Origin of the sequence: Parathalassolituus penaei (genome assembly GCF_026626885.1) — a bacterium.
Taxonomy (GTDB): Bacteria; Pseudomonadota; Gammaproteobacteria; order Pseudomonadales; family Oceanobacteraceae; genus Oceanobacter; species Oceanobacter penaei.
Genome location: NZ_JAPNOA010000029.1, coordinates 115,344 through 230,686 on the forward strand (window position 1 = coordinate 115,344; position 115,343 = coordinate 230,686).

Consider the following 115,343-nt stretch of genomic DNA (forward strand, 5'->3'; position numbering starts at 1 on the left):
TCGTTTTTTCACCGTGGGGGTTTTGGCGATAAGGACTACATTTGGGTTACAATGCGCCACCTTAACCCTCTGACTGTTTTCAGGTAGACGTATGACTGACCGCATTACCCTCACCCGCCCCGATGACTGGCACCTGCACGTGCGTGATGGCGCTGCGCTGCAGCACACTGTCCCGGCCACGGCACGGGTAATGAAACGGGCTATTATCATGCCGAACCTGCAGCCACCGGTGATGAATGCCGAACAGGCGCTGGCCTACCGTGACCGTATTCTGGCCGCCGCGCCGGAAGGCACCGGTTTTGATCCGCTGATGGTGCTGTACCTCACCGACAACACCACGCCGGACATGATTGCCGAAGCCGCCAAAACCGGTCTGGTAAAAGCCGTCAAACTGTACCCGGCTGGTGCCACCACCAACTCGGCTTCCGGCGTGACCGATCTCGGCAAGCTCGATGACATCAGCGCAGCACTGGCCGAAAACGGCATGCCTCTGCTGGTACACGGTGAAGTGACCCACTCCGATATCGATATTTTCGATCGCGAGAAAATGTTCCTGGATACCATTCTGGCGCCACTGGTCAGCCGTAATGCCGACCTGAAAGTGGTGGTTGAACACATCACCACCGCCGATGCCGCCCAGTTCGTGAACAGCCAGGGTCCAAACGTGGCAGCCACCCTGACCGTGCAACACCTGGCCTATAACCGTAACCACATGCTGGTTGGCGGTATTCGCCCGCACTTCTTCTGTCTGCCAATTCTGAAGCGCAACACCCACCAGCGCGCCCTGCAGGAAGCGGCTATCAGTGGCAGCCCGAAATTCTTCCTCGGTACCGACAGTGCTCCACACGCCAAAGGTGCCAAGGAAAGCGCATGTGGTTGCGCTGGCTGCTTCACCGCTTATGCTGCGATTGAGCTGTACGCCGAAATCTTCGAAGACCTCGGTGCACTCGACAAACTGGAAGGTTTTGCCAGCCACTTTGGCCCGGACTACTACGGTCTGCCACGCAACCAGGAAACCATTACCCTGGTGAAAGAAAGCTGGCAGGCTCCAACGGAAATGCCGTTTGGCACTGATGTGATTGTGCCGCTGCGCGCCGGTGAAACCCTGCGCTGGAAGCTGCAACCTCTGTCAACCACACGCTAAGGATCAGGATGAACTCAGACGCTACCGGAAACGGTGAAAAAACTGAAAAGACCCCGATGGCCCAACGCTTCCGTGGCTTTTTGCCCGTGGTTGTTGACGTCGAGACCGGTGGTTTTAACCCGGATACCGATGCCCTGCTGGAAATCGCCATGGTGACCCTGCGTATGGACGAGGATGGTTATCTGCATCCCGACCAGACCCTGGCTGCCAATATTCACCCATTTGATGGCGCCAACCTGCAGCAGGAAGCACTGGATTTCACCGGTATCGATCCGTACGACCCGGAACGCGATGCCGAGTTTGAAATCGATGTGCTCAGCAACATGTTTCAGGTGATCCGTCGCGAAATCAAAAACTACGGCTGCAACCGTGCGGTGCTGGTGGGTCATAACGCCCACTTCGACCACTCGTTCCTGCGTGCCGCCGTCGCGCGTAACGACATCAAACGTGACCCGTTCCACCCGTTTTCATCGTTTGATACCGCCTCCATTGCCGCTATTGCCCTCGGTCAGACCGTGCTGGCAAAGTCCTGCATCACCGCCGGTATCGACTTCGATAACAGTGCCGCCCACAGCGCTGCCTACGACACCTGGAAAACCGCCGAGCTGTTCTGCTTTATCGTGAACCGCTACAAGGATCTGGGTGGCTGGCCACTGGCCATTGAGCCGGGTATCGAAACCGGAGATGACGACTGATGGACCACGAGTTCTGGTTTGAAGGGCGCAAGCCCATCGCCAGCGTGGGTGATGATCTGGCGGCGTTTGGTATCTGGTTGACCGACGAAATCGGTGACGACCTCAAACACCTGCGCGCCCTGATCACCACCACCGAACTGTTGATGGAAGGTGGTCTGCGCGACTACCGCTGGCAGGGCAAAAGCATGCTGCTGCAACTGACCCGTCAGGAAGCCGACGTCAGTGCTCATACCCTGTATCAGGATGAAGACCTGCATCTGGAAGACGAAAGTCTGTCGATTCAGGATTTCGACCAGCAAGCCGCGTGTGGCATCGAGGATTTCCACGAGCTGCTGCTGGCCTGGAAAGACTTTATCGCCAGCTAGGGACACTCTGAATAACTCTGCACAGCTCTGCGCGAGTGCTGCAGCGCGTGTGAGCAAGGCGACGATCGCAGCGAAATGACGAACCAACCTGGCCGGGTCCTTTTCAAGATCGGCAACACCGCTCAAACGCGCTGCAGCCCGCGCCCTTCGGGGCTTTCGGGATGGTGATGACTCGGTGTCGCCGGTTTTTGACGTAGCCCGCTATGCCAGCAAACCGGCTTCGTGATTCATCACCATCCCGATAAGCCAGAGCGGGCACCGAGTTATTCAGAGGGTCCCTAGGAACACTCTGAATAACAACGGCTACCCCGTTACCGGTGGTAGCCGTTTCTCTCTCGCTCCGACGGGCATCCAACTCACGTCAGATACCCGCTCTCACCGTTATTCCCTCATCAGATATTCAGAATCGTCAGATATTCAGAATCGACTGAGTCACCTGATCCGATGTCTCGATGGTTTTGGCACTGGCCTGGAAGTTACGCTGCGCCACAATCAGACGCACCAGCTGCTCTGACAAATCCACGTTCGACTCTTCCAGAGCCGATGAACGAATCTGCCCCAACGACGCCGTACGAGGTGAACCAATGGTGGGCACACCGGAGTCATAGGATTCCGACCAGCCGGTAGACCCCACCGGGGTCAGACCTTCCGGGTTGGTGAAGTTGGCCAACGCCACCTGCCCCAGTGTCTGCGACTGACCGTTACTGAACTGGGCGAAAATAATACCGTCGGTATCAATCGCCAGACCGGTCAGACGGCCGGTGGTGTAACCATTCTGACTGACCTGATTCACCGAGAACGAAGCACCGTACTGGGTGGTGCCATCCAGATCAATCCTGAAGTTGGAACTGGTAGCCGGATCAGTTAACGGCAAACCACCTTCCAGCACGTTCACCGAACCCAGTGCGCCATTACGCTCACCGTCGGAATCCAGCGGGTCCCAGTTGGTGACGTACAGATCACCGGTAGCCGTGGTATCAATCGAACCATCCTGATTAAAGTACATGGTGTAACGGGCACGGGTTGGTTCGAGGTTTTGTGGGAAATCGAGGGTTGGATCAGGGTCGCCCACATCCTTGCCATCAATCATCACGTACATGGCCCACTCGGTATCACCGGAACTGCCACTGCCAATACCAGAGGTGGAAGGCTCCTTCACAAAATACTGGGTCATAACGTGCGCGTTACCCTGGCTGTCATAAACCGACAGCGAGGTCGCGTGGTTGTAAGTATCCGGGTCAGCCGGATCAAACACGTTCAGCACATAGGGTGAAAACTCACTGTCACTGAGGGTGCCGAAGATGCCAGACAGAGCCGGATTCGGGTCTTTCAGGCCATACCCTTCGTTCAGCACGATATCCACCGTACCACCCACGGAAGCCGCTTTTGGACCACTGGCGCTACCGCCAAGAACCGCCGGGCTGGAGAGGTTGCTGCCCAGTACAATCAGCGAGTCGGAATCAACGCCGCTATCCATCTCCAGGGTGATGTCACGACCAATAGCATTGTTGATGACCAGATCACCGGCATCGTTAATTTCGGCACTGAACCCAGGCAGAGTGGTTTCGGAATAACTGTTAATTTCATCGGCCAGCGCCGAAAGGCTGGTAGAGGTCAGCGTCTGACCATTCAGAGTCAGCTGCATATCGTTGCCAGGACTGTTATAACCGGCGACTGGCAGTGTCATCTGGGTAGACGCGGTGGCAGTAATACCTGGTTGCTGGTTCAGCAAGGCCACAATTTCGTTGGCTTCACTGTATTTCGGGAACAGCAATTCCGTTTCAGAACCGTCTGGAGCCACCAGGGTTGCAGTAGTTTCCGGATAACCGTTGTTCACCCCTTCAATACCCAGAGTCAGCAGATCAGAATCCGCCGGATTCACCTGCAAGGCCGCAAACAGCTCTTCATCACTGATGTCGGCACCGCTGGCGGTGATGTTGGTTACCGAAATAATCGACTCTTCACCAGCTTCGGTGGCGCGGAATTCCAGTTTGTATTGTGGTGGTGTGGTGTTTGGCACCACTTCAGCAGCAAAGGCCTGCACACCGATATAACTGTCAGCATCCTGACTGTTGAGCTGGGCGTTAATCGCCGATGCCATTTCCTGAACCGAACGGAATTCCTGATTCAGCGATACCACCACAGAACCACTACGGCCTTCGGTATCCGGTGCCGGAGCGGTGAGGTTGATACGGAAACTGTTGGAGCGATCAATCTCGTCAGTACCATTCACGGTAAACAGGCTGTCGAAGCCGAGAGCCGCCAGCGCCTGAGGTTCGGCGGCGGTGGAATACAGCTCAATGCCTTCGCCAGAACCGGTATTCAGGTTGGTGAACACCAGCTGGCCCCCCACTGCATCCACCGAGACCTTGTCGGCAATACCGGCAGCACCGATAAACACGTCAATCTGCTGCTGAATGGCGTTGGAGAGATCATCCAGGCTGGCATAGGTGCCGGTTGGAATGGTGATGGTGAATGGACCCGCTGCTTCACCGGTTGTACTGGTGACTTCCAGCTGAAATTCGTTATTGGCCAGTACCGGAGGAACGCCCGGATCAAAGCGGTTGCTGACGGCAAATCCGAGATCTGCCAGATCCAGATTCACCGACGTGGTGCTGTTATCGGCCAGCTGCACATAGTCACCACGTTCAGCTGGCGCCTGCACCTGGAATTCGATACGACCGGAGTTGTTCACAGCAACCACGTCAGGTGTGGCGGTATAGGACGCAATCTGGGCGTTGATTTCAGCAATCACCTCGTTGGTAGTGACGCTGTTAAAGCTGGATGGAGCGGAACCGGTCCAGGTATTTTCCGACAGCACAATCGGGTAGGTAGAACCACTTCCCACTGCCAGAGTAAAGGCCGCGACATTACCGCCAGAGGCACTGAAATCCTGGGTACCGTAAATGCTGTTGGCAGTCAGATTGGCAAATTCACCGGTGGTGCTTCCCACCATGGTCAGTGGTGGAGTAGCCGTAGTACGGGTGGTGGTTGATGTACCTGGGACACTGGTGAAATCAACGGTCAGCGGGTTGTTACCCACAAACAGCAACGAACCTGCGGTGCCGTTCACCACGCCGGTGTTGGCGCCAAATGCAGTGTCCCAGTCTGTAGTGTTGTTGACCACAAACGCTGTGCCGGTAGTCGCACCATAACCGGCACGGCTGATTACCAGCTCACCGTTTGAGCCTTCTGACGCCACAAATTGCTGGGAACCGAAGGTGTTGTTAAGAGCGCTTTGCACATCATCGATAATGTCGCTGGTAGTGCCACCGGCAGCGCCCCCGGTCAGGGTAACGGTCGAAGCACCAGAGCCATCACCGGGGTCAATGTCCAGGCTGATCGCGCCATACCCAGTTGCAGCGATCGTCGCCAGATCGCCTGAGAACGAGAGACTTGCTGGAGTACCCGCGGTGGTTGGTTGGCCTGCGGCCGCCAGAGTACTGGCGGTGGAGCTGATAATGCCGGAGTCCACCGAACCAATCGCAAGGCCGGTGGTAGAAACCGTGGTGCCCTGTTCCTGCAATACTTTCTGACCAGCATCGAGGTTGAGCTGAGTGTTTACCACACTGGTCAGTCGGGGGGCCTGATTGGCGACTTCAATTTGCAGATCCTTGATTACCCCACTCACCACGCCGTTAGAGTTAGCCATAAAGCCCTGCAAACGCGAGCCGTTGTTGGCAACCACATAACCTTCCTTGTCGAGCGAGAAGATACCGGACCGGGAATAGGTCTTGATGCCCTGGTTATCGAGTACAAAAAAACCGTTACCGTCGATAGCCAGATCGAGCACGTTATCGGTGGCGCTGATACTGCCCTGACTGAACTCTTGACGGATGTTCGATACCTGCACCCCACTCCCTACCGGCGCCTTGCCACTGCCCAGCAAGGAGGTGGTATACAGGTCACCGAATTCAGTACGGGATGATTTGAACCCCGTGGTACTGGCGTTGGCGATGTTGTTACCGGTAACCGAGAGGTCTGTGGACGCTGCGCGAATACCACTCAAACCAATATTAAAAGCCATGTTGTTTACCTCTTACTGAGCCTTTCATGTTGCCGGGCAACATCCAATTCGGAGCATTCAATTCGGAGCATTCAATTCGGAGCATTCAATTCGGAGCATTCAATTCGGAGCATCCTGTCTGAAACATCCGGTTCGATCGTTCTGTAAACGCCTGCAAAGCGCGTTACTCACGGCATAGCCGGGTTACTCATCGAGAATCTGCGATACCTGATCAAGGCTGGCGCGCTGGCCACCGGTCAGGTTAAGTGTGACCTGACCGGAGGAACTCAGGGTCACGCTGTCGACACGAGAACTCATCTGCATATCCAGCTGTTCGGTCTGGCCAGCCACCGTGCCCGTCACCACAAACTGGTATTCGCCGGGATCGTAGGGAATCGGCACCGGATCACCGTTGCTGTCGAGTACCTGATCACCGTTTTCATCGGTGTAGTATTCCTGGCGGTTCAGCGCCGACACGTCGATGTCCTGGATTTCACCGTCCACCATCAGGTTGATACCGTCCCAGCGGATCGACAAAGGCCCACTGGCGTGGTTACCCAGATCAAACTGCTCCAGCACCTGACCACTGGCATCGGTAATGCTGAGCTGCATATTGCTGGCGCTGGAAGGCACCTCGGAATAGCCGCTGACCACTCCGCCGTTTAGTAACAGCCCGGTGGTATTGCCTTCAACAATCACCGACTGCCCCACCAGACTGGAGGCCTGCAAGGCCGAATAGGAAGAAAACTCGGACGCCATGCTTTCCGATGTGGTGTTGAGCTTGTCGAGCCCCTCCACCTGGGAGAACTGCGCCAGCTGTGCCACAAACGCCTGGTTATCCTGCGGGTCCAGCGGGTTCTGGTTGTTCAGCTGAGCCACCATCAGCTCCAGAAAGGCATCACGACCCAGCGCGTTGTCGGCGGTCTGGGCCTGGACCGAGCTGCTGTTTTCACTGCGGTATTGGTCCAGCGCACTGCTGGACGTTACATCACCAATTGCCATACACGGTTCTCCCCTGGCCCTTATTCACCCAGCGCCAATGTGCGCTGCAGCATCTGTTTGGCGGTTTTCAGTACTTCCACGTTCATCTGGTAGCTGCGCGACGACGACATCATGTCGGTCATTTCTTCCACCACATTCACGTTGGGGTAATAGACATAACCGTCTTCGTTGGCCATTGGGTGGTCTGGCTGGAAACGTGCTTGCAGCGGTGCATCACTTTCCACAATGGCGGCCACTTTCACCCCGACACCGGTGTCACCTTCCAGCTTGCTGAACTGGTTCTGGTCGTTCACGCTCAGAAATTCCTGCTGCATCACTTCAAACCAGGGTTTGCGGGCGCGGTAGGTTTCATCCACCGAGCTGGACGCACTGTCGGCGTTGGCGATGTTACTGGCGGTGGTATTCATGCGGATCGACTGGGCATTCATGCCGGACCCGGCAATATCAAACACATTACTGAGTGACATGATTATTCTCCGCGGATGGCACCTTTAAGGCCCTTGAACTTGCTGCTCAGGAATTCAAAACTGGCGTTGTAATCGAGGCTGTTACGGGCATACAGCGCCTGTTCGATCTGGGAATCGACGGTGTTACCGTCAATGGAAGGCTGCGACGGGTTGCGATACAGCAGGCTTTCGTCAATGGTGCCAGTACCGGCAATATGGCCACTGTGAGTCTGTTCCAGCGGAAGACTGGTGGTAACAGCGCCAGCGTCCTGCTGGCGCTGTTCCACGGCCTCTTTCAGCGCTGCCTGAAAATTAAAGTCGCGAGCCTTGAATCCGGGGGTATCGGCATTGGCGAGGTTATTGGCCAGCACCTCGGCACGTTTGGCCCGTAATTGCAGAGCCTCGGAGTGATTGCCTAACGCATTATTGAAACTGATGGCGGTCATGATAAGCACCTGCTGCCGTTAACCTTTTATATGCAGGTTTTAGCAACGCCTATGCCAGATTTTTTTCCTTTTGTTTTTCAACAGGTTGAGATCAACTTACCAAAATCTGACATAAAAACCGGCAAACTTCGGTATAGCAGGAGGAAGCTTGCCGCCGCCAGTGCCGCTGTTTTCACTCCTGAAACGACAAAAATCTGACACCACTACACAACCACCAGCACGAGGGACCGTATGATTATTCTGATCGTTGCCGGAATTTTTATAACAGCCGTTGGTTTGACGTTCCTGATCCGGCCTTTTCGGCGTTACCAACAGCAAAAACGCCTCGACCGGATTGATGATTACCGTTTTCACCCGGCGATTTTGCGCAAGGTTCACAAACGTTATCCGCATCTGCTGGAGGAGCAGCTGGCCCTGGTGGAAATCGCACTACGAGACTATTTCAAGATGTGTCTGCTGGCCGGTCGCCGCGCCGTAGCCATGCCATCACAAGCGGTGGATGTTGCCTGGCACGAGTTCATTCTGTTCACACGCTCCTATGAAGAGTTCTGCCAGCAGAATTTCGGGCGTTTCCTGCATCACACCCCAACCGAAGCCATGACCAATGCGGCAGAAACCGTACCCGACAGCATTCGCCGTGCCTGGCGACTGGCCTGTGCACTGAATGAACAACACCCGGCCATCACCCACCCGACCCCACTGATTTTTGCGCTGGACCTGCAGCTCGCCATTCCGGACGGCTTCCGTTATCTGCCCAACTGCAAACAAAACCCGGATGCCCAGGGCCAATACAGCGGCAACAGTTATTGCACCAGCGACATTCATTGCAGCAGTGGTTGTTCTGGTGATTCGTGGGATAACAGCGAACGCAACAGCGGTTTTGGCGACTATGGGATCGGAAGCGACAACGGTGGCAGCGGTTGTTCAGGTGACAGTTCCGGCGGATGTTCAGGCGGTGGAGACTAGAGTGGAGACCAGAAAAGTAAAACGTCTATCGACGTAAAATCAGGAGGTTGGGGACGGTATTTTTCAACATAGTTGTCCGATAAACCATTAATCATGCCGCCATCGTCGCGGCCTGTATTTATTCCTTCCTCACCGGATTTAGCGTCACCGTTTCCTGCCAGCTCAGATTACGGATTCTCTTCCGGCTCCAACGTTCCGGGTGTTGTTTCATCGCCATTTCGCAGATCTGTTTTCTCCGCTCCAGGACGGCCTTGTCTTGTCCCTGATGACGCTGGTCAGGTGTCACGAAGCGGATACCGCTGTGGCAGTGTTCTTCGTTGTAATAGCGAGCAAACGTCACTACCTCACCCGCGGCCAATCACTCCACCGGGTCGTATAGGGCGGTGACAAGTTGTCTTGCTTCATGCCTCAGGATCTCTGGCTTGGGATACCCTGCCCTGCGAGAAACACTGCCCCTTTCTGCTTCTGATTCAATGAATCCAGTACTGACTTCAGCTTCTCACTTCGACCAGTATCGCCTTCGTCAAACATATCGAGCTGAGAGCGGCCTTCAGGATGGCAATGATCTGGCACGGGATTTACGCATGAGACGATCTCCTTGGTGCACTGATTATCCCGGAGAATCTCCAGTTATGAATGGCTCAGTTTTTTGGGAGGGTTGCACCACCACGTGATAACAAAATCACCAACTGTTCAGAGTTTCTAACACTCGCTTCGTCCATTCAAATGATTGAGAACGCTATCCAGACTCGGTGAAGTACTTCTGACAACTCTATTTTCCTTCCATAAGATCAGGTGTCCGGAGGCCCCGGAAGCATCTAACGATCAAGGCATGATCAAGAATGGTGCAAGAGGATTTCTGGGCAAAAGCCGTTCAAGTCTTTCGCCACAGTAGCAGTCTCTGTATCCACTATTTATCAACCCTTTTTGATGGTGTGCTCAACATTCATCAGCGATGTAAGCGAAACATGGATTTGAACCAGGATATTTAAATGATGTACGCAAAGGACTGGACGAAGGTCTCCCTCCCTGCAAGAAGAATAGAACGTATGGAGGCATTTTTTGCCAATCATGGTTTCACTCCGCACCGACACGACACATACGCCTTAGGCATTACACTCAACGGCGTTCACAGCTTCAGCTACAGGAAGTCAATGCGACACAGTATGCCGGGCAATGCAGTGATAATTCATCCGGATGAATTACATGATGGTGAAGCGGGTACAGAGATTGGTTTCCATTACAAAATTCTTTACCTCTCACCAGAGCACATCCAACAAGCACTCGGTGGGAAGCCCCTACCATTTGTTGCCGACGGTATTTCTTCTGATCCGCGAATAGTTTCAGCTATTTCCAATCTACTCACCGACTTGGAGAGTCCCTTGGATAGTTTGGAAGAGGATGACGGAATCTATGAAATTGCCCAGGCCCTTAACGACCTGACCAACTCAAGTGCTCGTCGCAAAAAAATCAACTACAGAGCTGCGGAGATGGTACGACAGTTCATTCTCGACGCATCCGAAGAGACTGTCACTATGGAGCGTTTGGAGCAGATATCAGGGGCTGATCGTTGGAGCCTATCGAGGGACTTTCGAGTTTTATTCGGAACCAGTCCATATCGTTATCTGACCCAGCGCCGTCTGGACAAGGCGAAGTTGAAGATTAGTGCAGGGATGGCTCTGGTCGATGTCGCCGCTGCCTGTGGTTTCACAGACCAAAGCCATATGACAAACCAATTCTCCAAGACATACGGATTACCTCCTGGCCGCTGGGCAAACCTTATGCAAAGCAGCTAACTGCCAACTTGCACGATCATACAAGACCCGTCATCGACTCGACTTTTAGACTCATTTCGGACTCTTGAACAGGCTCCAACGCTCCTTTGAGTGATTTGGCTGCATGTCTGGAGTTCGGGTGAAGTCAGACCTTCTTGATAGCAAGAGCCGGCTTCCAATCTAAAATTCTTAATAGGGACTTAGTTATGAAATTTGAAAGCAAAGTTAACCCAGTCGCAGGCACTGTTGGCGGAACCGTTGGTGGCACTGTTGGCGGAACCGTTGGTGGCACTGTTGGTGGCACCCTGGGTCTGGAAGGTGTACAGCTCGCAACCTCATTGACCAAGTAATAACCAGGCCACCCTATTGGGTGGCCGTTTATACACCTTAAAGATGGGGGCTGCTCTGTGGTTACTGCAGTAGAAACCAAAAAATTTAGCTTATCAAAAAATACGATCCAGCAACGAGTTGGTGGTAGAACTGCAACTTACCACCGTCTACTGGGAGGATTGTTTTTTTTGGACGATGCAGGCCAAGAGGTTCTGCAGTCCTTTAAAAAGAACAAAACAGTGCCGGAGCATGTGCTTCAGGGACAGGCAAATACTCGAGAAGAGGAGCTGATCCAGCAGCTGATTGCTCGACGTATCCTGGTAGAGAACTCATCGCCTCAGCCGAAGAAGGCTACTCCGCCAATCGATAAGAAAGTCAATATCATCCAGCTGATTCTGGCCAATGCCTGTAACTTCGGGTGCACCTATTGTTTCGAAGGTGTCCAGGGCAAAGAGATGTCTGTTGATGACGAAATTACCAAGGTCGAAGAATCCAGGATCATCGCGAAGGACAGCATTAAGGTAAACATTGAAGACTCCATGTATGCCTCCAAAGAGCGGTTTGAGCACCAATACAGCCCCAAAAATCGCTCCATGAAACCGGAAGATGGTGTTGCATATGTGGAGTCTGCATTAAAGGTCGCACGCTCCGAAGGCATCCGAGAGGTCATGGTTCAATTTTTTGGCGGTGAACCGATGTTGAACTGGCGCACCATCAAGGCTGTTTTGGAACGATTTGGTCGCGGAGAAAAGGATGACATGATCATTCACTATTCGACAGTGACCAATGGCTCCTTAATCACCGACGAAGTATCCAAAACGTTCAGTGAATACGAAGTGGCTGTCTGCGTAAGCGTGGACTCACCGAACAGCCCCAGCCGACCGCTGAAAAACGGGGACGATAGTATGCCCGTGGTCATGCAAGGCCTTCGAAAACTTCAGCAATACAACAATCGGGTAGCCCTAAACTCCGCCTTAACATCCGCCACGTGGGATGATTTCAACGAAGGTATCGTTGATTTAGCTGTCGACGTTGGCGCCAAGGAAATTGGCGTGGTTGTCGACTTCGCCCCCACTTTTTACTCTGAGTACGGTGCCGACAATATCGTTGATCGTCTTTGGAATGTTGTTCAGTACGGGCGAAAAAACGGTGTGGTTTTAACTGGCTACTGGCATCAGATATTTCAGGTAATGCTGGGATTCGACACGGTCAGTTACCGAGGATTCAAAAATTGCTCGGCGAAAGGGGCTCAGTTCAGCATCGAACCTAATGGCTCAGTATTCGCCTGTAAGGCTGGTTCAACATTACTGGGCGACATTCGGGATGAAACCAAGATTCTGAATGAACAGCCCTATTTGGATCACGCGATGCTACGCCAAGAAAACCCTGAATATTGCCGCGGCTGTGAGATCGAGGGTTTTTGCGGTGGACTCTGCCTGGGGCCGCTTGAAAAGAAATATGGCTCCATCAATACCGTAGATGAATCAGCTTGCGACTTCTATCGAGGTATTACCAGAAAGCACATTGAAGCAATTCAGCCCTACGAAATTGCCACCTTTGATCTTAAACCAGCCTAAGGAAGGACTACGACATGACAGCTACAGCTCTCGCGCCCAAAATCTCTTTTGAGAACAGTGCCAACAAAGACTATCTGGAAAATGGTTACTGTGTGATCGACATGCCCGAAGTATCCCAGGATCTGTTGGATTCTTTCGGTGAGATGCCTCGGGATATGCATAGCCTGGGCAGGCTCCGGAAGATTCGGTTGACCCAGTACTTTGCATATTGGGAAGAAGGGGAATGGTTTTTCGCCCCGCTCCCAAAACGCAAATACGTGCAATCAGCGGACTACATCAGGCTGGCGGAAGCAGGCGGAGTAGCTCGTCACCGAGAACAAATCATCGGTGATCCGACTGCTTTGGTTGCTGCGGTGCTAAATCAGCTGCCTGTTACTCTCGATGACATGTTTCAGATTAACGTCAATCAGATCCGGGTTATTGCAAACACCGAGTTTAAGGGTGTCACTGTGCCAGAAGGTCCTCACCGAGACGGCCACGAATTCAGCGTGATTGCCATTGCGAAGAGGCATAATGTAAAAGGTGGTGAAACTCAGGTGATAGATCCATTAACTGGTGATGTCTTGTATCAAACAACATTAGATGAAAACCAAGCCATTCTGATTGATGATGAGCGTTTCATCCATTATGCAACCAACATCGAACCTGAAGTTGGCACTGAAGGCCACCGGGACATCTGGGTCATTGAGATCAACCGTTGGCAATATCGGGCCTATGGGCCAGCTCACGAACGCGCCTCACTGGTTTGATTCATGAGCAACCTCCCCAGTCTTGAAATCGATAAAGACAGACCTAGCAGGAAGGTGCCGTCAACCCGACGGGCCTTCCTCAGGGTTCTCCCTTCTGCGATTGCTATTATCCCAGTAAGCATGCTTTTTGGCGTGCTAGCGTATCGTGCAAACTGGAGCCTGCTTGAAGTTCTGGCCGCTGGTTTTCTAGGGTTTACCGGAAGTGGCCAGTTCGCTTTGCTACCGCTAGCAGATACAGATGCCAGCTTTCTAACCATGCTCCTGATATGTGCATCGATTAACAGTCGTTACTTTCCGATCGCCTTCACAACGACCAAACGTTTACCTAGAACAGTACTACCCAGAATGTTTGTGTCACATATGCTTGGTGATGAAGCCTATGCTACCGAAAGAACCAGCGATACAGTCCTAGAAACACTGGTCATTAGGCTGACCATTTTTGTTTTCTGGGTAGTATCTGGTGTCATCGGCGCTCTGCTTGCACAAGCAATTCCTGGCGCGTGGTTAAGTAGTGATATCCACCTTGGGTTTCCTGCCAGTGTCGTGTTGGTCTACCTGTCTGTAACCCAAATAAAGATGCGGGTGTCTGGTGTCTATTTTCATAAATCGATGATGATTGCAGCCTGCTTGATATTGGCCACTGCGAGTTATGAGTGGTTAGGACCAACCTATTTCTGGATTCCGAGCGTACTCATTACAGCTATCATTTTGGACAAGTGGAAAAAATATGAATGATGGCTCAATAACTGCGATCGCGGCCTTATTTGCAACAAGCTTGCTAGTTAGAGTGATTCCAGTGCTATGTAATATCCAGTTCCCTACGAAGCTATCCAAGTGGATGGAGAATATTCTACCACTGGCTGTTTTCTTGAATTTTATTACGTATATATTTTTGCAAGAGATGCAGGTATCACCCGAGCCTGCTCTGGCGTCCTTGGCGATCACTGTTCTGCTGGCCTATTTAAATATTGGGGGACTATTTGCAGGCGTGTTTGGAGGCTGTTTTACGTACTACTTACTTTCGACTTGGTAGTCGAAAGTAAGTCCACCTTGTGTTCAAGGCACAGCAACGCCTCACACCTTCGAGAGGATGTATTGTTCCAGCTGGCCGGGTAACCTTGGTTTCCTCTGTCGCCTGCCATTAAACTCCCTCAAGGCATACATACAAGTAATAGATTTCGTATGCGAATTGCTGTTCGTGCTGATACGCAAGAATTGATCGACCTGGAAGACCCGAGCCAGTTTTGATATTGCCCCGCTGTTGCGGACACTTTCGTGCTATCCATTCTTCGTCTCGTACTCTAGCGGGCTGAGATAACCCAGACCAGAGTGCAGGCGTGATAGGTTGTAGAAGCCATCAACTTTCGTGTTTTAGCTTGTGGGTGTCGGAGATACGATCCAGCATCGTTTTGGTCGCCCGAACTTCAAGCGCAATAGTGCTCGGCGTAGCTTCAACATCGACGATGATGTTTTTGCTGACGTCAATCATATAGTTCGTGGAGTAAAAGAAGTTGGCGGGGCCTTTGGCACCTGACCACTGACACAACGGGGGGATAACAGAAAAAGCCGCAGGCTGGTAATAAACCGGCTACCAGCCAGACAGCTATCGGGCCCGATAAATAATACCGGGGAAACACTGCACCATATCAAAGTACTCACCGAGATTATTCAGACTCTCGGAGGCCCCCAACAGTAAGTACCCTTTGGGATTCAGACAGGCATGCATACGTTTGAGAATGTCGTATTTCAGATCTGCCGAAAAATAGATCAGCACGTTGCGACAGAAAATAATGTCGAACTTGCCGAGCCCGGAAAAATTCTGCTGCAAATTCTGCGAACGGAATTCCACCCGCGCCTTGATCTTCTGATCGATCTGCCAGCGATCGCTGTCGAGCTGGTGAAAATAGCTTTTCAGATGCTGGTCGCTCATACCGCGACGGATCGCCAGTTGCTGATACGTGCCTTCACGGGCAATCGCCAGCGAACTGGGCGAAATATCGGTAGCGAGAATCCGCTCACCCGACATCAGAGACCCCATATTACGCTTGCGGTATTCCTCGATTTCGATACTCAGGGAATAGGGTTCCTGCCCGGTTGAACAGGCCGCCGACCAGATACGCAGTGGACGCCGGGTTGCGGCCATTTCAGGCAACAGGCGTTCACGAAAAATCCGGTAAGGATGCTCATCCCGAAACCACAGGGTTTCGTTAGTGGTCATGGCATCGATGACTTCTTCCTGCAGCTTGCGGTTGGTTTCAACCGTACGCAGCAGGTCACTGATGGTTCGCAGAGCATTCTGATCCATCATCCGACGTAAACGGCTGCTGACCAGATACTCCTTACCTTCGCCCAACGTGATGCCACTGGAGCGTTCCAGCATGTCACGGAAGCGATTGTATTCCTCGGCCGTAATCTTGAGAGTCATTATGGATTCCGACTACTAATGCATACCACCTTGTTCAGGTAAACCAAGCAGTGACGATCACCTGGATGACCGTCACTACAAGGGCCTGCGTCCTAGAGCGATTCGATTTGTCGCGACACCTGACCCGCAAGAACATCCGGATCAAATTTGGCGATAAAATCATCAGCTCCCACCTTTTCCACCATGGCTTTGTTAAACACGCCACTTAGTGACGAGTGCAATACCACGTGAAAACCAGCCATACGGCTATCTGCCCGTATACGGGTAGTCAGCGTATAACCATCCATCTCCGGCATCTCAATATCCGATATCAGCATCATGTATTCGTCCTGAAGACGACGACCAGAATCTGCGATCGAATAAAGATGCTCCCAGGCCTGTCGGCCATCTTCCAGCGCCACTACCTCAACACCGATATTCTCCAGACAACGAATAATCTGTTTACGGGCAATCTTGGAATCGTCAACGATGAGCACCTTGTGAGACTGAGCTCGCTTATGAATTTCGGGCGAAATCAGGCCTGCAGAGATCTCTTCGTTTATTGGCGATACCTCGGCGAGGATTTTCTCCACGTCGATGATTTCCACCAGCTGTTTGTCTACCTGGGTTACTGCTGTGAGATAGTGCTCGCGACCAGTTCCCTTTGGTGGCGGATGAATATCTTCCCAATTCATATTAATGATGCGCTCAACCCCTGCCACAAGGAAACCCTGGGTTTTGAGGTTGTACTCGGTGATGATCACAAACGCATTCTTCAGGTCTTTAAGCCCGGTATTCCCCGTGGCCAGACTCATATCCATAATCGGGATTGTCCCCGAACGGATATGCGCCACCCCCCGAACAACCGGATTGCTGCCTGGCAAGATCGTCATCTTCGGGCACTGGAGAACCTCCTTCACCTTGAAGACGTTGATACCGTAGATCTGCTGCCCGTTCACACGGAACAGCAACAGCTCCAGACGGTTCTCGCCGACCAGCTGCGTTCGCTGATTTACCGCATCCAACACACCGGCCATAACAAACTCCTGCTGATTGACCCGGCACAACCTTTGCTCGATACCCTTATGAGACCTGCAAAAGCCAACTGATCGCCAGAATCATGACGTTCAACATCAGTCTGATAAGAGCATAGTAGAGAACCCGAACATGCACAGGACAAATGCACGGAAATTTTCAGTACTGCTGATTGGCCTGCCCGCCAGCCTGTTACTGGTGCTCGCCAACGCCCATGCCGACTGGCAGGAGGACATTCGTCAACAGTTACTGAGCGACTGGGCCAACATCACCGGACCCGACACAGATGCCAATATCAGCTTCCCCGGCGTCAGTAATCAGTTAAGCCTGCCCGACTGCCGTCAGCCAACCGCCATTAACCTGCTCAAACCGTTACAACCAGGACGCAATAGCATCGAAATTCGCTGCAGCGATCCCTGGTGGCAACAGAATATCGCTATTCAGTTACACAACTTTCGCAACGTCGCCGTTCTGACGCGCGCCCTGAATAACGGCGAACCCCTGACACCGGAAGCCGTTAACTGGATACGCCAGGATGTCGGCGAACTTAATCAGGGCTTCTTCACGACCCCGGAAGACATCATCGGACAAACGGCAAAACGCACGCTGCGCGCGGGAACCGTGCTCAGTCCCGACCAGATCCAACAACCAATGGCGGTGGCTCGTGGAGACAAGGTACGGATTGTGCTTCGAAAAGCTGTTATCCACCTCGAAACCGATGGCACCGCCCAGCAGGATGGCCGGATTGGTGAACGTATCCGGGTCAGGAACAGCCAGTCCGGCAAAACCGTTAATGCCATCGTGGTCGCTAGTGGTGAAGTTGAAATTCGCTAACCGCTACTAACTCTCAGCGCGCGCGGGTAGCACGAAAAACGATCATCGCAACATTCAGACATTTTCGCTAAAGGTCAGCAATAAATGGCCGATACCAACAAGGCAGGAGTGTAACCTATGCACTGGTTCGGAGATTTCACCATGAACATAAACAAACTGACCGGAGGCGTCGACAACAGCCGCCCCCGCAAGGAAACCGCAGCGGTCACTACCGACAGCCCGGACAACACCACAACCAGAAGTACAGAGTCTGCTGGCGGTGGTTATAGCGATCAGGTCAAACTGAGCGCCAGCAGCAAAAGTATCCAGCAAATTGAAGCCGAGATTGGACAGATGCCGGAAGTGAACGACGCCACCGTTGAACGCATACGTTCCGCCATCGCCAATGGCGAATACAAGATCGATTATGAAAAGCTGGCAGGAAAAATGCTGGATTTCGAGGGTCGCCTGAACTGATAACGGGGCCCTCATGATCACTATCGCCTTGTCTGACCTCAACCAGCTTGCCAACCTGCTGCTAAATGAACTGGCTCTGGGACGCCTGCTGCAACAGCAGCTTGATCAGGAACGTGAACACCTGCGCCAACAGGATCTGGTTGCCCTAGAACAGGATTGCCGCCGTAAATCGGCACTGCTCCAGAAAATGAATGGTCTGGCCAACGAACGCCTGACCTGGATGAGTGAACACCAGCTGCCGCTGGCCGAACACTTCCTGCAACATCCGTCTATTCGCGAAGCGGACAACATTTGCCAACTATGGCAACAACTGGCCACCCAATACCGCCACAACCGGGCCTGCTCGGAACAAATGAATGAACTGGTACTGACTGCACGCCGCCGCGTACAACAACGACTACGCCTGTTGCGAGGCACACCACAGTCAACGCTGATCTACAATTCAAAAGGATCAACCAATAGCCAATCATCATCGCGCGGTTATTTACAGGCCTGATACATGACAGACAACGAGACTGAACAGCCGGATTGCCTGCTGCAATCTCCGGAGGACATCTATGGTGCCCTGCGCAAACTGGTGCTGATGCAAGAGTCTGTGACGGTACAGATCGATGGCAGTGAACAGCAATACCATGCCGAACTGGTCAACACCGATTTCCGCAGTCGCAGCTTCTTTATGACCGAAGTGATCCCCGACGACGGCAACCAGCTGATCCGCCAGGGTCATCGTTTTCGTATCGATAGTGACCACCAGGGAATTTATATCGGCTTTCGAGCCGACGGCCGTTTGCGTTTCCAGCCGGGTGAACACCAGTATCGTGCCGAGTTTCCCAGCGAAGTCACCTACCGCCAGCGCCGCAGCTCCTATCGGGTTGAAGTACCCGCCGCGCACCGCCTGCAACTGAGCCTGCCACTGCCAGACCTCGACAAACGCCTGTTTGGTCAATTGCTCGATTTGTCTGAAAACGGCTTCAAGGCGCGATTCAGTGGTAATCTGCAATACCAGCTCCAGCCCGGCACGTGTTTTCCGGGAGCCAGTATCCACTTCAACGAAGATCATCATATGGATTGTGATCTGGAAGCCCGCCACCTGTTGCTGAATGAACATGGCGATACCATGGTGGGATTTGTGTTTACGCTGATTTCCAGTGACGCCCAACGCTACATTCGAAAACTGATTACCGACTTCCAGTGGGAAGAACGTGAACGCAAACGTTTGCGCGAAGAAAACCAGACCTGACCTGCTACCGGTCAATGCTATAGCGACAATCGGCAAAACGGGCTGACAGCAGCCTCAACAGGCATTACAATCCGCGCCCTGTCTCTCTATAGCTCAACAGGATAGAGCACCCGCCTCCTAAGCGGGCGATCTGGGTTCGAGTCCCGGTGGGGAGGCCATATCTTCTTTTTTCCCGTCTTTACTGACCACTAAAACCGCTACAAAGCCCATGAATACTGGATTCCATGTACTCCAGTGTTACACGCGGAATGTTTTCATGATCAGCCCATGATTGCACCATTGTCCGCTACGTCCTGTTATCGGCATGTTCCATTGGTGTGTCTTTTGCTCCGCCTCTAACCCCTGTATTGTGGCGGCACGCTTCTTATCTGATGCTGCATCAGGGATCGTTGCAGGCTCAAAAATTCTCTTTACGGCTTTTTTACGCAAATGGCGTGGCTGCCATCTCGAATTTTTACACCCATCCTGACGACAATACCCGAACTGCTCATCTCCACCCGAGAGCCCACAACAGGAGTGATGTCCAGTGTACAAGTTGTTTCGTCCGGTTCTGTTTGTTTGTGGGATCGTCGCATGGGTGATGGCCGGATTTCTCATTATTCCCGCTCTGTATTCCCTGTACTCAGGTGATCAGGAGCACAACGCGTTTTTTGTCGCTTCCGGAATTGTTGCCGCCTGTGGTGTGGTGATGATGGCACCGGGTTATGCCCCACCGTTTTCGCTCAATGCCCGTCAGCTGTATTTGTTAACCGGCCTTAGCTGGTTGTCACTTTCGTTTTTCAGCGCCGCCCCTTTTATGTTGGTCAGCCATCCGATGTCACTGGCGGATGCGGTATTCGAAGCCGTCTCGGGGATTACCACCACTGGTTCAACGGTACTGAATCATCTGGCACAAACGCCGCCGTCGATTCTGTTGTGGCGCTCGATGCTGCAATGGATTGGCGGTTTTGGTGTGATCGGTATGGCCATCACCATTCTGCCGTTCCTGCGCGTAGGTGGTATGCGCCTGTTCCAGACCGAGTCTTCAGACTGGTCAGACAAATCCATGCCGCGTTTCCAGGCCATGGCACGGGGTCTGCTGGTGGTGTATCTGGGCCTGACCATTCTCTGTTCTGCCAGTTATTGGCTGGCTGGTATGACGCCGTTTGATGCCATCAACCATGCCATGGCAACGGTTTCCACTGGTGGTTTTGCTACAGACGACAGCTCCATGGGGCGTTTCAGCCTCGATATCCTGTGGATCTCAACCTTCTTTATGATTCTCGGCGGCCTGCCATTCACCCTGTATATCCGCTTTCTGCACAGCCGCCGTCTGGCGGCCTTGAAAGATGAGCAAGTGGTAGCGTTTCTGGTGATTGTGGTTGGTCTGGTGGCAGCACTGACACTGCAGCGTATGACCATCAGTGATGAGTCGTTCTACTCAATCCTGACCCACAACGCGTTTAATATCGTTTCGGTGATTACCACGACCGGCTTTGCATCGCAGGACTACACCCAGTGGGGTATGTTCGCAGTTGCCATGTTCTTCTTTGTGACCTTTATCGGTGCCTGTTCTGGCTCGACCAGTGGTGGTATGAAGATTTTCCGCTTCCAGCTGTCGTGGTTGTTCCTGCGCGAACAAATGCAGAAACTGGTGCACCCGAACGGCGTATTCTCAGCCCGTTACAATGGCAAACCGATCACCGACGACATCATGGGATCGGCAGTGGCGTTTTCGTTCCTGTTTTTCCTGGTACTGACCGTTACCACTTTTCTGCTGGTGTTGATTGGCCTCGATTTTGTGACCGCTCTGACCGGTGCCGCCACCGCTCTGACCAACGTCGGCCCGGGTTTGGGGGATGTGATTGGTCCCGCCGGTAACTTCGCAACAGTACCCGACAGCGGCAAGTGGCTGCTGAGTTTTGCCATGATTCTGGGGCGTCTGGAAATGCTGACCCTGATGGTGCTGTTTACTCCGATTTTCTGGAGAGGTTAAGACCTTGCCGGTACGTGAACCCCGCTCAACCGTCGTACACCAGTGGCTGATTGCGCTTGCCTTGCCACTATTAGTCACACTGATTTGCCAGACCTTTGACCATCTGTTGCCCGATGCCAGTTTTGCCATGTTTTATCTGGCTGGCGTGTTGCTGACGGCCTTCACTACAGCAACCGGTCCGGCCTTGCTGGCAGCAGTTGTGTCGTTTCTGGCGTTCAACTTCTTTTTTACCACCCCACGTTACACCCTGTTTATCCTGCACCAGGAGGACGTGCTGACCGCCTCGATTCTGGTGCTGGTTGCCGTGCTCACCGGCCACCTCGCCGCTGGATTGCGCCAGAAGGTACAGGTACTGGAAAACAGCATGCACTGGACTCGCCAGCAAATGGCGCTGGCACAAGCTCTGGCAGGCTGCGTCACCACTCGTGATCTGTTCAACACCTTTGCGGTCCATTCACGTCCCTTGGTCGCTGCCGGTTATTTCCGGATTGAGTCACTGGGTGGTATGACAGTGGCGTCTCGTGATGGCGCCCCATGTGTGCATCACAGCCACGACCGCATCAGCCTTGCGATTCAGGACAAGGATGGTAATACCGAAGGGTTCAGCCTGGTGTTCCTGAAACAGCAACCGGACTGGATCATGACCCATCTGGATGCCACTCTGGAGCTGTTACGTCTGGCCCTGAGCCGGGTTCAGCTGCTGGGCAACCTGCAACAGGAAACCATCATCAAGGAACGCGAGCAGCTGCGTTCGGCGCTGTTATCGTCGATTTCCCATGACCTGCGTACCCCACTGGCCACCATGATCGGCTCGGTCAGCAGCTTGCGTGATTTACGCGGCAGCCTGACCGCCGAACAACAGGACGAACTGCTGACCAATACCCTGACCGAAGCCCGTCGCCTCGACCGTTATATCCAGAAGCTGCTGGATATGACCCGCATAGGCCAGGGCGAGCTGAAGCTGGAACGCGACTGGGCCGGTATCGACGAAATCGTCAGTGTGTCATTGCGCCGCCTGAAGCCACTGCTGAACGACCAGCATATCGAAACCCATATCGCCGAAGACCTGCCGCTGCTGTACGTACACGCCGCTCTGGTCGAACAGGCGGTGTTTAACGTCCTCGAAAACGCTGTGCGTTATACCCCATCCGGCAAAAGCATCCGTATTGATGCCCACCAGCAAAACGACAAGCTGCTGATTGATATCACCGACTCTGGCCCCGGCATGCCCGAAGAACAGTGGAAACAGGTGTTTGATATGTTTTTCACGCTCGCCCAGGGTGACCATCAGACCGGTGGCACCGGCCTCGGCCTGACCATTTGCCAGAGTATTCTGGGTGCCCACGGTGGCCAGGCCTCGGTATTGTTCAGTAGCCCGGATACCGGCACCTGTTTCCGTCTGACCTTGCCGCTGGAGCGTCTGGCTCCGGAAGGGGAAGTAATATGATCCGTATTCTGGTTATTGATGACGAACCGCAAATCCGGCGCTTTCTGAACATCAGTCTGGAATCCCAGGGTTATGAAATCATTGAAGCCGATACTGGCCGCGGCGGTATTCAGCTGTCGGCGCTGGAACAACCCGACCTGATTATTCTCGATCTCGGTTTACCCGATATGGACGGTCAGGATGTGTTGCGGGAAATCCGCGAGTTCAGTGAAACCCCGGTGATTGTGCTGTCGGTACGTAACAGCGAGCGCGAGAAAGTGCTGGCACTGGATAACGGCTGTAACGATTACGTCGAGAAGCCGTTTGGTGTGAAAGAATTGCTGGCGCGCATCCGCGCCGTGCTGCGCACCCGCAGCAGCAACCGCGAAGCACCAGCAGCCAGCTGGGATGACGGTCATTTGCGGATTGATTTTGTCTCGCGCACGGTCAGCCTCAACGGCGAGCGTATCCGCTTGTCACCACGGGAATACGAGCTGCTGCTGGAGTTTATCCAGCACCCCGGTCAGATGCTGACCCAGCAATATTTGCTGCGCAAATTCTGGGGTTCTGACCATCTCGATGATTCACATTATCTGCGGATCTACATTCGCCAGATTCGCAACAAGATTGGCGATGACCCTACCAGTCCGCGTTATATCGAAACGGAGGCCGGTGTCGGTTACCGGTTTATTGCAGAATGATCGAGTTATTTTTCCCGGCAGCCGGTGTTATCAACAGCCACAAGCCGAGTCGTCGTGATGTGCGAGCCATGAACGTACGCTGTCGGCATCAAGACGTACATCCCAGGAGTTCTCGCGTCTATAAGTGCCTGTCAGGGGATTTCCACCAATATACACAGGACGTTGTTGCAGGCTGGCCGCAGGGACGTGAATATGCACCAGGTTTTTCCCATCCAGGGTTATTACCCGGCAAAATGATTGGCACATGATATTGCAGCTGACCCGACCAGGCTCCTGCAAACCTTCCAGAAATTCCGCAATGACCCGTTCCGGGTAATGAATACCTGCCAGCTCGTAGGTTTCGTCCGCCAACTCCCGCAAGCCTAAAAAGATGTCGCCACCGTCGGTGTTGGCAAACGCGCTGTAGGTTTCCCAGATATCTTCCGGCAAGGCACCGAGGCCATCGCGGCCCTGCGCCAGTTTGCACTCCACCTCGCGGTTTTCACGCAGGGCTCGAATATCCTCAAGCGTTTCAATCAGGGTCATGAGCGGCTTCGATCAGTGAGTATGCTATCGAGTATGACCAATCCACAGGCGCTTGCCTACTTTTGCCCTCAACCTGTCTAACTTTCGTTAGAAAATATCTACAGGCCGAACGAGCGACATAAAAAAATCCGGGCACCTTGCGGTAACCCGGATTTTTTTAATGGCCAGGTGGTAATCGCTTACCACCCGTGATTACAGGGAATCAGGCCAGTTGTTCAACACGAATGCGGGTAACACTACCCACAGTGCTGTCGAGGCCTTCAATGGCCGCGATCGCTGCGTTCATGTTCTTTTCCTGAATGCGGTGAGTCAGCAGAATGATCTGTGCCAGCTCTTCGCCTTCTTTTGGCTCTTTCTGGATGATGGCTTCGATGTTGATACCACGCTCACTCAGAATGGTCGCAACAGACGCCAGAACACCAGCCTTGTCCTGTACCTGAATACGCAGGTAGTAGGCAGTTTCCACTTCTTCGATTGGCAGTACCTGAACGTCTTCGATCTTGTCGAAAGCCAGGTGGTTCACACGAACAGACGCGTCAGCATCCATGGTGCGAGCCAGGTCGACCAGGTCGGCAACCACAGCAGAGGCAGTTGGACCAGCACCAGCGCCAGCTCCGACGTACAGAGTGTTGCCAACGGCGTTGCCGTTTACCATAACCGCGTTCAGAACACCGTCAACCTTGGCGATTGGACGTGCTTCCGGAATCAGGGTCGGGTGAACGCGCAGGTCGATACCTTTTTCAGTCTGACGGCTCACGCCCAGATGCTTGATGCGGTAACCCAGTTCCTCAGCGAACTCCACGTCTTCACGGGTGATCTTGCTGATGCCTTCGGTGTAGCAACGCTCAAACTGCAGCGGGATGCCGTAAGCAATAGAGGACAGGATGGTCAGCTTGTGGGCGGCATCAATACCTTCCACGTCGAAGGTTGGATCGGCTTCGGCGTAACCCAGCTCCTGGGCTTCTTTCAGCACGTCGTAGAAATCACGACCCTTGTCGCGCATTTCAGTCAGGATGAAGTTACCAGTGCCGTTGATGATACCGGCCAGCCAGTTGATACGGTTAGCAGCCAGACCTTCACGGATCGCCTTGATGATCGGAATACCGCCAGCAACGGCCGCTTCGTACATCACGGAAACACCTTTGGCTTCTGCAGCAGCAAAGATCTCGTCACCGTGAACCGCAATCAGGGCCTTGTTGGCCGTCACAACGTGTTTGCCGTTTTCAATGGCAGTCAGAACCAGTTTCTTGGCAACATCATAACCACCGATCAGTTCGACGATGACGTCAACGTCCGGGTTGGTGGCTACAGCGAAGACATCATCCGTGACCTTGGTGTTGCTGGTATCACAGGCAGGGTTCAGGCTGCGCGCCGCTACCTGCTCGACAATAATCTCGCGACCCGCCCGGCGTGCGATGTTTTGCGCATTGGTGGCCAGCACGTTGAAAGTGCCGCCGCCGACTGTACCTAAACCACAGATACCTACTTTTACCGGTTTCAAGGTCGTCTCCTCTGAGAATATAAAAATGGTCTGGTAATCCGTTGCCGGGATCAGCAGACACGATTCCGGAACCAGAATAGGGCTCCGTTTTACAGGTCAGGCAAGGTGAGGGCGAATCAACCAGCCTGACATCCACCCGCTCGTGGCGGACAGACTTCACCGCCCTGTTTAGCAGGAACGATTCAGAATTCACGCGGCTAACGCTAACCACTCAGGTGACCGTTGCAGCAAAACACAAATGTACCATAGTCAGGGCGATTCTTGACCTCTGTGATCAGGTAAAACGCGACTCTGGTCGTGCGTCGGAGGGATTATGCCGAAATCTGTCAACCCGTTTTCCGCTACCCTTGCAGACCTTCTGCATGGCATCATCTGCACGCTTTCTGCCCCGACAGACAAAGCGCCCAAGGCTACTGGATGGCGTCGTTTACCGCAATGGCGGCAGCCTGCCGCAGTATGATTTCCCACTGCAATCCACGCGGCCTGGCATCCCAATTGACAAGATCATTGAACAGCACTGGCTTTGCGTGGTAAAAACAAAACTGTTGTATAGCAAAACAATTGTAGCAGCAGTGCATTATTTCTGTTCAAATCTGCACCTCAGCTGACGTTTGCCCGTTACTTAATAAGAACAGCCATAACACCGGGGATCTCTCCATGATCAATATTGATGACATCATCGCGATCGACTTCCACACCCATGCAGAAGAGCCCTGCACCTGTCACCGCGATGACGGTTATTACGAGTTCCAATCCGATTTCGCCAAGTACTTCAAGAATCCGGCTGGCCACAACATGCTGCCAACCGTTGAAGAAACCGCGGCCTACTACCGTGAGCGCAAAATCGCAGCGGTGATTTTCCCGGTCGATGCCGAGCGTGAAACCGGCTTCAAACGCTACGAAAACGAAGAAGTGGCGCGTATCTGTGCCGACAACAACGACATCCTGATTCCGTTTGCCTCTATTGATCCGGCCAAAGGCCGTGTGGGTGCCCGTGAAGCCCGTCGTCTGGTACGTGAGTTTGGCGTAAAAGGCTTCAAGTTTCACCCAACCATGCAGGGCTTCTACCCTAACGATCGTTCGGCTTATGTGCTGTATGAAGCCATTGCCGAAGAAGGTGCGGTGATGTTGTTCCACACCGGCCAGACTGGTGTTGGTGCAGGTTCCCACGGCGGCATGAACATGCGCCTGAAGTACTCCAACCCGATGTATCTGGATGACGTGGCCGCTGACTTCCCGGACACTCCGATCATTGCTGCTCACCCGGCGTTCCCATGGCTGGACGAACAGCTGTCGGTTGCGACCCACAAGCCGAACGTTTACATCGATATGTCTGGCTGGTCTCCAAAGTACTTCCAGCCAATTTTCATCCAGTACGCCAACAGCATTCTGAAACACAAGATGCTGTTCGGCTCTGACTGGCCGGTAATCACTCCGGACCGCTGGATTTCTGACTTCGAAAAAATCGGCATCAAAGACGAAGTTCGTCCGCTGATCATGAAAGAAAACGCGGCGAAGATTTTGGGTTACCGCAAGTAATCCTGAGGCTGTACAGCTGTCAGACCAAAACAAACTTGCTGTTTGTTTTATGAACCCTCTGAATAACTCTGCACAGCTCTACGCGGTGCTGCATCGAGTTATTCAGAGGGTCCTTTGGGAAAAACTGATGCCGGTTCTGATTTACAGAAACGACAAAACTGCTTTGACGATTTCAACAGAGCCAACAAAAAATCCAGAGTTCATTTGAACTCTGGATTTTTCACAATCAATCAGCGTCAGAAGATTATTACCAGTCGGCATGACGGCTGGTTCTTGCTTCCTGCATCAGCGTACCGCTGATACGTCCTCGGCTTGTGGCCCTTTATCACCACGCACCACACTGAACTTCACACGCTGACCTTCCGCCAGTGAACGATGCCCTTGTCCACGAATCGAACGGAAATGGACAAATACATCTTCGCCGTTATCCCAGGTGATGAAGCCAAAGCCCTTCTTGACGTTGAACCACTTGACCACACCGCGTTCGCGGCCGTCTTCAGTGTCTTCTTCCACCACGGTGCCTGATGAACGGCTACGCTTGCGCTCACCACCCAGCAACTGGATTGCCAGGGTAGAAACAAATGCAACTACCGCCTGAATCATCACCATCAGTGAAGAAACACCGGTATCACGCAGCAAGGCGCCATCCGCAGGTTGCAGTTCGCTGGTCAGAACGCTAAAAGAAACCAGCTCTGAAATCGCAACCGCAATCGCAGCCAGTGCGGACAAAATTATTTTCCGGACCATTGTTATACCTGTAGTGACATTGTGCGAATACGGGGCCAATATCCGACCCGTTTGAATCAAAACGTAAATACCTAAAAAAATCAACATGATACCCACGCTACTTTGAGCCTGGACAGGATGCTGAAGATGAACAATACCACCCAAGACGGTGATCTTGCACGAGCTCAGTCACGTATCGATGAGCTGGAAACCAGAATTACGTTTCTGGAGGATACAATTGACACATTAAACAGTGAAATTGCCCGATTATCGCAGGATTTTGTGATGGCGCACCAGGCTATGCAATTGATGAACCGCCGCCTTGAACAACTGGCCCAACACTCGGGTACAGACCGCATGGCGGGTGATGAACCACCACCGCCACACTACTGAGGTATCACACGCCAGCGGGACATATGCCCGGTGGCAGACTTCTGCTGTTCATATGGCTCGGGCAAGCTCGAACTGACGGTTGATCAACACACCTGTTGCAGGAGATACGGATGAGTCTGTTTTCAAACTGGCGCTTGCGCCTGTTTCGCTGGCAACAAGGCTGGTTATACAGCCTGCTGAAAACCCGCCGCATTGGCCCCGCACAGACCTTTACCGACCCCAATCCCTTGCGTGTGTACGCATTTCTGTACGCTTCACATGCTGAATATCTGGTTGCCGACCGCGAAACTCGTCAGCTGGGCCTGCCCTCTCCGGCCGAAATGGCCACCGATCCTGAACGGGTACTCAATCCGTTTTTTGCGGTGTACCGCCGCAGCGGACGACCATTCCATCGCCGCGGCCAACCGGAAAACAGTGACAACCTGCTCGCCGCCGCCCGTTACCAGTTTGAGCATCCCGAACAGGATATCGAGATTCTGCCCACCCGCGTATTCTGGGGACGCCAGCCCGACAAGGAAGACTCATTCCTGCGCATCTGGCTGCAAAACAGCGGCATTCTTGGTGGACGCCTGTTAACGCTGGCGGCAATTGTGGTCAACGGCCGCAACACCTTTGTGCATTTCAGCCGCCCTTTGTCACTGCAACGCCTGGCCACTGGCTGTAAAACACCTGAGCAGTTAGCCCGCAAAGCAGCGCTGGTATTACGTATTCACTTTCGGCAGGTCGCTGCCACTGTGCTGGGACCTGACCTGTCCCATCGCCGTACCCTGATTGGCAACCTGCCCAACCGCCCGCTGGTGCAAGCCGAAATCCACGCCCAGCAGCAAGCCGGTGGCAATCGGCAGTCATTACGCCGTGAAGCCCTGAAATACGCCGATGAAATAGCCTCCAATATTTCCTACACCACCGTGCGCTTTATGGACATGCTGCTGGCACGGGTCTGGAACCGTCTGTACGACGGTGTGGGTATCCACAATATCGAAAACCTGAAACTGATCGCCCGCGATAACACCATCGTGTACGTGCCGTGCCACCGCAGTCATATCGACTACCTGTTGTTGTCGTACGTGCTTTATCACAACGGCCTGCAAATTCCGCAAATCGCGGCGGGTATTAACCTCGATCTGCCAATTGTGGGTTCCATACTACGCCGCAGTGGCGCGTTTTTTATGCGCCGCTCGTTCCGGGACAACCGCCTGTATGCCGCGGTGCTGGATGAATATCTGCACACGCTACTGTGTCGCGGCCATGCGATTGAATATTTTGTCGAAGGTGGCCGTAGTCGCAGTGGTCGCACCTTGCAACCCAAAGCCGGGATGCTGGCCATGAGTGTGCGCAGCTATTTGCGTGATTCACGTCGCCCGGTGATCTTTATGCCGATCTACATCGGTTATGAAAAAATCTTCGAAGCAGGCAGCTACCAGCGTGAGCTTAGCGGTTTGCGAAAACGCAAGGAAAGCCTGAGCGGCCTGATCAGCAGCCTGAAATCCCTGCGCCATGATTTTGGTAAAGTGCAGGTGACCTTTGGCAAGCCAATTCACCTGACGGCCCTGCTGAATCAGGAACACCCTGGCTGGCGCGATGAAGACCACGCTCGTCATAACTTCCGCCCGGAATGGGCCCCGGCCGTCACCCGCCGCCTGGCTCGGGAGATCGCGACCGGCATTAATGCCGCCGCCAGCATCAACCCGGTCAATATGATGGCGCTGGTACTGCTCAGCAGTCCGCGACGGGTCTTATCGGAACGCAGCTTACTGGCACGCCTGGATGACCTCGCCCGCCTGTTACGACTACACCCACCCGGCGAACTGGTGGTGGTCTGCGAAGGCAACAGCCACGAGTGGTTGCAACACAACGAACAGCTGGGCCATGTCACCCGCCTCAGTCACCCGCTGGGAGACCTGTTACACCTGAACGAACGTCAGGCTGCCAGCCTGGCTTACTGCCGCAATAACGTTCTGCACCTGCTGGCATTTCCTGCCCTGCTCTGCTGCCTGCTGCGCCACCACCAGCCACAATCCCTGCATAACCTGCAACAACTGATCAGAACCCTGTATCCACTGATCAAGGCTGAGTTGTTTCTACCATGGGCAACCGAACAGCTGGATGACGTCTGCCAATACTGGCTGAACGTTCTGCAGCAGCAGGGGTATATCCGCCTGGAAACCGACCAGCCACCCTTCTATCGGGCCGTCGATGACCGCAGCGAAGCCTATGCCGGTCTTGAACTACTGGCACGCCTGCTGATGCCGAGCTTGCAGCGTTATTACCTGGTTGCAGCACTGGCCAGCGAGCCATGCTGTTATCCGCAGGATGAATTGCAACAACAGTCTGCCCTGCTGGGTAAACGCCTTTCTCTGCTGTACGGACTGGACGAGCAGGAGTTTGCCGATACCGGCCTGTTCCAGCAGTTAACAGCCTTGCTGCTCGAGCAGGAATATCTGTATCAGGACCACAACGACTGGATCTGCGCCAATACACGTATCGGCGAGCTGCTGGAACAGCTTGAAAGCCTGCTGGATGGTGATATTCGCCTGAGCATCCGCCGCAGCTGTCAGGAACTGGCCTGTCAGGTGCTGGCCAAACGCCAGGATGAATAGAAGAGCGAAATAGAAAAACCGGAAATAAAAAGGGGCAACCATAACGGTTACCCCTGATTATTCAAGAGATAGCCCAGCACAACGGTGCCTGCAGCAGCACTTACTCGACCAACGCTTCAACTTTGGCCTTGCTGTAAACATCAAAGCGGCTGGATTTACCCAGCAACTGGTACGATGGTTTGCGATTGGCCAGAGGCGCAGCCTTGCGGCCACGTTTGACCACCACGCGACAGCGTGCACAATCCAGCGCCCGCTGCAGCAGGTCATCGGCATCCATATCAGCGCCCACCAGCTGGCGAAACGCCTGCATATCCTTTTTCACCTGCGCCGAACCCTTGGCATCATCCCCAAACATCGGGTCCAGATAGACCACATCCGGCTGCTCGGCGATGGTTGCCGCTGGCACCAGAAGATCATGACTGCTGCCAAAATGCAGACGGATACGGGCCACAATTTCACCCACTTCCGGGTCTGCTTCTGCCCGACGCAAACCATCCGCCAGCAAGGCGGCAACCACCGGCTGACGCTCATGCGCATCAACCCGACAGCCCAGACTCGCCAGCACAAAGGTGTCGCGGCCAAGACCGGCCGTGGCATCAATCACCGACGGTTTATAAGCCCCGGTAATACCCACCGCCTTGGCAATATCCTGCCCCATTCCACCACCAAACTGGCGGCGATGGGCCGTCGCACCGGCACAGAAATCCACCTGCACTTGTGCCTTGCCACCGGCACCTTCCTGCAAATACAGGCCGGAATCATCCAGACACAAATGAAAACCCGGCTGCTCCAGCCAGTCTGCATCCACATTCTGCAAGCCCCAGAGCCGGGCATACTCCAGCGCCTGCGACTGCAGGCGCTCACTCAAACAAACCATTACTGGCATCGACATCAGACAAAAAACGCAAACAGAACCACACCCAGGAACAGGCGATAAATTACAAACGGCAGCATGCCGATACGACCAATAAACTCCAGGAAGAAGGAGATCACCAGCCAGGCACTGATACCTGAAACTGCCAGCCCGAGGAACAGCATCGACCAGTCAACACCGTCCATGTTCTGCAGCAGCTCCAGAGTTTTCAAACCAGCTGCAGCCAGAATCAGTGGTACCGACAGCAGGAAAGAAAAACGTGCGGAATCAACACGGTTAAAACCCAGGAACAGCGCCGCTGTCATGGTGATACCGGAACGGGAAGTCCCCGGAATCAGGGCCATGGCCTGGGCAAAACCGATCACCAGCGCCAGCGTCAGGGTCATTTGCGCCAGATTGTTGTGACGCACCGTTGCCCGGTCCGACAGCCCCAGCACAATACCGAAGATAATAGTGGTGGTTGCAATCACCGCGGTCGAACGCAGGTTGTCTTCAATGAAGTGTTCACCCAGCAGACCAAATACCACTGCCGGAACCGTGGCAATCGCCACCATCCAGGACAAGCGGGCATCGTCGTTGGGAGTACGGGTAAAACCGGTGGTTAACCAGCCCACGATCATGTTTTGCAGATCCTTGCGGAAGTAGGCCACTACCGCCAGCAAGGTACCAAAGTGCACGGCCACATCGAACGCCAGGCCCTGGTCAGGCCAGCCGAACATTTGTGAAGGAAGAATAAGATGCGCCGAGCTGGAAATCGGCAAAAATTCGGTGATGCCTTGCAGCAACGCCAGTACAACAGTTTCAAAAATACCCACGATGACTCCTTTAGCGTTTTAACAGGCTTGGCTGCTCATCCAGTTTTTTCCAGGCCACAGAGTCGCGCAAATATACCGGTGCGTATTGGTCGGCACCAGCGAATTTCCCCAGCATCCAGGCACTGCAGACCAGTGGTGCAGCGAAACCAGCCAAAGGCTCAACATCGTCGAGAACCGCTTCTGCATGGACACGAACCTGATCATCCACAACACCCGCGACCTTGATGCCGTTGCCAGCAATCACACCGTCAAACGCCAACAAATCAGCAGCACAACGCGCAGGAGACCCTACCTGTTCGGCAGAAATCGCCATTGCCAGACCATCTCGCAACTCAAACGCGCCCCAGAATACTTCACCCATATGAGCATCCATCACCACCATTACACGGGTTGCAGATGAACTCATCATGACTTGCTGGGCCACTACACGCAGACTGGAAAACCCATACACCGGAATATCGAGCCCGAGGGAAATCCCCTGAGCCACGCTGATGGCGATACGAATACCGGTAAAGGAACCAGGGCCACGACCAAACGCAACGCCTTCAACTTCCTGGCGTGCAACGCCATTGGCAGCCAGCAGCTCATCTACCATTGGCAATAAACGCTGGGCATGGCGGCGCGGTTGCAGTTCGGTAAGTTCAAAGGTCTGGTCGCCGCGAATCAGGGCAACCGAACAATAGGTGGAGGATGCGTCGAGAATAAGGAGTGTGGCCATGGAACCGCCGCTGTGCAAAAAACGGCGAGTATACCAGACCCGACAACCAAACGACGGGCACAAAAAAAGGCCCCTTGGGGCCCTTTTCCGGACTCAGCTGCTGGATCAGGCCAGAGCGGTCATAACACGGTCGGTGATTTCCGCCAGGGAACCTACACCTACAATGTGGTTGTAACGTGGAGCCTTTTCGCCACCGGCCTGTTCCAGGTTCTTGTAGAACGCTACCAGCGGTTCAGTCTGCTCATGGTAAATGGCCAGACGCTTGCGAATGGTTGCTTCCTTGTCGTCGTCACGCTGAACCAGGTCTTCACCGGTTTCATCGTCCTTGCCTTCCACTTTTGGTGGATTGTACACAATGTGGTACACACGGCCTGAGCCTGGATGTACACGACGGCCGCTCAGACGCTGTACGATTTCTTCGTCTTCAACATGGATTTCAACCACGTTGTCGATATCAACACCAGCTTCCAGCATGGCTTCAGCTTGTGGAATGGTGCGTGGGAAACCGTCAAACAGGAAACCGTTTACACAGTCAGCCTGCTGAATACGTTCTTTTACCAGACCGATGATGATCTCATCAGAAACCAGACCACCGGTTTCCATGATTTCTTTCACTTTCAGACCCAGCTCGGAACCGGCTTTAACCGCTGCACGCAGCATGTCGCCAGTAGAAATTTGTGGAATAGCGAACTTCTCACAAATGAATTGAGCCTGAGTACCCTTACCGGCACCTGGCGCGCCCAACAGAATTACGCGCATGCGCATACCCCTCATGGTTAATGGAATTGGAATCCTTCCGGTTAAATTTTGTTTATTTTTTAACCAGGGAAAAAATAGGCCTTACCTTACTCTGGCGGCGCATTCTACTCAATCTATTCTGACCAAAAAGCCGGGCGCTGAACGCCCGACTTTGGTATACCGGAGCCTTCAAAGGGGTGTAGTGCCCTCGTAGCAATACATACCCCCCATCAACACTCTCGCCAATGTTGCTGTAGTTCTCCCCCGTGGCGGCTTGTTTTCAGCCAGTATTTCGCATGCCGGCGGCGATGCCGGCCATGGTCACCATCAGTGCCTGTTCTACCAGCTGACTGGCAATCTCGGGTTGCTGACGCTCACGGTACAGTAGTTCGGCCTGCAAATAGTGCAGTGGATCGGTATACGGATCACGAACAGCCATTGAATACCTGAGGACCGGATGATTGTCGAGTAACTTGTTTTGTCCGTTAATCAACAACACCAGCTCCTGTACACGCTGTAACCGTTGCCGCAGCTGGCTGCCCAGCATCTGCAATTCAGGCTCTACCAGGCGGCTTTCGTAATACAGGGCAATGGCCGCATCCGCCTTGGAAACCACCATTTCCAACATGTCCACGTAGGTTCGGAAGAACGGCCACTGCTGGTACATGGCTTTCAGTTGCTCCTGCTCGTTGGCCTGCATCTGCTCGGCCAATGCCTCGTCAGAACCAAGCCAGGCGGGCAACATCAGACGCATCTGTGTCCACGCAAAAATCCACGGAATGGCGCGCAGGGTCTCAATTCCTCCACCCGCCTTGCGACGCGCCGGACGCGATCCCAATGCCAGCCGCCCAAGCTCCTGCTCTGGCGTGGCACTGCGGAAATACCGAACGAAATCGGGGGTATCACGCACCATCGCCCGATAGGACGCCACACCACGCTCGGCCAGCCGATTCATCATGTCGCGCCATTGCGGCCGCGCTGGTTCTGGCGGCAACAGATTGGCTTCCAGCACCGCCGCCACGTAAACCTGCAGGTTACGTTTGGCCACTTCCGGCAAACCGAACTTGAAGCGAATCATTTCGCCCTGCTCGGTCACCCGCAAACCACCGGCTACCGAACCGGGCGGCTGGGCCAGAATGGCACGATGCGCCGGACCGCCGCCGCGACCGACCGTACCACCACGGCCGTGAAACAGGGTCAGACTGATACCGGCCTCTGCCGCAGTGCGGGTTAATCGCTCCTGGGCCTGATATTGCGCCCAGACGGCTGCCAGCTGACCGGCATCCTTGGACGAATCGGAATACCCGATCATCACCTGCTGATGGCACTCGCTGTACTGGCGATACCAGTCGATCTGCCACAAGCGCTGCATACGGTCGCGGCTTTGTTCAAGATCGTTGAGGGTTTCAAACAGCGGCACCACCGGAAAGTGATCACGCACACCGGAATCACGTAACAACAGGGCCACCGACAAAATGTCGGAGGGCTCGCCAGCCATGGAAATGATGTAACAGGAAACGCCATCACCGGCTTCGGTGGCCAATACCGCCATGGTATCCAGCACTTCACGGGTTTCTGCGGTTGGCTGCCAATCCCGCGGCACCAGTGGCCGCCGTGATGCCAGCTCGCGCAGCAACAACGCCTGTTTGTCGTCCTCACTCCATGACAGATAATCACCCCAGCCGTAGTATTCGCAGATTTCCTGCAACACCTTGCTGTGACGGGTCGATTCCTGACGCACGTCCAGTCGCACCAGCGTCAGCCCAAAGCAGGCTACCCGGCGCAGAGTATCCAGCAATTGACCCTCGGCTATTGATCCAAGACCGACCTCATGCAGGCTGCGGTAACACAGCGCCAACGGCTCAAACAGTTCGTGGTTGTGACACAAAGGATTACCGGAACCTTCCTGACCACGAATACGCGCCGAGGCCCATTGTTTGGTGGCCATCAGGCGCGAACGCAATTCATGCATACAAGCGCGATAAGGTTCACCGCGATTCTCCGCATAACGGCTACGCAATTCGGCACTGGCAGCACTCATCGACAGCTGACTGCCCAATTGTTCAATGTCGCGCAGGAACAGGTCAGCAGCCATCCAGCGCGCCAGATACAGTACTTCACGAGTCACCAGTGCTGTCACATTGGGGTTGCCATCACGGTCGCCCCCCATCCAGGACGAGAAGCGCACCGGCACGGCATCCAGCGGCAGGGCGGAACAACCACGTTCCAGCAGTTCGGCATTGAGGTCGCGCAGCAGATTGGGAACCGCCTGCCACAAGGAGTTTTCCACCACGGCAAAGCCCCAGCGGGCTTCATCCACGGCGGTCGGGCGGGTTTTGCGAATTTCGTTGGTATGCCAGATTTCCTCGATCAAGCCAGACAGCTGCTGCTCGATCTGCGGGCGTTGCGGATGGGATTCATGCAGGTCATCACGCAGCTGCAATAGGCGCGCGATTTCATCGTATTTCTGGATCAGGGTACGACGGGTGATTTCCGTCGGGTGTGCGGTCAGCACCAGCTCGATATTAAGTTCGGCCACCCGTTGCGCCAGCCCCTCGGACGGTACTCCGGCCTTGAGCAAGCGGTCGAGCAGGCTGCTGAACATGTTGTCCATGTCACCGGCCATATCGTCACTGCGACGCCAGCTGACACTGTGTTGCTGATCGGCAATATTGGCGAGGTTCAGGAACTGGTTGAATCCACGCACCACCGGCAACAATCGCTCTTCCGGCAGACTGGTGAGAATCTCCAGTAATCGTTCACGTTCGGCCTGATCGCCTTTGCGGGCTTTTTTGGCCTGCTTGCGGATCGTTTCAATACTGGCCAGTACATCCTCACCTTCACTGGTACGGATGGTATTGCCCAACAGGGTGCCAAGCACCTTGACCTTGTCCCGCAGGACGGCATCCAGTTCACTCATGCGTCTTTCTCCCCTGACGATGAAATGAAGATTTAACCTGCCAGATTCCACATTCGGAACCTTTATCACCTGACATTAAAGGCATTTAACGCCGTCCTCTCAACCTTTGGCCTGAATCAATCCAGAATGAATACAGGTCATCAGAACGAAAGGAGCTGAGCATGAAAGCATCAAAGCTGCTGGAACACTGGGGTCGTGAGTTTGGCGAACCACTCTCCGACACAACCTATCAACTGCCACTCAACGTCAAGGACGCTGCCCAGATTGAAGCCTTGCTGGAGATGTTTCCGGGCCTGACCGCCGAACAGATTTTGCGCGATCTGGTCAGTGCCGCGCTGCACGATCTGGCAGGCAGTTTGCCCTATGTTGCCGGCAACAAGGTGGTTGCCCGTGACGAGGAGGGTTTTCCGGTTTATGAGGATGTTGGTCCGACACCACAATTCCTGGCCCTCACCCGCAAGCATCTGGGTGAGCTGAATCGTAACCACCATTAGCGGGGTATGACTGCCCTGTTGTACTGCAACAAGCACAAGGGATCATTCCGGTGAGAGGAACAGCACCGCCCGCAAGGGCCGTGCTGTAAAGGTGTTATCGCCTTACAAACCGCGACGCTTGGCTTCCTGCCAGGCACTTTCCATATCGTCCAGAGTCACCTGCTGCCAGCCACCAGCGGCCTCAGCATGGTCTTCTACCACCGCAAAACGCTGATAAAACCTCTGGTTGGTGCCTCGCAAGGCCAGTTCAGGATCAATCCGGTAATGCCGTGCCAGATTGGTCACCGCAAACAGCAGATCACCAATCTCCGACTGCAGACGCTCAGGATCAGCCTCGGCCATTTCATCCCTTACTTCCTGCAGTTCTTCTTCGATCTTGGCGATAATTTCGTGTGGATTGCTCCAGTCAAAGCCGACAGTTGACGCCTGCTTTTGCAATTTGACCGCCCGGTTCATGGCGGGCATCGCCACCGGCACGGCATCCAGCAAGCGATTGGCAGCCGGTTTACCGGCTTTTTCAGCACGCTTGATGGCTTCCCAGCTGGCACGAATGCTGTCGTCGTCCGGGGGATTCAACGGATCACGCTGACTATCCAGCGTGCCATCAGGGAATACATGTGGGTGACGACGAATCAGCTTGTGCACCAGACGGTTGATGATGCTCAACAACGAAAAATGCTGCTGCTCAGACCCCATCTGGCCGTAAAACACCACCTGGAATAACAGGTCACCCAGTTCTTCTTCGAGATGTGGCCAATCCTGACGCTCAATGGCATCAGCCACTTCGTAGGCCTCTTCCAGCGTATGCGGCAGGATCGAGCCGAAGTCCTGTTTGAGGTCCCATGGACAGCCCGTCTGCGGGTCACGCAGACGAGCCATCAGGCTGATCAGGTCGTTGAGGTCATACGTCCTCACGGCTGACCTCCACGCACACGGCGTACCGAAATAATGTTCGGCAGCAGTTCAACTTTCTTCATCAGGCGCGCCAGGTTTTCAAGGCTTTCCACTTCCACCGTCAGCTGCATGCTGGCGGTGTTGTCGCCCTGGTTGGACTGGGTGTTCACACCAATCACGTTAACCCGTTCATTGGCCAGCACGGCACTGACGTCACGCAGCAGACCGGTACGGTCGTAAGCCAGAATAGACATTTCCACCGGATAGGTGCGGGTCGGTTTCAGGCCCCAGGTCACTTGCAGCACACGGTTTGGCTCAATGGCCTCCAGATGCAGCAGATTTTCACAGTCACTGCGGTGCACCGTGACACCACGACCAATGGTCACATAACCGCGAATATCGTCGCCTGGCAGCGGATGACAGCACTGCGCCATCTGGGTCATGAGGTTACCCACCCCCTCAATGTACAGATCATCCTTGCCTGCTTTGCGCTGGCCAGCCGGATCAATACGGCGCGCCAGTGGCAACTCTTCCTTGCGGACTTCGCTGGCGTCGACCTGTTTGAGCACCGAGTGCACAATCTGGCCAACCCGCATGTCGCCTGCCCCCACCGCCGCAAACATGTCGTCGATAGACTTCATGTTCATCTGCTTGGCGATGTCGTGCAGTGGCTCCTGACCCAGATCGAGACGATCCAGCTCACGCAGTACCATGGCGCGACCTTCTTCTACGTTCTGATCACGGGCCTGCAGTTTGAACCAGTGCGCAACCTTGGCACGGGCACGACTGGTATGAATGTAGCCCGCTTCCGGGTACAACCAGTCACGGCTCGGATGGGCGTTAGGGTGGGTCAGGATTTCGACCTGTTCACCGGTACTGAGGACATAGGTCAGCGGCACAATACGACCATTGACCTTGGCACCACGGCACTTGTTACCAATTTCGGTGTGAACGCGGTAAGCAAAGTCCACCGGTGTGGCCTTTGGTGGCAAGTCCACCACATGACCATCCGGTGTAAACACGTAAATGCGATCCGGGTTGATATCAGCACGCAGCTCACGCGCCAGCTCCGGCAGGTCATCGAGTTCTTCGTGCCATTCGAGCACCTGACGCAGCCAGGCAATCTTCTGCTCGTAACCCTGGTCCTTGCCGTTGGTGTCGGTGCCCTTGTACAACCAGTGCGCACAAACCCCAAGTTCGGCATCTTCGTGCATGGTGTTGGTACGAATCTGTACCTCAACCACCTTTCCTTCCGGGCCAATCACCGCGGTATGCAACGAGCGATAGCCGTTCTCTTTCGGGTTGGCGATGTAGTCGTCAAACTCATTGGGAATGTTGCGCCACAACATGTGCACAGTACCGAGTGCGGCGTAACAGTCTCGTACTTCCGGCACCAGAATACGCACCGCACGGATGTCGTAGATCTGCGAGAAGTCGAGATTCTTGCGGCTCATTTTGCGCCAGATGCTGTAAATGTGTTTGGCACGGCCATACACGTCACAACGAATCCCGGTCGACAGCAGTTCGTCACGCAGCTTGTGTACGACCTCGTCGATGTAGTCCTGACGGGCAATACGCTTTTCGTCCAGCAAGCGTGCAATTTTCTTGTAGGCCGTTGGCTGCAGGTAACGGAAGGCGAGGTCTTCCAGTTCCCACTTCAAATGACCGATACCAAGGCGGTGTGCCAGCGGGGCATAAATATTAAAGACTTCTTCCGCCACTTTTTTGCGACGCTCCTGAGGAGCGTCTTTCACCGCACGAATGGCTGACGTCCGTTCGGCCAGCTTGATCAGCGCCACCCGCACGTCATCAATCATGGCCACCAGCATCTTGCGCAGGTTCTCGACCTGAGCCTGACGCTGGCCTAATACCATCTGGTCGGTAGATGCCTGGATAGCACTGATTGCCGCCATCCGCAGTACACCTTCAATCAGCTTGGCAACGGTTGGGCCGTAATCCCGCTCAACCTTGTGCAGCGGCAAACGTCCCTCACGGACCGCACGGTACAACACCGCCGCCACCAGAGACTCGGTATCCAGACGCAGATCCATCAGAATCTGCGTCATCTCCAGCCCCATCTGGATACTGTCGACCGACCAGTACGTCTGGTTCACGATGGCGTCGTCTGACACCTGTTTGGCAAGACGCAACGCCTTCAGCAACAGCTCGGGGTCACGAATCTCGTGTTGCTGCTGAACGTTCTCCAACCAACGCTCGAGGTCCAGGGAACCATCGTGCCAGAGAGGAAGATCTTCACGAACCTTAACCATTGCGCTTGCCCTTCCGGCTTAGCAACACCATGGTTTCGACATGGTGGGTCTGTGGAAACATATCCATAATTCCTGCCTTATCAGCCTGGTAACCGGCTGCAATCAAATGAGTCAGATCACGCGCCAGAGTTGCCGCATCGCAGGACACATACAGAACCTGCGGCACCTTGCGCGCAATCACCTCCCGGACGGCCTCAGCAGCCCCTGCCCGGGGAGGATCCAGCAAAACCTTGTCCGGCGTTGGCAGTCGAGCCAGAGCACCTTCTCCAGACAAATCAGCGACTTCAGCATGCAAGGATAACGCCAGCCGTTGAGCCTGAGCCTGCAAACTGCTCACCATCGACGCCTGACCTTCTACTGCAAGCACCGAACGACTGCGGCGGGCCAATGGAATACTGAAGTTGCCATGACCGGCAAACAGGTCCCAAATCAGCTCGTTTTCCTGAGGCTTGAGCCAGTCCATTGCCTGCGCGACCATCTGACGATTAACGTCACCATTGACCTGAATAAAGTCATCCGGTTGCATCACCAGCGACATTCCGTCCACTTCATGCAATAACGGCTCGGGATTTTCCGGCCACAGGCATTCCATCGGTTTGTCACGGCCATGATTCAGCCACACCTGCACCGGGCGCTCACCCGCATTAGCCTGCACAAATGCCAGCAACGCCTGTTGATCATCTGCGACCAGAGGTTTCAGAACCCGAACCACCAGCGCCAGCGCATTATCGGTGTCCAGTGTTTCAATCTGGGTGATGATGTCACGACCGCGCAAGGTCGCCATCAGATCGCGCCACGCCGCCCAATTGTATAACGGATGTTCGGGAAGAATCAGGCAACGGTCTATATCATGCAGGTGCTCAGACGCAGACTCGCGGAAGCCAATGAAGTTGCGTTGTTGTTCCTTACTGAAACGTACACCAACCCGCGCCTTGCGGCGGTAGTGCCAGAGCGGCCCGGTAATCGCCGGCTGCCACTCACGCACCGGAATTCCCTGCCGACTGAACTCACGTTCGACACGTTGCTGTTTAAAGGCCAGCTGGGCGGCTTCATCCATATGCTGGAGATCACAACCGCCACAACGCTGGTAATGCGGACACGGTGGCTCACGCCGGTCGCTGGAAGGTTGCTGAACTTCCAGCAGGCGCCCCTGCCAGACTTTCTTGCGACGCCCTTGCAGACGAACCAGAACCTGTTCACCCGGCAAGGCGCCAGGAACAAAACAGACTTCCCGTCCCATACGACCAACGCCGTCACCGTCGGAGGTCAGGTTATCAATGGTCAGGGTAATTGGCGCTTGTGGTTGAGCCACCCGCATCTCCTGTAATCAGACACAAGACAACAGCTGCCATGATTCGCAGCTGCAAGGATTTCGGGCGCACAGTATTGGGACAGCCGCAGGGAATGCAACCATCCAGATGGTTTTGTTACCGAAAAAAACAATCAGGGCATGCTGCCCGTCAGTTCTGGGGAGCAAAAATACCGGAAGACAGGTAACGATCTCCACGGTCACAAACAATGGCCACAATGGTGGCGTTATTCAGGGTTTGTGCCAGTTGCAAGGAAGCCGCTACCGCACCACCGGACGACACACCGCAGAAGATACCTTCGATACGGGCGAGATCCCGCATGCAGTCTTCAGCCTGCTGCTGAGCGATGTCCAGCACCAGATCAACCTGCTCACGATGGAAGATGGTAGGCAGATATTCTTCCGGCCAGCGGCGAATACCCGGAATGGCCGAACCATCCGACGGCTGCAGGCCAACAATACAGACTTCCGGGTTCTGTTCCTTGAGGTAACGGGAGGTCCCCATGATTGTTCCCGTTGTACCCATAGAGCTGACAAAGTGGGTAACGGTGCCAGCGGTTTGCTCCCAGATTTCCGGGCCTGTGCCCTGATAATGGGCAAGCGGATTATCCGGATTGCCAAACTGGTTCAGAACGATGCCTTTGCCTTCCGCTTCCATTGCCAGAGCCAGGTCACGGGCGGTTTCCATACTGGAGGTCAGAATCAGCTCAGCGCCATAAGCCTGCATGGCCCAACGCCGTTCCATCGTGCTGTTATCCGGCATGATCAGAATCATGCGGTAGCCCATCATGGCGGCCGCCATGGCCAGTGCAATACCGGTATTACCGCTGGTCGCTTCGATCAGGGTGTCGCCAGGTCTGATATCACCACGAGCTTCAGCCGCACGAATCATGGAGAGCGCTGGACGGTCCTTGACCGAACCCGCAGGGTTGTTACCCTCGAGTTTGAGCAACACCTGGTTGCCCCGGCTGTTCTGTCCCAGACGTTGCAAACGCACCAGTGGTGTATGACCAATGGTGTCAGCAATGGTGGGATAGAGTGGGCCTGGTCGGTTTGTCATGATCTGATGGCTTCCTTATAACCAAATACCCGGAATAGTACGCAAATTTTACAACCAATATTAATAATAATTGGCACTTTCGTTATAGCTGTTCATAGCCTGTCCCGTCAGTGGGCGAGTACAGTGAGAGAGAAACAACCAATACACAGAGTCAAAAAGGAGTTTCACACGAGGGGATAATTGCCAGCATGCAGACGAGTCAGTTAGTCTTCCAGACCAATAGTCCTATTGTCTGTGCCGCTCGCTGGGATGTGGCAATCCGGCCACAGTTCTCACTCCCGTGTAGCCCAACATGAACAACCCACAACTTCAATTGCGGATCATGCTGCTGGCATTGCTGCCGGTACTTCTGGTATCCACTGTGCTTGGTGCTTTTTTTATCACCGAACGCTTCAGGGATCTGGACGATCTGCTTGATCAACGCGCCCTTGCCATGGCCAAACAACTGGCTCCGGTATGCGAATACGGCGTTATGACCGGTAACAACGCCATCTTGCAAAACATCGCCAATAACATGCTGGAAGAGCCGGACGTGCGTTCGGTTACCATCATGAATCAGGATCGTCAGGCGCTGGCGCATTCAGGCCCTCGCATGCTCAACGCCCGCAACGCCGATGGCACTCTCGAACGTGGCCAGCTTCGCCTGATGCGAGCGGAAGGTTCCGTTCGCGTGCTATCGCCAATTCTGGCGCAAAATCTGGTCATTCCGGATCAGCTCTCCAATGAGTTTTATGTAGAAGAAACTCCTGCCCCCAAAATTCTTGGCTGGGCCGAACTGGAGCTGTCGGCTTCCAATACCTATCTGAAACGCTATCAATACGTATCATCAGCACTGGGCATTATTCTGGTAGTGTTGCTGATCAGCGGTTACATTGCCTACCGCATCAGCCGTTATATGGTCGGCCCCATCCGCGGTATCATGCGCGCACTCAAGGACTTGATTGCCGGAAAATATGAAACCCGCATCCACCTCACCGGGACAGGCGAACTGAACGCCATAGCCCAGACGGTCAACACTCTCGCCGCCGAGCTGCAACGACTACAGACTGACTATCAGCGCAATATCGAAACAGCGACTCGCGACTTGCAGGAAAACATGGATGAGCTGGAGGTACGTTGCAGCCAGTTGTCACTGGGCAAACGCGAAGCCCAGGACGCCATTCGAATGAAATCCGAGTTCCTGACCAATATCAGCCATGAGATTCGTACGCCTCTGAGTGGTCTGCGCGGTTATATCGACTTGTTGCAGCGCACCAGTCTCAATGATCGTCAGCGCGACTGCCTCGAAACCATGAGCGCGGCAGCCGATGACCTGATGCGTATGATCAACGACTTGCTTGATCTGTCCAAACTGGAAGCCGACAAGGCGATTTTTGAACACAACCCGTTCAACCTCTATGACATTCTGGATGACGTCACCAGCATGTTAACGCCAGTGGCCATCAACCAGCGTATTGATCTGGCCTGCAATATTGCCAGCAACGTACCGGTTAATCTGATTGGTGACGGTCTGCGTCTGAAACAGGTGCTGACCAACCTGATTGGCAACGGCATCAAGTTTACCCGCATTGGCGGGGTTACAGTTCAAGCAACCCAGATCAGCCGCAACAATAATCAGACCAGTATTCAGTTTGCCATCACGGACACCGGTATAGGTATGTCCGAGACCGCGCGTCAGCGTTTGTTTCAGCCGTTTGCCCAAGCAGATGCCAGCACATCACGTGAATACGGTGGCACCGGGCTTGGGCTGATTATTGCCAGAGCACTGGTACAACATATGCACGGCGACATCACCGTGACCAGCACGCCGGGCACTGGCTCCTGCTTCACATTTCATGTGACCCTTGAAGTCAATTCGGAACCACAGGAACACCTGACGCCAATTCCGGGTAAACGCCTCGCGGTTTTAACCAGTGAATCCGTCAGCCGCGATCATATCCATAACCTGCTGGCGCAGTGGCAGATGGACTGCATCGACTGTCGCACCATAGAAGCCCTGTATGAACTGCTGGATGATCCTGCATCCAGTGTTGATGGCGTTATTCTGGCCGTTGACCGCGAGTGTCTGGGGAGCACATTGTGTCAGAACCTGTCACAACGACTGCAACCACACCAGCTGCCACTGTTCACACTGATCAACAGCCTGCAGCACGATGATATGGACCGCCTGCGCGAATACGGCGCCAGCTCGGTACTGAGCCGTCCGGTCAACCATCGCCGCCTGCATCAGGAACTCCTGAAACAGTTCATTCCCAAAGACCTGCGACAACCAACAAACGCAGAAATTACTCCACTCACAAGTCAATCAGGTCAGCATCCGCCCACTGTACTAACCGTGGATGACAATAACGCCAACCTGCGGCTGATAACCACCCTGCTACAAGATCTCGACGTACCAGTGCTGTCTGCCAGTTCTGGCGAAGAAGCCATCCGCCTGGTACGCGAACAAAGAGTCGATCTGGTCTTTATGGATATCCAGATGCCCGGCATGAACGGCCTGGAAACAACGCGCCATATTCGCTCCTTACCAGCATTGCGCCATGTGCCGGTGATCGCCCTGACGGCTCATGCAATGGCAGACGAACGCCGGACCCTGATCAACGAAGGGATGAACGACTACCAGACCAAACCGATTTCGCTGCAACAGCTGGCAGACTGCATCCAGCGCTGGACTGGTTACGTGGCCACCATCCCCACCTACAGCAAGACCATTTCCGGCCCTGCGGTAGCCAGCCCGATTCAGGATGACGCCGAAACAGCGGGCGGAATTTTTTCTGCCTCGCTGGCGTTAAAGAGCGCCAGTGGCAAACCGGCGATTGCCGCCGATATGTTCTCGATGTTACTGGAGTCGTTACCGATGGAAATCGCCACCATTCGGGAAGCATGGGAAAACGATGATCTGGAAGGGGTTGGACGGGCGGTACACAAACTGAACGGAGCCTGCCGTTATTGCGGCGTTCCGGCATTACGTAACAGCCTGGAACAGGCGGAGACCGATTTGCGCAAGCGGGATTACCAGCAGTTACCGGATCGTCTGCGTCAGTTGAACAACGATGCTGAAAATCTGCTGCGTTGGGCCGCTGAAAACGACTGGCTCAGCATGATCAATAGCGGAAAGTAACAGGCGTTAGCGGCTTGTTAACGACTTAGTACGGCAAACGCCAGAATCAGGCCCTGATCATCACTGAGACTGATCAGTGCCTGACGCCCGCCCAAACGCTGCAGATGATCAGCCGCAGCACCACTCAATGTCACCAGTGGCGCTCCAGCAGCCGAGCGCAGAACTTCCATCTGCTGAAAGCTGACCCCGGCGCCAATACCAGTCCCCAGTGCTTTGGCAAGCGCCTCTTTGGCGGCAAACTGCTTGGCAACAAAGTTGGCCGGGCAACCACGCGCCTGCCACAGCTGCAATTCCGCTGGCGTCAGAATCCGGCGCGCAAAACGCTCACCGGTTCTGGCCAATACCGCTTCGATGCGCGCAACGGCGAGGATATCAGTACCAACCCCCACCACCGCCGCATCGAGTGCAGAATCAAACAGCGGTTGCATTAACGGGCAGAAGCCGCTTCGATCAGGGCACGCATTTCACGTACCGCCTGTTCAAAGCCCACAAACAACGCGTGTGCAACAATGGCGTGGCCAATATTCAGCTCGTGCATTTGTGGAATTGCCGCAATCGCCTCAACGTTGTGGTAGTGCAGGCCGTGACCCGCGTTTACCACCAAACCACGGTCATGGGCATATTCTGCCGCCGCACGGATACGCTCCAGTTCAGTCTGCTGTTGCAGACCTTCAGTATCGGCGTAACGACCGGTGTGCAGCTCAATAACCGGTGCACCGCAGCGAATTGCCGCGTCAATCTGGGCTTCATCCGGATCAATAAACAGGGATACCAGAATACCGAGATCTGCCAGGCGCTTGCAGGCAGCCGCCACCTGAGCTTCATGACCAACAACGTCGAGGCCACCTTCGGTGGTCAGCTCTTCACGTTTTTCCGGTACCAGACAGCAGTACTCGGGCTGCACTTCTTCCGCCAGATCGAGGTTGGCATCGGTAATCGCCATTTCCAGATTCATACGGGTCTGCAGGGTTTCCTTCAGCACGTATACATCACGGGTCTGGATATGACGACGATCTTCACGCGGGTGAATGGTGATGCCATCGGCACCGGCCATTTCAGCCACAAAAGCAGCCTGAATCGGGTCCGGGTAGCGCGTACCACGCGCCTGACGCAGAGTCGCGACATGATCGATGTTGACGCCCAGCAATACACGGTTATTCACTTTCACAATCATTCCCCTTGTTTCTTCACACACCTGCCAATTTGAGGTCAGGTCATTTCCCGGCTGTATAACCACTGCCGCGGGTCACCGTCCGGCGCCACCAGCAAATCACGGCTTGCCGCCGGGCGTCCGAGTTCGGTTTCCAGTGCCAGTTTCAACACCTGACGAGCCATTCGCCATGACAATGTATCCCCCTGCCCGGCTGCCATGGCCAACAACCATTGGCCGCTCCAGCCTTCGGCTGCGGGCACAAAACCACGCTGGGGAATAAAACGATAACGGCCATCCATGACAATGGCCACACCATCCGCGTCGAGGTGCCAGGCAAAACCGACACCCAACACCTGCAACAAACGGTATTCAAAAATACGCAGCCAGGGATCCGGCAATTGACCCGCGGCCAGCGCTTCCAGTACCTGCCAGTACAGACGAAATAACTCTGGCTGCGCCTCGCCACGAGGTAACAGCCGTACCAGCAATTCGTTCAGGTAAAAACAGCAGTAGAGATCATCACCGTCGAGAGTTACCCGCCGGACCTCATGACAGGCCACGATGCGAGGCCAATCAGCATCAGGCTGCCAGTCGGCTTCATACAGACAGTTGAGTTCGAGTCGGCGCTGGCTGCGCCTTGGAGCGTGCAACAGAACATGACCATCCTGCTCACTGAATACATTGAGAAGCTGCCCCGACTCCCCCAGCGGGCGTCGGTGCAGCACCAGCATCGCCTGCATGATCAGTCGAGGTCGTGGTAACCCAGACTGCGCAGGGCGCGCTCGTCGTCAGACCAGTTGGCCTTGACCTTGACCCACAGCTTGAGCATGACCTTGCAGTCAAACATCACTTCCATATCCTTGCGGGCTTCCTGACCAATCTGCTTGATACGATGACCACCGTCACCGATCACAATGGCTTTCTGGGATGGGCGTTCAACCAGAATCAGAGCACTGATATCGATCAGGCCACCGTTGTGAACAAACTCCTCGATTTCCACTGTCATGGCGTATGGCAGTTCATCACCCAGCTGACGCATGATTTTTTCACGCACCAGTTCGGCCGCCAGGAAACGCGAGCTGCGGTCAGTAATCTGGTCTTCCGGGTAAAAGTGCTGACTTTCAGGAATATAGGATTCGATCAGGCGTTCAAGACGCTCAACGTTGTTACCGGTTTTGGCACTGATAGGCACAATCTGTTCAAAGTTGAAACGACCGGCCACTTCCTGCAGGTATGGCAGCAGTTCGTCTTTTTCCTTGATGAAATCGACCTTGTTCACCACCAGTACCACAGGCGCACGCTGTTGGCTGATCGCGCGGAGCACCATGTCGTCTTCTTCGGTCCAGCGCATACGGTCAACCACCATCACCACCAGATCCACGTCCTTGACGGCCGTTGTAGCTGCCTTGTTCATGTAACGGTTGATGGCTTTTTCCTGATGAAGGTGCATACCAGGGGTGTCAACGTAGATCACCTGGATGTCTTCTTCGGTTTTGATACCGAGAATCTGATGACGAGTAGTCTGGGGTTTACGCGAGGTAATCGACAGTTTCTGACCCAGAATACGGTTCAGCAGGGTGGATTTACCAACGTTTGGACGGCCAACAATGGCCACAAAACCGGTTTTCTGGCTCATTCGAGTTCTCCGTCTTCAATACCCAGTTCAGCAAGCAGTTTTTGCGCAGCCAGTTGTTCCGCCGCACGGCGGCTGGAACCATCGGCCAGGACAGGCGGCAATTCGGGAATACGACATTCCACCGTAAACACCTGCTCATTGGAAGGACCATCCACCGCGACCACCTGATAACGCGGCAGACTCATATGGCGTCCTTGCTGGAATTCCTGCAAACGGGTTTTTGGGTCCTTGATCGGATCTTCCAGAGACAGCTCATCCAGACGGCTGGCGAACCAGGCCAGAATGCGCTCACGCGCGGATTCCAGACCGGTATCCAGATAGATAGCACCAATCAGGGCTTCCACGGTATCCGCCAGAATGGAATCACGGCGATGCCCGCCACTCTTGAGTTCACCAGAACCCAGCAGCAGGAAATCACCCAGATCAAATTCACGAGCCACATCAGCCAGGGTTTGCCCCTTGACCACACGTGCACGCAGACGACTGAGCTTGCCTTCCTTGGCGAGGCCAAAGCGGCGATACAGGTCATCTGCAATCACAAAATTCAGGATCGAATCGCCCAGAAACTCCAGGCGTTCGTTGTTGTGGGTACCCTTGCTGCGGTGAGTAAGGGCAAGAAGTACCAGCGACTCGTCACGGAAGGTGTATCCAAGACGCTGGGACAGCTTTAATAAGGGGTCATTCACTATTGATATTCTTCGTGGTGAGCAAAGCTGGTCGTAAATTCAATCGCACCAATAAACTGCGCAGAAATCTGATATTCGAAATCTACCCGCAATACACCCGGCCCTTTGCTGAACACCATGGTATCGAGGGGGATGTAATCAATGTTATTGGCGTCCATGCGTTCTTCGAGAATCCGCTTGAAATCTTTCGGACTGGTTTTTTCATTAATCCGTGAGGTTTCGTGCAGGTTCTCGAAGATCTTTTTCAGGAGCATGTCGTCGTAGTACATGGGCCCCAGAGCAAGTGCAGCCTTGATCGCCATACCACCAATCAACATGGCCAATAACATGGCCAGAAACGACATACCACCCTGTTTTTTCATATATCAGTCATCCACTTTGAGAACGGCGAGGAACGCTGACTGCGGGATTTCGACGCTACCAATCTGCTTCATACGTTTTTTACCCTCTTTCTGCTTCTGCAGCAGTTTCTTCTTACGACTCACGTCACCACCATAACACTTGGCGGTTACGTTTTTGCGCAGGGCTTTAACGGTAGTACGGGCAACCACCTGGTTACCAATAGCAGCCTGAATGGCAACATCGAACATCTGGCGAGGAATCAGCTCCTTCATTTTCTCAGTAAGTGAGGCCCCGCGTCGGCGAACGTTGTCACGGTGCATGATAACAGCCAGAGCATCTACCTTCTCACCATTGACCAGAACGTCAAGACGAACCAGTGGAGCCGCCTGGAAACGCGAGAAACTGTAGTCGAGTGATGCAAAACCACGGCTGGCCGATTTCAGACGGTCGAAGAAGTCCATCACCACTTCACCCATCGGGATTTCGTACTTCAGGGAAACCTGGGTACCAGTGAACTGCATATCCAGCTGCACGCCGCGTTTTTCGATACACAGGGCGATTACGTTACCCAGGTGTTCTTGTGGAACCAGAATGTTGGCCTCGGCAATCGGCTCGCGCATTTCCTGAATAGTGCCCGGATCTGGCAGCTTCGACGGGTTATCCACGTCGACGATTTCACCCTTGTTGTTCACTACCTGATAAATAACGGTAGGCGCTGTGGTGATCAGGTCAAGGTCATATTCGCGTTCCAGACGTTCCTGGATAATTTCCATGTGCAGCATACCGAGGAAGCCGCAACGGAAACCAAAGCCCAGAGCATCGGAATTTTCCGGTTCAAAAAACAGGGAAGCATCGTTCAGGGACAGCTTGTCCAGCGCGTCACGGAACGCTTCGAAGTCATCAGAGGACACCGGGAACAGGCCCGCGTATACCTGAGGTTTTACCTTCTTGAAGCCTGGCAGTACGTCAACATCCGGGAATTTGGAGCTGACGATGGTATCACCCACCGGCGCGCCGTGAATTTCCTTGATGCCCGCAACCATGTACCCCACTTCACCGGTACGTAGCGTGTTTTTTTCCTGACGCTTCGGAGTGAAGATACCCACACCGTCCACATAGTGGTCACGGCCAGTACTCTTCAGACGAATACGGTCGCCCTTGCTGATGGAGCCGTTTTTAACGCGAATCAGGGACACAACGCCAAGATAGGAGTCGAACCAGGAGTCAATGATCAGCGCTTGCAGCGGGCCATCAATGTCACCCTGTGGAGGCGGAATACGCGCCACCAGATCTTCCAGCACGTCTTCAACGTTCAGACCGCTTTTGGCTGAACAGCAGACGGAATCGTAGGCATCCAGACCGATAATCTCATCGATTTCCTTGGCTACCTTGTCCGGATCAGCCTGTGGCAGGTCGATCTTGTTCAGAACTGGCAGAACTTCCAGACCCTGTTCGATTGCGGTGTAACAGTTGGCTACCGACTGGGCTTCTACACCCTGAGCGGCATCCACCACCAGCAGAGCACCTTCACAGGCCGCCAGTGAGCGCGAAACTTCGTAGCTGAAGTCCACGTGCCCAGGGGTATCAATGAAGTTGAGCTGATAGGTTTCACCGTTACGGGCCTTATAATCAAGCGTTACGCTCTGGGCCTTGATGGTGATACCGCGCTCACGCTCGATATCCATGGAGTCCAGAACCTGCTCCTGCATCTCACGGTCGCTAAGACCTCCACAGATCTGGATAAAGCGGTCGGACAGGGTCGACTTGCCATGGTCAATGTGTGCGATGATCGAAAAGTTGCGAATGTGGTCCAGGTGGCTCACAGGTAAACATCCAGGCGGCAAAAGAAATGGGCCGGGATTTTACTTGATCGGGCAGGTAAAGGCTATTTTTGCTGCACTGGCGCAAGGCAGTGCAGCAAAAGGTTGGATCATGGCAGACGAATAGCCACGAAGAGTGCAGAACCACGACGTACCACTCGCATTGGCACGTTGCGGCCGGACGGAATCGCTGCAACCACGGTTCCGAAGTCATTGGCATCGTTGATGGATTCACCGTTCACCATGGTGATCACATCTCCCGACATCAGACCAGCCTGAGCTGCCGGGCCGTCGGTTACATCGCGCACCAGCACCCCACCAGAACCCAGCTGCTTGGCCTGTTCTGCCGTCAGACTGGTTACCTCAACGCCCATACGGTCATTACGTTTGACATTGGCATCCGGCGCATGAGCATTCTGGCTGGCCACATCCTTGTCATTGGCCAGTGTGCCAATCACGACTTCCACCTGTTTGCGTTTACCGTTACGCACCAGATCAATCGTAGCCTTGTCGTTAGGCTTCACCCGACCGACCAGGTGTGGCAGATCAGAAGACATGGTGACGTCCTGACCGTTAAAGCGGGTAATGATGTCGCCGTTACGAATACCGGCTTTTTCTGCCGGGCTGCCCGGCACCACTTGCGCAACCAGAGCACCGGCCGCCTTGTCCAGACCAAAAGACTCCGCCAGATCCTTGTTCACTTCCTGAATCACCACACCCAGCCAGCCACGACTGACCTTTCCGGAGGCTTTCAGCTGTTCGGCAACATCCATCGCCACATTGATCGGAATTGCAAACGAAACCCCCATAAAACCACCGGAACGGGTGTAAATCTGGGAGTTGATACCCACCACCTTGCCGTCGAGGTTGAACAGCGGGCCTCCTGAGTTACCCGGGTTGATAGCAACGTCGGTCTGGATAAACGGAACATAGTTTTCGTTTGGCAGACTACGGCCCTTGGCGCTGACGATACCGGCGGTCACGGAGTAGTCAAAACCGAACGGTGAACCGATCGCCACTACCCACTCGCCGACTTCCAACGCATCGGAATCCCCCAGTTTGACGGTAGGAAGATCCTTGGCGTCCACTTTGAGAACCGCCAGGTCAGTGCTCTCGTCAGCACCAATCACGGTTGCTTCCAACTCGCGGCGATCATTCAGACGCACCACAATTTCGTCAGCATCCTTGATCACGTGGTTGTTGGTGAGGATGTAACCATCTTTCGACACAATAAAACCGGACCCCAGTGACGCTTTGTCTTCACTACCGCCATAAGGCGATGGCATCTGGCCGCCTTGACCACCAAAGAAATGACGGAAAATTTCCGGCATATCCTCAGGCAAACCATCCGGCTGCTGATAACGGCTGCTGACGTTGTTGTTCACGTGTTGCACCGTACTGATATTCACCACCGCGGGTGAAGCGTCTTTGACAAGGTCACGAAAATCCGGAAGCGATGCAGCCTGTACCGCGCTGCCTACCAACAAAAATAACGGCAATACCCATCTGATCAGCTTGGTCATAATCCACCCTGATAACACTATTCACATGACGATTTGAAATTCCCGCAAACACGGGGCTGGACTGACCGGGTCAGAACCCCGGTCGCTCACAGACTGAGACAATTCTCGGCTGCCAGCGTTCACGATTGCGACTGGCAAGATGTCGGGCCAGCAGAAAGCCAGCCACCAGACCACCACCACCCAGAACGAGTGCGGCGGTATCACCTCCAAGATTCTGACCGGAAATTGCACCGATAATCAGAGCCACCAGAGGCAATCCGTACAGAGTAGTAGCACTGGCAGCCAGTGCACCATCGGGTAAATCCAGCACGACATGCTGGCCTGCATCGAGGCGTTCACTGGTGGAAATCCACAAGCGCATTGGACGCCCCAGCTCTGCCAGGCTGGCATGACCACACCCTTTCCGGGCGTTGCAGCTGCCGCAGGCGGACTTCTGGATACCTTCAACCCAGACACCACCGCTGCCGATTTCTTTTACCTCGACAATTTCTTGCGACATGCGTTATTTCTCCCGATGTACAACAGACCAGGCTATACGTTTTGCCGTGGCCATAGGGACTTCACCCACCAGGGTAATACGATAAGTCGTACCATCACGACTCAGGTGCCGCACCACTGCCGAAGTTGCCCCCCAGCGATTGCTGATATCCGGCATGGCATCCCCCTGAATCGGATCAACAAACAGACTGAACGCCGCCAGACCATCGCTGAACATCAGCATGGACGAATCACCTTGCTGCTGAAACGATGCCTGACTGAAACCACTCGGCAACCAGTCGGGCAGCCAGCCGGTATCGGTTGGCGCTGATTCCGGCGGAGCCTCGGGCAGAGGTTCACCGAGGCCTGAGTCATCACCTAACGCAAACTCACCCGGCTGAAATTCAACACCAATATCCACTTCAGCAAACTGGTAGCGCTCTACCACATTTTGCTGATCGTCCACCACATCAGCACGCAATAACAAAGCGGTATCACGATCCAGCCAGAGATTCTGGCCATAACGGTCGGCGCTTTGTGGAATAACCTGAACCTCGACCACCGGACGCCCGGCAATCTGCATCGGCGACGAGCGACTGGACAGGTGATAGTTCTGATTCATCATCGGCAACCGTTCATCCAGACCCGGTCCCAGCAGACCGGTCTTGCGCACAGCGGCCTGCAGCTGGTCAGGATGGGGCGTCATCGACACCCGATTACCAATACGGGTCATCTGGCGCGGCGCACCGGTCAGATGGGTGACCTTTTCGTACTCAACACCATCTTTCATCTGGTGCTGAATACTGAGGGTATGCCATTCCTGATTGTTGCCAAACACCAGCACACCGCGGTATGCCTCTTCCCGGATTGCTTGTGACATCCGTTCCAGCAATTGCCCCGGTTCATCCTGGGCCTGCTGGGGGATTTCTGCCGTCACCAGCGGTGCTGCGATTGCCGTCGGCAGCACCAGTAATGTCAACCAGCCAAACAACCAGGATCGAATCACCGCTGAGCTTCTCCGGTCTGCCCCTGTTCGTAACTGGTCACACGAGCAAACGGCAACAATCCACGACCATTGTTCATCGCTGACTGCTGATTATGCTGCATCACATAATCGTGCAAACGCTGCTGGGCTTCACGCAGACGGGTTTCGTCAACCACAGGCTCGGATTGCACCGACGCCACTGCCGCTTCCAGAGCGACACGTGCTGAAGGATCAGCACTGACGGCCTGAACGGCTGGCTGCGCCACCGGTGCCGTCATGGACTGGGTATCCACGGCGGCAATTGCTGGCGCTGTGCCAGACTCAGGAGCCTCCATAAAACGGGCGCCCAGCAGCACAGCAAAGGCTACCGAAGCGGCCACCGCACCCGATGCCACCCAACCTGAACGAAAACGGCCAGTGGACGTGCTTTCCGTTGCGGCAACCTCACCACCGGTGCTGGCGTTCAGCCCACCGGGTACTTCATCCATGGGCTCACCATCCAGGGCTTGCATGATTCCCTTTGACAGATCGACTGTAGTGGCGGGTTCGCCGCGCAGCACAGAGCCGATCAGTTGATAGCGATTCCAGCGTTGGCGCAGTTCATCATCCTGCTCCATCTGGTTGAGTACACGGCGGATTTCGAGTTCGTCAGCTTCGCCATCGACCAGAGCCGACAAGGACTCGTTCATGCGATCGTTCATCATAAACACCTTTGGGAACGTCAGGCGGTGGTGGCCACCAGCAGTGGCTCCATCTTTTTGTCTATCGCTTCTCGTGCCCGGAAAATCCGGGAACGAACCGTACCAATCGGGCATTCCATCGCCTCGGCAATTTCTTCATAGCTCAAGCCATCAATTTCACGCAGGGTAATTGCCATGCGCAGGTCTTCAGGCAGCTCCTCAATGGCGGAGAACACTACCTGACGCAGCTGGTCACGCTGCAACAGACCATCCGGGGACTCAATATCACGCATTGCTGCATGATCGCCCAGAAACTCGGCATCTTCAGGATCTATGTCATGGGTCGGCGTCTTGCGACCACGACTGACCAGATGATTCTTGGCGGTATTCACCGCAATCCGGTACATCCAGGTGTAAAAAGCACTTTCACCGCGAAATTTTGGCAAAGCGCGGTAAGCCTTGATAAACGCTTCCTGGGTCACATCTTGCGCTTCAGCAAAATCACCGACAAAGCGCCCGACCAGAGACAGAATGCGATGCTGGTACTTCACCACGAGTAGATCGAATGCGCGGCGATCCCCACGCTGCACTCTTGCTACCAGTTGTCGATCCGTATGTTGATGGTCTGTCATGCCCTGATCCGAAGCCGTGGCCGGCTGCTGTAATAATGTTGCTGCGCTGCTCACTGGTTGCCCTCCGTGTGGCTGCATGTGCCTTTCTGGATTACTGGCCATGCTCCATAGAGTGATCGTTCCGGCAAAAGTTCCAGAGGGTTACCCTGACAATTGTTCTGACCGCGCAGATACTGGCATTATAAGGCTCACTTTTTTTTGACGTATATCCCTGATGAGTGGACAACTGACCTACGACGTATTGATTATCGGCTCCGGCGCCGCCGGCCTGACGCTGGCACTGTCGTTGCCAGAGCATCTGCAGGTTGCCGTTATCAGCAAGGACCAGCTGGACAGCGGCTCAACCCGCTGGGCTCAGGGCGGGGTAGCTGCGGTGCTCGACGAAGCCGACAGTATAGACGCCCACGTCTCCGATACCCTGATTGCCGGTGCCGGCCTGTGTCATGAACCGGCCGTGCGTTTCACAGTGGAAAATTCCGCCGCCGCCATTCAGTGGCTGATTGATACCGGCGTCCCTTTCACGCAGGAAGTTGGCGACCGCTTCCACCTGACCCGTGAAGGCGGCCACAGCGCCCGCCGTATCATTCATGCCGCCGATGCCACCGGACTCGCCATTTCGGACACTCTGATACAACGGGCGTCCGAACGGCCGAATCTGCACATGCTCAAGCATCTGATTGCGATTGATCTGATTACCCGGGAAAAACTCGGTATTCCGGGCTCTGGCTGTGTGGGTGCCTATTTCCTCGACAAGGAAGAACGCAAGGTGGTTGCCGTTACCGCCCATGCCACCGTGCTGGCGACCGGTGGTGCCAGCAAGGTCTACCTGTACACCACCAACCCGGATACTGCCTCTGGTGATGGTATTGCCATGGCCTGGCGGGCGGGCTGTCGGGTATCCAACATGGAATTCAACCAGTTCCACCCGACCTGCCTGTATCACCCACTGGAAAAGTCCTTCCTGATCAGCGAAGCGGTGCGTGGTGAAGGTGGCAAATTGCTGCTGCCGGATGGCACCCGTTTTATGGACAAGTTCGACCCTCGCGGCGAACTGGCACCACGCGACATCGTCGCTCGTGCCATCGACCATGAAATGAAACGTCTGGGGGCACCGTGTCTGTATCTGGATATCAGTCATAAACCGACGGGTTTCCTGCGTCGCCACTTCCCGACTATTTACGAACGCTGCCTGGCGCTGGGCATTGATATCACCCGCGAACCGATTCCGATTGTGCCGGCCTCCCACTACACCTGTGGTGGTGTGGTGACCGACAACTTCGGCCGTACCGATATTGAAAACCTGTACGCCATTGGTGAAACCGCCTGTACCGGCCTGCATGGCGCCAACCGTCTGGCCAGTAACTCGTTGCTGGAATGTCTGGTGTACGCCCGCTCGGCGGCCGAACACATCGTTAACAACATGGACAGCCGCCTGCCAATTCCAACCGTGCCAGGTTGGGATGCCAGTCAGGTGACCGATTCCGATGAAGACGTGGTGATTTCCCACAACTGGGATGAACTGCGGCGTTTTATGTGGGACTACGTGGGCATTGTGCGTACCACCAAACGTCTGGTGCGTGCGCGCCACCGGGTGGATCTGTTACGCGGGGAAATCCAGGAGTTCTACCGTCATTTCCACATCACCAGCGATCTGCTCGAGCTGCGTAATCTGGTTGACGTAGCCGATATCATCATTCGCTCGGCCCTGCAGCGTAAGGAAAGCCGTGGTCTGCATTACAGCCGCGATTATCCGAATGCCTTGCCACGAGCCTTTGATACCGTGTTGGCCTCCAAGGCCTTGCGTGAACTGGGCGAGGTCTGATACCCGCTCAGTCAACGGACGTTGTTGGCAGCAAACCGTACAGGGCTGCCTTCAATTGCCGGAATGACTCTGCCGACGGCAAATGTTGTCGGCGCACCACCAGTGCCTGCCATGGCCAACGGCCATACCACAACACCAGCAAATCCGACCGACGCCATCCTGATCGCAATTGTACGCTCTGGCGGCGCAGCCCCTGTTGAACCCACCATTGGCCATTATCAATGCCAAGCGCCTGAATCCGCAGGGATGGCGTGCGGCTACACCAGTAGCCCACCGCCACCAGCCATAACAGTAGCCATCCATCGGCACGGATCCAGACCAGCCATACCAGTACCGGCCACCCCAACATCAGGGTATCCAGACAATGCTGATAACGGCTGGGGCTCAAATGCCATTCAAAGCTTGCGGGTACGCGCATGCTCCAGAACCATACTGACGATCCGTGCCAGGTCGGCATCTTCCGGAATCTGGCGATCCATAAACCAGACAAACAGCTCAGTGTCTTCTTGCGCCAGCAGGTCTTCATAACGCTGCTTGTCGTCTTCGCTCAACGCATCAAAAGCCTGTTCCACAAACGGAATCAGGATTACGTCCAGTTCCAGCATGCCGCGGCGGCTGTGCCACCACAGGCGTTTTTTACGGATATCGTCGCTCACATTGGTCTCCTGTCAGTTGTGCGACATTATAAACACACCAACGCTACAGCAAACTCCCCTGATGACTCGGAAAGCCACGGAAAATCACGACAGCCGGGATGGCTGCCATCTTGCATCAGGAAGGCTTACACTCTGGCTGAAGGAGGACAATATGAGTCTGAACGAATCTGCAATGATCGAGATCAACAAAAGCATGGCACTGCTGGAGATCAGCGGTCCCGATAGCGAACGCCTGTTACAGGGACAATTAACCTGTGATGTTGCCCGCCTGGACGACCAGCACTGGATTCCTGGAGCCTGCTGCACTGCCAAGGGTCGCATGGTGGCGAACTTTGTCATCGCCCGTCAGGGCACTCGCTTCCTGTTGCGTTTGCCAACGGCCCAGGCCGAAGCCCTGCGCCAGCATCTGTCCCGTTACGCTGTTTTCTACAAGGTCAGCCTGAGCGCCAGCAGCTGGCTAGTTCGTGGCCTGCTGGAAAGCTCCGATCTGGAAGCCGGTCAGATCTGCTGGCAGGAAAACTCAGCCCGCCTGCAATGGCCGGATGGCCGTACCGAACTGTGGGGCGAAACCGTTGAGGGCATCACGCTGGAAACCGAAGCATGGCAACTGGCCGACATTGCAGCGGGGGTGGTATGGGTAGAAACCGCCAGCCGTGAAAGCTGGATTCCGCAACATATTCACTGGGATATTCTGGGCGGCGTTAACTTCCGCAAGGGCTGTTATACCGGTCAGGAAGTGGTCGCCCGGGTCCAGTATCTGGGCAAAAGCAAACGCCAGCTGGCCACAATCCAGTTAGCGGACGCTTGCCACGTGGATGTTCTGACCCCCGTTATGCTGGGTGAAAAAACCATCGGTGAAGTCGCATCCTGGTGTGGTAATCAAGGGCTGGTGGTATTAAGCCAGGAACCTGAAAGTGGCAATGTTACCCTGCTCGGACAAACCGCCACTCTCGGTAACTGCTCACTGGCAGCGCTGGATCAACCGCGCTCCCACTGACGCAAGAACTGTCGGAACGGATGCTGGTCTTCGCTCCACGGCGAGGCCAGCATCTGTTTGACCCGTTCGCGACTGACCTCTGGTACCGCTGACTCCGTCCAGACCGGCGGTTTGTCCCGTTCCAGCAAACGGCCACGAATACCTTCGGCAAAGTCTGCTGAACGCGTGCATTGCCAGGCCATTTCCAGCTCCATCGCCATCACTTCGCCCTGGGCTCGCAACCGTCCCAGTCGAATCTGCTCCTGCACCAGCCGGATACTGGCCGGGCAGCCCTCACGATACTGGCGCCAGCCTTTTTCAAACCAGGCCAGTGCTTGCGGATTGTCGATACCCGTAGTCGCCAGGGGTGGCTGCAACATACCGGTTTCATCCATACAGGCGCTGACCTGTGGCTGCACCAATGGCCACCAGCGTTCGGTGCTGGAAGGATGATCCTGCTCGGCCTGCTGCAAACAACGGCGCACTTCGTAATGGTTTACTGCGCGGTTATCCCCCCAACGCAGGCGCCGCAAATCCTCAATCACAGAATGACGGCTGCTGTGTTCAATCCGGTAATCCGCCAGTCCAGCCGCCTTCGCATCAGCATCATTCAGTGCACTGCCGGTCATCCCCAACCAATGCCCCAAAGGTTCCGGCAGGCGCGACAGATACCAGCTGCCCATCACATCCGGGAACAAGCCAATGCGAACCTCCGGCCAGGCCATCTGTACATTGGGTGTCACAATCCGGTGACTGGCCCCCAGATACAAGCCCAGACCTCCGCCCATGAGCAAGCCATTCCCCCAGGCAATCAGAGGTTTGGTGAACCGGTGCAGATTGAGAATATTCAGGTATTCCGCCAGGAAAAACTGGTCGGCGTACTCATAACGCTGATCACCGTCGGAGGTCATACTGGCGTGTAACTGGCGCAGATCACCACCGGCGCTAAAGGCACGATCACCCGCACCTTGCATGACAACTGCCACCACTTTCTTGCTGCGTTGCCAGCGCTGCATCTGACGAGCGATCGACTGCACCATCACAAGGTCGAGCGCGTGCAGTGCTTCCGGACGATTCAGAGTCAGCAAGCCGATTCGATATCCGCCGCGAGCGGAAATGGTGTCAAACAACACCGGTTCAGAGGTATTCACCCTTGGGTATCCTTAGGTCGGAAGTACATGTGGATCATTCCATCTGACAGACGATGTTACACTCGCATTCCCTGCATCTGAAGACTCGAACCATGACCTTTGTGCTTACCCTGGGCATTCTGTTACTGATGGCGGCGGGTTTACTGGCCATGCTCAGCCTTGGCCGGGACTCACGTAGTCAGGCTATTCAGGCGCTAGCCCCCGCTCTCGATGCCGACTTCAGCCGCCTGGCAGCACTCGACCGAGATCTGGCACGCACGCCGTTTGCGTTATTTCTGCGCGGCCAGATTCGCCATGTCCGCAACCAGTTGGCCGGACGCCGGGCCGAGCGTTATTTCAAGATTGTGGATTATTCATTACTGGGCGATCAGGCACCGGAAGACCAGACGCTGGTGCTCGTTCAATGCGGCCCGGTGCAATGTGGCAGCTTCTGTATCAGTCATCACAAGGCTGCCAAAGCCGATGCCTTTACCGACCTGACACCGGAAAAGCGCATTCGCTGCAAAACCGATCAGTTACCGGATTGGGTACAGGGCCTGCGCATTGAGGCGGAAAAACCACATGCGCTGGAAATCTGGCTACAAGGCAAAGGTGGCAAATGGATTCAGCGCCATCCAACGCTGGAAGTGGAGTGGTCAAACGGGCTGTTACTGGTGTATCGGCGCGATTGCCTGATTGATCCCGAACAGATGTCAGAAGCCCTGCAACAGGTGCTGGAACTGGCGGATCTGATCGAAAAAAAACCGCCCGAAGGCGGTTTTTCCTGAGTGGTCAGCATCCATCCATTCAGGACGACGCAGCCATATACTCACGGCGTTTCTCTTCGTTCTCGATGAACTCGATCCATTGGCTGGCCATACGATTGCCATCGCTGGAGGCTTTGGCAAAGGCATTTTTGGCATCGGCCAGATGGTCCATGTTGAACAGCACCAGACCTTTCAGCACGTAAGCAGAATTACCCTGCGGTAAACCACCCTTCTCGATGGCAGCGTTTACGTTCTTCAGAGCCAGATCCCACTCCTGACGTTCGGTGTGAATCTGGGCCAGACGGAAGTAATCCTTGCCTGCACCAGACAGCTTCGCCACCTGGGTCATCACGGTAATCGCCTGATCGTATTCACGCGCCAGCATCCAGGCATCCCCCATGGTCGACAGCACCCGAACATCGTCCTTGATCTTGCCGTCCTTGATGGCCTTGTCCAGAACCTGAGCGGCCTTGAACGGAATCTCCTGCGCCATCAGGGCCTGGGCAAAACTGATCAACTCGGATTCCTGAGTCAGGAAACCCTGTTCATACGCAGTTTCCAGCGTCGACAGTTCTTTCATCGGCTGATTCAGTTCGTTATAAACTGCGGCCAACTGAACCCAGTAAGTGCCTTTCGGATAGTAGCTAATCAGGTTTTGCAGACAGCCCGCCAGGCTGCGGAAATCCTTGTTCTGGTAATACACGGCACGCTCCAGCATCAGCCAGTTTTCACGTGGCACATTACCCTGCTCGGTAGTCATGGTAATGGCTTTGCGAATATCCGGCAGCGCCGACTTGTACTGTTCCAGCTGGTAGTAAACCTGGGCACGCAGCATAAAAGCCTCAGCCCCCGGTTGTTCTACCACTTCAAACCACTGATTCAGCGGCTTTAGGGCTTTCTGATACTGCTCCTGCATCAGATACAACTTGGCCACACTGTACAGGGTGGTCTGACGCAGGCTGTCCGGCAGGTTTTCTACCGCCAGCACATTCTCGTAAGCCTTGATAGCACCGTTGTAGTTTTCCTGATTGAAATACACGTAGGCGTACATGTTGTACGTCATCGCGGTTTCATAGGAATTACGCTTGCGCTTTTCCAGCGACTGCAGGGTTTGCAATGCCGGGTTGTACTGCTTGGCATCCGCCTGGGTACGAGCCGCATCCAGCTGTTTGTAAATCTCCGGACGCAAGGTCTGCGCCCGCTTGACCCGGCTGGAAGACGCCGGTTGCTCATCAGCCGCCTGAACGGCTGGCACTGTGCAACCCAGTCCCATCACCAGCAGAGCCGCACTGAGCAGGGAAATATGTCGGTTCATCAGTCAATCACCCTTTACGACCGTTTTTTTCCAGCTCGAAGCGGATGATGTTACGCACACCAGGCACCGCAACCGGCTGACCATTTTCCACTTTCGGCTTGTATTTGAACTTGCGTACAGCCGCCAGTGCTTCGCGGTCGAAGACGTTCACCGGATCTGCTTCCACTACGACCGGATTATCAACCGTACCCAGTGCAGTCACAGTAAACTCAACCACCACATAACCTTCGATACCCTTGGCCGCTGCACGGCGTGGATAGTTAGGCGCTACTTTCACAATCGGCAGGAACTCACCATCACTGGCGGCTTCACCTGCACCACCGGCCAGACCAGCGTCAACCGACAGGTCAGCACCAATCTGGAAACCACCCACATCCATACCACCCTTGGCGTCAGCACGAGCAACGTCCGGTTTTGGCATTTGCGGCTGGGCCGGTTCTTTCATGGTTTCTGGTGGCTTGCGCGGCATACGCTCTTTGGTCTGGACATCGTCATCCGCCTTCGCCATCACGAAGTTCTGGATACGGGTGTGGTTCTGGTCATTGAGCACCGAACCACCACTACTGACCAGACTCTGCATCATCCAGAACACCGCGAAGGTTGCCATCACGGCAACCACCATGGCGACACCAAAACGAAGCAGGGTTGATACCATGATCAACGCTCCTCGGTAGCGAGAGACACATCCGTTACACCGGCCTGACGAGCAGCGTCCATAACCGCCACCAGCAGACGGGTACGAGCTTCTTCATCAGCCTGGATAACAACGCTACCCTGCGGGTTTTCAGCGTGCATCCGTTCGATGTTGGCGCGGACCTGACTTTCTTCTACCTTGCGTTTATTGATCCAGATTTCGCCCAGATCGTTAATGGCAATCAGAATGTTGGCACGGGACTGGGTAGTCGCCGTGCTGGCATCCGGACGGTTTACTTCAATACCGGACTCTTTCACGAAGGAAGCGGTCACGATAAAGAAGATCAGCATGATAAACACCACGTCGAGCATCGGGGTGATGTCGATATCACCTTCTTCAGACTGTGGCGTGAGATTGGAAAAACCGCGTCTCATAATCTTGTACTCTTGAATTTAGTGATCGAAGGTCAGTTTGTCTTCGATACGCATCTGTTCGCGCCGGATAAAACGTTCCAGCAAGCTGCGGGCAAACACACCGGTAATCGCGCCTACCATACCCGCCATGGTCGGGATGGTGGCTTTGGAAATACCGGAGGCCATCGCTTTCGGGCTGCCACTCCCCATCAGGGCCATCACATCGAATACTTCGATCATGCCCCAGACAGTACCCAGCAAACCGAACAGCGGTGCCAGTCCTACCAGCATGCGAATAGTGCTGATGTTGGCTTGCAGCTGCATCGACAGGTGGCACAGCAGATCCTGACGAATCTGGTGCGCCGACCAGGAGCGGCGCTCGCTGCGTGCTTCCCATTCCGCCACCGCAGCGGCAACCGCCGAGCGGTGGCCAAACAGGATGTAGCCAACCCGTTCCAGCACCAGCAACCAGAGGATAAATACCAGGCCCATGATGGCGTAGAGGACTTCGCCGCCACGCTCCATGAACAGGTATACCGGTTCGTATAAAGTGCTGAACATAGTTACTTACGCCGCTGCTTTGGACTGTTGTTCGGACTGACGGGCCAGAATGCCAGTCGCACGTTCTTCCAGGATCAGAATCAGGGCACGGCTGCGGTTGTTGGTCAGGGTGTGCAGGAACACACACGGAATCGCAGACACCAGACCTTGAACGGTCGTTACCAGCGCCTGGGAAATACCACCCGCCATCAGTTTCGGATCACCAGTACCAAACAGGGACATGGTTTCGAATACGTCGATCATACCGGTTACTGTACCCAGCAGACCCAGCAGCGGAGCCACCACAGAGATGATCTTGATCCAGGTGATACCCGTGGTCAGACGTGGGATCTCAGCAGAAATCGCCTCACCCAGGTGCAGTTCAAGTGTTTCGATATCGGCGTTGCGGTGCTTCTTGTAAACACTCATCACACGACCCAAAGCGTTGTTTTCATCGGCCACATCCGACTGCATCTGACGACGAATACGCCCACCTTCCAGAGTCAGCATCAGCATACGAACCAACGCCAGCAGAATACCGATACCGCCCAGACCCATAATGATGTAACCAACCACACCACCCTGCTCGATACGGTCAGTCATCTCAGGAGACTGGCCCTTGATCTTCAGCAGCTGGCCACGGGATGGGTCAATCCAGAAACCGGTCAGCTGGTCACCAGAAGATTTTTCCAGAGCAACCACCGGGTCGTTGTAACGGCTGCCAGGCTGTTTATCCAGCTCGACTACGCGTGCGGATTCCATATCCCAGTTCAGGAACTTGCCATCCGCTACCAGGTTGAAACCACCAACACGAACCACGTTCTTGCGAGTGCTTTCGCCCGTTGGCAACACCACGTCAGTCGCAAACTTGCTGACCTGACCGCTGTAAGTCATTTCACGCTGCATCTCGAACCACAGACGCTCAAGAGACTCAACCGATGGCATGTTGGAAGAAGAACCGGCGCTCTTGATCAGAGCACTCAGGAATTCGTTGCGGCCTGGCAGTTCAGCACTGATCACCGAACCTTCGAACACGGAACGGGTATCACCGGAAACCTGCTGCAGCACACCGAACAGCTCTTTCAGGCTGCCCATTCGCTCAGTCAGACGATCCTGGGATTCCGCCAGACGGGTTTCATTGCTCTGGAACAGTTGTTCCTTGCGCACACTGTCGGCTTCCAGAGCTGATACTTCACGACGCGCTTCCGCCAGCATGCTTTCCTGCTCACTGTGAGCAGCGTTAAAACGTGCCATACGCTCACGGGTCTGCTGGTCATCACGAGCCTGACCCTGTTGAACCAGTTTCAGCAGATCGTTAACGGATGTCGCTTCAGCTGCCTGTACAGCGTGACAGCCAACGGCCATGGCAGCGGCCAGAATCATTGCCTTGAACTTCATTATTTGGCCTCCTGTGGAGCCGCTACCGGTACCTTGATGAGATCAGGCGCTGCCTGTTCACGAGCGATGCGGATTGCCGCCATCACCTTGCTCTTGTACTCGGCGTCCAGCGGTTGCCACTGGCGGGAATTCTGGTTAAACACACCCAGCTCATGGCCGTCCAGAGTCTGGTAAATCAGGGAAATACGGCCAACCCGCAGGAAGTCGACTTCACGACCGTCCAGGTTGCCACGGTAAGACTCGATGGTACGACCGTAGTCCATTTCACGCAGATAAGCGTCCATCACCTTGCGATACTTTTCAGCAACGCTGACGTCTGCACGGCCCATCAGGTCTTTCAGACCGTCAACGCGCTTGGCGCGCTCTTCAACACGGAACGGCACATCGGCCTGCACAAACTGATCAATGGCGTCGATCATACGCAGCATCAGCGGGGTGATCTGGCGTTCAACCAGAGTCACCTGATCAATGCTCTTCTCAATACCGTCAAGCTCGGACTGCTGGCTGGCCAGCTGCTTGTCGAGTTGCTGGATATACACTTTGAGACCATCGGCTTCCTTGATAGCAGCGCGATAATCGCGTTCCGCACTGCGAGTGGTGTCATCGATGGAATCGATTTTTTGCTGTGCCTGCTGTGCCTGGGCTGCGCGGTTGGCGCCCTTGTCGATCACAGTTTCCACATCGGCTGCATTGGCACCGAACACAACACCGGACGCCAGAATGGCAGCGGCCAGAAGGTTGCGAGTTCGCAGTTGCATAGGCATATCTGTTACCCGTTTAAACATCGTTTTGCCTGACAAAATACAGGCGTTAAAAAATGAAAGCGAAGACTACACGCATGACGTGACACATATATTACACTTTTTGTAATGTTGTAACATTTTTGTCAGCGCACAGATCATGAAAGCATGCCGTCAGTGGCAGTCCGGCGTCCGTACCGGTAACTCCTGATATCAGCATCTATAAAAGCAGAGGGTCATAAAAAAGCGCCTTGTGAAAGGCGCTTTGGGTCAGGTCTGCCAGAGCGGACCTGCTGGTCTTCTGATTACTGGTTAACAGCAGTCAGAGTGTCCAGGGAACCTTCGATAACCCAACCGGAAGTCCAGTTGTCAGTACCGTTAGGGTTAACAGCACCAGCGTAGGTGGTAGCGTCGAAAGCGAAGTCAGAACCGTTATCTACTGCAGTTACGTCAGCAGTGATAGAAGTAGCAACAGCTTCAGCGTTCAGAACAGCACCAGCAGCGTTCAGGGTGATAGCAGCAGCAGAGCTGATCAGGGAACCGGTAGCTGGAGAGTCGTTTTTCAGCAGAGCGTCAGTGCTGTCACACACCATGTCTTGTACAGACACGTTGGTTGCTTCGCTGCTCTTCACTTCCAGACAGCCAGAAGCGAAACCGGTAGCAACCACTTTGGACAGGTCAGCGTTCACTTCACCACGCAGCTTGGCAGCTGGCTGGCCGTTGTTGATAGCACCACCGATCAGGGTGATGTTGCTCAGAGCGGCGTGAGTAGCAGAAACCTGCTTGTTGGAAGACAGGTCAGAGTTACCTTCGATACCGCGTGGGTCGTTGGTACCAGATGGAGTAGCAGTAGCAGACTGGTTCTTCAGAACGATGGCGTACTGGATGTTGCCCTGGAAGCCTTCGTCGAAGTCGATATCGTCGTCGTCGTTGTTGGTCAGAACAGCGTGGGTCACGTTCACGTTACCACCGAACCACTCGATACCATCGTCCAGGCTGTTGTGGATCTGGATGTAATCGATAGTGGTACCAGAACCAACACCCTGCAGGGACAGACCGTTGATTTCGTTGTCTGGACCAGCCACTTTACCGGCTTCAGCGATACGAACGTATTTCATAACACCGCTGTTGTCAGCCATGTCGTTACCACCGAAGTAACCGATGCCGTCGCCGCCTTCACCGGCTACGTTACATACGGTACCAGTGCCATAACATACGCCAGTGTCACCCAGGCCGTATTGTGGAGCGAAACCCTGAATAACCACACCACCCCATTCGCCCAGACCGTCGTAGTTGTCGTCCTGAACAGAAGAGAAAGTGATTGGAGCAGCAGCAGTACCTTCAGCCATCAGCTTGGAACCACGGGTAACCAGCAGAACACCAGTGTTGTAAGCTTTAACTTCTACGCCTGGCTCGATGGTCAGGGTAACACCAGCAGACTTCGCAGCAGTTACAGCAGCAGCGTCAGCCAGTTCAACGTTACCAGCACCAACGGTTACAAAACCGTTCAGACGGTATTCCACACCCGCTTTCATGGTGTAGTCCTTGTCTACAGTACCTTCCAGGGTACATACGGTTTCGTCAGAGTTACAGGTTACGAAATCGTAAGTTACTTCGGTATCAGTGTCGGTATCAGTGTTGCCGGTGTCTTTATTAGATGAAGATGAAGAACCACCACAACCTACGATAGAAGCAGTAGTAGCAGCCAGCAGCGCGGCAACCAGATATTTCTTTTTGAATTCCATGATACAGCCCTCAGGAGTTTGGTAATGAAGTCGACCGTTATCCTAGGTCGACTTTATTACATATCGATTAAAAAAACTGACGATATCTGAATTTTTACTATCAGAACTCGTAGGAGAAACCGGCACTGATATCCATACCCTCATGATAGCTCTCGATAGTGCTACCACCCTGGCTATAGGAAACCCTGGAGTCGGTAATATTACCGGCCTTGGCTTTCACCGACATTTGCTCATCGATTTCATATTCGTAAGCAAGATCAAGGGTAATACGTGCATCTTCGATAATCGGATCATCAGCACGGGAGGTCAGGTGAATACGGTCACTGAAGCTGTTAACCAGCAAAGTGATACTCTGGGCGCTTGGCAGATGGTCGAAACCGATCTGGAAGTTGGCCAGATTACGGGATTGCCCCTGCAGCTGGCGTGAATCCTTGCCTTCCAGACGGGCGCTGTCGTCACTCAGATTCACAACCGCGTCAATGTAGGAATAGTTACCGCTGACAAAACCAGTCCAGGTATCGGTATCCAGAGTATTGATACGGAAATCCAGTTCGAGGCCGGTCAGATCAGCAGACTTTTCATTACGGAAGGTAGTACCACTGGCAGCACTGCCAGAAGCATCCATAACGGTACGTTCAATCGGATCAGCAATCATCTTGTTGAATACTGCAAACGAAATATTCTCTTCTTCAGAGAAGTAGTATTCCGCACGCAAATCAAGGTTATCAATCTTGGAGATAACCAGATCCGGGTTACCATATACTTCTTCGTCAGTTTCAGGATCGTATTGAACTGATTCCGACAATTCAGTCAGGCCAGGACGAGACAGGGTTTTACTCACAGCTGCGCGCAATTGCAGCTCTTCGTTATATTGCCAGTTAGCCGATACCACTGGTAATACATCACTGGATTTCAGCTTGTTGGAATTGGCGCTTGAATATGGGTAATCCAGAGTTTGCTCGGAATCTTCCATACGGGCACCTGCCAGAACCTGAACGTCACCAAAATCCACTTCACCGGAAGCGTAGGCAGCAGTTACGTTATCGCTGGCTTCATAACTGTCAGTGTTGGTGGTGCGGTTAGCCAGAATCAGCTGACCATTCTGGAAGTTGGCATCGTTAACGATGGCCTCGATGTTCTGGGTAGTGTCCAGACCAGCACCGGTTGTCGCCACACCAACACGGGTCATATCCACAGTACGGTCTTTTTGGGATGCCATCAGACCGGTTTTCACAGTCAGACCGATGTCGTCGGTCAGCATGGTTTCAATGCGGTAATCAACACCGGCATCCAGTGCATCTTCTGTCAGCTCGGAGAAACGACGCTCCAGGGTAGACGGAATAAAAACACCGTTGATATAGCTGTATGCACGACGGTCCGGCTCATCACGCTTGGTCTGTGCCACACCCACATGCCAGTTCAGCTGCTGGGTATCGTCTGCAAACAGGTGTTCACCACTGAACTGCTGACCCAGGAACTGACGCTCGGTCCACTGCATCAGCACCTTGTTGATCTGCTGGTCGGCAGAACTGTCATAAACACTGGAGGTTTTGGTGGTGTTGTCAGTCTTGCGCAAAATCGTGGTTTTGCTCAGCAACGTGGTTTCAGCGGTTTCATAACCACCGACCAGGTATGCAGTTGTATCGATCTTGCGCTTGCTACGCTCGTAGGAACCACTGCGATCATCATCGTTAACGGTCGCGTCGTGACGGGCCTCGGTAGCGTCCTTGTACTGAACAGCGCCGTAGTAACCATATTCACCGTCACCAGAGCTCTCGATACGATCACCAAAACCGTAGGAGAAACCACGTGCCGGTTTGGCAGACGTCTGCTGAACGTTGTAGTTGTGATCCAGAGAAGTTGCCATGCCGACCATTTCCGCCGGATAGGTACAGAGAGGATCACCGGAACCGGAAGAACAGTAAGTCAGGCCTTTGGAGCCAACGAAGTTGCTGGCGATGGCGGATGGCATTTCACGGGTGCCATCATCCACACCCAGCCAGTCGGAGCTGCCGCCTTCGTAGCTGTTGATATCACTGAACGTGGTACGGTTGTTCATCCCCATATCCACACTCAGCTTGTTCACAGGCTCATCCGGCAGACCTTTGGTGGTCATCTGGATGATGCCGCCAGTAGCGTCGCCTGGCATGTCTGGCGTGTAGGTTTTCTGGATGTTGATACCACCCAGTACCGCTGCCGGGAACAGGTCAAGCGGCACGTCACGACGCATAGGGTCGGTACTTGGCATCAAACCACCGTTGAGGGTGGAAGAAATGTAACGACCTTGCAAACCACGCACCACTGCGAACTGACCGCCAACGACGGATACACCGGCAACACGTTTCAGGGCAGAAGCAGCGCTGGAATCGCCGAAACGAGCCATCTGCTCGGTACCAATGGCTTCCAGCACAGCGGAAGAATCGCGCTCCTGAGCTGCACCGGTGGTCGGCATATAGGAACCAACGGCCACCACTTCTTCAATAGAACCGTTACCGGCCATGCTCATGCCCAGATTCAGAGCGGTGGTGTTATTGCCGATCACGTGCAGGTTACGCACGTCACGCTTGCCGTAGTTCGGGTGGGAAACGGTGAGGTTGTACTGACCGCGTGGCAGATCCAGCGTAAAAGCACCATCGGCGTCGGTCATTACACCCACTTCGGTACCTTCAACAGAGATACGTGCACCGACAATCGGACCGGCAGTTTCATCCGACAGCAGAACGCCGGAAATCTTGCCAGCCAGCTGGGCATCCGCCTGACCCGGGGTATACAGCACTACTTCTTCAATTGCTTCGCCACCAATCATCTCAACGACGATTTCGGCATTTTCAGCAGCGGATGCGGTGTCGAATTGGAACTCACCCAGTTGTTCGCCCATCTGGGACACCACAACGGAGTGACTGCCAGCGGGCAGATTGTCGAAGCTTGCGAAACCATCACTGCCAGACAAGCGTTTCTGACCATTTAATGTCACGGTAACGTCTTTCAGCGCTGCACCGTCTTCGATCAGATAAAAAACGGCTTCACCAGCCATCACCTGGGATACAAGCAAGGATGAGGCTGCAGTCAGCAGCAAACGGGTCGGTTTCATCAGGCCCCCTGAACATTCGGATACATGAGCAGGAAACCGGAAGAACAAATACCGCAGGGCGGTTTTCAGGGACAACAAGGGTCTCTGCGCTCTTCCATCCTCCCTGCATGGAAAATCTGGAAGCGCGAGTATGTTGACGATTTATTACACCGGGATTGAAAAAAAGTGACAGTTATATGAAAGGCACATCGACACCCGCTCGAATTGAGCGGGTGTTAGAAAGTATGAATCAGCCCTGGGCGAGCAGTTCACGAAGGTCAGCGATGGCGGCATTGGCGCGGCTGATATATGACGCCATTACCAGAGAATGGTTCGCGAACATACCAAAACCACTGCCGTTCAGAATCATCGGTGACCATACGGTTTCCTGGGTCGCTTCCAGTTCACGGATGATCTGACGCAGACTCACCAGAGCATTCTTGTTCTGCAGAACGTCGTGGAAATCCACTTCGGTAGCCCGCAACAGATGCGCCAGCGCCCAGGCGCTGCCACGTGCTTCATAGAACACATCGTCGATCTGGGTCCACGGAGTTTTGATGTCCTGATCGTAATGACCCGGAGTGGATTGCTGGGCAGATGCCTCACCCGACAAATCGGTATTCAGACGACGTTTGCCTACTGATGCACTCAGACGCTGCGACAGACTGCCCAGACGGGTTTCAACATCCTGCAGCCACTGGCGCAGGTTGTCAGCACGGGCATAAAACTGTGCCTGAGGCTGCTGAGGATCGGCCAAACGTACCAGATAGCTGTCGAGCGCCTTGATGCCACGACGGTATTCAGACTCAGACGAAGGCACCGCCCAGCTTTCACTGTCAAAGTTGAATTGTGGTTCGGCAATCGCCAGATCACGATCTTCGGTCGACTGGCTCTGGGAGCGGCTCAGATCCTTGCGCAGCGCACGAGAATAATCACGTACCTGCACCAGCACCCCAAATTCCCAGCTCGGGATGTTGTCGAGGAAAACGCCCGGCGGGAACATATCATTACTCAGGTAGCCGCCCGGCTTGTCCAGCAGAGTGGAGGAAACCTTGATCAGGGTCGCCACACTGGTAAAACCGACCACAGGTTGCACACCCATTTTTTCGGCCTTGGCGGTGGCAACTTCACGAACGGAAAAACTCTCCGGTTCAGAGCTCCAGTACACCCCCACCAGCACCGATGCCAGTATCAGCAGAATGATCAGTGCCGCCACGGCCATCCGAACCGGACCACCGTTCGCCCACACATTCGCCCAGCGTTCACGGATTGCCTGCAAGCCTTCCGAATCTTCCAGCGCCATTGCTGTCTCCATCAATCAATTAACCAATTACCCAAAGACTACTTGCCATCCCGGCCCTCGACAACCTTCAAACCGTGTATATGTCGGTAACACAACGTTGTCAGGGGGGATTGGTTCCGGTTAAATCGCCGCAGCCAGTGTGTCCTCACACTGATCCGGAATCAGACCTTTGGACTCACCGATGTACCAGATCCAACCCGTTGCCATTGCTCGCACCCCGTTTCGGGAAAAGTTTGCCATTCCTCGTCAGCCCATGCTGGCTCCTGCCGCCATTGGCACCATCGAGTTGCAACCACCGTTCGACCAGGCAGCCGCATTTGAAGGACTGGAACTCAACAGCCATGTGTGGCTGATTTTTCTGTTTCACCAGGCCCTGCCCGATCCTGACAAACCGCCACGCCTGCGCGTACGTCCTCCCCGTCTCGGCGGCAACGAACGTATGGGCGTATTTGCCACCCGCAGCAGCCACCGCCCCAACGGTATTGGCCAGTCGCTGGTAAAACTCGAAAGTATCAATGGCACCAGCATCCGTGTATCGGGAATTGATCTGATGGATGGCACCCCCATCATCGACATCAAACCCTATATCCCTTATGCGGATTGCCTGCCCCACGCTACCAGCGCGTTAGCACCGGATGCCCCCGCTGCGATTCAGGTCGAATGGTCATCAGAGGCCCGGCTGCAGGTTGAAGTTCAGCAGGCACGTCTGCAACAACCATTACAGGAACTGATTGAGCAGTGTCTGGCCCAAGACCCGCGTCCGGCCTATCAGACGCCACAACCTGAACGCGAGTACGGAGCCGGGTTTTACGATGTGGATGTTCGTTGGCACTACCCGACCGCGGATTGCATCCGCGTGTTGGCAGTCGAGAAACTGGCCTGAAGAGTCAGGCCAGTATTCACCGCGGCTTCAGGCCAACGGTGTCAGCAGGTAAGTACGTTGTACAAATGACGTCAGGCCTTTGGCCTTGAAGCGAGGTTCCTGATCGATCAGCTCGCGCTCGTCCTGACAACGAATGGTGAAGTGCCTTTCCAGAGCCTTGCGGACTTCGGCATCACTGACCGCAAATGGCGGGCCGCCCGCGACGCTCTGGTCGTAATCCAGCGTAATCAGCAACTGTGGTGCCGACTTCGACAGAGCCAGAATCTGCTCGCGATAACGATCGCGCATCGCCGCTGGCAGTGCCACCATCGCCGCCCGGTCGTACACTGCGGTAATCTCGCCACAGGTTTCCGGTTTGACTGCAAACAGATCACCCTCGATCAACAGCACACGATCATGCTCGTACACCACCACACCATCACGCTCAGTGCGGATGAACTCCCAACCAAGATGATCGGCAATTGTGGTACGCAATGCTTCCAGTGCCAGCGGGCTCAACTCGATACCAACCACATCAAGCCCCTGATGCAGAAGCCAGAGCATATCAATCGATTTGCCACAAAGAGGAACCAGAATCCGACCACTTTCCACGCCAAGCTGAGGCCACGCGACCACCAGCGAGCTGTTCACCTCATCGAGGTGAAAACCGATTTCATTGCGTTGCCATTTATCCAGCCAGAACTCGTGATCCACAACCCTCTCCTGCCTTCAACTATTCATAACCCATCAAGCATACATCCGTGCTGAACCCCGCTCCAGCAGAGAACACACCAGCATCTGGACAGCAGCTGCCAATCCATACGTCTGAGCCATTGAGGTCCACACTCTGATCAGACGCACCATCGAAGGGCAACTTTCCGCTCTCTCGCTCAGCAACAGGTCAAAAAAACGTCAATTCAAACGCTGATTGCGCCAGAAACAGACAAAAAACGCTGGCACGCTTTCTGCTCCACATATGACAGAGGTCGTAATCTCTGGCACGCGGCCTCTCAGGACTGGTTCCCAACTCACCCCCAACGGGTTGTGAACACTGACACGGATGTTCTAATCACAATTAACAACAGCTCTTTTCCACCAGCAAGCGCTAGAATAAAAGGCTTGATGGCTCGAAAAGAGGCACACATGTGCTGAGCGACCGTTTACGCAAGCTGCTGTTGTTGATAGTGCCTGTTTTTCCGGATCTGGAAGGCGCTCGCCGCAACGACCAGACACAGGCTTTATCTTCACAGGGCATTAGCGACGATGCCTTGTCGCGCTTGCGTGCCCGGCAACTGGCGTCGGTAACACGCCTGACGCCACTGAATGCCATTGCCAACGTCCTTGATGTCTTGCTGACTCTGGCGGTTTTTCAGAGCACACCTTACCTGCAACCCTTATTAATCTGGGCTGCAGCACAACTCCTGCTGTGGGGCTTTGCCACTTACAACTGGTACCGTTTTACGCTACGTACTGAACCTTGGTTACGCGCATCTGAACGCGCGGTCAGGCGTACCACCATCCATTCCGCCGTTATGGCAGCCATGTGGGCAATACCACCACTGTTCCTGTATACCAGTAGCGGGTTAGAGCAACAGTTGTTCCTTACAGCCATCACCGCCGGCATGATGTGTGCCGGTGGCTTCGTTTTCACGACGTTGCCACAGGCAGCACTGGTGTTTATGGGTATTCTGGGAGCGGCTTCTGTCGGCGCTCTGCTACAGACGGATACCAGTATCGGGCACTACCTGATTCTGCTGTTGCTGGTCTATCTGGCCATTCTGGCAGTAAACATCCTGCATGCAGCTGCGGTTTTCCGAGCCCATGTCCTGGCCGACATAGCCTCAGAACAGCAAAACCAGGTCATCAGCCTGCTGCTCAACGACTTTGAACAAAGCACGGCGGATGTCTTATGGGAAATCGGGCAGGACCTGCGCGTGCTGCGTACCAATACCCGTCTCAACGATCTGTTTGGCGACCACCGCCAGAGTCTGGAACGGCAACATTTCCCCAGCATGATCCAGCTGCTGCAGGAAGCATTGCCCGATGATTTACGCAGCAGTGCTCATGCCCAATTTCTGCAATTCCAGACGGCCCTGGGTGGCAAACGCGCCTTCCGTGATCTTGAGTTGCCGGTGAGTGTCAACCAGCAGCTGCACTGGTGGTCGATTACGGCCAAGCCGACACCAGAGGGCAACTGGCGTGGTGTTATTGCTGATATCACCCACAGTCATCAGGCCCAGCAACGTATCTGGCAGCTGGCCCACGAGGACAGTGTGACCGGCCTTGCCAATCGACACTGGTTTCAAAACCAGCTTGAAGAATCCTTACGTGGCTGCCGTCAGGATAACGAACGCCATGCTCTGCTCTGTATTGACCTTGACCGCTTCAAGGCCGTTAACGACACCTTTGGCCACGACACCGGCGACCTGCTGCTCAAGGTCGTGGCAGAGCGGCTACGCCACCACACCCGTAGCGGTGATCTGGTTGCACGAACCGGTGGTGACGAGTTTGCGATTATCCTGCGCCATATTCACAGCCAGCAGCAGGTAGACGAGATCGCCCAACGTTTGCTGGGCAGCCTGCACCAGAGCTGTCAGTTACGTGGTGTAAACGTCTCGGTCGGAGCCAGTATTGGTATTGCCTGCGTACCTGACGATGGTGGGCTACCGGAAGAAGTTCTGAAACATGCCGACCTCGCCCTGTATCAGGCCAAAGGGAATGGCCGCGGCCGAGCCATCCGATTTATTCCAGCCATGGCCGAACGGGCACACAGTCGTCATCGAATTGAACAGGCACTACGCCTCGCACTTCAGAAGCATGACATCACACTGATGTACCAGCCGCAGCGCCACATCCAGAGCGGCCATCTGGTAGGCGTTGAGGCACTGGCGCGCTGGTTTGATCCTCAGTTAGGCCAGGTTTCCCCTGCACTCTTTGTCGAAGTCGCCGAGGAAACCGGTCTGATTCACGAACTCGGACTGCAGGTTTTGCAACAGGCCTGCCAGTATCTGGCGGACTGGAAAGTTGACATGACCTTGTCGGTAAATATTTCGCCGGTACAGCTGGGGAATCCGGCCATTGTCGCCCAGATTCACGACACTCTCATGCAATACGATGTCCCACCGCATCGGCTCGAACTGGAAATCACCGAAAACGTCTTGCTGGGAGACTCACAGGGCGCACTGGAAAAACTCCAGCAGCTACGAGATATGGGCGTCAAAATAGCCCTGGATGACTTCGGTACCGGTTATTCGTCGCTGGCCTACCTGCGCCGTTTTCCATTCGACAAGATCAAGATTGATCGTTCGTTTGTACGCGAGATCGTTAACGAACCAAGCGCCAGAACCATTGTGGGAGCCATTATTGATATGGCACGGGCACTGGATATGGATGTGGTGGCCGAAGGTGTTGAAAACACCGAGTCACTGCACATTCTGAGGGAGTTGGGCTGCGATATTGCCCAGGGGTTCCACATCTTCCCTCCCATGACGGCACAGGAATTCAGCAGAACCCTGGTACGGCCAGTCCTGAGCAGAACTGACCGCAACAGCTGACGAAAACCGGATCAGGCTTTCTTCACGTAGGCGGCAACAATCACGATACGCTGACCATTGATTTTGCCTTCGATGTGTTTTGGATTGTCGCTCAGGGAGATACCACGCACCACGGTGCCACGTTTGGCCGTGAAGTTGGCGCCTTTGACGTCCAGATCCTTGATCAGGGTAACGTTGTCACCAGCGGCCAGACGAGCACCGTTGCTGTCCAGCACCGGCTCGGAATCATCGGACACCAGACCGGAATCCGCCCATTTGCGAGTGTCATCGTCCAGATACAGCATTTCCAGTGCATCCTGAGCCCAGGTTTCCGCACCCAGACGCTTCAGCATACGGTAGGCCATAACCTGCACCACCGGCACCTGGCTCCACATGCTGTCGTTCAGACAACGCCAGTGATTGGCATCCAGATCGGCGCCTTCAACCTGAGGTTTGCAGGTGCCACACAGCAGAACGTGGTTGTCAGAGGATGCCAGTTCTTGTGGGGGAACGGCGTAAATCGCCAGATCGTTGCTGGCACCACAGAGTTCACAGCAGCCATTGCTACGGGCAGTCAGGGTTTGCTCAATACTCACCGGAATTTCCCCTTAAAAAAAGCGGGCATTATGCAGAAGAAGCCTGACAACGCCAGTGTTTTATCCAATTCTGGACGACAGGCAGCCGCTTTCCTCCAGATAACCGGGCAGCCAACCCCGCTTTCCGCTACCATACTGCCCTAACATCTCCGGGCTGCGCCCGCTTACGTGAAATACCCATATGTCCCGTCAAGAACGCCAGAATTCCAATACTTTTCTCCTGACCTACCGTGACCTGATCAACATCTGGCAGGACTGGAGTGATACCAGCCCGGTGCAGCCACTGGATCGCTGGTTGCGCCAGTACTCCCGTAGCCAGCGTCAACAAAGCCCGGCTTTCCGTATGGCCATCAACAACGCCATGATGGAAGCCCTGCGTTACCGCCAACTGGCCGACGCTCTGGAACTGACCTTCCGCGATCCAACCTATGATGATTGGAAAACCTGGGATTCCCGTTGGCAGGCCGATACACCACTGAGCAGCAGCCCATCTCACTTCTGGTACTGGATTCAGCTGTGCAGCAACAGCGACTGGCGTCTGCCACACAGTCTGGAAGAGCAGAAAGCGCGTCGCGAACACTTTAATGCCTTCAAGGCGCAGGCCGACAGCCTTGAAGAAAACGCCACCTTCCTGCTGGCCCACGGCCTGCGTCCAACCTGGGAAGCTCTGCTGTTCAAACGTGCCGAGAAAAGTGGCTGGGACGACAAGCAACTGGCCCGTCTGGTGCGTATGCAAACCAGTCGTCCACCGCTGTGGCTGCGTCTGGCCAACATGGCCGATGCCGCAGCGCTGCAGCAAGCGTTGAGCGAAGAAGGCGTACAAGTGGGTGAATATCAAGGTCACCTGTATGCCACCGGCGGCAAGGACATCACCCTCACCAATGGCTGGAAGAATGGCCAGTTCGAGGTACAGGATCTCGCCAGCCAGCAAATCTGCGATGCAGTAGACGTCAAACCAGGTCACAAGGTGTGGGACGCCTGCGCCGGCGCTGGCGGCAAGTCACTGACGCTGGCCCGTGCTCTGGCAGGTAAAGGCGCCGTGGTTGCAACCGATCTGCACGCCTACAAACTGGAAGAGCTGAAGCGCCGTGCCAAACGTGCCGGTATCAGCAACATCCGCAGCTTTACCTGGGATGCCGATGCACCACTGCGCCTGCCAGCTGAAATCGCTCGTCAGCAAGGCTTCGACCGTATTCTGGTTGACGCACCATGCTCCAACAGCGGCACCTGGCGTCGTAATCCGGATGCCCGCTGGCGTCTGGATAACCACAACACCCGCGAACTGGCAGCCCTGCAAGGCCGTATTCTGGCACAAGCCAGCAAAGCACTGCGCCCGGGTGGTCGTCTGGTATACGCCACCTGCAGCTGGCAGGTAGCGGAAAACGAAGATGTGGTAGCAGCATTCCTGGCCGCCAATCCGGAATTCTGTCTGGTTGAACAAAAGATGCTGGGAGCCCCGGTATCCGACAGCGACAGCATGTTTGTGGCTGTACTGAGCCGCCCTTGAGGGTCGGCTCAGAAACGGATTTCCGCTCCGACCAGCGCGCTGGTGTGGTTATCGTAGTTATGGAGATAGAGGTTGAGATGGTCATAGCCAAACTGCAGCTGTCCGGCCAGACCATCGCTACCACCGCCCAGGGCCGCCCCTAACCGGTAGCGATAGAGCATGTCGCTGGCGAGATCCCGATACTCGCCAGCGAGATCATCCAGCCTGTGTGCCACATCACTCATGTCTGACGTGATCTGCTGATAGCTCTGCAGCTGCTGGCTGAAATCTTCACTAAGATGGCTGTAGTCTTCGTTCAGGCGTTGTGAACGATCCAGAACCTGCCCGTGCTGAGCCAGCTGCCCTTCGTAATCGGCTGTCAACTGCCGAAAATCGGCCAGTAATTGATCCCGGCTGGCAATGGCTTGCCGCAGTCGCAGCAGTTCGTCCACTACCTGAACACATCCCGTCGTCGCGACGGAATGGGTTACCAGCGCAACATCCACAACGACCAGGCGCTGCCCATTGATCTCGATCGGCTTCAGGTCTGATGATTTCAACACCACATCACAGCTCTCTGCCTGCGCTCCATTCGCCAGCCCCAGCCATAAGGCCAGCCAAAGAAAACGTGTCATGCTCTCTCCTCGAGATTGTTGTTGATCAGCCCTTTGTACGGTTTATTGATCCGTCAGGGTTTGTTCCGACTGATCCCGCCATGCCTGCCAGCGTTGCAAGGCCGCCAGCAATTCGTCCGAGTCTTGCTGGTTACTGGCACTTTCGGCCTGCAAGGCCTGGAACCGGGACTCCAGCGCCTGGCGTCGTTCAGCCAGATCGGCATCACCGGATTTCAGACGAATAATGGCCTCAGCCAGTACCAGTCGCTCCTCATCCAGCTGCTGACGACGAGCCTCAAGACGGGCATTGCCCTCTTCCAGCCGGGCGACCTGCTCGTCCAGTTTCTGCAGCTGTTGACGCAATGTCTGACGCTGGGCATCCAGTGCCGCCATGCGTTCGGAGGCACGGCTTTTTTGCCACCATTGAATCGCCAACAGTGCCACCCCCAGAGTCAGTACTTGCCAACGCACACCAGCGGGCAGCCACAAACAGGCCAGCAGCAACAGCGCAAAGCCCAACAGCAGATCCAGATTATCGATCAACCAGATCGTTACATGCATATCCATCAGCCAGCTCCGGTCGGGTTGTCAGTCGAAGTTTTACGGGCACGCTCTAGACGACCGATAACCTGGTGCAGCGGATCACTCCCCAAACCCATGATCAATCCGGTCAGCAGGGTCCCCAGCCATCCGGGAACACGTTCGGAGTTGAAATATACGTTGCTGCGGTTAATCACCCCATCCAGAGCTGCGGTCATCTCATTCATGGACTGCAACACATCAAACAGGTTGATGTTCAGGGTGAAGGCCAGTGCGATACCCAGCAACATGGCCAGAGAACGAATAACAATCTGCAGGGTGAGTGTACGGACTTTTTCAGCAGCGACGGCATTGACTCCCTCATAGCCGGGAACGGCATCCGAAAGATAATCCTCCAACGCGCCGCCCAGTTTCTCCTGCCAGTGCTGGCTCCGGCTTTTTTCAAGCTCCCGCGCCAACCGAACGGCCGAGCGGTTCCAGTAATCCTGCCAGCCGCACACAACGTCCAGATAGTTGTATACCGCCTTGAGAATCTCGATCAGACGCTCCAGCAGCAGGGTGTAAAATAGCAAGCTGCACAGCAGCACCAGCAAGCTGTTGTATTCCTGGGGTGAATTCATACCGCCCTCCCAGTGTCTGGATAGAGGTAAGGACGCTGACGATAGGCCGCCAGTGCCTGACTCGCTTTGTCATCGTCCTGCCAGAAGCGGTAATACTGATAAACCCGCTCATTGAGTTCATTCCATGGGAAACGGCTGCCAGGACAAACAGTTGACGCCGTCGGCAAGGCTCGATGCGGGGTAATGCAGTCAGGACGCTCGGCATCCAGATCGTACAGATGCATCCACAGGGCAATCAGACGAGCACCTGCATCGAGCTGCTGCGAGGTCGGCACGAGGTTGCCATAACGGCCGTCAGGATTGGCAAAGCGATCCTGCCCGTTATGAAAGTTACCGTGAAATGCCACGCCCAGCGTATGACGATTCTGGCCTTTGGCATGATTACCGGTACGATCCCAGCGACAGAACGGCTGAATACTACCGTCCGGCATGATCACCGCGTGATAACCGGTCAGCCAGCCCTTGTGATTGAAGAACTCATCGGTAATGGCATTAAAACCAAGTGCACTGTGCATGGCCGTGTGGTGAACCACCACCTGATCCGGCCAACCCGACCGGAGATGCACAGTCTGAAGCGTGTCCGGACGCACACCACCGCTGTACGGAATATCCCGCCACGCAAGATCGCCATCTGTCGATACGGCAGCTGGCTCACACCGGGGAGAACTTATGGTATTGCCAGCTTCGGATGTGGCGTTCGTCGGATCAGCCGCGAGTTGCCGTTTGGTCAGCAGGGTCAGCAACAAGTGAACCGGCTGGCTGCCGCCACCGATCAACACACCACTCAGGAGCGTATCCAGCTGATTACGCAAACAGGCCCAGATCTCGCCACGCTGTAACAGAACCGCCGAGGATTCCACAGTCTGGCCAGTAAACAGGGCAACGAGATGCAGCTCAAACCAGCCGGCAAGGATAATACCGATAGCAACCGGAGCAAGACGAATAAAGAGATCCAGACGCGCCTGATTGAGGCTGATGACGGGCAAGGGTACGTGCAGAATGGGGGGACTTTGCTCAAAACTGCTGTCGGAACTGTCCTGGTTAACCACGACCGCCACGCTGTCGAGGGTCGCTTGTAACTGTCGGGCCGCACTCACCGGATCACTGTCGGTCGACACCTGCCACCGGGAAGCCAGCGCTTCAGCATGAGCACTGGCGCTGCCCACGGCCACGCTGGCAGCCGCGCCAGACTCAGCGGTGATCAGCTGGCGATAGGCCCGCTCCCGCACCGACTTCAACCATTCGATGCTGCGCTCCACCAGCAGAGAGGCACCGGCCGCTACAGTCAAGCCATTGATAACCACCTCAAGGGGCACCTGAGTCATACACTACGTCCTGTAATTGTGAATATACAAGACTAACCTGTCGTTTATGACACTGTCAGTAGCGACTCCCAAAATCAGCGACGTTCTGTCCAATAAAAAAGCCCCACATGCCAGAGGCATGCGGGGCTTTTGGAGATCATCCTGCCGGATTGGCCGAAATCAGATCACGTAGCCTTGCAGCGGTGGGAAGCCGTTGAACTCGATGGCGCTGTAGGTGGTGGTGTATGCACCGGTAGAGAACCAGTACAAACGGTCACCAGAAGCCAGGTTCAGTGGCAGGTGATACTTGTACTGTTCGTACAGGATATCCGCGCTGTCACAGGTTGGGCCAGCGATCACACACTCTTCGGTTTCACCTTTTTTCTCCACATACAGTGGGTACTTGATGGCTTCGTCAGTGGTTTCGATGAAACCGCCGAACTTGCCAATGTCGGTGAACACCCAGCGGTGCAGACCAAAACGGGTCTTACGGCTGATCAGAACCACTTCAGATACCAGAATACCGGCGTTGGCTGCCAGTGAACGACCTGGTTCCAGGATGATTTCCGGGAAGTTGTCGTCGAAGTCTTCTTTCAGGTAACGGGTGATTTCAGCCGCGTAAGTCTGCAGATCGTTGGTACGGCTGATGTAGCTGGCCGGGAAGCCGCCACCCAGGTTAACCATCTTCAGCTTGATGCCGTCTTCTTCTTCCAGACGCTCGAAGATCCACTTGACCTTGGCAATTGCAGAGTCCCACACGCCGATTTCGCGCTGCTGGGAACCTACGTGGAAGGAAATACCGTAAGGTACCAGACCCAGATCACGAGCCAGGATACACAGATCCAGAGCCATGTCGGTCTGACAGCCGAACTTGCGAGACAGAGGCCAATCGGCAGTCTGTGCACCTTCTGTCAGGATACGTACGAATACGCGAGCACCTGGAGCCGCCTTGGCAATGTTGCGCAGGTCAGCTTCGGAGTCGGTAGCAAACAGGGTAACGCCACGCTCGAAGAAATAACGAATGTCTTTCGCCTTCTTGATGGTGTTGCCATAGCTTACTCGATCACCGGTTACGCCCAGCGCCATTACCTTGTCCAGCTCGTAACGGGAAGCAACGTCGAAGTTACAGCCCTTGTCGCGCAGGATGCTCAGCAGTTCCGGAGCAGGGTTAGCCTTGACCGCATAGTAGGTCTTGGCATACGGGAAACAGGTCATCAGCTCGTCCAATTGACGAGTAAACAGCTGACTGTCCACTACCAGACAGGGAGTTTCCTTCTGGTCGGCAAATTTCTTGATGCGGGCGAATGTCTCGGCGTCGTAGTAGTCTTCTGGCTTAGTGAGCATCAGGCTCGTTACCCCCTCTTACTGAAGTATTTATAACTGGCGACCTGCGGCTTCGTCATGACAGACCAGCGGTCTGGACGAATAGGATGCGCAAAGATAGGCGGTTTTACCCAAAGTAAAAGCAGTATTTTCTTGTCTTAACGATCATACATACTCATGGACGCCATGAAGGCCCCTTATCGCCGCTTTTACTGGCCAATTTGTGCCATTCCCACGATCCATGCGGGCCCGGCAAGGTCAGTTCTACCCATCCATCGCAACAGTTTAGCGAAGTCGTTGTGACAAAATGGCGTCCCTGATCGATAACAGTTATGAAATTTTCCATACCATTGCTGTTACTGACATTGGACAACAGACTGGTTTATCGTTCCCTTCCATTTTTTGCGCCGGTGTGGCGACGGACGACTCATGTTCAAGTTTTTCGAAAGTCTGGTTAACCCCTTCCCACCCGAGCTACCCGCTCAGCCGCCGCGCGGCGTTTTTGCGTTTTGTCGTCATTACAGCCGGGGCGTGGAAATTCCGCTGCTATTAATGTCACTGCTGACCGCAGCACTGGCCATTCTGGAAGTCTCCCTGTTCGGCTTTATGGGTCAGCTGGTTGACTGGTTAAGCAGCCACCAGCGTGAAACCTTTCTGGCCGAAGAAGGCGGCCACTTGCTGGTTATGAGCCTGTTGGTGCTGGTTGCCCTGCCGGTGCTGAGTTTTGTGCATTCTGCGCTGGTGCATCAGACCCTGTTGGGGAATTACCCGATGAAAATCCGCTGGCTGGCGCATCGTTATCTGTTACGTCAGAGCCTGTCGTTTTACCAGGACGATTTTGCCGGGCGGGTCGCTACCAAGGTGATGCAGACGGCGTTGGCGGTGCGAGAAACCGTGATGAAACTGCTGGATGTGATGGTTTACATCCTCGTTTATTTCACCGCCATGGTCTGGACAGTCGCCAGCTCCGACTGGCGGCTCGTGTTGCCATTACTGGCGTGGCTGCTGATCTACATTGCGATCCAGCTCTATTTTGTACCGCGTCTGAAAGCGGTTGCCGTAGAACAGGCCGATGCCCGTTCCGGCATGACCGGCCGGATCGTCGACAGCTACACCAACATCCAGACCGTCAAACTGTTTTCCCACACCAGTCGTGAAACCGAATACGCCCGTGCCAGCATGGACGATTTTATGACCACAGTGCACAAGCAGATGCGTCTGGTCACCCTGCTCAACCTTGCCGTGCAAGGCAGTAACTACCTGTTGGCGTTTGCTGTTGGTGCCGTGTCAATTTACCTGTGGCTGGGTGACGCCATCAGTGTTGGCGCCATTGCCATTGCCATCAGTCTGGCCTTGCGTATCAACGGCATGTCGCAGTGGATCATGTGGGAGGTTGGCGCCCTGTTTGAAAACCTCGGTACCGTTACCGATGGCATCAATACCCTTTCACGGCCACTCAGCGTGGTCGACAAGCCAGACGCACAGCCAATTCAGGTAACTCAGGGAGAAATTTGTCTGCAACAGGTGGACTTCCACTATCAGGGACTGGATGCCGATACCCACAAACAGGTATTCGACAAACTCGACATTCATATCAAGCCGGGAGAAAAAGTCGGACTGGTGGGCCGCTCCGGCGCCGGCAAGTCCACTCTGGTGAATCTGTTGCTGCGTTTTTACGATATCGAGAGCGGCCGTATCCTGATTGACGACCAGGACATCACCGAGATCACCCAGGACAGCCTGCGTGCCAATATCGGCATGATTACCCAGGACACCTCGCTGCTGCACCGCAGCGTGCGTGACAACATTCTGTACGGTCGTCCAGACGCTTCGGAACAGGATCTGATTGCCGCTGCCCAAAAAGCCGAGGCCTATGATTTTATCCAGCAGCTGCATGATCCACATGGTAATCGTGGCTTTGATGCCCAGGTAGGTGAACGCGGAGTCAAACTGTCCGGCGGTCAGCGTCAGCGGATTGCCATCGCACGGGTGCTGCTGAAAGACGCACCCATCCTGATTATGGACGAAGCGACGTCAGCCCTGGATTCCGAGGTCGAAGCCGCCATTCAGGAAAGCCTGTATCGTCTGATGGAAAACAAGACGGTGATTGCGATTGCCCACCGCCTGTCCACCATCGCCGCCATGGATCGCCTGATTGTGCTGGATCAGGGTCGCATCGTTGAACAGGGCAGCCACAAGGAACTGCTGGAACAGGGCGGTATTTATGCCCAGCTGTGGGCCCACCAGACTGGTGGATTTATCGGCGAGGCCTAGCGATCACGAAAGGGCTCCGGCTTGCCATCCCGCCGGAGCCCATTACGCACCGCCAGACGCTGGTTATAACGCCCAAGCAAACGCATCTGGGTCCAGCGCTCCCGCCACAAGGCGCGCCACTCACCGGCTTTCCAGCCACGATTAAACAGAGACTTTACCGCCACAATCGCATGAGGAGATTTAGTAACGATTTGTTTGGCCAGTTCACGCGCTTCCGTCATAGGGTCATCACAGACACGGGTTACCAGCCCCAAACGCGCGGCTTCATCTGCCGCCACTACACGCCCGGTCATGGCCAGCTCCCTGGCAACGTCTTCACGAACCAGTCGACTGAGGGTCACCAGCCCACTCATGTCCGGTACCAGCCCCCAGCGAATTTCCATCACCGATAACTGGCAATCAGGGGCGGCCAGGCGAAAGTCTGCCGCCAGCGCAATTTGCAGCCCACCACCAAAACAGTTGCCATGAACGGCCGCAATCACCGGCACAGGCAAACGCCGCCAACACATGGCAACGCGCTGGGCAAGATTATCCCGCTGCCAGGGCCATTTCAGAAACAGACGTGGAATCATCCAGCGATCCTGTTGTACGGCTTTGAAATCCAGCCCGGCGCAAAACGATTCACCTTTGCCGACCAGAATGACGACCCGAATTGAACGATTGCGCTGTAATTGTCGGGCAGTGGCAACCAGCTGCTCAAACATGTGGCTATTCAGGCCATTATGTTTATCGGCACGATCAAGCCAGACCGTGGCAATACCATTGTCGATTTCACAGCGAACATAAACAGGAACTGCAGGGGCAGACATATATAGCTTCCGTAATCGGCAGACACAGCAACAAATGCTGAACCCGATACCGATCGGCAGCAAGGGACAGTTTGGACAAAAGAATACCGGCCACCCGTTATAGGGCAGCGAATATCCCGATTATCCGAACAGCAATGGCAAAAAAGCCGCTATTTAGCGGCTTTTCTGGTGTGCAGTGACGAACTTATCGTGGACCACGAGGAGTACGTGGGCGCTCCTCACGTGGCTTGGCTTCGTTTACACGCAGCCCACGGCCATTCATATCCTTGTTATTCAGAGCTTCGATAGCAGCAGTAGCGGCTGCATCATCGGCCATTTCCACAAAGCCGAAACCTTTGGAACGGTTGGTTTCGCGGTCGATGACTACAGTGGCCCGCCCTACCTCTCCAAACTCGGAAAACAGTGCAGACAGATCTTCTTTGGTTACGGAGTAAGGCAGGTTGCCCACGTAAATATTCATACTCAAATTCCAGCAAAACGAAGAAAGGGTGATTTGTTCGTCCTACACCGACAAATAACTCAAATCACAAGATCATTTGCAGGCGGTAAACCGTGACTAACGCAGGGATTACAGTTCCGCAGATTATTAAGCGTACAGGCCAATGTCAAAGAAGTTTTTATGACAATTCGGACCTGATGCACCACTTCGGCCAATCGCTTATATCCAACCGCGTGAATGCTCCTCAACCAGTGTCGCCAACAGAGCGATATGATCAGGTTTGTCATTCAGGCAAGGAATGTAATGATAGTCAGAACCACCGGCATGCATATAGGCATGACGGTTCTCGACATCCAGCTCTTCCAGCGTTTCCAGACAGTCAGACGCAAATGCCGGACTGATAACATCTACTCGCCCGATCTTGTCTGCGCCCCAGCTTTCCAGGGTTTTATCGGTATAGGGTTTTACCCATTCTTCGCGACCAAATCGTGACTGGAACGAACATAACCACTGGTTATCGGCCAGTCCCAATTCCGCGGCCAATGCTGCGGCGGTCTGGCGACACTGGCGCGGGTATGGATCACCATTACGTTCATACCGTTCAGGAATACCGTGAAACGACATCAACAGGCGATCACCACGACCATGTTCGGCCCAGTATTCACGCACTGAATTACCAAGTGCCTTGATATACAGCGGATGATCAAAATATTTCATCACCCAATGCATTTCCGGCAAATGTGGACAACGTTGCAAACCTTTGGCCAGACGGTCATGCACTGCACCGGTGGTTGAACCCGAAAACTGCGGGTACAACGGCAACACCACGATTTTCTCCACACCGGCCTTGCGCAGTTCAGCGCCAGCCTGCTCCATATTGGGTTCACCGTAGGTCATGGCCAGCGCCACCGGAATATCGGTGCCCAAACGCTGCTGCAGTTCAACCCGCAAGGCCGCCTGTTGCGCCAGCGAGTAATGCATCAACGGAGAGCCATCGTCGCGCCATACAGACTGATATGCCTTGGCCACACGACCAGGACGAGTACGCAGGATGATGCCATTCAGTATCAGCCACCACAGTGGACGCGGAGCATCAACTACCCGGCGATCCCACAGGAATTCGGCCAGATATTCACGTACCGCAGCCGGAGTCGGCGCCTTGGGGGTCCCCAGGTTTACCAGCAGTACACCAAAGGGTGGGCGAGCAGTCGGCATCAATAATTCCTCGTCTAACCTTGAATGAGTGTTTGTATAAGTTTTGCGTAAGTTTATACAAACCGCCATCAAGGTTCACGCTCTCTTATGCTGGCCAGAGCCTGCCGGATGCGCGACTTTTTTTGGTTATCCCACCGAGGCAGGATTGACCCGTCATCCCCCCTCACTACAATGTGGCGCCCGGCGTTGGGGAGATCAACGCCATCTGCTGGCATAGATGCCACTCCCATCATTCAAGGAGCCCAAACGCCATGACTTATTGTGTTGCCATCAAGGTCGAACAAGGCCTTGTCCTGACCTCAGACTCACGCACCAATGCCGGCGTCGACCACATTGCCAGCTTCCGCAAGCTGCAAGTGTTTGAAGTACCGGGCGAACGAGTGATTTTTGTGCAGAGTTCCGGCAACCTGGCGACCACCCAGAGTGTGATTACCTTGCTGCAAACTGCGATTCGCAACTCCGAACGCCACATTCTCAATGTGCCAACCATGTTTGATGTGGCCGAAATTGTCGGCAAAACCGCCCGTCAGGTGATCAAGCGTGATGAAGGCCAGGCTCAGGGTGTTGATTTCAGCTGCAGTCTGATCGTCAGTGGTCAGGTCAAGGGGGAAGCACCACGCCTGTTCCATATCTATCCGCAAGGCAACTTTATTGAAGCCGGTGAAGACACGCCGTACTTCCAGATTGGTGAGAGCAAATACGGCAAACCAATGCTCGACCGAGTGGTGAACTTCCAGACCCCGCTCGATCGCGCCCTGCTGTGCAGCCTGGTATCCATGGACTCTACCCTGCGCTCCAACCTGTCCGTTGGTATGCCGCTGGATGTCATCGTCTACAAGTCTGACAGCCTGCAATGTGGTGGCATCGTGCGCCTGCAGGAAGACAACGAGATGTTCCGTCAGGTGCGTAACGCCTGGTCTGAAGGCATTCGTCAGGTATTCGAGAATATGCCGTCCTACACCGCTGAAATCTGTGCCGCCCAGCCAGAATCCCGTTCCAGCGGCGACAAATAAGCACCACGTTTTAAACGCCCATAAAAAACCCGACCGTGTTACCACGGTCGGGTTTTTTATTGTCTGATGGAGTCAGCCGTTAAGCCGGGTTCTGTCGTGGACAGTCATTCATCTAGGCCAGCAATCACTCACTGGCTCCAGCAACCTACCCGTTCCCAACGCGGGCCGCGCCAATGGGAACCTATTTGGTCTTGCTTCGGGTGGAGTTTACCGTGCCACGAACTGTTACCAGTCGCGCGGTGCGCTCTTACCGCACCCTTTCACCCTTACCTGATCCCGCTTCTCCGAAGAAAAGGGGCCATCGGCGGTTTGCTCTCTGTTGCACTGGTCGTGGGCTCGCGCCCCCCAGGCGTTACCTGGCACCCTGCCCTGTGAAGCCCGGACTTTCCTCCCCCTGCTTGCGCAGGCAGCGACTGTCTTGGCCGACTCCGGCGCGGAGACTATCACTGCATGGGCGCGGGGGCAATTCTGCCAGCATGATTTTCCTGCACTAACGTTCAGATCATTCCGATCTGCACAAGATCAGGCACCTGCCGACTTACCCTGGATTTCCAGCGCTCGCTGATACAAAGCCTTTTTGTTTTCACCGGTCAGGTCGGCAATGATCGCCGCCGCCTTTTTCGGTGGCAGTTCAGCCAGCAGCAGGCGGAACAGGCGGTCGGTATCGATTTCCGTTGCCGCCGCTGGCGCCGGATTACCAGCCACCATTACCACAAACTCACCCTTCTGCTGATCATCGTCGGCACTGATGGCCGCCACCAGTTCGGTCAAATTACCGCTGTAAAAAGTTTCAAAGGTTTTGGTCAGCTCACGTGCCACGACTCCGTGCCGTTCCGGACCAAAAATATCGGCCATGTCCTGCAGGGTATCGAGAATCCGGTGCTTGGCTTCGTAAAACACCAGCGTACGAGGATCTGCTGCCACATCCTGCAGACGCTCACGGCGTGGGCCACTCTTGTGGGGCAGGAATCCCTCGAAGGCAAAACGGTCGGTTGGCAGGCCAGCAGCACTCAGGGCGGTAATCAGCGCACTTGGCCCCGGAATCGGCACCACATTGAACCCTTGCCCACGCAGGGCTTGTACCAGCGGATAACCCGGATCGGAAATCAGTGGTGTACCAGCATCGGAAACCAGTGCCAGACTTTGGCCATTCTGCAAATAGTTCGCAATTTGACCAATCCGATCGCGCTCATTGTGATCATGTACCGATACCAATGGCTTACGCACGCCCAGGTGCTGAAGTAATTTCTGGGTATGTCTGGTATCCTCGCACGCAATCAAATCCACAGCGCTGAGTACCTGACGAGCACGTTCGGTGATGTCAGCGAGGTTACCAATTGGAGTTGCCACCACATACAGAGTGGCACCGGAAGCTTGCGGAAGAACATTCATGCGGGGATATGTACCTGATTGCTGGAAATTGATCCCGGCCGTGGCGGCCATTGCCCTGATCGGGCTGACGGGATGCAGTGAAACACCTCAAAAGCCTCAAACCGAACAGGTCAGCACCACTACCACCCGGACCACAGTAGCCCGTCAGGATAACAGCAACCTGTTCCAGCAGGCCAATGCCGCGCTGCAAAAGCGCGATTTTGCAACGGCACGCCCGCTCCTCAAGCAGCTGCAACAGCAAACGCTGAGTGATAAGGAACGCATCGACTGGCTGCTGATGTCCGGTGTGATGGAACTGGGCAGCAACAATGTTGATGCCGCTGGCCAATGCCTCAACGATCTCAGTCGTCTGCGTAAAAAAGCCAGTACATCGCAGGGCCAGAGTATCAGCCTGCTGCAAGCCTCCTGGTATGAGAAAAAAGGTGACTATTTCGCTGCTGCCCGCGAACGCGTGCAAGTTGCCAGTTCCCTCAAGGACAACGCTTACACCGACAATCACAACAGCATCTGGCAAGACCTGCAACAGATCCCGGCCAATGATCTGATCGAGAAAACCCGTCAGAACCATGGCTCCACCCTGGGTCAATGGTTGGAACTGGCACAGATCAGCCGTCTGGGCACCCTGAGTCTCGATGATCAGGCGGTTGCCATTGAAGAATGGCAGCAGATCAACGCCGGACACCCGGCTGCGCAGCAGCTACCTGGCTCTCTGAGCGGAATGGCCAAAACCGAACAACCCACTCGTGTTGCGGTGGCGCTGCCATTGTCCGGTTCTCTGGAACGTGTTGGCCAGGCGATTCGTGACGGCATGCAGGCGGCCTATCAGGATGCCATCAACAAGGGCCATGCCGTGCCCGAGCTGATCATGCTGGATACCCAGACCTACAACTCGCTGGATGAAATCTATGCCGCCGCCAGCCTGCAGGGCGCAGAATGGCTGATCGGACCGGTGAACAAGGCCGAAGTCCAGCAGCTGGAAGCCCGCCAGACGCTGCCGATGCCAACACTGGCACTGAACTACGGTGATATCACGCCGCAAGCCGATGCCCAGCCACGCCCGGCCAATCTGTGGGAATTTGGTCTGGCACCTGAAGATCAGGGCATTCAGGTTGCCGAGCGCGCCTGGGCCGATGGTCATCGCCAGGCGCTGATCATGGCACCACGTGATGAGTGGAGCGACCGAATCGTCAGCAGCTTCCGTGAACACTGGCTGGCACTGGGCGGCGAAATCAGCGACATGCTGCTGTACTCGAACCACAACGATTACAACCCGGATGTCCGTAACCTGCTGAAAATTGACGATAGCAAAAAACGCGAAGCCAGCCTGCATCCATCGACACAACAGGAAGCGCCGATCAAACCAGAACGTCGTAGTGACGCCGATTGGCTGTTCCTGATAGCCCAACCGCAACAGGCTCGCCAGATCAAACCAGCTTTGCTGTTCAATTATGCAGAAGACCTGCCGGTGTACTCCACATCACATCTGTTCACTGGTGTTGTCGATGTGAATAACGACCGCGACCTCAATGGCATCCAGTTCTGCGACCTGCCATGGTTGCTGCAACAGGGCGAGTTGTATCAGACCGTTGAAAACAACACGCCGTCTGGCCAGGGCCGTTTTGTTCGCCTCTATGCACTCGGCGTTGATGCCTTCCAGCTGCTGCCACGACTGGGCAGCATGCAGGCTTTCTCGGGCAGCCGGGTCAGTGGTGTAACCGGTGTACTGCATCTCGACCCGCAAAATCGCGTGCGTCGTGAGGAAGTCTGCACCCGCTTTGCCAACGGCGCGCCAGTACTCCTCAAAAACTGATCATGACCAGCCCCGACCGTCGCAGTCGCGGCCAGCAAGCTGAAATGCTGGCCGAAGAATTTCTGCAACGGCAGGGGCTGATCCTCTGTTGTCGCAACTTCTACACCCGTTATGGCGAAATCGACCGTATCTTCCACGACGGTGCAACACTCGTCTTTGTTGAAGTGCGTTATCGCCGCCGCCGCGACTACGGCAGTGCTGCCGAATCCGTCAACCTCCGCAAACAGCAACGCCTGCGGCTGGCGGCCGAAGCCTATCTGCAATCACTGGGCACCTCGTCGTTACCGGACTGCCGCTTTGATGTGGTCGCGATTGAAGGAGAACCCATGGTCCCTGACTGGTGTCAGAATGCCTTCTGATTGAGAACCAACTTCATTGGCAGCGCGGCCGCCATCCATTACCATGGCAACTCTTCGACCCGGAGATTACCTGTGCAAGACCGTATCATCAGCCACTTTGGCACCAGTATTGAAACCAAAGCCCTGTCCGCTGAACAGTTGCCACCGCTGATTGAGCGTGGTGCACAGGCGATGGTGACCAGCCTCCTGAACGGCGGCAAGATTCTCAGTTGTGGTAACGGCGGCTCCGCCGGTGATGCCCAGCACTTCTCGTCTGAACTGCTGAACCGCTTCGAACGTGAACGTCCGGGTCTGCCAGCCATTGCGCTGACCACCGACGCCTCGACCATTACCTCGATTGCCAATGACTACGCCTATAACGAAGTATTTTCCAAACAGATTCGTGCACTGGGCAACCGTGGTGATGTGTTACTGGCGATTTCCACCAGCGGCAATTCGGCCAACGTGGTGCAGGCCATTCAGGCAGCTCATGAGCGGGAAATGGTCGTGGTAGCACTGACCGGCAAGGATGGCGGCAACATGGCGTCGTTACTGACTCTGGATGACGTCGAGATTCGCGTACCATCCACGGTGACAGCCCGTATCCAGGAAGTTCACCTTCTGGTGATCCACTGCCTGTGTGATCTTATCGACTGCTCGCTGTTCGGCGAAGAATAAGCGCAGCCAGTAACCAGCCGGATTTATCGGCTGGTTAGCTCCGCTGACTGTATCAGTGACAGTTACTCATCGTCCTTGAGACGATTGATCCCCAGCGCCTTCAGGGTGTATTTCTCGTAAATCGGTTCACTCGAACCGGTCTTCATCTTGTGAATGAAATACTTCTCGAACGCCACCTTGGCGACGTGCACCCATTTACCCTGCTTGAACCAGGTAACATTACGTGGCGGAATCTGTGGAATTGCCACAAACGCCGCTCCGGTATCGCCCATATCTGCCAGACAGATAGCACTCCAGGTTCCTCTGGAGTCGGCAACCCCACCCTCCAGATCCGCTTTGAGGTTGTGGGCAATCGCCGTCATCATCGACTCAATCATATAACCGGTTTTGGGCGTTCCGGTTGGCACCGGTGTGGTTTCCACTGGTGGAATCGCCACACAGACACCAGCAGCAAAAATATTGCGCCAGCGCGGGTTACGCTGGAACTCATCAATTAGCACAAAGCCTTTCGGATTCACCAACCCCCCCACCTGGGCAACCGCATCAACACCAGCAAATGCAGGCAACATCATGGAATGATGGAAAGGAACCTCATGCTGTTTTTTCACATCACCATCGTCGTTCAGCTCATCCACATACATCACACCATCGGCAACCCGGCTGACACGTGCATTGGTGATCCACTTGATATGGCGATTGCGCAACTCGCTTTCGAGCATGGATTTGGAATCCCCCACACCACCCAGCCCCAGATGGCCGATATAGGGTTCGCTGGTGATATAAGTCATCGGCACCTGGTCGCGTACCTTGCGTTTGCGTAATTCGGTTTCGAGGATAAAGGCATATTCATAGGCCGGGCCAAAGCAGGAAGCTCCCGGCATGGCACCCACCACCACCGGCCCCGGATTATCGATTAGCGCCTGAACATCCTTGAAACAGGTTTCGGCATGATCCAGCGTGCAAATCGATTGGGTAAAACCACCATGAGGCCCCGCTCCTTCGACAGCCGCAAAGTTGAGCTTGGGCCCGGTGCAGATCACCAGATACTCGTAATGCTGTTGTGAACCATCACGTAGATACAGGCAGTTGGCTTCCGGGTCGATGCGGTCGACTGCCGACGCAATAAACTCGATTCCCTTGTTTTCGAGATATGGCCGGATAGCAAAACTGGTTTCCGGGCGCTGACGCCAACCAACCGCAATCCAGGGATTGGATGGTACAAACTGGAAATCTTCGCGTTCGTTGATCACCGTTACCTGATGTTCAGCCGCCAGCAACTCCCGAATTTCGTACGCACCTGCCATGCCACCGGTTCCGGCTCCCAGCACAATTACTCTGGCCATATCCGCTTCTCTTGTCGTTGTTGTGTTCAAACATTAGCAAACAACCAACAAAACTACATTCCTATGCAGGAATAAAAACAAAATAAAGACCTGTAAAGACCTTTTAATCAGAGGGAATAGCCGATTTCCAGGGCCCCTCTGAATAACTCTGCGCAGCTCTGCGTGAGAGTTATTCAGAGTGTCCCTCGCGATATAAAACCACCCACAGGGGGGGCTTTCGTGAGATCAGGATTGGGGGCTACTGTCCTGCTCACCACAATCCAGCGCACTACAATCCGGACAGCCAGGCTGACGTCCCAATTGCCATTGCTGATGACGGTTGGAGTCGAGATCGAGCATTTGCAGACGACCACGTAACTGCTGGCCAATCCCGGCCAGATACTTGAGGGCATGAGCTGCCTGCAGGGCACCAACGACCCCGACCAATGGTGCCAGCACACCACTTTCGGCACAGGCCAATGCTTCAGAAGCACCGGCGTCGGCATCGAGATCCGGATACAGACAACGGTAGCAGGGAGAGTCCGCTGCACGCGGTTCAAACAGGGTAATCTGGCCACTGAGAGCCACGGCTGCCGCCGATAACCAGGGTGTTCCGGTTTGCAGGCAGGCACGATTGATCTGGTAACGAATGGCAGCGCGGTCGGTGCAATCCAGTAACAGGTCAACATCCGCCAGGTTGTTCAGCAACCAGGTTTCATCCGCCGCCAGTGTATAAGCATTCACCTCGATTTCCGGGTTCAGGCGCAGCATCTGCTCGCGAGCAGAGTCCACCTTGAAACGACCGATATCGGCCTGTCCATGCGCAATCTGCCGTTGCAAATTCGACAACTCAACCCTGTCAGGGTCGACCAGACTGATCCGCCCGACACCACTGGCGGCCAGATACAGCGCGGCCGGACAGCCAAGCCCGCCAAGCCCCACGATGAGCACATGAGATGCCAGCAATTGCTGCTGACCTTCATAGTCCATTTGTGGCAACAGGATATGGCGGCTGTAACGCAACAGTTGCTGATCACCCAGATCGATACGGCAGCCGGAGGAGGATTCAGTCATGAGGTGCTTCCTGCAGAGGTTCAGGCCAACAAACGATGTGGCCAGCGCCCACCACTGATACGCGGATTTCCACCGAGATCGTGGCGAGTCATCACATTGGCAAAACCGCGCTCAGTCAGACGCGCCTTGACGGCGTCGGCCTGATCGTAACCGTGTTCCAGCAGCAGCCAGCCATCGGCTCGCAAAAACAGCGGTGCGGTATCAATGATTTCAAACAGATCGGCCAGACCGGCATCGTTGGCAACCAGCGCCGAACGCGGCTCATGGGCAACGTCCCCGCGCAACAGATGCGGGTCAGTCGGATCGATATAGGGCGGGTTGCTTACCAGCAAATCAAACTGGCCACTGACGTCCGAGAACCAGCTGCTGGTTGCAAACCGCACATGGCCAAGATCATTCCGAACGGCATTACGACGGGCCAGCTCAACAGCCTCGGCAGACAAATCAACACCACTGACTTGCCAGGATGGCTGCTCACTGGCCAGCGCCAGAGCAATTGCACCGGTTCCGGTGCCCAGATCCAGCACCCGTGCCAGCGGTGGCAGACTCAGTTCCAGAGCCCACTCCACCAGGGTTTCCGTATCCGGGCGCGGAATCAGGGTCGCGGGAGACACTTCCAGTTCCAGCGTCCAGAAACCGCGCGTGCCGGTAAGATAGGCAACCGGTTCACCACGCAGTCGCCGTTCCAGTAACTGCTCAGCTTGCTGTTGTTGTTCAACACTGAGCAGGACATCGTCGTGGCTGAACAGCCAGGTGCGGGTTTTGCCAAGCACAAACATCAGCAACAGGTCGGCATCAACGCGCGGACTGTCGGTTTGCAACTGCGGGCCAGCCGCTGCCATCCGCTCGGTTGCCTGCTGCGACCATTGGCGAACCGTCAGAATCACGCCTGACCTGCCATTTCAGCCAGCTGGTTGGCCTGATGTTCCTGGATCAGCGGAAAGATCACCGGCGACAGATCACCTTGCATGACTTCATCCAGCTTGTAGAGGGTCAGGTTGATACGGTGATCCGTCACCCGCCCCTGCGGATAGTTATAGGTGCGAATACGTTCAGAACGATCACCGGAACCGACCAGACTTTTACGCGTAGCGGCCTGGGCAGCATGAGCCGCCTGTTTCTGGGCATCACGCAGACGGGTAGCCAGCAATGACATGGCACGCGCGCGGTTCTTGTGCTGCGAACGTTCGTCCTGACATTCCACCACGGTGCCGGTTGGAATGTGGGTAATCCGGATCGCCGAGTCGGTCTTGTTAACGTGCTGACCACCGGCACCGGACGCCCGGAAGGTATCCACCCGCAGATCAGCCTTGTTGATGTCGATCTCACCCTCGTCTTCCACTTCCGGCATAATGGCAACGGTGCAGGCAGAGGTGTGGATACGGCCCTGGTTTTCGGTCTCAGGCACACGCTGGACGCGATGCGCACCCGATTCAAACTTGAGCTGGGAATACACATCGGTACCGATAATACGGCAGATGATTTCCTTGTAACCACCATGTTCACCATCGGATGAACTCAGCACTTCGGTGCGCCAGCCACGGTTTTCGGCATAACGGCTGTACATCTTGTACAGATCACCGGAGAAAATCGCCGCTTCGTCACCGCCGGTGCCCGCACGAATTTCCAGAATCACGTTGCGGCTGTCATCCGGATCTTTCGGCAGCAGCAGAATTTCCAGCTCGTGAGTCAGCTCTTCGAGACGGGCGCGGCTGTTCTCCAGCTCTTCCTGCCCCATCGAACGCATGTCCGGATCATCATCCTGAGCCAGCAATGCGGCTTCTTCCTGATCGGCCAGCACCTGTTGATAGTCAGCGAAGGTTTTCGCCAGAGCTTCCAGCTCGCTGTACTCCACCGACAATTTGCGGAACTGGTCCTGATTGCCAATCACATCAGGATCAGACAGCAAATGGCCAATCTCCTCGTGACGCTCGGCCAGGTGTTCAAGTTTGTGCAGGATGGAAGGTTTCATGGATCAATCGTCACGAGTGGAGTCAGTTACAGCCGGATCAAATCCCGGCAGCTGGAACAGTTCACGGGCACAGTCGAACATATCCAGACGGCCTTCGGCAGCGGCACGACGCAGCGACACGGTCGGTGCATGCAGCAGCTTGTTACTGAACGTATGGGCAAACTGACGCAGAACCTTTTCCGGATCGGCGCCGTTCTGAAGTTGGCGCAAGGCTTTCTGCAATTGCTCTTCACGCAAGGCTTCGGCACTGGCACGCAGGTCGGTTACGGTGTTGGCCGCATGCAGGACTTTCATTTCCCGCATGAAATGATCAACACCCGCCAGCACCAGTTCCTCGGCCTGACGCGCCGCATCCTCACGGGAGCGGACGTTTTCTTCAATAATGCTGCGCAGGTCATCCACGGTGTAGAGGTACACATCGGACAACTCCGCCACTTCGGCTTCGATGTCACGCGGTACGGCGATATCCACCATAAACATCGGCGCATGACGGCGCTTGCGCAAGGCTTTTTCTACCGCACCCTTGCCCAGAATTGGCAACGGGCTGGCGGTGGATGCAATAACGATATCGGCTTCGTGCAAGACCTGATGCAAATCTTCCAGCAAAATGGCTTCCGCGTGGAATTCTTCGGCCAGCGCCTGCGCACGAGCAAGCGTACGGTTGGCCAGAATCATACGGCGTACACCGGCCTGACGCAGGTGACGAGCAACCAGCTCAATGGTTTCACCAGCACCAATCAGCAATGCAGTACTGTCACCCAGGTTGGCAAAAATATGCTGGGCCATACGCACGGCGGCAAATGCCACGGATACCGGATTCTCACCAATGGCGGTGTCGGTACGCACACGTTTGGCAATCGAAAAGGTCTGACGGAACAAACGGCCAAGTTCACTGCCTACGGTTCCGGCTTCCTGCGCCGTTGCAAACGCGGATTTCATCTGCCCGAGAATCTGGGGCTCCCCCAGCACCAGCGAGTCCAGACCACTGGCAACCCGCATGGTGTGACGAACAGCAGAGGCGTCTTCGAGAAAATACAGTGCAGAATCCAGTTCGCTGGCTTCTATATCATGATGAGTCGCGAGCCAGTCGCGGATGTGCTGGCGTTGGGCTTCGTCCGACGAACCGTAGATTTCAGTACGGTTGCAAGTCGACAGGATCACAGCTTCACTGACATCTGCAGCGGTGCAGATCTCGGTCAACGCCTGTGACATCCGGGCAGGATCAAACGCCACACGTTCACGCACTGAAACAGGCGCGGTTTTGTGATTGATACCCAGTGTCCAGATTGCCATTGTGTCGCAATACGCCCCAAAATCGAAAAGCGCGGATTATAAACGTCTGATCCGCTCTTTACCGCTGAAATCTTTGACTTAGTTTGTCATCTAACCCTAAATAGACGCAAAATTTTCTGGCGAGCGCCCCGACTGGCACCTCAGGGTACTCCCACCACCTGACAGGATTAGCGTGTTCAGAATGTTCTCCATTCCCGGATCTTCCAAGCTGTTTGCTCCCGCTGTTCTGACACTGGCGATTCACCTTGCAGGTTGCTCCCAGGTTCCGGCTCACGAGGACAACAATCCGATCGAAGCCACTACCGGCAGCAGTGTGATTGCCCCGGCAGCCAATGCGCCAGACACCAACCCAGTAGCAACCAGCACAGAAACCGCTGAGATTCCGAGCAGTCGTCCGCCGGTCAAACCGTTCGAGTCCGACACCCTGTTGTCGTTGTTAACAGCAGAGTTTGCCGGACAACGTCAGCAGTTTGACCTGGCCCTGCAACAGTATATGGAAGAAGCGCGCCGTACCCGTGAACCCGCCATCGCCGCCCGTGCCGCTCAGGTAGCCCAATTTACCGGCCACCCGGCAGAAGCCGAAGAAGCCAGCAACCTCTGGATCGAAGTAGCTCCGAATGACCCGGAAGCCTACATGACCCGTGCCCAGACCCTGATGGTGACCCGTCGTTATGTCGACGCGCTGGATGCACTGGCCAAGGTGAAAGAACTGACCGGTGAAAGTGAATACGAATCGCTGGCCGCCACCGTTGCCGTTCAGAACGATCCAAGCATTCCCGAACTGCTCGACAAGATGAATGACATGGCTGAGCGCGACCCCGGCGATGCCAGCCTGTGGACGGCCATGGGCATTCTCCAGCAGGCCACCAACCATCCGGACGACGCAGTAGAAATGTACGATGCAGCGCTGCAAATCGACGCCAATGCCATCGCTCCGGCGGTATTCAAAGCCCGTTTACTGGCACAGTCCAATCAGCCGGAACAGGCACTGGGCTGGATTGATCAGGTTCTGCAGCTCCACCCGGACAACAAGGGCGTGCAGGTATTACGCGCACGCTTGCTGCTGAGCATGGAGCGGATGGAAGAAGCCGCCACCGCATTTTCATCCCTGTATCAGCAATACCCGGATGACTCAGCACTGCTGTTATCACTGGGCCTGATCGAATATGACCTCGGCCGTAACACCGAAGCTGACCAGCATCTCGGCGAGTTGATTGATCGCCGTGAACATCTGCCACAAGCGTATTATTACCGTGCCCTGGTCGCTGAACGCACCGGCAACCCAATGAAAGCCTTTGAATACTTTGCCAATGTTCAGGAGGAACGTGAGTTCCTGCCCGCCCAGGCCAGTGCTGCCACCATCCTCTACAAACAACGCGGCATTGAGCAAGCGGCGGCTTATCTGAATGTCGTCAGACAGCATCATCCGGAAGCGGCCACCGATCTGAACAAAATCCAGGCGGATCTTTATATGTCGGCCAAGCGTCCGGATGACGCCCTGATGACCTACAGCGTGGCCTTGCAGAAAGATCCGAACAACAAGGACCTGCTGTTTGCCCGTGCCATGTTGCTGGGCGAACTGAATCAGGTTGAAGGTCTGGAGCGCGATCTGCGCCAGATTCTGGCACTTGATCCCGACAACGCCGAAGCCATGAATGCACTGGGCTATACCCTGGTGGATAAAACCGACCGCCTGGCTGAAGCATTGCCACTGCTGCAGAAAGCCTACAGCCTGCACCCGGACAGCCCGGCCGTGATTGACAGCCTCGGCTGGTACTACTTCCGCAATCATGAATACGCACGTTCCGAACCACTGCTGAAGCGCGCTTTTTCACTCAGCAAGGATCATGAAATTGCTGCACATTATGGTGAGCTGCTGTGGACCATCGGCCGCACCAGCGAAGCTGCCAGCACCTGGCGCGACGGTCTGAAAGACAATCCGAACAGCCCGTTTATCAAAGAAACCCTCGATCGTCTGAACATCAATCTGGATAGCATCAAATAATGTTTGCCCGTTACCGTTTTCTGTTTCTCACCAGCCTGCTGCTGATGCTGCAGGCCTGTTCGGTTCTGCCTTCAAAGGAAGAACAAAGCTCCGCATTGGGACAACTCCAGCACTGGCAAATCCAGGGCAAGTTGTCGGTTCGTAATCCAAAAGACAACATCACCGGTTACGTCACCTGGGAACAGGTAAACGATCACTTTGACATGTTTATCTCAGGGCCATTTGGTCGTGGTGCGTCGCGCCTGCAAGGTGACGATCATTCCGCCAGCCTGCTGTTGCCAGACTGGTCAGCGCCACAAACGGCCGACAGCCCGGAAACCCTGATGCAGGAACATCTGGGCTGGCAATTTCCGGTGCGCGATATCCGCTTCTGGGTAAAAGGCCAACCCAGCCCGGCCAGCAAACATGAAGCGACCTATGACAACTACGGCCTGACCCAGACACTGAAGCAACACGGCTGGGAAATCAGCTTCTCGCGTTATCAGAAGTATGGCGACCAATGGCTGCCCGGCCTGATCAAAATGAAAGGTTTTGACTACCAGCTGACCCTTGCGGTTAACCAGTGGACGCTCCATGACTGATTGCACCTCATTGCGCCTGCCGGCGCCGGCCAAACTGAACCTGATGCTGCACATCACCGGGCGTCGCGCCGATGGTTATCACAACCTGCAAACCATCTTCCAGTTTCTGGAAATGAGTGATGAGCTTGAGTTCCAGCGCCGCAACGACAGTGAGTTGACCCTGACGCCGGAAATTCCGGGAGTCCCGACAGAAAGCAACCTGATCATTCGTGCCGCACGCCTGCTGCAAGCGCGCTTTCAGCAACAGTTTCCAGACGCCCAGCTGCCAGGCGCCGACATCCAACTCGACAAACGCCTGCCGATGGGCGGCGGACTTGGTGGTGGCAGCTCCGATGCCGCCACCACCCTGCTGGCACTAAACAAGCTGTGGAATATTGGTCTGTCGCTGGACGAGCTGGCCGCCATGGGGCTGCAACTGGGTGCGGATGTACCGGTGTTTGTTCGTGGTGAAGCAGCGTTTGCAGAAGGTGTTGGCGAACAACTGACGCCACTGCCAGAACTACCAGAGCCATGGTTTGTGGTGATCTGCCCGGCGGCGCATGTAGAAACTGCAAGAATTTTCAAACATGAACAGTTGACAAGAAATACGCCCGTCATTAGTATTCGCACCGCGCTTGAGCATGGTGGCAAAAATGATTGCCAACCGGTTGTCTCAATGCTCTACCCGGAAGTGGCCAAGGCATTGACTGATCTACAACGGTTTAGCCATGCCAGGATGACGGGTACTGGAGCTTGTGTATTCGCAAGTTTCAACTCTGAAGCAGAAGCCATCAGTGCTTTTGAGCAAGTATCGGCTGAACATTCAGCTTTTGTTGCGAAGGGCGTTAACCGCTCACCAACACATAGGCTATTATTCAGACCATCCTGATGCTGGGGAGTCGCCAAGCGGTAAGGCAACGGGTTTTGATCCCGTCATTCGTAGGTTCGATCCCTACCTCCTCAGCCAATTCTTTTATCTCCGTCGCTGAATCTGACGCACTGAACTTAACTGATCAAAGGGGACTTCTGTGTCTAAATTGATGGTTTTCACCGGCAATGCAAACCCGGAACTGGCTCGTCTCGTTGTTGAGCGCCTGGATATTCCTCTGGGTGAAGCCAGTGTTGGCAAATTCAGCGATGGCGAAATCACCATCGAAATCAATGAGAACGTACGTGGCAAGGATGTGTTCATCATCCAGCCAACCTGCGCTCCAACCAACGATAACCTGATGGAAATCCTGCTGATGGCTGACGGCCTGCGTCGCGCCTCTGCAAGCCGTATCACTGCGGTGGTTCCATACTTTGGTTACGCTCGCCAGGACCGTCGTCCACGTTCCGCTCGTGTACCTATTTCTGCTCGTGCAGTTGCCGACATGATGTCCGGCGCCGGTATCGACCGTGTTCTGACCGTTGACCTGCACGCTGACCAGATCCAGGGCTTCTTTGATGTTCCGGTGGATAACGTTTACGGCTCTCCAGTACTGCTGGATGACCTCGAGCGCCAGAACTACAACAACCCTGTGATTGTTTCTCCTGACATTGGCGGTGTAGTACGTGCCCGTGCTTTCGCCAAACAGCTGGACATCGACCTGGCCATCATCGACAAGCGTCGTCCAAAAGCCAACGTATCCGAAGTGATGAACATCATCGGTGAAGTAAAAGGCCGTACCTGTATCCTGGTTGATGACATGGTCGACACTGCTGGCACCCTGTGCCACGCCGCCAAAGCCCTGAAAGAATTCGGTGCTGAAAAGGTTGTCGCTTACTGTACTCATCCAGTATTATCCGGCCCCGCTATTGAACGCCTGAGCAACACTGAACTGGACGAACTGGTTGTTACCGACACCATTCCTCTGTCAGAAGCTGCCAAAGCCACTGGTACCATCCGCCAGCTGACCATTTCCGGTCTGCTCGCCGAAGCCGTGCGCCGCGTAAATAACGAAGAATCCATCAGCGCCATGTTCCGTTAATAACGGGCGCTGACATCCGGTCGGTGGATTAATCGCCGACTTACCAAACCGCACGGATTGGTCGAAGATCCCTGCGGTTTTTTATTCATACAATGAGGAAATTACAATGTCAGACTTCACTTTGTCTGCTGAACTGCGCGCTGATTCAGGGAAAGGTTCGAGCCGCCGCCTGCGTCGCGCTAACGGCGTTCCAGCGATCGTTTACGGTGGCGATGCTGCTCCAGTAGCCATCACCCTGAAAGCTAACGTACTGAACAAAGCTCTGGAATCCGAAGCTTTCTACAGCTCCGTTATCAAGCTGGAAATTGCTGGCAACACTGAAACTGTTGTTCTGAAAGATCTGCAGCGTCACCCAGCTCAGCCAATCGTATGGCACGCTGACTTCCTGCGCGTAAGCGCTGACACCAAGATCAAAGCTCACGTTCCAGTTCACTTCCTGAACGAAGAAGCTTGTGTTGGTGTGAAACTGGGCGGCGGTAAAATCGCTCACCAACTGACCAGCATCGACGTAATCTGTCACGCTGACCACCTGCCAGAATTCATCGCTGTTGACCTGGCAGCTGTTGAAGTTGGTACCGTGATCCACCTGAGCGACCTGCAACTGCCAGAAGGCGTTGAGTCCCTGGCTCTGTCTCACGGTGCTGAGCACGACACCGCTGTTGTGTCTGTACTGGCTCCAAAAGGCGGCGAAGCAGCCGAGTAATTTCGGTTCTTTGCTCGACCAAAAAGCGGGGATTTCCCCGCTTTTTTGTTTCTGCGCTCTGCCACGGCACACTCTGACAGGACATTATCATGGCCGATAACATTTCCCTGATAGTGGGTCTGGGCAATCCCGGCCCGGAATACGAAAACACCCGTCACAATGCCGGATTCTGGCTGGTCGAAACCCTCGCCCGTCAGAACGGAATTCGCCTCAGCCCCGACCGCAAATTTCATGGTCTGGTGGGCAAGGGCCGCATCGGCCAGCAAGAATGCTGGTTGCTGATGCCATCTACATTTATGAATCGCAGCGGTCTTGCGGTTCAGGCACTGGCCAGTTTCTATCGCCTGACACCAGCCAACATCCTGGTCGTGCATGACGAACTGGACCTGCCACCGGGCACTGCCCGATTCAAAACCGGAGGCGGCCACGGCGGCCAGAACGGTCTGCGCGATATCATCTCCCAACTGGGTAACAACAAGGACTTCCACCGTCTGCGGATTGGCATTGGCCACCCGGGTGACAAGAACCTGGTTACCGGTCACGTACTGGGCAAAGCCTCAGTGGCGGATGACAAGGTGATTCGTGCTGCGATTGATGAAGCCTGTGCAGTATTGCCGGAAGCATTAAAAGGCAATATGGGCGCGGCCATGAATCGACTTCACTCATTTAAAGGGTAAAATACCCGCCCGAAATTCAAGCTAGCTACAGGAAACCACTCATGGGCTTTAAATGCGGTATCGTTGGCCTGCCCAACGTCGGTAAATCCACTCTCTTCAACGCTCTGACCAAATCAGGCATTGCCGCAGAAAACTTCCCGTTCTGCACCATTGAGCCCAATGCCGGTGTAGTTTCCATGCCAGACCGCCGTCTGGATGAACTGGCTGCCATCGTCAAGCCGGAACGTGTGGTTCCGACTGCCATGGAATTCGTAGACATCGCAGGCCTGGTAGCCGGTGCCTCCAAAGGTGAAGGTCTGGGTAACCAGTTCCTGGCCAACATCCGCGAAACTGACGCCATTGCACACGTAGTACGTTGCTTCGAAGACGACAACGTTATTCACGTTGCCAACCGCGTAAACCCGGCTGACGACATCGAGATCATCAACACCGAACTGGTGCTGGCCGACCTCGAATCCTGCGAAAAGCAGTATCAGCGTATTTCCCGCGTTGCCAAAGGTGGTGACAAGGAAGCCGTAGCCCAGAAAAACCTGCTGGAGCGTCTGATTCCTCACTTCGAAGCTGGCAACACTGGCCGCATGCTGAAGATGGACGACGACGAACAGCGTCTGGCTCGCACCTTCCACCTGCTGACTACCAAGCCGACCATGTACATTGCCAACGTGGCGGAAGACGGTTTTGAAAACAACCCGCACCTGGACACCGTTCGCAAGATCGCTGAATCCGAAGGTGCCAAGGTGGTTGCGGTGTGCAACAAGATCGAAGCCGAAGTAGCTGAGCTGGAAGACGAAGACAAGATGGAATTCCTGGCCGAAATGGGCATGGAAGAACCAGGTCTGGATCGTGTTATCCGTGCCGGTTACGAACTGCTGGGTCTGCAGACCTACTTCACCGCCGGTGTTAAAGAAGTTCGCGCCTGGACCATCAAGGCTGGATCCACTGCTCCACGCGCAGCAGCTGCCATTCACACCGACTTCGAACGCGGCTTTATCCGTGCTGAAGTAATCGGTTACGACGACTTCATCCAGTACAAGGGCGAAAGTGGTGCCAAAGAAGCCGGTAAATGGCGTCTGGAAGGCAAGGAATACATCGTTAAAGACGGTGACGTGGTGCACTTCCGCTTCAACGTCTGATTTTTCCTGCGTTTTGTCCCCCTCCCAACAGTCCGCTCCGGCGGACTGTTTTATTTCATAAACAAAACTTATCACATCTATTACTAATCCCTGCTTGTGGATCCAATCGAACAGGCACAGAATGAACATTCAGTCGCAACACCCAACGGTTCGTAGATGATCGACAAGCGTCAACAGATTCTTCAGGCAACAGCCGACATGATTGCGGAATATGGGCTCCAGGCCTGTCCGATGTCGAAAATCTCAGCCCGTGCGGGTTGTGGTGCCGGAACCATCTATCGCTACTTCGAAACCAAGGAAGAACTCGTCAAGGCCCTGTTTGAGGACCTGATCGAGCGTCTGACTGAAGCCTGTTTGCATGAATACGATGCATCACAACCATTGCGCGATCGCTTTTATCGCCTGTGGGGCAACTACTATCACTATGTACTGGCCAACCCTGGCCAACGCGCACTGATGGAACAGCTGCTGGCTTCGCCGATTATCTGCAACGACCAGACGGATTGCGCACTGAGAACCCTGCATCTGACTACCCATCAGTTGCTGGATGATGGCAAACACCAGGGCGTCTTCAAGGATTTGTCGAACGAGATTCTCAACACAATCACGTACGGCAGCCTGATCATGATGTCCAAGAAATTGCACCAGAGCCCCGAGAAATTCGGTACTGAAGTACCGGTAGAAGCCTTACTGGGCATGTGCTGGGACGCCATCCGCTGTTAACGGGAAGGAGCACCGTCAACGACGGTATACGGAATGAACATTCTCTCACAACTCAGTCAGGATCAGATTATGGCTACTCAACTCAGCACCCGCAGCACCGAATCACAAGCTCAAGGCACCAGCAAAACTGTTGGCGGCAGCCGTCAACCAGCTACTTTTTATTCAGCACTGACCGAACTGGTACTGCAGCAGAAACGCCAGCGTAACAGCGTAAAATGATGGGGCGAACCGCCCTGCAGTTGAGGGCAGCTCGTCAGCTTGTCAGTGCAGCGTACTGCTGACGCCGGTATCGGCATCAGCAAAGCTGCACGGCAACAATGAATTGCGATTGATCACAATCAGACTGTGATCCGGCAGTACCACCCGATCACCATCCATCACAGACTCAAGCAGGATACAGGTGGCATCGATCGAATCGATTCCAACCACAATTCCCAGCACAAAGCCGTGGCACAAATTAACGGCAACCAGGTCTCCAACCTCACTTTCCTCACGTTCGGTCAGAAAATCCTCACCCGCCATTTCGTCACTTGGCCATGGCGTGCGGAAACGTGCGACGGCGACCAGTTGCACAATGCCCTGCACCACGTTGTCATTGATATCCAGCGAGACATCCTGCTCGTCTTCCGCTTCAACCACACGATCCAGCAAACTCATAAACAGATCGGAGTCTTCATCGGACCAGCGCAGATCCACACTTTGCTGTGGCTGGCGGTTGTTGCGAAAAAAAACGTCGGTAGGAAATTCGGCCGGCTCTTCACCTGCGATACGGGCGGGCATCAATAGACTGACGGCCTGAACACCATTGCGGTCAGTTCCGGTGACACGCCAGAAAAGGGGCAGCATTTCTGAATTCATGATCTTGACTCCTTCAGGCCGGAAAAAGAAAGACACCAGGAAACGAAACGACTGTTACCTCCGGAATTCACTGCCATGAATTGACCATAGCAGGGCCGCATGACGCTGACAAGAGAGGTTTCCGGCTACCCGAAGGACTCAGTTTTCCGGACGAGGAGGAATCACACTGCCCGGAAAAACACTGACATTGGAACCGCTGGCAGGAACAACAGCAGGTCTGCCCTCCTTGCCAACCTCGTCAATGCGCAAAATGCTGTGCAGGGGAATAAAGGAGCGTTTGACGTCGGCGAACATAGCCTTGAGCTTCTCTTCGCCCGGATCCAGAACCAGCTGCGAACGCTCTCCGAACAAGAGTTCTTCAATCTCGACAAAACCATGCAGGTCGCTCTGATAAATAAAGCGGCAGCAGATCTCGAAGACCTCTCCTTGCTGCACAAAGACAACACGGAATACCGATTCCTGGGGCTCGTTCTTGCTCATGAAAGATACAGATCCTGACAAGGGGATGGGGAGTGACTGGCACTCACGATCAGCCCCGAAGTATAATGCTGCCCCATTTTTTACGCGATACTTGCCGAGGTTCCGAAGCTGCCATGAGCGACCAACCGAAAAAGCTGTATATCAAAACTCACGGTTGTCAGATGAATGAGTACGACTCTTCACGCATGGCGGATATGCTCGGCGCCAGCCATCAGATGGAGCTGACTGACAACCCCGACGAAGCCGACGTGATTCTGCTCAACACCTGCTCTATCCGCGAGAAAGCGCAGGAAAAAGTGTTCCATGAGCTGGGACGCTGGAAGAAGCTGAAGAAGAAGAATCCGAACCTGAAAATCGGTGTCGGCGGCTGTGTGGCCAGTCAGGAAGGTGACGCCATCATCAAACGTGCGCCGCACGTGGATATGGTATTCGGCCCTCAGACCCTGCACCGTCTGCCAACCATGGTCGACAAAGCTGCCAACGCAATTCAGGTCGTCGACGTCACCTTCCCGGAAATCGAGAAGTTCGACCACCTGCCAGCACCAAAAGTGGAGGGCTGCAGCGCCTTTGTTTCCATCATGGAAGGCTGCTCCAAATACTGCACCTTCTGTGTGGTGCCTTACACCCGTGGCGAAGAAGTCAGCCGTCGTCTTGAAGACGTACTGCAGGAAGTGCGCGCACTGGCCGACCAGGGCGTACGTGAAGTAAACCTGCTGGGTCAGAATGTTAACGCCTACCGCGGTGCAACTGCCGATGGTGACATTGCCGATCTCGCTGAACTGATCACTCTGGTGGCGGACATTGACGGTATCGACCGCATCCGTTTCACCACCTCGCATCCGCTGGAATTCAGCGATGCCCTGATTCAGGTTTATGCCGAAGTACCTGAGCTGGTCAGCCACTTGCACCTGCCGGTACAAAGCGGTTCCAACCGCATTCTGGCCGCCATGAAACGTGGTCACGAAATCAGCATGTATATCGACAAGATTGAACGGATCCGCCAGTTGCGCCCGGATCTGTCGGTTTCGTCCGACTTCATTGTCGGTTTCCCGGGTGAAACCGCCGAAGATTTTGAACAGACCATGGACCTGATCCACCAGATCGGTTTTGATACCTCTTTCAGCTTTGTGTATAGCGCCCGTCCGGGAACTCCGGCCTCCAACCTGCCGGATGACACACCGGAAGACGTGAAAAAAGCGCGCCTGCAGATCCTGCAAGATCGTATTATCCAGCAAGCCATGCAGATCAGCCGCCGTATGGTGGGCCGCGAAGAAACCATTCTGGTTACCGGTCCGTCACGCAAGGATCCGGGTGAACTGCAAGGTCGTACCGAGAACAACCGGGTCGTCAACTTCCGCTATGATGACCACTCGATTATTGGCAAATTTGCACGGGTACGCATCGACGAAGCCCGTCCAAACAGCCTGCGCGGAACCCTTGTTAACCCCGAGCTGGTGTACTGATCACCCGCAGCAAGCAACTAGTTTCAGGAGTTCTTTTGACCGAGTCTACCGCCTCTAACGACAGCCTGGCCGATGGCCACATCATGCGCTTCACCATGGAGCCAGATGATGCCCCACGCCTGGCCAACCTGTGTGGCAACCTTGATGCCCACATCCATCAGATTGCTGATCATTACAAGCTGGTGATTTTCAACCGTGGTGCCCAGTTCCAGATCGAAGGTCCGGAACTGCGTCCGGCCGAGCGTGCCGCGCATATGCTGCAACGCCTGTATCGGGAAACAGCCAACGGTACACCGATCACCCCGGAGCTGATCCATCTGTTGCTGTCAGAGGACGATATCGAAGAACTCGAAAGTGGCAACACCGAGCTGACGCCAGAAATGGAACAGCAGGAACTGGTGATTCGTACCCCACGTGCACACGTCAAGGCTCGTGGCAAACACCAGCGCGAATACCTCGAACGGGTGTACAAATACGACATCAACTTCGGTATTGGCCCAGCGGGTACCGGTAAGACCTTCCTCGCCGTGGCAGCGGCCGTTCAGGCACTGACCCGTGATGAAGTGCGTCGCATCCTGCTGGTGCGTCCAGCGGTAGAAGCCGGTGAAAAACTCGGTTTCCTGCCCGGCGACCTGACCCAGAAAATCGACCCGTACCTGCGCCCACTGTACGACGCGCTCTATGAGATGCTCGGTTTTGAGCAGGTCGGCAAGCTGATGGAACGCAACGTTATCGAAGTTGCGCCGCTGGCGTATATGCGTGGTCGTACCCTCAGCCACTCGTTTGTGATCCTCGACGAAAGCCAGAACACCACCAAGGAACAGATGAAAATGTTTCTGACCCGTATCGGCTTTGGCTCCAAAGCGGTCATCACCGGCGACCTTACCCAGGTCGACTTGCCGCGTGGTGTGATTTCCGGTCTGCGTCATGGCCTTGAAGTACTCGACAATGTTGAAGGGATTGGTATCACCCGCTTCGACAGCAAGGATGTGGTACGTCACCCGCTGGTACAACGGATTGTTGATGCCTACGATCGTCACGATATTCGTGTAGAAGCTGAACAACAGGCCCGTCGCGAAGAACGTGCACGTGCGCAACAGGAAACTGCCAAATGAACCTTTACCTCGACCTGCAAAACGCCCTTGAAACCGAAATGGCAGGGCTGCCGGATGAAGAGCAGCTGAATCGCTGGGTACTGGCAGCGCTGGAAGGCCGTTGCGATCTGGACGAGCCTGAGCTGACCATTCGTATTACCGACGAAGCCGAAAGCCAGGAGCTGAATGCCGAATATCGCGGCAAGGATTACCCGACCAACGTGTTGTCCTTTCCGTTCGAAGCACCGCCGGAAGTACCGATTCCACTGCTGGGTGATCTGGTAATCTGCGCGCCGGTGGTATTCCGCGAGGCGACCGAACAAGGCAAGACCGCCGAGTCACATTGGGCCCATATGGTGATTCATGGTTGCTTGCATTTGCTGGGTTACGACCATATAAATGACGACGAAGCTGAAGAGATGGAAGGCATTGAACGCCAGATCATGGCCTCTCTCGGCTTTGAGGACCCTTACCTGGAAGATGATTCATGAGTGATGACCGATCGGCCCAACCTCGAAGTTGGCTGGAAAAATTCACTGACCTGTTCTCTGACGACCCACAAAGTCGTCAGGACATCAAGGTCATTGTGCGGGAAGCTGCCGAGCGCAGTATCGTCGATAGCGAAACCCTGAATATTCTGGAGGGAGCCCTTCAGGTATCCGAAATGCAGGTGCGGGACATCATGATCCCTCGTCCGCAGGTGGTTTCCATCCAGATCCACGAAACCTTGCAGGAATGCCTGCCGCGCATCATCGAATCTGCTCACTCCCGATTCCCGGTTCTCGGTGAAAACACCGAAGTTCTTGGCATTATTCTCGCCAAGGATTTACTCCCCCTGCTTCTGCTCGACACCAACGAAAGCATCCAGAACAGCTTCAGCCTGCAGGAAATTCTGCGTCCGGCGACCTTTGTTCCGGAAAGCAAACGCCTCAACGTACTACTGCGTGAATTCCGCTCCAACCGTAACCATATGGCCATTGTGGTCGATGAGTTTGGTGGTGTTGCCGGTTTGGTCACCATTGAAGACGTTCTGGAACAGATCGTGGGTGAGATCGAAGACGAACACGATTACGATGAGGAAGACAGCCTCATCAAGAAAGTCGAAAACGACGTGTTTATGGTAAAAGCCCTGACACCGGTTGAAGACTTTAATGAACATTTTGGTGCCCGCTTCAGCGATGATGATTTTGATACCATCGGTGGCATTGTGGTGCACCACTTCGGCCGTATGCCGGAATGTAATGAATGCATCCATATCGATAACTGGAGCTTCAAAGTGGTCAACGGCACCAGCCGTCAGATCAATCTTCTCGAAGTAAGCCCTCTCGCCAACTGATTCTGATTACATGCGTAGCCCCTGGTTTGCCCGTAGCCTTCTGCTGACTGCCGGGGCGCTGTTTCCCCTGGCCACCGCTCCTCTGTACTGGTGGCCAGTCGGCCTCGTCAGTATTGCCATTTATTGTATCGCCATGCGCTCCGTTCATACGGTGCCGCAAGCCTTCTGGCGCACCTGGGCTTACCAGTTCGGGCTATTTGGTGTCGGCGTATCCTGGGTTTACGTCAGCATCCACGATTTTGGCGATACCTCCATGCTGTTATCGGGGCTGGTCGCCATGGTTTTTGCTGGGGGTCTGGCACTGGTTCCGGCAATGGTATTTGCGTTGCGGCAAAAGCTGATAGGCCAGCAATATGCCTGGTTAAGCCTTCCTGTATTCTGGTTTCTATCAGAATGGACACGCAGCTGGTTCCTGACCGGCTTCCCGTGGCTGTACGCAGGAGATGCCCACCTGTACAGCTGGTTAAGTGGCTGGGCGCCCGTCATTGGCAGTTTCGGTATATCATTTATCCTGGTACTCACCTGCAGCTCCCTGCTCGAATTCGCTCACAAGCGGCGTATCCGTTATTTGCTGGTACTGCTGTTATGGCCAAGTGGTTGGTATCTGCAATCGCAGCAATGGACCCACCCGGTTGGTGAACTGAAAGTGGCGGCCGTACAAGGTAACGTCACCCAGGACATGAAATGGGATGACAGCATGGTAGGCCCTACCATCAACCTGTATTTTGGCGAAACCGGCAAACTCTGGGGCAACGACCTGATTCTTTGGCCAGAAACCGCCATCACCCTGAGTTACCACCGCTTCCAGCCTTATCTGGAAGAGTTGTCGACGATTGCCCGCTCCCACAATGCCACTGTGATTACCGGTATTCCTTATAAATACCCGGAAGGTCATGAACTGGCAGGAGAATGGCACAACAGCATCACCGCCACCGGTATTGGTTCAGGCCTTTACCACAAGCAGAAACTGGTGCCGTTTGGTGAGTTCGTACCTCTGGAACACTGGTTGCGTGGCGCCCTGCCCTTTATGGATCTGGAAATGTCCGGCTTCCTGGCTGGCCCCGCTGACCAGAAGCTGCTGCAACTCGAAAAAGACGAGCGCCTGGTGCTGATTGCACCGTTTATCTGCTACGAAATCGCTTACCCGCTGCTGGTTGCGGATATGGCTCGTCAGGCCGACATGCTGGTAACCATCAGCAACGATGCCTGGTTTGGTGACTCTCTGGGGCCGAAACAACATCTGGGCCTGGCCCAGATGCGTGCACTGGAAACCGGACGCTACCTGTTACGCTCCACCAACACCGGCATCACCGCCCTGGTAGACAACAAGGGCCATATTATTGATCAGCTGCCAGTGAATACCCGCGCCAATCTCAGTGGCACTGCCGTGTTACGCGAAGGTGAAACACCATTCATGATCGCGGGTGTATGGCCGCTGCTGGTACTTTCAGGATTGCTGATTCTCATGGCAATTCCAGCCCATTATCGCGATCAGAAACGTCGTCAGGGGGATTTCTACTGATGGCTCGCATTCTGTTCCGCCTGGCAAATGTTCCGGAAATTGAAGCCAACGCCGTCAAAAGCGCTCTGGAACAGGCCGGTGTCGATTTCTATGAAACCAGTGCAGGACGCTGGGGGTTATCTCTCGCCGCGCTGTGGGCCAGAACTGAGAGCGATTTTGAACGAGGGCGGGAGGTGATTGATGAGTGTCAGCAACATCTCGACCAGCTGCCGCATGAGCCCACGGCGAGTCTTGGACAACGTCTTCGCGAACGCCCATTAGAACTGTTATTAACGGTTTTGGCGGTACTGGGAGTGCTGACCATCAGCCTGATGCCGTTTCTCAACGCCTTTGCATCACACTGAGCAATCAAAAGGGAACTCATCGGGCGGGGCATTGCCCCAGAAACCAGCTGGGCCAGTTATAGGAAATAACTGGCCAGTGGAAAACAGGCGTCGGAACTACCGGACTTACCCCAGCAATTTTTTCCGAACAGCCGTTACAATTGGTTCATTGGCAGCCGGAAATTCATATCCAGCCAGTGATTCGGCATCAGCCCAGACAATCGGCTGACCTTCTGCACCATGAGCCTGTGTTTCCTGCTCGGCAGTCAGTTCGACACACCAGACATCCAGCCGCACCGCTTTATCCGGGTACTGAAAACGCACTTCCGTCAGCGCCGACATACAACCGGTATCCAGTTGCAAACCCAGCTCTTCTGCCAATTCACGCACCAGTGCTTCCGGAGTGGATTCACCGGCTTCAATCTTGCCACCGGGAAACTCCCAAAGGCCGCCCTGGTGTTTGTCATCCGGACGACGAGCCAGCAGAATCTGCCGGCCCTCGTTGAGGATAACGCCAACCGCTACCGCCACTTCCTTCATATCAGGAACGGTAGTTGGCGTTGATGGTGACGTATTCGTGGGACAGGTCAGTGGTCCACAGGGTTTCAGCGATGTCGCCACGGCCCAGTGCAATACGCACGGTGAACTCGGAACGCTTGAACACTTCAGCACCAGCAGCTTCGGTGTAGGAAGCACAACGACCGCCATTTTCCACGATCTGCACGTCGTCCAGCCAGGTTTGTACCTTTTCCAGATCGAAGTTCTGAACACCGGCACGACCAACCGCAGCCAGGATACGACCCCAGTTGGCGTCAGACGCAAACATGGCTGTTTTTACTAGTGGAGAATGAGCCACGGTATAAGCAACATCCAGCGCTTCCTGTTCAGAAGCCGCTTCAATAACTTCGATGGTCACAAACTTGGTTGCACCTTCACCGTCACGAACGATTGCCTGAGCCAGATCCTGGAAAGCCAGTTTCAGTTCAGCAAACAGTTCAGCCGCTTCAGCGCTATCGGCATCGGACACAGTCAGACCAGACTTGCCGGTTGCCATCAGCATGCAGGAGTCGTTGGTAGAGGTATCACCGTCGATGGTAATGCGGTTGAAAGACGCATTCGCCAGCTGTCTGCACCAGCTGTCCAGCAGCTCGGCAGACACGCCCGCATCGGTAGCGATGTAACCCAGCATGGTGGCCATGTTTGGTTTGATCATACCGGCACCTTTGGAGATACCAGTGATGGTCACCAGCTTGCCGCCAATCTCAACGATCTTGCTGTAACCTTTAGGCAGGGTGTCGGTGGTCATGATGCCACGAGCAGCACGAGCCCAGTTGTTTTCGTCGAGGTTAGCCAGCGCTTCCGGAATACCACGCTCAAACGCTTCCATGTTCAGAGGTTCACCAATAACACCGGTGGAGAACGGCAGAATCTCGTTCTCGGCAACACCAGCGGCAGCCGCCAGCATTTCACAGCTGCG

Annotated in this window: 111 protein-coding genes, 2 tRNA genes, 1 other RNA gene and 1 pseudogene (1 of these 115 only partly in view); 49 read left to right on the forward strand and 66 right to left on the reverse strand. The window is 54.7% G+C overall.

Features of this window, described 5'->3' with window-relative positions; genetic code table 11:
- Positions 1 to 91: 91 nt before the first annotated feature.
- Genes pyrC through OUO13_RS11885 form a run of 3 tightly spaced genes read left to right on the forward strand, consistent with a single transcriptional unit; the run spans position 92 to position 2,204 of the window.
- Entirely contained in the window at positions 92 to 1,144 is a 1,053-nt protein-coding gene (pyrC, locus tag OUO13_RS11875; protein WP_283174107.1) for a dihydroorotase, read from the forward strand.
- An 8-nt stretch (positions 1,145 to 1,152) separates the two neighbouring features.
- On the forward strand, positions 1,153 to 1,839 hold the full coding sequence (gene rnt, locus OUO13_RS11880; RefSeq protein ID WP_283174108.1) for a ribonuclease T: 687 nt from the start codon (positions 1,153 to 1,155) through the stop codon (positions 1,837 to 1,839).
- Positions 1,839 to 2,204, forward strand: coding sequence for a YacL family protein (locus OUO13_RS11885; protein WP_283174109.1), 366 nt, complete (start codon positions 1,839 to 1,841; stop codon positions 2,202 to 2,204). The genes rnt and OUO13_RS11885 overlap by 1 nt, the downstream gene beginning before the upstream one ends.
- A gap of 409 nt (positions 2,205 to 2,613) precedes the next feature.
- On the opposite strand, the gene OUO13_RS11890 is transcribed toward OUO13_RS11885, so the two are convergent.
- From OUO13_RS11890 to flgB, 4 genes are all read right to left on the reverse strand, one after another.
- Entirely contained in the window at positions 2,614 to 6,231 is a 3,618-nt protein-coding gene (locus OUO13_RS11890) for a flagellar hook-basal body complex protein (RefSeq protein WP_283174110.1), read from the reverse strand.
- A 183-nt stretch (positions 6,232 to 6,414) separates the two neighbouring features.
- Entirely contained in the window at positions 6,415 to 7,212 is a 798-nt protein-coding gene (locus OUO13_RS11895) for a flagellar hook assembly protein FlgD (protein ID WP_283174111.1), read from the reverse strand.
- 20 nt (positions 7,213 to 7,232) lie between these two features.
- Complete coding sequence (gene flgC, locus OUO13_RS11900) at positions 7,233 to 7,679, reverse strand: flagellar basal body rod protein FlgC (protein ID WP_283174112.1); 447 nt, start codon at positions 7,677 to 7,679, stop codon at positions 7,233 to 7,235.
- Between the two features lie 2 nt (positions 7,680 to 7,681).
- Positions 7,682 to 8,104 carry a flagellar basal body rod protein FlgB gene (flgB, locus tag OUO13_RS11905; RefSeq protein WP_283174113.1) on the reverse strand — a complete coding sequence of 141 codons (423 nt, stop codon included), beginning with the start codon at positions 8,102 to 8,104 and terminating at the stop codon, positions 7,682 to 7,684.
- Positions 8,105 to 8,335: 231 nt separating this feature from the next.
- Here flgB and OUO13_RS11910 point away from each other — a divergent pair, with 231 nt between their 5' ends.
- Complete coding sequence (locus OUO13_RS11910) at positions 8,336 to 9,070, forward strand: glycine-rich domain-containing protein (RefSeq protein ID WP_283174114.1); 735 nt, start codon at positions 8,336 to 8,338, stop codon at positions 9,068 to 9,070.
- A gap of 118 nt (positions 9,071 to 9,188) precedes the next feature.
- Here the strand turns inward: OUO13_RS11910 and OUO13_RS11915 are convergent.
- Positions 9,189 to 9,404: pseudogene (locus tag OUO13_RS11915) on the reverse strand (IS3-like element ISGur5 family transposase); the annotation flags it as partial.
- A 5-nt stretch (positions 9,405 to 9,409) separates the two neighbouring features.
- Positions 9,410 to 9,475: a DUF4113 domain-containing protein gene (locus tag OUO13_RS20065; RefSeq protein WP_428982341.1), complete on the reverse strand. Its 66-nt coding sequence runs from the start codon at positions 9,473 to 9,475 to the stop codon at positions 9,410 to 9,412.
- 587 nt (positions 9,476 to 10,062) lie between these two features.
- Here OUO13_RS20065 and OUO13_RS11920 point away from each other — a divergent pair.
- From OUO13_RS11920 to OUO13_RS11940, 5 genes are all read left to right on the forward strand, one after another.
- The gene (locus OUO13_RS11920) at positions 10,063 to 10,866 is read left to right on the forward strand and encodes an AraC family transcriptional regulator (RefSeq protein WP_283174115.1); all 804 of its coding nucleotides are present in this window, start codon (positions 10,063 to 10,065) and stop codon (positions 10,864 to 10,866) included.
- A 185-nt stretch (positions 10,867 to 11,051) separates the two neighbouring features.
- Positions 11,052 to 11,195: a hypothetical protein gene (locus OUO13_RS11925; RefSeq protein WP_283174116.1), complete on the forward strand. Its 144-nt coding sequence runs from the start codon at positions 11,052 to 11,054 to the stop codon at positions 11,193 to 11,195.
- Between the two features lie 57 nt (positions 11,196 to 11,252).
- Positions 11,253 to 12,752: a radical SAM/SPASM domain-containing protein gene (locus tag OUO13_RS11930; RefSeq protein ID WP_283174117.1), complete on the forward strand. Its 1,500-nt coding sequence runs from the start codon at positions 11,253 to 11,255 to the stop codon at positions 12,750 to 12,752.
- Positions 12,753 to 12,766: 14 nt separating this feature from the next.
- Complete coding sequence (locus OUO13_RS11935; RefSeq protein ID WP_283174118.1) at positions 12,767 to 13,501, forward strand: 2OG-Fe dioxygenase family protein; 735 nt, start codon at positions 12,767 to 12,769, stop codon at positions 13,499 to 13,501.
- Positions 13,502 to 13,504: 3 nt separating this feature from the next.
- A complete protein-coding gene (locus OUO13_RS11940) occupies positions 13,505 to 14,236 on the forward strand; it encodes an AzlC family ABC transporter permease (RefSeq protein WP_283174119.1) in 732 nt (243 codons plus the stop codon).
- A 622-nt stretch (positions 14,237 to 14,858) separates the two neighbouring features.
- On the opposite strand, the gene OUO13_RS11945 is transcribed toward OUO13_RS11940, so the two are convergent.
- The 3 genes from OUO13_RS11945 to OUO13_RS11955 form a co-directional block, all read right to left on the reverse strand.
- Positions 14,859 to 14,990: a hypothetical protein gene (locus tag OUO13_RS11945; protein WP_283174120.1), complete on the reverse strand. Its 132-nt coding sequence runs from the start codon at positions 14,988 to 14,990 to the stop codon at positions 14,859 to 14,861.
- 114 nt (positions 14,991 to 15,104) lie between these two features.
- Positions 15,105 to 15,926, reverse strand: coding sequence for a CheR family methyltransferase (locus tag OUO13_RS11950; RefSeq protein WP_283174121.1), 822 nt, complete (start codon positions 15,924 to 15,926; stop codon positions 15,105 to 15,107).
- Between the two features lie 92 nt (positions 15,927 to 16,018).
- Entirely contained in the window at positions 16,019 to 16,942 is a 924-nt protein-coding gene (locus OUO13_RS11955) for a chemotaxis protein CheV (protein ID WP_283174122.1), read from the reverse strand.
- Between the two features lie 130 nt (positions 16,943 to 17,072).
- Here OUO13_RS11955 and flgA point away from each other — a divergent pair, with 130 nt between their 5' ends.
- The 8 genes from flgA (at position 17,073) to OUO13_RS11995 (ending at position 23,572) form a co-directional block, all read left to right on the forward strand.
- Positions 17,073 to 17,774, forward strand: coding sequence for a flagellar basal body P-ring formation chaperone FlgA (gene flgA / locus OUO13_RS11960; protein WP_283174123.1), 702 nt, complete (start codon positions 17,073 to 17,075; stop codon positions 17,772 to 17,774).
- Between the two features lie 117 nt (positions 17,775 to 17,891).
- Positions 17,892 to 18,230: a flagellar biosynthesis anti-sigma factor FlgM gene (gene flgM, locus OUO13_RS11965; protein ID WP_283174124.1), complete on the forward strand. Its 339-nt coding sequence runs from the start codon at positions 17,892 to 17,894 to the stop codon at positions 18,228 to 18,230.
- Positions 18,231 to 18,243: 13 nt separating this feature from the next.
- Positions 18,244 to 18,726 carry a flagellar export chaperone FlgN gene (gene flgN / locus OUO13_RS11970; protein ID WP_283174125.1) on the forward strand — a complete coding sequence of 161 codons (483 nt, stop codon included), beginning with the start codon at positions 18,244 to 18,246 and terminating at the stop codon, positions 18,724 to 18,726.
- Between the two features lie 3 nt (positions 18,727 to 18,729).
- Positions 18,730 to 19,470 (forward strand): flagellar brake protein, encoded by a 741-nt coding sequence (locus tag OUO13_RS11975; protein WP_283174126.1) that lies wholly within the window; start codon positions 18,730 to 18,732, stop codon positions 19,468 to 19,470.
- An 82-nt stretch (positions 19,471 to 19,552) separates the two neighbouring features.
- Positions 19,553 to 19,628 (forward strand) — tRNA-Arg (locus OUO13_RS11980).
- 368 nt (positions 19,629 to 19,996) lie between these two features.
- Complete coding sequence (locus OUO13_RS11985; RefSeq protein WP_283174127.1) at positions 19,997 to 21,445, forward strand: TrkH family potassium uptake protein; 1,449 nt, start codon at positions 19,997 to 19,999, stop codon at positions 21,443 to 21,445.
- A 4-nt stretch (positions 21,446 to 21,449) separates the two neighbouring features.
- The gene (locus OUO13_RS11990) at positions 21,450 to 22,892 is read left to right on the forward strand and encodes a sensor histidine kinase (protein ID WP_283174128.1); all 1,443 of its coding nucleotides are present in this window, start codon (positions 21,450 to 21,452) and stop codon (positions 22,890 to 22,892) included.
- Positions 22,889 to 23,572 (forward strand): response regulator, encoded by a 684-nt coding sequence (locus OUO13_RS11995; RefSeq protein ID WP_283174129.1) that lies wholly within the window; start codon positions 22,889 to 22,891, stop codon positions 23,570 to 23,572. The genes OUO13_RS11990 and OUO13_RS11995 overlap by 4 nt, the downstream gene beginning before the upstream one ends.
- Positions 23,573 to 23,602: 30 nt before the next feature.
- Here OUO13_RS11995 and OUO13_RS12000 read toward each other — a convergent pair whose 3' ends face one another.
- Together OUO13_RS12000 and OUO13_RS12005 are read right to left on the reverse strand one after the other, a co-directional pair.
- Positions 23,603 to 24,097, reverse strand: a complete 495-nt coding sequence (locus OUO13_RS12000; RefSeq protein WP_283174130.1) for an AlbA family DNA-binding domain-containing protein — start codon at positions 24,095 to 24,097, stop codon at positions 23,603 to 23,605.
- A gap of 202 nt (positions 24,098 to 24,299) precedes the next feature.
- Positions 24,300 to 25,598 carry a homoserine dehydrogenase gene (locus OUO13_RS12005; RefSeq protein WP_283174131.1) on the reverse strand — a complete coding sequence of 433 codons (1,299 nt, stop codon included), beginning with the start codon at positions 25,596 to 25,598 and terminating at the stop codon, positions 24,300 to 24,302.
- A 657-nt stretch (positions 25,599 to 26,255) separates the two neighbouring features.
- Between OUO13_RS12005 and OUO13_RS12010 the strand changes: the two genes are divergently transcribed.
- Positions 26,256 to 27,137 carry an amidohydrolase family protein gene (locus OUO13_RS12010; RefSeq protein WP_283174132.1) on the forward strand — a complete coding sequence of 294 codons (882 nt, stop codon included), beginning with the start codon at positions 26,256 to 26,258 and terminating at the stop codon, positions 27,135 to 27,137.
- A gap of 285 nt (positions 27,138 to 27,422) precedes the next feature.
- On the opposite strand, the gene OUO13_RS12015 is transcribed toward OUO13_RS12010, so the two are convergent.
- Positions 27,423 to 27,866, reverse strand: a complete 444-nt coding sequence (locus OUO13_RS12015; protein WP_283174133.1) for a cold-shock protein — start codon at positions 27,864 to 27,866, stop codon at positions 27,423 to 27,425.
- Between the two features lie 144 nt (positions 27,867 to 28,010).
- Here OUO13_RS12015 and OUO13_RS12020 point away from each other — a divergent pair, with 144 nt between their 5' ends.
- Both OUO13_RS12020 and plsB read left to right on the forward strand, forming a co-directional pair.
- Positions 28,011 to 28,256 (forward strand): SlyX family protein, encoded by a 246-nt coding sequence (locus tag OUO13_RS12020; RefSeq protein WP_283174134.1) that lies wholly within the window; start codon positions 28,011 to 28,013, stop codon positions 28,254 to 28,256.
- 110 nt (positions 28,257 to 28,366) lie between these two features.
- The gene (gene plsB, locus OUO13_RS12025) at positions 28,367 to 30,856 is read left to right on the forward strand and encodes a glycerol-3-phosphate 1-O-acyltransferase PlsB (RefSeq protein ID WP_283174135.1); all 2,490 of its coding nucleotides are present in this window, start codon (positions 28,367 to 28,369) and stop codon (positions 30,854 to 30,856) included.
- 100 nt (positions 30,857 to 30,956) lie between these two features.
- On the opposite strand, the gene OUO13_RS12030 is transcribed toward plsB, so the two are convergent.
- The 5 genes from OUO13_RS12030 to ppc all read right to left on the reverse strand — a co-directional run bounded on the left by OUO13_RS12030 (position 30,957) and on the right by ppc (position 36,921).
- On the reverse strand, positions 30,957 to 31,733 hold the full coding sequence (locus tag OUO13_RS12030) for a class I SAM-dependent methyltransferase (protein ID WP_283174295.1): 777 nt from the start codon (positions 31,731 to 31,733) through the stop codon (positions 30,957 to 30,959).
- Positions 31,734 to 31,747: 14 nt separating this feature from the next.
- A complete protein-coding gene (locus tag OUO13_RS12035; RefSeq protein WP_283174136.1) occupies positions 31,748 to 32,545 on the reverse strand; it encodes an undecaprenyl-diphosphate phosphatase in 798 nt (265 codons plus the stop codon).
- A gap of 10 nt (positions 32,546 to 32,555) precedes the next feature.
- The gene (gene tsaB, locus OUO13_RS12040; protein ID WP_283174137.1) at positions 32,556 to 33,263 is read right to left on the reverse strand and encodes a tRNA (adenosine(37)-N6)-threonylcarbamoyltransferase complex dimerization subunit type 1 TsaB; all 708 of its coding nucleotides are present in this window, start codon (positions 33,261 to 33,263) and stop codon (positions 32,556 to 32,558) included.
- A 105-nt stretch (positions 33,264 to 33,368) separates the two neighbouring features.
- Positions 33,369 to 34,022 carry an adenylate kinase gene (gene adk / locus OUO13_RS12045; protein ID WP_283174138.1) on the reverse strand — a complete coding sequence of 218 codons (654 nt, stop codon included), beginning with the start codon at positions 34,020 to 34,022 and terminating at the stop codon, positions 33,369 to 33,371.
- Positions 34,023 to 34,281: 259 nt separating this feature from the next.
- Positions 34,282 to 36,921, reverse strand: a complete 2,640-nt coding sequence (ppc, locus tag OUO13_RS12050; RefSeq protein WP_283174139.1) for a phosphoenolpyruvate carboxylase — start codon at positions 36,919 to 36,921, stop codon at positions 34,282 to 34,284.
- 161 nt (positions 36,922 to 37,082) lie between these two features.
- Between ppc and OUO13_RS12055 the strand changes: the two genes are divergently transcribed.
- Entirely contained in the window at positions 37,083 to 37,415 is a 333-nt protein-coding gene (locus OUO13_RS12055; RefSeq protein ID WP_283174140.1) for a pilin assembly protein, read from the forward strand.
- Between the two features lie 102 nt (positions 37,416 to 37,517).
- On the opposite strand, the gene mazG is transcribed toward OUO13_RS12055, so the two are convergent.
- The 4 genes from mazG to cysM form a co-directional block, all read right to left on the reverse strand.
- The gene (mazG, locus tag OUO13_RS12060) at positions 37,518 to 38,330 is read right to left on the reverse strand and encodes a nucleoside triphosphate pyrophosphohydrolase (RefSeq protein WP_283174141.1); all 813 of its coding nucleotides are present in this window, start codon (positions 38,328 to 38,330) and stop codon (positions 37,518 to 37,520) included.
- The gene (gene relA, locus OUO13_RS12065; protein ID WP_283174142.1) at positions 38,327 to 40,579 is read right to left on the reverse strand and encodes a GTP diphosphokinase; all 2,253 of its coding nucleotides are present in this window, start codon (positions 40,577 to 40,579) and stop codon (positions 38,327 to 38,329) included. Before relA ends, mazG begins: the two co-directional genes overlap by 4 nt.
- Positions 40,572 to 41,891 carry a TRAM domain-containing protein gene (locus tag OUO13_RS12070; RefSeq protein WP_283174143.1) on the reverse strand — a complete coding sequence of 440 codons (1,320 nt, stop codon included), beginning with the start codon at positions 41,889 to 41,891 and terminating at the stop codon, positions 40,572 to 40,574. The genes relA and OUO13_RS12070 overlap by 8 nt, the downstream gene beginning before the upstream one ends.
- A 148-nt stretch (positions 41,892 to 42,039) precedes the next feature.
- Complete coding sequence (gene cysM / locus OUO13_RS12075; protein ID WP_283174144.1) at positions 42,040 to 42,948, reverse strand: cysteine synthase CysM; 909 nt, start codon at positions 42,946 to 42,948, stop codon at positions 42,040 to 42,042.
- A gap of 292 nt (positions 42,949 to 43,240) precedes the next feature.
- Here cysM and OUO13_RS12080 point away from each other — a divergent pair, with 292 nt between their 5' ends.
- The gene (locus OUO13_RS12080) at positions 43,241 to 46,069 is read left to right on the forward strand and encodes a response regulator (RefSeq protein WP_283174145.1); all 2,829 of its coding nucleotides are present in this window, start codon (positions 43,241 to 43,243) and stop codon (positions 46,067 to 46,069) included.
- A gap of 17 nt (positions 46,070 to 46,086) precedes the next feature.
- Here OUO13_RS12080 and acpS read toward each other — a convergent pair whose 3' ends face one another.
- From acpS to rpoE, 12 genes are all read right to left on the reverse strand, one after another.
- On the reverse strand, positions 46,087 to 46,497 hold the full coding sequence (gene acpS / locus OUO13_RS12085) for a holo-ACP synthase (protein ID WP_283174146.1): 411 nt from the start codon (positions 46,495 to 46,497) through the stop codon (positions 46,087 to 46,089).
- On the reverse strand, positions 46,497 to 47,237 hold the full coding sequence (pdxJ, locus tag OUO13_RS12090) for a pyridoxine 5'-phosphate synthase (protein WP_283174147.1): 741 nt from the start codon (positions 47,235 to 47,237) through the stop codon (positions 46,497 to 46,499). The genes acpS and pdxJ overlap by 1 nt, the downstream gene beginning before the upstream one ends.
- A 41-nt stretch (positions 47,238 to 47,278) precedes the next feature.
- Positions 47,279 to 47,962: a DNA repair protein RecO gene (gene recO, locus OUO13_RS12095; protein ID WP_283174148.1), complete on the reverse strand. Its 684-nt coding sequence runs from the start codon at positions 47,960 to 47,962 to the stop codon at positions 47,279 to 47,281.
- A 2-nt stretch (positions 47,963 to 47,964) separates the two neighbouring features.
- On the reverse strand, positions 47,965 to 48,858 hold the full coding sequence (gene era, locus OUO13_RS12100; protein WP_283174149.1) for a GTPase Era: 894 nt from the start codon (positions 48,856 to 48,858) through the stop codon (positions 47,965 to 47,967).
- A complete protein-coding gene (gene rnc / locus OUO13_RS12105; protein WP_283174150.1) occupies positions 48,855 to 49,544 on the reverse strand; it encodes a ribonuclease III in 690 nt (229 codons plus the stop codon). Before rnc ends, era begins: the two co-directional genes overlap by 4 nt.
- On the reverse strand, positions 49,544 to 49,906 hold the full coding sequence (locus tag OUO13_RS12110) for a DUF4845 domain-containing protein (protein WP_283174151.1): 363 nt from the start codon (positions 49,904 to 49,906) through the stop codon (positions 49,544 to 49,546). The genes rnc and OUO13_RS12110 overlap by 1 nt, the downstream gene beginning before the upstream one ends.
- Positions 49,907 to 49,909: 3 nt before the next feature.
- The gene (gene lepA / locus OUO13_RS12115) at positions 49,910 to 51,709 is read right to left on the reverse strand and encodes a translation elongation factor 4 (RefSeq protein ID WP_283174152.1); all 1,800 of its coding nucleotides are present in this window, start codon (positions 51,707 to 51,709) and stop codon (positions 49,910 to 49,912) included.
- A 107-nt stretch (positions 51,710 to 51,816) separates the two neighbouring features.
- The gene (locus tag OUO13_RS12120) at positions 51,817 to 53,229 is read right to left on the reverse strand and encodes a DegQ family serine endoprotease (RefSeq protein ID WP_283174153.1); all 1,413 of its coding nucleotides are present in this window, start codon (positions 53,227 to 53,229) and stop codon (positions 51,817 to 51,819) included.
- A gap of 70 nt (positions 53,230 to 53,299) precedes the next feature.
- Positions 53,300 to 53,728, reverse strand: a complete 429-nt coding sequence (locus OUO13_RS12125; RefSeq protein ID WP_283174154.1) for a SoxR reducing system RseC family protein — start codon at positions 53,726 to 53,728, stop codon at positions 53,300 to 53,302.
- 3 nt (positions 53,729 to 53,731) lie between these two features.
- Positions 53,732 to 54,712 (reverse strand): MucB/RseB C-terminal domain-containing protein, encoded by a 981-nt coding sequence (locus OUO13_RS12130; protein ID WP_283174155.1) that lies wholly within the window; start codon positions 54,710 to 54,712, stop codon positions 53,732 to 53,734.
- Positions 54,709 to 55,392, reverse strand: coding sequence for a sigma-E factor negative regulatory protein (locus OUO13_RS12135; protein ID WP_283174156.1), 684 nt, complete (start codon positions 55,390 to 55,392; stop codon positions 54,709 to 54,711). Before OUO13_RS12135 ends, OUO13_RS12130 begins: the two co-directional genes overlap by 4 nt.
- A gap of 20 nt (positions 55,393 to 55,412) precedes the next feature.
- Positions 55,413 to 56,003 (reverse strand): RNA polymerase sigma factor RpoE, encoded by a 591-nt coding sequence (gene rpoE / locus OUO13_RS12140; protein WP_283174157.1) that lies wholly within the window; start codon positions 56,001 to 56,003, stop codon positions 55,413 to 55,415.
- Positions 56,004 to 56,217: 214 nt separating this feature from the next.
- On the opposite strand from rpoE, the gene nadB reads away from it, so the two are divergent.
- Entirely contained in the window at positions 56,218 to 57,825 is a 1,608-nt protein-coding gene (gene nadB, locus OUO13_RS12145; RefSeq protein WP_283174158.1) for an L-aspartate oxidase, read from the forward strand.
- A 7-nt stretch (positions 57,826 to 57,832) separates the two neighbouring features.
- Here nadB and OUO13_RS12150 read toward each other — a convergent pair whose 3' ends face one another.
- On the reverse strand, positions 57,833 to 58,243 hold the full coding sequence (locus OUO13_RS12150; RefSeq protein ID WP_283174159.1) for a hypothetical protein: 411 nt from the start codon (positions 58,241 to 58,243) through the stop codon (positions 57,833 to 57,835).
- Positions 58,221 to 58,481, reverse strand: coding sequence for an FAD assembly factor SdhE (locus OUO13_RS12155; protein WP_428982337.1), 261 nt, complete (start codon positions 58,479 to 58,481; stop codon positions 58,221 to 58,223). Before OUO13_RS12155 ends, OUO13_RS12150 begins: the two co-directional genes overlap by 23 nt.
- Before the next feature lie 151 nt (positions 58,482 to 58,632).
- On the opposite strand from OUO13_RS12155, the gene ygfZ reads away from it, so the two are divergent.
- Positions 58,633 to 59,478: a CAF17-like 4Fe-4S cluster assembly/insertion protein YgfZ gene (ygfZ, locus tag OUO13_RS12160; RefSeq protein ID WP_283174160.1), complete on the forward strand. Its 846-nt coding sequence runs from the start codon at positions 58,633 to 58,635 to the stop codon at positions 59,476 to 59,478.
- Here the strand turns inward: ygfZ and OUO13_RS12165 are convergent.
- Positions 59,460 to 60,608 carry an enoyl-CoA hydratase/isomerase family protein gene (locus OUO13_RS12165; protein WP_283174161.1) on the reverse strand — a complete coding sequence of 383 codons (1,149 nt, stop codon included), beginning with the start codon at positions 60,606 to 60,608 and terminating at the stop codon, positions 59,460 to 59,462. The two genes, ygfZ and OUO13_RS12165, sit on opposite strands and share 19 nt — an antisense overlap.
- A 92-nt stretch (positions 60,609 to 60,700) precedes the next feature.
- Here OUO13_RS12165 and OUO13_RS12170 point away from each other — a divergent pair, with 92 nt between their 5' ends.
- Entirely contained in the window at positions 60,701 to 61,375 is a 675-nt protein-coding gene (locus OUO13_RS12170) for a hypothetical protein (protein WP_283174162.1), read from the forward strand.
- Between the two features lie 19 nt (positions 61,376 to 61,394).
- Here OUO13_RS12170 and OUO13_RS12175 read toward each other — a convergent pair whose 3' ends face one another.
- The 9 genes from OUO13_RS12175 to OUO13_RS12215 form a co-directional block, all read right to left on the reverse strand.
- Positions 61,395 to 62,669, reverse strand: a complete 1,275-nt coding sequence (locus OUO13_RS12175) for a tetratricopeptide repeat protein (RefSeq protein ID WP_283174163.1) — start codon at positions 62,667 to 62,669, stop codon at positions 61,395 to 61,397.
- Positions 62,670 to 62,676: 7 nt separating this feature from the next.
- Positions 62,677 to 63,324 (reverse strand): energy transducer TonB, encoded by a 648-nt coding sequence (locus tag OUO13_RS12180; protein ID WP_283174164.1) that lies wholly within the window; start codon positions 63,322 to 63,324, stop codon positions 62,677 to 62,679.
- Between the two features lie 2 nt (positions 63,325 to 63,326).
- Positions 63,327 to 63,737, reverse strand: coding sequence for an ExbD/TolR family protein (locus tag OUO13_RS12185; protein WP_283174165.1), 411 nt, complete (start codon positions 63,735 to 63,737; stop codon positions 63,327 to 63,329).
- 18 nt (positions 63,738 to 63,755) lie between these two features.
- Entirely contained in the window at positions 63,756 to 64,277 is a 522-nt protein-coding gene (locus OUO13_RS12190; protein WP_283174166.1) for a MotA/TolQ/ExbB proton channel family protein, read from the reverse strand.
- Between the two features lie 6 nt (positions 64,278 to 64,283).
- Positions 64,284 to 65,654 (reverse strand): MotA/TolQ/ExbB proton channel family protein, encoded by a 1,371-nt coding sequence (locus tag OUO13_RS12195; protein WP_283174167.1) that lies wholly within the window; start codon positions 65,652 to 65,654, stop codon positions 64,284 to 64,286.
- Positions 65,654 to 66,412 carry a DUF3450 domain-containing protein gene (locus OUO13_RS12200; RefSeq protein WP_283174168.1) on the reverse strand — a complete coding sequence of 253 codons (759 nt, stop codon included), beginning with the start codon at positions 66,410 to 66,412 and terminating at the stop codon, positions 65,654 to 65,656. The genes OUO13_RS12195 and OUO13_RS12200 overlap by 1 nt, the downstream gene beginning before the upstream one ends.
- Before the next feature lie 287 nt (positions 66,413 to 66,699).
- On the reverse strand, positions 66,700 to 68,139 hold the full coding sequence (locus OUO13_RS12205) for a hypothetical protein (RefSeq protein WP_283174169.1): 1,440 nt from the start codon (positions 68,137 to 68,139) through the stop codon (positions 66,700 to 66,702).
- 100 nt (positions 68,140 to 68,239) lie between these two features.
- Positions 68,240 to 71,230 (reverse strand): TonB-dependent receptor domain-containing protein, encoded by a 2,991-nt coding sequence (locus OUO13_RS12210; RefSeq protein WP_283174170.1) that lies wholly within the window; start codon positions 71,228 to 71,230, stop codon positions 68,240 to 68,242.
- 229 nt (positions 71,231 to 71,459) lie between these two features.
- Entirely contained in the window at positions 71,460 to 72,512 is a 1,053-nt protein-coding gene (locus tag OUO13_RS12215) for a DUF2333 family protein (protein WP_428982338.1), read from the reverse strand.
- Between the two features lie 181 nt (positions 72,513 to 72,693).
- Between OUO13_RS12215 and tsaA the strand changes: the two genes are divergently transcribed.
- Entirely contained in the window at positions 72,694 to 73,395 is a 702-nt protein-coding gene (gene tsaA / locus OUO13_RS12220) for a tRNA (N6-threonylcarbamoyladenosine(37)-N6)-methyltransferase TrmO (protein ID WP_283174171.1), read from the forward strand.
- Between the two features lie 27 nt (positions 73,396 to 73,422).
- On the opposite strand, the gene tmpT is transcribed toward tsaA, so the two are convergent.
- Positions 73,423 to 74,088 carry a thiopurine S-methyltransferase gene (tmpT, locus tag OUO13_RS12225; RefSeq protein WP_283174172.1) on the reverse strand — a complete coding sequence of 222 codons (666 nt, stop codon included), beginning with the start codon at positions 74,086 to 74,088 and terminating at the stop codon, positions 73,423 to 73,425.
- A gap of 431 nt (positions 74,089 to 74,519) precedes the next feature.
- Between tmpT and OUO13_RS12230 the strand changes: the two genes are divergently transcribed.
- Positions 74,520 to 76,928 carry a putative bifunctional diguanylate cyclase/phosphodiesterase gene (locus OUO13_RS12230; protein ID WP_283174173.1) on the forward strand — a complete coding sequence of 803 codons (2,409 nt, stop codon included), beginning with the start codon at positions 74,520 to 74,522 and terminating at the stop codon, positions 76,926 to 76,928.
- Between the two features lie 11 nt (positions 76,929 to 76,939).
- On the opposite strand, the gene OUO13_RS12235 is transcribed toward OUO13_RS12230, so the two are convergent.
- On the reverse strand, positions 76,940 to 77,503 hold the full coding sequence (locus OUO13_RS12235; RefSeq protein WP_283174174.1) for a PhnA domain-containing protein: 564 nt from the start codon (positions 77,501 to 77,503) through the stop codon (positions 76,940 to 76,942).
- Positions 77,504 to 77,684: 181 nt separating this feature from the next.
- Here OUO13_RS12235 and OUO13_RS12240 point away from each other — a divergent pair, with 181 nt between their 5' ends.
- Entirely contained in the window at positions 77,685 to 79,010 is a 1,326-nt protein-coding gene (locus tag OUO13_RS12240) for an RsmB/NOP family class I SAM-dependent RNA methyltransferase (RefSeq protein ID WP_283174175.1), read from the forward strand.
- Positions 79,011 to 79,018: 8 nt separating this feature from the next.
- Here OUO13_RS12240 and OUO13_RS12245 read toward each other — a convergent pair whose 3' ends face one another.
- From OUO13_RS12245 to OUO13_RS12265, 5 genes are all read right to left on the reverse strand, one after another.
- A complete protein-coding gene (locus OUO13_RS12245; protein ID WP_283174176.1) occupies positions 79,019 to 79,624 on the reverse strand; it encodes a hypothetical protein in 606 nt (201 codons plus the stop codon).
- A gap of 42 nt (positions 79,625 to 79,666) precedes the next feature.
- Positions 79,667 to 80,170 (reverse strand): hypothetical protein, encoded by a 504-nt coding sequence (locus tag OUO13_RS12250; protein WP_283174177.1) that lies wholly within the window; start codon positions 80,168 to 80,170, stop codon positions 79,667 to 79,669.
- Positions 80,170 to 80,763 carry a hypothetical protein gene (locus OUO13_RS12255; RefSeq protein WP_283174178.1) on the reverse strand — a complete coding sequence of 198 codons (594 nt, stop codon included), beginning with the start codon at positions 80,761 to 80,763 and terminating at the stop codon, positions 80,170 to 80,172. The genes OUO13_RS12250 and OUO13_RS12255 overlap by 1 nt, the downstream gene beginning before the upstream one ends.
- Positions 80,760 to 82,088 carry a peptidoglycan recognition protein family protein gene (locus tag OUO13_RS12260; protein ID WP_283174179.1) on the reverse strand — a complete coding sequence of 443 codons (1,329 nt, stop codon included), beginning with the start codon at positions 82,086 to 82,088 and terminating at the stop codon, positions 80,760 to 80,762. Before OUO13_RS12260 ends, OUO13_RS12255 begins: the two co-directional genes overlap by 4 nt.
- A 159-nt stretch (positions 82,089 to 82,247) precedes the next feature.
- A complete protein-coding gene (locus OUO13_RS12265) occupies positions 82,248 to 83,411 on the reverse strand; it encodes a type III PLP-dependent enzyme (protein WP_283174180.1) in 1,164 nt (387 codons plus the stop codon).
- A 408-nt stretch (positions 83,412 to 83,819) separates the two neighbouring features.
- Here OUO13_RS12265 and OUO13_RS12270 point away from each other — a divergent pair, with 408 nt between their 5' ends.
- Positions 83,820 to 85,664, forward strand: a complete 1,845-nt coding sequence (locus OUO13_RS12270; RefSeq protein ID WP_283174181.1) for an ABC transporter ATP-binding protein — start codon at positions 83,820 to 83,822, stop codon at positions 85,662 to 85,664.
- Here OUO13_RS12270 and OUO13_RS12275 read toward each other — a convergent pair.
- The 3 genes from OUO13_RS12275 to hemH all read right to left on the reverse strand — a co-directional run bounded on the left by OUO13_RS12275 (position 85,661) and on the right by hemH (position 88,127).
- Positions 85,661 to 86,473, reverse strand: coding sequence for a crotonase/enoyl-CoA hydratase family protein (locus OUO13_RS12275; RefSeq protein ID WP_283174182.1), 813 nt, complete (start codon positions 86,471 to 86,473; stop codon positions 85,661 to 85,663). The two genes, OUO13_RS12270 and OUO13_RS12275, sit on opposite strands and share 4 nt — an antisense overlap.
- Positions 86,474 to 86,657: 184 nt before the next feature.
- Positions 86,658 to 86,933, reverse strand: coding sequence for an RNA-binding regulator (rbp, locus tag OUO13_RS12280; RefSeq protein ID WP_283174183.1), 276 nt, complete (start codon positions 86,931 to 86,933; stop codon positions 86,658 to 86,660).
- Between the two features lie 198 nt (positions 86,934 to 87,131).
- Entirely contained in the window at positions 87,132 to 88,127 is a 996-nt protein-coding gene (gene hemH / locus OUO13_RS12285; RefSeq protein ID WP_283174184.1) for a ferrochelatase, read from the reverse strand.
- Between the two features lie 251 nt (positions 88,128 to 88,378).
- On the opposite strand from hemH, the gene OUO13_RS12290 reads away from it, so the two are divergent.
- Complete coding sequence (locus OUO13_RS12290; RefSeq protein WP_283174185.1) at positions 88,379 to 89,140, forward strand: proteasome-type protease; 762 nt, start codon at positions 88,379 to 88,381, stop codon at positions 89,138 to 89,140.
- A gap of 64 nt (positions 89,141 to 89,204) precedes the next feature.
- On the opposite strand, the gene rnpB is transcribed toward OUO13_RS12290, so the two are convergent.
- Positions 89,205 to 89,570, reverse strand: an RNA gene (rnpB, locus tag OUO13_RS12295) — RNase P RNA component class A.
- A gap of 92 nt (positions 89,571 to 89,662) precedes the next feature.
- Positions 89,663 to 90,532 (reverse strand): 16S rRNA (cytidine(1402)-2'-O)-methyltransferase, encoded by an 870-nt coding sequence (rsmI, locus tag OUO13_RS12300; RefSeq protein ID WP_283174186.1) that lies wholly within the window; start codon positions 90,530 to 90,532, stop codon positions 89,663 to 89,665.
- Here rsmI and OUO13_RS12305 point away from each other — a divergent pair.
- The 3 genes from OUO13_RS12305 to OUO13_RS12315 all read left to right on the forward strand — a co-directional run bounded on the left by OUO13_RS12305 (position 90,531) and on the right by OUO13_RS12315 (position 93,358).
- Positions 90,531 to 92,342: a penicillin-binding protein activator gene (locus OUO13_RS12305; RefSeq protein WP_283174187.1), complete on the forward strand. Its 1,812-nt coding sequence runs from the start codon at positions 90,531 to 90,533 to the stop codon at positions 92,340 to 92,342. The two genes, rsmI and OUO13_RS12305, sit on opposite strands and share 2 nt — an antisense overlap.
- Positions 92,343 to 92,344: 2 nt before the next feature.
- Positions 92,345 to 92,701, forward strand: coding sequence for a YraN family protein (locus OUO13_RS12310; RefSeq protein ID WP_283174188.1), 357 nt, complete (start codon positions 92,345 to 92,347; stop codon positions 92,699 to 92,701).
- Between the two features lie 72 nt (positions 92,702 to 92,773).
- Positions 92,774 to 93,358, forward strand: coding sequence for a phosphoheptose isomerase (locus OUO13_RS12315; protein WP_283174189.1), 585 nt, complete (start codon positions 92,774 to 92,776; stop codon positions 93,356 to 93,358).
- Positions 93,359 to 93,420: 62 nt separating this feature from the next.
- Here OUO13_RS12315 and OUO13_RS12320 read toward each other — a convergent pair whose 3' ends face one another.
- The 5 genes from OUO13_RS12320 to hemA form a co-directional block, all read right to left on the reverse strand.
- The gene (locus OUO13_RS12320) at positions 93,421 to 94,701 is read right to left on the reverse strand and encodes an NAD(P)/FAD-dependent oxidoreductase (protein ID WP_283174190.1); all 1,281 of its coding nucleotides are present in this window, start codon (positions 94,699 to 94,701) and stop codon (positions 93,421 to 93,423) included.
- Between the two features lie 225 nt (positions 94,702 to 94,926).
- Positions 94,927 to 95,754 (reverse strand): HesA/MoeB/ThiF family protein, encoded by an 828-nt coding sequence (locus OUO13_RS12325; RefSeq protein WP_283174191.1) that lies wholly within the window; start codon positions 95,752 to 95,754, stop codon positions 94,927 to 94,929.
- Positions 95,755 to 95,774: 20 nt separating this feature from the next.
- Positions 95,775 to 96,641 carry a peptide chain release factor N(5)-glutamine methyltransferase gene (gene prmC / locus OUO13_RS12330; protein ID WP_346429353.1) on the reverse strand — a complete coding sequence of 289 codons (867 nt, stop codon included), beginning with the start codon at positions 96,639 to 96,641 and terminating at the stop codon, positions 95,775 to 95,777.
- On the reverse strand, positions 96,638 to 97,726 hold the full coding sequence (prfA, locus tag OUO13_RS12335; protein WP_283174192.1) for a peptide chain release factor 1: 1,089 nt from the start codon (positions 97,724 to 97,726) through the stop codon (positions 96,638 to 96,640). The genes prmC and prfA overlap by 4 nt, the downstream gene beginning before the upstream one ends.
- 3 nt (positions 97,727 to 97,729) lie before the next feature.
- Positions 97,730 to 99,019 carry a glutamyl-tRNA reductase gene (hemA, locus tag OUO13_RS12340; protein WP_283174193.1) on the reverse strand — a complete coding sequence of 430 codons (1,290 nt, stop codon included), beginning with the start codon at positions 99,017 to 99,019 and terminating at the stop codon, positions 97,730 to 97,732.
- 181 nt (positions 99,020 to 99,200) lie between these two features.
- Here hemA and OUO13_RS12345 point away from each other — a divergent pair, with 181 nt between their 5' ends.
- The 10 genes from OUO13_RS12345 (at position 99,201) to OUO13_RS12390 (ending at position 107,009) form a co-directional block, all read left to right on the forward strand.
- Positions 99,201 to 101,024: a tetratricopeptide repeat protein gene (locus OUO13_RS12345; protein WP_283174194.1), complete on the forward strand. Its 1,824-nt coding sequence runs from the start codon at positions 99,201 to 99,203 to the stop codon at positions 101,022 to 101,024.
- A complete protein-coding gene (gene lolB / locus OUO13_RS12350) occupies positions 101,024 to 101,605 on the forward strand; it encodes a lipoprotein insertase outer membrane protein LolB (RefSeq protein WP_283174195.1) in 582 nt (193 codons plus the stop codon). The genes OUO13_RS12345 and lolB overlap by 1 nt, the downstream gene beginning before the upstream one ends.
- Complete coding sequence (ispE, locus tag OUO13_RS12355; protein WP_283174196.1) at positions 101,598 to 102,473, forward strand: 4-(cytidine 5'-diphospho)-2-C-methyl-D-erythritol kinase; 876 nt, start codon at positions 101,598 to 101,600, stop codon at positions 102,471 to 102,473. The genes lolB and ispE overlap by 8 nt, the downstream gene beginning before the upstream one ends.
- Before the next feature lie 3 nt (positions 102,474 to 102,476).
- Positions 102,477 to 102,551, forward strand: a tRNA-Gln gene (locus OUO13_RS12360).
- 61 nt (positions 102,552 to 102,612) lie between these two features.
- Entirely contained in the window at positions 102,613 to 103,554 is a 942-nt protein-coding gene (locus OUO13_RS12365; RefSeq protein WP_283174197.1) for a ribose-phosphate pyrophosphokinase, read from the forward strand.
- Positions 103,555 to 103,660: 106 nt separating this feature from the next.
- Positions 103,661 to 104,257: a 50S ribosomal protein L25/general stress protein Ctc gene (locus tag OUO13_RS12370; protein WP_283174198.1), complete on the forward strand. Its 597-nt coding sequence runs from the start codon at positions 103,661 to 103,663 to the stop codon at positions 104,255 to 104,257.
- An 89-nt stretch (positions 104,258 to 104,346) separates the two neighbouring features.
- Positions 104,347 to 104,934 carry an aminoacyl-tRNA hydrolase gene (pth, locus tag OUO13_RS12375; protein WP_283174199.1) on the forward strand — a complete coding sequence of 196 codons (588 nt, stop codon included), beginning with the start codon at positions 104,347 to 104,349 and terminating at the stop codon, positions 104,932 to 104,934.
- A 41-nt stretch (positions 104,935 to 104,975) separates the two neighbouring features.
- Complete coding sequence (gene ychF / locus OUO13_RS12380) at positions 104,976 to 106,067, forward strand: redox-regulated ATPase YchF (protein WP_283174200.1); 1,092 nt, start codon at positions 104,976 to 104,978, stop codon at positions 106,065 to 106,067.
- A gap of 156 nt (positions 106,068 to 106,223) precedes the next feature.
- Positions 106,224 to 106,790, forward strand: coding sequence for a TetR/AcrR family transcriptional regulator (locus OUO13_RS12385; protein WP_283174201.1), 567 nt, complete (start codon positions 106,224 to 106,226; stop codon positions 106,788 to 106,790).
- 69 nt (positions 106,791 to 106,859) lie between these two features.
- Positions 106,860 to 107,009 (forward strand): hypothetical protein, encoded by a 150-nt coding sequence (locus OUO13_RS12390; RefSeq protein WP_283174202.1) that lies wholly within the window; start codon positions 106,860 to 106,862, stop codon positions 107,007 to 107,009.
- 42 nt (positions 107,010 to 107,051) lie between these two features.
- Here OUO13_RS12390 and OUO13_RS12395 read toward each other — a convergent pair whose 3' ends face one another.
- Both OUO13_RS12395 and OUO13_RS12400 read right to left on the reverse strand, forming a co-directional pair.
- Complete coding sequence (locus tag OUO13_RS12395; protein WP_283174203.1) at positions 107,052 to 107,648, reverse strand: hypothetical protein; 597 nt, start codon at positions 107,646 to 107,648, stop codon at positions 107,052 to 107,054.
- Positions 107,649 to 107,786: 138 nt separating this feature from the next.
- Positions 107,787 to 108,128 carry a DUF1820 family protein gene (locus tag OUO13_RS12400; RefSeq protein WP_283174204.1) on the reverse strand — a complete coding sequence of 114 codons (342 nt, stop codon included), beginning with the start codon at positions 108,126 to 108,128 and terminating at the stop codon, positions 107,787 to 107,789.
- Positions 108,129 to 108,241: 113 nt separating this feature from the next.
- On the opposite strand from OUO13_RS12400, the gene miaB reads away from it, so the two are divergent.
- The 6 genes from miaB (at position 108,242) to OUO13_RS12430 (ending at position 113,887) form a co-directional block, all read left to right on the forward strand.
- On the forward strand, positions 108,242 to 109,591 hold the full coding sequence (gene miaB, locus OUO13_RS12405) for a tRNA (N6-isopentenyl adenosine(37)-C2)-methylthiotransferase MiaB (RefSeq protein WP_283174205.1): 1,350 nt from the start codon (positions 108,242 to 108,244) through the stop codon (positions 109,589 to 109,591).
- 83 nt (positions 109,592 to 109,674) lie between these two features.
- Complete coding sequence (locus OUO13_RS12410; protein WP_283174299.1) at positions 109,675 to 110,706, forward strand: PhoH family protein; 1,032 nt, start codon at positions 109,675 to 109,677, stop codon at positions 110,704 to 110,706.
- Positions 110,703 to 111,176, forward strand: a complete 474-nt coding sequence (gene ybeY / locus OUO13_RS12415) for an rRNA maturation RNase YbeY (protein WP_283174206.1) — start codon at positions 110,703 to 110,705, stop codon at positions 111,174 to 111,176. Before OUO13_RS12410 ends, ybeY begins: the two co-directional genes overlap by 4 nt.
- Positions 111,173 to 112,021, forward strand: coding sequence for a CorC family transporter (locus OUO13_RS12420; RefSeq protein WP_283174207.1), 849 nt, complete (start codon positions 111,173 to 111,175; stop codon positions 112,019 to 112,021). The genes ybeY and OUO13_RS12420 overlap by 4 nt, the downstream gene beginning before the upstream one ends.
- Positions 112,022 to 112,031: 10 nt before the next feature.
- Positions 112,032 to 113,543 carry an apolipoprotein N-acyltransferase gene (gene lnt, locus OUO13_RS12425; protein ID WP_283174208.1) on the forward strand — a complete coding sequence of 504 codons (1,512 nt, stop codon included), beginning with the start codon at positions 112,032 to 112,034 and terminating at the stop codon, positions 113,541 to 113,543.
- Entirely contained in the window at positions 113,543 to 113,887 is a 345-nt protein-coding gene (locus OUO13_RS12430) for a DUF6164 family protein (protein WP_283174209.1), read from the forward strand. Before lnt ends, OUO13_RS12430 begins: the two co-directional genes overlap by 1 nt.
- Positions 113,888 to 113,992: 105 nt before the next feature.
- Here the strand turns inward: OUO13_RS12430 and mutT are convergent, their stop codons facing one another.
- Positions 113,993 to 114,406 carry an 8-oxo-dGTP diphosphatase MutT gene (gene mutT / locus OUO13_RS12435; RefSeq protein ID WP_283174210.1) on the reverse strand — a complete coding sequence of 138 codons (414 nt, stop codon included), beginning with the start codon at positions 114,404 to 114,406 and terminating at the stop codon, positions 113,993 to 113,995.
- Position 114,407: 1 nt separating this feature from the next.
- Positions 114,408 to 115,343, reverse strand: the 3' portion of a protein-coding gene (argJ, locus tag OUO13_RS12440; protein ID WP_283174211.1) for a bifunctional glutamate N-acetyltransferase/amino-acid acetyltransferase ArgJ. Its footprint extends 282 nt past the window's final position; 936 of the gene's 1,218 nt are visible here — the last part of the coding sequence; its start codon lies off the right edge, out of view — the gene reads right to left on this strand; its stop codon occupies positions 114,408 to 114,410.

What these genes read in the sequence shown, in the direction of transcription:
- OUO13_RS11890 (WP_283174110.1), bottom strand. Translation starts at nt 6,231, where the DNA reads ATGGCTTTTAATATTGGTTTGAGTGGTATTCGCGCAGCGTCCACAGAC.
- OUO13_RS12180 (WP_283174164.1), bottom strand. Translation starts at nt 63,324, where the DNA reads ATGGTATCAACCCTGCTTCGTTTTGGTGTCGCCATGGTGGTTGCCGTG.
- OUO13_RS11895 (WP_283174111.1), bottom strand. Translation starts at nt 7,212, where the DNA reads ATGGCAATTGGTGATGTAACGTCCAGCAGTGCGCTGGACCAATACCGC.
- OUO13_RS11955 (WP_283174122.1), bottom strand. Translation starts at nt 16,942, where the DNA reads ATGGCCGGTGTGTTGGATGCGGTAAATCAGCGAACGCAGCTGGTCGGC.
- OUO13_RS12430 (WP_283174209.1), top strand. Translation starts at nt 113,543, where the DNA reads ATGGCTCGCATTCTGTTCCGCCTGGCAAATGTTCCGGAAATTGAAGCC.
- OUO13_RS12410 (WP_283174299.1), top strand. Translation starts at nt 109,675, where the DNA reads ATGCGCTTCACCATGGAGCCAGATGATGCCCCACGCCTGGCCAACCTG.
- OUO13_RS12255 (WP_283174178.1), bottom strand. Translation starts at nt 80,763, where the DNA reads ATGAATTCACCCCAGGAATACAACAGCTTGCTGGTGCTGCTGTGCAGC.
- ispE (WP_283174196.1), top strand. Translation starts at nt 101,598, where the DNA reads ATGACTGATTGCACCTCATTGCGCCTGCCGGCGCCGGCCAAACTGAAC.
- OUO13_RS12190 (WP_283174166.1), bottom strand. Translation starts at nt 64,277, where the DNA reads ATGTTCAGCACTTTATACGAACCGGTATACCTGTTCATGGAGCGTGGC.
- ybeY (WP_283174206.1), top strand. Translation starts at nt 110,703, where the DNA reads ATGAACCTTTACCTCGACCTGCAAAACGCCCTTGAAACCGAAATGGCA.
- acpS (WP_283174146.1), bottom strand. Translation starts at nt 46,497, where the DNA reads ATGCAACCGCTGTTTGATTCTGCACTCGATGCGGCGGTGGTGGGGGTT.
- OUO13_RS12110 (WP_283174151.1), bottom strand. Translation starts at nt 49,906, where the DNA reads ATGAAAAAACAGGGTGGTATGTCGTTTCTGGCCATGTTATTGGCCATG.
- rsmI (WP_283174186.1), bottom strand. Translation starts at nt 90,532, where the DNA reads ATGAATGTTCTTCCGCAAGCTTCCGGTGCCACTCTGTATGTGGTGGCA.
- OUO13_RS12305 (WP_283174187.1), top strand. Translation starts at nt 90,531, where the DNA reads ATGCGGGGATATGTACCTGATTGCTGGAAATTGATCCCGGCCGTGGCG.
- OUO13_RS12020 (WP_283174134.1), top strand. Translation starts at nt 28,011, where the DNA reads ATGAACAATACCACCCAAGACGGTGATCTTGCACGAGCTCAGTCACGT.
- cysM (WP_283174144.1), bottom strand. Translation starts at nt 42,948, where the DNA reads ATGACAAACCGACCAGGCCCACTCTATCCCACCATTGCTGACACCATT.
- OUO13_RS12385 (WP_283174201.1), top strand. Translation starts at nt 106,224, where the DNA reads ATGATCGACAAGCGTCAACAGATTCTTCAGGCAACAGCCGACATGATT.
- pyrC (WP_283174107.1), top strand. Translation starts at nt 92, where the DNA reads ATGACTGACCGCATTACCCTCACCCGCCCCGATGACTGGCACCTGCAC.
- ygfZ (WP_283174160.1), top strand. Translation starts at nt 58,633, where the DNA reads ATGAGTCTGAACGAATCTGCAATGATCGAGATCAACAAAAGCATGGCA.
- hemH (WP_283174184.1), bottom strand. Translation starts at nt 88,127, where the DNA reads ATGCCGACTGCTCGCCCACCCTTTGGTGTACTGCTGGTAAACCTGGGG.
- rpoE (WP_283174157.1), bottom strand. Translation starts at nt 56,003, where the DNA reads ATGACAGACCATCAACATACGGATCGACAACTGGTAGCAAGAGTGCAG.
- flgC (WP_283174112.1), bottom strand. Translation starts at nt 7,679, where the DNA reads ATGTCACTCAGTAATGTGTTTGATATTGCCGGGTCCGGCATGAATGCC.
- OUO13_RS12345 (WP_283174194.1), top strand. Translation starts at nt 99,201, where the DNA reads ATGTTCTCCATTCCCGGATCTTCCAAGCTGTTTGCTCCCGCTGTTCTG.
- lnt (WP_283174208.1), top strand. Translation starts at nt 112,032, where the DNA reads ATGCGTAGCCCCTGGTTTGCCCGTAGCCTTCTGCTGACTGCCGGGGCG.
- OUO13_RS12370 (WP_283174198.1), top strand. Translation starts at nt 103,661, where the DNA reads ATGTCAGACTTCACTTTGTCTGCTGAACTGCGCGCTGATTCAGGGAAA.
- pth (WP_283174199.1), top strand. Translation starts at nt 104,347, where the DNA reads ATGGCCGATAACATTTCCCTGATAGTGGGTCTGGGCAATCCCGGCCCG.
- tsaA (WP_283174171.1), top strand. Translation starts at nt 72,694, where the DNA reads ATGTACCAGATCCAACCCGTTGCCATTGCTCGCACCCCGTTTCGGGAA.
- OUO13_RS11975 (WP_283174126.1), top strand. Translation starts at nt 18,730, where the DNA reads ATGACAGACAACGAGACTGAACAGCCGGATTGCCTGCTGCAATCTCCG.
- flgM (WP_283174124.1), top strand. Translation starts at nt 17,892, where the DNA reads ATGCACTGGTTCGGAGATTTCACCATGAACATAAACAAACTGACCGGA.
- OUO13_RS12055 (WP_283174140.1), top strand. Translation starts at nt 37,083, where the DNA reads ATGAAAGCATCAAAGCTGCTGGAACACTGGGGTCGTGAGTTTGGCGAA.
- relA (WP_283174142.1), bottom strand. Translation starts at nt 40,579, where the DNA reads ATGGTTAAGGTTCGTGAAGATCTTCCTCTCTGGCACGATGGTTCCCTG.
- OUO13_RS12010 (WP_283174132.1), top strand. Translation starts at nt 26,256, where the DNA reads ATGATCAATATTGATGACATCATCGCGATCGACTTCCACACCCATGCA.
- OUO13_RS11950 (WP_283174121.1), bottom strand. Translation starts at nt 15,926, where the DNA reads ATGACTCTCAAGATTACGGCCGAGGAATACAATCGCTTCCGTGACATG.
- OUO13_RS12205 (WP_283174169.1), bottom strand. Translation starts at nt 68,139, where the DNA reads ATGGAATTCAAAAAGAAATATCTGGTTGCCGCGCTGCTGGCTGCTACT.
- OUO13_RS12215 (WP_428982338.1), bottom strand. Translation starts at nt 72,512, where the DNA reads ATGGCGCTGGAAGATTCGGAAGGCTTGCAGGCAATCCGTGAACGCTGG.
- OUO13_RS12200 (WP_283174168.1), bottom strand. Translation starts at nt 66,412, where the DNA reads ATGCAACTGCGAACTCGCAACCTTCTGGCCGCTGCCATTCTGGCGTCC.
- OUO13_RS12420 (WP_283174207.1), top strand. Translation starts at nt 111,173, where the DNA reads ATGAGTGATGACCGATCGGCCCAACCTCGAAGTTGGCTGGAAAAATTC.
- OUO13_RS12270 (WP_283174181.1), top strand. Translation starts at nt 83,820, where the DNA reads ATGTTCAAGTTTTTCGAAAGTCTGGTTAACCCCTTCCCACCCGAGCTA.
- OUO13_RS12210 (WP_283174170.1), bottom strand. Translation starts at nt 71,230, where the DNA reads ATGAAACCGACCCGTTTGCTGCTGACTGCAGCCTCATCCTTGCTTGTA.
- OUO13_RS12260 (WP_283174179.1), bottom strand. Translation starts at nt 82,088, where the DNA reads ATGACTCAGGTGCCCCTTGAGGTGGTTATCAATGGCTTGACTGTAGCG.
- rbp (WP_283174183.1), bottom strand. Translation starts at nt 86,933, where the DNA reads ATGAATATTTACGTGGGCAACCTGCCTTACTCCGTAACCAAAGAAGAT.
- era (WP_283174149.1), bottom strand. Translation starts at nt 48,858, where the DNA reads ATGAGCCAGAAAACCGGTTTTGTGGCCATTGTTGGCCGTCCAAACGTT.
- plsB (WP_283174135.1), top strand. Translation starts at nt 28,367, where the DNA reads ATGAGTCTGTTTTCAAACTGGCGCTTGCGCCTGTTTCGCTGGCAACAA.
- OUO13_RS12135 (WP_283174156.1), bottom strand. Translation starts at nt 55,392, where the DNA reads ATGAACGATCGCATGAACGAGTCCTTGTCGGCTCTGGTCGATGGCGAA.
- OUO13_RS12185 (WP_283174165.1), bottom strand. Translation starts at nt 63,737, where the DNA reads ATGAGACGCGGTTTTTCCAATCTCACGCCACAGTCTGAAGAAGGTGAT.
- OUO13_RS12240 (WP_283174175.1), top strand. Translation starts at nt 77,685, where the DNA reads ATGTCCCGTCAAGAACGCCAGAATTCCAATACTTTTCTCCTGACCTAC.
- OUO13_RS11995 (WP_283174129.1), top strand. Translation starts at nt 22,889, where the DNA reads ATGATCCGTATTCTGGTTATTGATGACGAACCGCAAATCCGGCGCTTT.
- OUO13_RS12290 (WP_283174185.1), top strand. Translation starts at nt 88,379, where the DNA reads ATGACTTATTGTGTTGCCATCAAGGTCGAACAAGGCCTTGTCCTGACC.
- flgB (WP_283174113.1), bottom strand. Translation starts at nt 8,104, where the DNA reads ATGACCGCCATCAGTTTCAATAATGCGTTAGGCAATCACTCCGAGGCT.
- OUO13_RS11910 (WP_283174114.1), top strand. Translation starts at nt 8,336, where the DNA reads ATGATTATTCTGATCGTTGCCGGAATTTTTATAACAGCCGTTGGTTTG.
- OUO13_RS12195 (WP_283174167.1), bottom strand. Translation starts at nt 65,654, where the DNA reads ATGAAGTTCAAGGCAATGATTCTGGCCGCTGCCATGGCCGTTGGCTGT.
- rnt (WP_283174108.1), top strand. Translation starts at nt 1,153, where the DNA reads ATGAACTCAGACGCTACCGGAAACGGTGAAAAAACTGAAAAGACCCCG.
- tsaB (WP_283174137.1), bottom strand. Translation starts at nt 33,263, where the DNA reads ATGGCCACACTCCTTATTCTCGACGCATCCTCCACCTATTGTTCGGTT.
- OUO13_RS12030 (WP_283174295.1), bottom strand. Translation starts at nt 31,733, where the DNA reads ATGGTTTGTTTGAGTGAGCGCCTGCAGTCGCAGGCGCTGGAGTATGCC.
- OUO13_RS12310 (WP_283174188.1), top strand. Translation starts at nt 92,345, where the DNA reads ATGACCAGCCCCGACCGTCGCAGTCGCGGCCAGCAAGCTGAAATGCTG.
- lolB (WP_283174195.1), top strand. Translation starts at nt 101,024, where the DNA reads ATGTTTGCCCGTTACCGTTTTCTGTTTCTCACCAGCCTGCTGCTGATG.
- flgN (WP_283174125.1), top strand. Translation starts at nt 18,244, where the DNA reads ATGATCACTATCGCCTTGTCTGACCTCAACCAGCTTGCCAACCTGCTG.
- OUO13_RS11925 (WP_283174116.1), top strand. Translation starts at nt 11,052, where the DNA reads ATGAAATTTGAAAGCAAAGTTAACCCAGTCGCAGGCACTGTTGGCGGA.
- OUO13_RS12175 (WP_283174163.1), bottom strand. Translation starts at nt 62,669, where the DNA reads ATGAACCGACATATTTCCCTGCTCAGTGCGGCTCTGCTGGTGATGGGA.
- OUO13_RS12125 (WP_283174154.1), bottom strand. Translation starts at nt 53,728, where the DNA reads ATGTCGCAAGAAATTGTCGAGGTAAAAGAAATCGGCAGCGGTGGTGTC.
- OUO13_RS11935 (WP_283174118.1), top strand. Translation starts at nt 12,767, where the DNA reads ATGACAGCTACAGCTCTCGCGCCCAAAATCTCTTTTGAGAACAGTGCC.
- OUO13_RS11945 (WP_283174120.1), bottom strand. Translation starts at nt 14,990, where the DNA reads ATGATTGACGTCAGCAAAAACATCATCGTCGATGTTGAAGCTACGCCG.
- OUO13_RS12250 (WP_283174177.1), bottom strand. Translation starts at nt 80,170, where the DNA reads ATGGATATGCATGTAACGATCTGGTTGATCGATAATCTGGATCTGCTG.
- ppc (WP_283174139.1), bottom strand. Translation starts at nt 36,921, where the DNA reads ATGAGTGAACTGGATGCCGTCCTGCGGGACAAGGTCAAGGTGCTTGGC.
- OUO13_RS12245 (WP_283174176.1), bottom strand. Translation starts at nt 79,624, where the DNA reads ATGACACGTTTTCTTTGGCTGGCCTTATGGCTGGGGCTGGCGAATGGA.
- OUO13_RS12275 (WP_283174182.1), bottom strand. Translation starts at nt 86,473, where the DNA reads ATGTCTGCCCCTGCAGTTCCTGTTTATGTTCGCTGTGAAATCGACAAT.
- OUO13_RS12265 (WP_283174180.1), bottom strand. Translation starts at nt 83,411, where the DNA reads ATGCTCACTAAGCCAGAAGACTACTACGACGCCGAGACATTCGCCCGC.
- mutT (WP_283174210.1), bottom strand. Translation starts at nt 114,406, where the DNA reads ATGAAGGAAGTGGCGGTAGCGGTTGGCGTTATCCTCAACGAGGGCCGG.
- ychF (WP_283174200.1), top strand. Translation starts at nt 104,976, where the DNA reads ATGGGCTTTAAATGCGGTATCGTTGGCCTGCCCAACGTCGGTAAATCC.
- OUO13_RS12320 (WP_283174190.1), bottom strand. Translation starts at nt 94,701, where the DNA reads ATGGCCAGAGTAATTGTGCTGGGAGCCGGAACCGGTGGCATGGCAGGT.
- hemA (WP_283174193.1), bottom strand. Translation starts at nt 99,019, where the DNA reads ATGGCAATCTGGACACTGGGTATCAATCACAAAACCGCGCCTGTTTCA.
- nadB (WP_283174158.1), top strand. Translation starts at nt 56,218, where the DNA reads ATGAGTGGACAACTGACCTACGACGTATTGATTATCGGCTCCGGCGCC.
- adk (WP_283174138.1), bottom strand. Translation starts at nt 34,022, where the DNA reads ATGCGCGTAATTCTGTTGGGCGCGCCAGGTGCCGGTAAGGGTACTCAG.
- OUO13_RS11885 (WP_283174109.1), top strand. Translation starts at nt 1,839, where the DNA reads ATGGACCACGAGTTCTGGTTTGAAGGGCGCAAGCCCATCGCCAGCGTG.
- OUO13_RS12000 (WP_283174130.1), bottom strand. Translation starts at nt 24,097, where the DNA reads ATGACCCTGATTGAAACGCTTGAGGATATTCGAGCCCTGCGTGAAAAC.
- OUO13_RS12120 (WP_283174153.1), bottom strand. Translation starts at nt 53,229, where the DNA reads ATGACCAAGCTGATCAGATGGGTATTGCCGTTATTTTTGTTGGTAGGC.
- OUO13_RS12170 (WP_283174162.1), top strand. Translation starts at nt 60,701, where the DNA reads ATGACCTTTGTGCTTACCCTGGGCATTCTGTTACTGATGGCGGCGGGT.
- flgA (WP_283174123.1), top strand. Translation starts at nt 17,073, where the DNA reads ATGCACAGGACAAATGCACGGAAATTTTCAGTACTGCTGATTGGCCTG.
- OUO13_RS12395 (WP_283174203.1), bottom strand. Translation starts at nt 107,648, where the DNA reads ATGAATTCAGAAATGCTGCCCCTTTTCTGGCGTGTCACCGGAACTGAC.
- OUO13_RS12390 (WP_283174202.1), top strand. Translation starts at nt 106,860, where the DNA reads ATGGCTACTCAACTCAGCACCCGCAGCACCGAATCACAAGCTCAAGGC.
- miaB (WP_283174205.1), top strand. Translation starts at nt 108,242, where the DNA reads ATGAGCGACCAACCGAAAAAGCTGTATATCAAAACTCACGGTTGTCAG.
- OUO13_RS12400 (WP_283174204.1), bottom strand. Translation starts at nt 108,128, where the DNA reads ATGAGCAAGAACGAGCCCCAGGAATCGGTATTCCGTGTTGTCTTTGTG.
- OUO13_RS12325 (WP_283174191.1), bottom strand. Translation starts at nt 95,754, where the DNA reads ATGACTGAATCCTCCTCCGGCTGCCGTATCGATCTGGGTGATCAGCAA.
- OUO13_RS11940 (WP_283174119.1), top strand. Translation starts at nt 13,505, where the DNA reads ATGAGCAACCTCCCCAGTCTTGAAATCGATAAAGACAGACCTAGCAGG.
- recO (WP_283174148.1), bottom strand. Translation starts at nt 47,962, where the DNA reads ATGCAGGCGATGCTGGTGCTGCACCGACGCCCGCTGGGGGAGTCGGGG.
- OUO13_RS11920 (WP_283174115.1), top strand. Translation starts at nt 10,063, where the DNA reads ATGATGTACGCAAAGGACTGGACGAAGGTCTCCCTCCCTGCAAGAAGA.
- OUO13_RS12150 (WP_283174159.1), bottom strand. Translation starts at nt 58,243, where the DNA reads ATGCGCGTACCCGCAAGCTTTGAATGGCATTTGAGCCCCAGCCGTTAT.
- OUO13_RS12080 (WP_283174145.1), top strand. Translation starts at nt 43,241, where the DNA reads ATGAACAACCCACAACTTCAATTGCGGATCATGCTGCTGGCATTGCTG.
- prfA (WP_283174192.1), bottom strand. Translation starts at nt 97,726, where the DNA reads ATGAAACCTTCCATCCTGCACAAACTTGAACACCTGGCCGAGCGTCAC.